This window comes from Marinobacter sp. L-80 (assembly GCF_056859395.1).
In genome coordinates this window covers 1-115,343 of sequence record NZ_JBSXOI010000070.1, presented here as the reverse complement: position 1 = coordinate 115,343, position 115,343 = coordinate 1, and the positions used below count along the sequence as shown (strand labels likewise).

General features: G+C 59.1%; 102 protein-coding genes (1 of these 102 running past the window's edge). 54 read left to right on the top strand and 48 right to left on the bottom strand.

Annotated elements, in window-relative coordinates; translation table 11 throughout:
- From AC13E3_RS13635 to tssB, 17 genes are all read right to left on the bottom strand, one after another.
- Positions 1 to 1,958 carry the 5' portion of a toxin VasX gene (locus AC13E3_RS13635; RefSeq protein WP_405417425.1) on the bottom strand. 910 nt of this gene lie to the left of the window's left edge, so the window shows 1,958 of its 2,868 coding nt (coding positions 1-1,958); its start codon is at positions 1,956 to 1,958; the stop codon falls past the left edge of the window.
- Positions 1,951 to 2,817: a DUF4123 domain-containing protein gene (locus tag AC13E3_RS13630; RefSeq protein ID WP_008175739.1), complete on the bottom strand. Its 867-nt coding sequence runs from the start codon at positions 2,815 to 2,817 to the stop codon at positions 1,951 to 1,953. The genes AC13E3_RS13635 and AC13E3_RS13630 overlap by 8 nt, the downstream gene beginning before the upstream one ends.
- Positions 2,817 to 4,895 (bottom strand): type VI secretion system Vgr family protein, encoded by a 2,079-nt coding sequence (locus tag AC13E3_RS13625; RefSeq protein WP_405417427.1) that lies wholly within the window; start codon positions 4,893 to 4,895, stop codon positions 2,817 to 2,819. Before AC13E3_RS13625 ends, AC13E3_RS13630 begins: the two co-directional genes overlap by 1 nt.
- 117 nt (positions 4,896 to 5,012) lie before the next feature.
- Positions 5,013 to 8,606: a type VI secretion system membrane subunit TssM gene (gene tssM, locus AC13E3_RS13620; protein ID WP_288367160.1), complete on the bottom strand. Its 3,594-nt coding sequence runs from the start codon at positions 8,604 to 8,606 to the stop codon at positions 5,013 to 5,015.
- A 32-nt stretch (positions 8,607 to 8,638) separates the two neighbouring features.
- A complete protein-coding gene (gene tssA, locus AC13E3_RS13615) occupies positions 8,639 to 10,075 on the bottom strand; it encodes a type VI secretion system protein TssA (protein ID WP_288367158.1) in 1,437 nt (478 codons plus the stop codon).
- A 34-nt stretch (positions 10,076 to 10,109) separates the two neighbouring features.
- Complete coding sequence (gene vasI, locus AC13E3_RS13610) at positions 10,110 to 10,757, bottom strand: type VI secretion system-associated protein VasI (RefSeq protein ID WP_482902129.1); 648 nt, start codon at positions 10,755 to 10,757, stop codon at positions 10,110 to 10,112.
- Positions 10,754 to 12,325, bottom strand: coding sequence for a sigma-54-dependent Fis family transcriptional regulator (locus tag AC13E3_RS13605; RefSeq protein WP_482902190.1), 1,572 nt, complete (start codon positions 12,323 to 12,325; stop codon positions 10,754 to 10,756). Before AC13E3_RS13605 ends, vasI begins: the two co-directional genes overlap by 4 nt.
- 178 nt (positions 12,326 to 12,503) lie before the next feature.
- A complete protein-coding gene (tssH, locus tag AC13E3_RS13600) occupies positions 12,504 to 15,137 on the bottom strand; it encodes a type VI secretion system ATPase TssH (protein ID WP_482902128.1) in 2,634 nt (877 codons plus the stop codon).
- A 10-nt stretch (positions 15,138 to 15,147) separates the two neighbouring features.
- Positions 15,148 to 15,975 (bottom strand): type IVB secretion system protein IcmH/DotU, encoded by an 828-nt coding sequence (gene icmH, locus AC13E3_RS13595; protein WP_008175723.1) that lies wholly within the window; start codon positions 15,973 to 15,975, stop codon positions 15,148 to 15,150.
- A gap of 3 nt (positions 15,976 to 15,978) precedes the next feature.
- Positions 15,979 to 17,313, bottom strand: a complete 1,335-nt coding sequence (gene tssK, locus AC13E3_RS13590; RefSeq protein WP_053113255.1) for a type VI secretion system baseplate subunit TssK — start codon at positions 17,311 to 17,313, stop codon at positions 15,979 to 15,981.
- A complete protein-coding gene (gene tssJ, locus AC13E3_RS13585) occupies positions 17,313 to 17,846 on the bottom strand; it encodes a type VI secretion system lipoprotein TssJ (protein ID WP_008175720.1) in 534 nt (177 codons plus the stop codon). Before tssJ ends, tssK begins: the two co-directional genes overlap by 1 nt.
- Positions 17,843 to 19,159, bottom strand: coding sequence for a type VI secretion system-associated FHA domain protein TagH (gene tagH, locus AC13E3_RS13580; RefSeq protein WP_008175718.1), 1,317 nt, complete (start codon positions 19,157 to 19,159; stop codon positions 17,843 to 17,845). The genes tssJ and tagH overlap by 4 nt, the downstream gene beginning before the upstream one ends.
- Positions 19,160 to 19,179: 20 nt before the next feature.
- Positions 19,180 to 20,196, bottom strand: coding sequence for a type VI secretion system baseplate subunit TssG (gene tssG / locus AC13E3_RS13575; protein WP_008175716.1), 1,017 nt, complete (start codon positions 20,194 to 20,196; stop codon positions 19,180 to 19,182).
- Entirely contained in the window at positions 20,160 to 21,932 is a 1,773-nt protein-coding gene (tssF, locus tag AC13E3_RS13570) for a type VI secretion system baseplate subunit TssF (RefSeq protein ID WP_482902127.1), read from the bottom strand. Before tssF ends, tssG begins: the two co-directional genes overlap by 37 nt.
- Positions 21,933 to 22,077: 145 nt before the next feature.
- The gene (gene tssE, locus AC13E3_RS13565) at positions 22,078 to 22,518 is read right to left on the bottom strand and encodes a type VI secretion system baseplate subunit TssE (protein ID WP_482902126.1); all 441 of its coding nucleotides are present in this window, start codon (positions 22,516 to 22,518) and stop codon (positions 22,078 to 22,080) included.
- A 3-nt stretch (positions 22,519 to 22,521) separates the two neighbouring features.
- Positions 22,522 to 24,003 (bottom strand): type VI secretion system contractile sheath large subunit, encoded by a 1,482-nt coding sequence (gene tssC, locus AC13E3_RS13560; RefSeq protein WP_008175710.1) that lies wholly within the window; start codon positions 24,001 to 24,003, stop codon positions 22,522 to 22,524.
- A 56-nt stretch (positions 24,004 to 24,059) separates the two neighbouring features.
- Positions 24,060 to 24,557, bottom strand: a complete 498-nt coding sequence (gene tssB / locus AC13E3_RS13555; RefSeq protein ID WP_008175709.1) for a type VI secretion system contractile sheath small subunit — start codon at positions 24,555 to 24,557, stop codon at positions 24,060 to 24,062.
- Positions 24,558 to 24,835: 278 nt separating this feature from the next.
- On the opposite strand from tssB, the gene AC13E3_RS13550 reads away from it, so the two are divergent.
- On the top strand, positions 24,836 to 25,096 hold the full coding sequence (locus AC13E3_RS13550) for an acyl-CoA-binding protein (protein ID WP_008175707.1): 261 nt from the start codon (positions 24,836 to 24,838) through the stop codon (positions 25,094 to 25,096).
- Positions 25,097 to 25,229: 133 nt separating this feature from the next.
- Complete coding sequence (locus AC13E3_RS13545; RefSeq protein ID WP_008175705.1) at positions 25,230 to 25,547, top strand: site-specific integrase; 318 nt, start codon at positions 25,230 to 25,232, stop codon at positions 25,545 to 25,547.
- Between the two features lie 9 nt (positions 25,548 to 25,556).
- Here the strand turns inward: AC13E3_RS13545 and AC13E3_RS13540 are convergent, their stop codons facing one another.
- Both AC13E3_RS13540 and greB read right to left on the bottom strand, forming a co-directional pair.
- Positions 25,557 to 26,006, bottom strand: a complete 450-nt coding sequence (locus tag AC13E3_RS13540) for a hypothetical protein (protein WP_008175703.1) — start codon at positions 26,004 to 26,006, stop codon at positions 25,557 to 25,559.
- A gap of 111 nt (positions 26,007 to 26,117) precedes the next feature.
- On the bottom strand, positions 26,118 to 26,633 hold the full coding sequence (gene greB, locus AC13E3_RS13535) for a transcription elongation factor GreB (protein WP_482902125.1): 516 nt from the start codon (positions 26,631 to 26,633) through the stop codon (positions 26,118 to 26,120).
- Positions 26,634 to 26,936: 303 nt separating this feature from the next.
- Between greB and AC13E3_RS13530 the strand changes: the two genes are divergently transcribed.
- Positions 26,937 to 27,218, top strand: coding sequence for a hypothetical protein (locus tag AC13E3_RS13530; protein WP_008175698.1), 282 nt, complete (start codon positions 26,937 to 26,939; stop codon positions 27,216 to 27,218).
- Here AC13E3_RS13530 and AC13E3_RS13525 read toward each other — a convergent pair.
- The 8 genes from AC13E3_RS13525 to ftsY form a co-directional block, all read right to left on the bottom strand.
- Positions 27,212 to 28,702: a HAMP domain-containing sensor histidine kinase gene (locus AC13E3_RS13525; RefSeq protein WP_053113260.1), complete on the bottom strand. Its 1,491-nt coding sequence runs from the start codon at positions 28,700 to 28,702 to the stop codon at positions 27,212 to 27,214. The genes AC13E3_RS13530 and AC13E3_RS13525 overlap by 7 nt on opposite strands.
- Positions 28,689 to 29,369 carry a winged helix-turn-helix domain-containing protein gene (locus AC13E3_RS13520; protein ID WP_008175694.1) on the bottom strand — a complete coding sequence of 227 codons (681 nt, stop codon included), beginning with the start codon at positions 29,367 to 29,369 and terminating at the stop codon, positions 28,689 to 28,691. Before AC13E3_RS13520 ends, AC13E3_RS13525 begins: the two co-directional genes overlap by 14 nt.
- A 103-nt stretch (positions 29,370 to 29,472) precedes the next feature.
- Positions 29,473 to 30,252, bottom strand: a complete 780-nt coding sequence (gene hyi, locus AC13E3_RS13515; RefSeq protein WP_008175692.1) for a hydroxypyruvate isomerase — start codon at positions 30,250 to 30,252, stop codon at positions 29,473 to 29,475.
- Positions 30,253 to 30,259: 7 nt separating this feature from the next.
- A complete protein-coding gene (locus AC13E3_RS13510) occupies positions 30,260 to 31,171 on the bottom strand; it encodes an NAD(P)-dependent oxidoreductase (protein WP_053113261.1) in 912 nt (303 codons plus the stop codon).
- Between the two features lie 321 nt (positions 31,172 to 31,492).
- The gene (gene rpoH, locus AC13E3_RS13505) at positions 31,493 to 32,353 is read right to left on the bottom strand and encodes an RNA polymerase sigma factor RpoH (protein WP_008175688.1); all 861 of its coding nucleotides are present in this window, start codon (positions 32,351 to 32,353) and stop codon (positions 31,493 to 31,495) included.
- A 191-nt stretch (positions 32,354 to 32,544) separates the two neighbouring features.
- Positions 32,545 to 33,552: a permease-like cell division protein FtsX gene (ftsX, locus tag AC13E3_RS13500; protein WP_008175686.1), complete on the bottom strand. Its 1,008-nt coding sequence runs from the start codon at positions 33,550 to 33,552 to the stop codon at positions 32,545 to 32,547.
- Positions 33,542 to 34,234: a cell division ATP-binding protein FtsE gene (gene ftsE / locus AC13E3_RS13495; RefSeq protein ID WP_008175683.1), complete on the bottom strand. Its 693-nt coding sequence runs from the start codon at positions 34,232 to 34,234 to the stop codon at positions 33,542 to 33,544. Before ftsE ends, ftsX begins: the two co-directional genes overlap by 11 nt.
- 29 nt (positions 34,235 to 34,263) lie before the next feature.
- The gene (ftsY, locus tag AC13E3_RS13490; RefSeq protein WP_405417446.1) at positions 34,264 to 35,451 is read right to left on the bottom strand and encodes a signal recognition particle-docking protein FtsY; all 1,188 of its coding nucleotides are present in this window, start codon (positions 35,449 to 35,451) and stop codon (positions 34,264 to 34,266) included.
- Positions 35,452 to 35,612: 161 nt separating this feature from the next.
- Here ftsY and rsmD point away from each other — a divergent pair, with 161 nt between their 5' ends.
- Positions 35,613 to 36,263 carry a 16S rRNA (guanine(966)-N(2))-methyltransferase RsmD gene (gene rsmD / locus AC13E3_RS13485; RefSeq protein WP_405417448.1) on the top strand — a complete coding sequence of 217 codons (651 nt, stop codon included), beginning with the start codon at positions 35,613 to 35,615 and terminating at the stop codon, positions 36,261 to 36,263.
- Between the two features lie 77 nt (positions 36,264 to 36,340).
- Here the strand turns inward: rsmD and AC13E3_RS13480 are convergent, their stop codons facing one another.
- Positions 36,341 to 37,519 (bottom strand): DesA family fatty acid desaturase, encoded by a 1,179-nt coding sequence (locus AC13E3_RS13480; RefSeq protein ID WP_053113263.1) that lies wholly within the window; start codon positions 37,517 to 37,519, stop codon positions 36,341 to 36,343.
- 140 nt (positions 37,520 to 37,659) lie between these two features.
- Here AC13E3_RS13480 and mutM point away from each other — a divergent pair, with 140 nt between their 5' ends.
- The 7 genes from mutM (at position 37,660) to AC13E3_RS13445 (ending at position 43,217) form a co-directional block, all read left to right on the top strand.
- On the top strand, positions 37,660 to 38,472 hold the full coding sequence (mutM, locus tag AC13E3_RS13475; protein WP_039882121.1) for a bifunctional DNA-formamidopyrimidine glycosylase/DNA-(apurinic or apyrimidinic site) lyase: 813 nt from the start codon (positions 37,660 to 37,662) through the stop codon (positions 38,470 to 38,472).
- Between the two features lie 184 nt (positions 38,473 to 38,656).
- Positions 38,657 to 38,986, top strand: a complete 330-nt coding sequence (locus tag AC13E3_RS13470) for a hypothetical protein (RefSeq protein ID WP_008175672.1) — start codon at positions 38,657 to 38,659, stop codon at positions 38,984 to 38,986.
- 95 nt (positions 38,987 to 39,081) lie between these two features.
- Complete coding sequence (yrfG, locus tag AC13E3_RS13465; protein WP_405417451.1) at positions 39,082 to 39,771, top strand: GMP/IMP nucleotidase; 690 nt, start codon at positions 39,082 to 39,084, stop codon at positions 39,769 to 39,771.
- Between the two features lie 41 nt (positions 39,772 to 39,812).
- A complete protein-coding gene (gene hslR / locus AC13E3_RS13460; protein ID WP_008175667.1) occupies positions 39,813 to 40,220 on the top strand; it encodes a ribosome-associated heat shock protein Hsp15 in 408 nt (135 codons plus the stop codon).
- 69 nt (positions 40,221 to 40,289) lie between these two features.
- Positions 40,290 to 41,144 (top strand): Hsp33 family molecular chaperone HslO, encoded by an 855-nt coding sequence (hslO, locus tag AC13E3_RS13455; RefSeq protein WP_008175666.1) that lies wholly within the window; start codon positions 40,290 to 40,292, stop codon positions 41,142 to 41,144.
- Positions 41,145 to 41,315: 171 nt separating this feature from the next.
- A complete protein-coding gene (locus AC13E3_RS13450; RefSeq protein ID WP_008175663.1) occupies positions 41,316 to 42,851 on the top strand; it encodes a phosphoenolpyruvate carboxykinase in 1,536 nt (511 codons plus the stop codon).
- An 87-nt stretch (positions 42,852 to 42,938) separates the two neighbouring features.
- A complete protein-coding gene (locus AC13E3_RS13445; RefSeq protein WP_053113264.1) occupies positions 42,939 to 43,217 on the top strand; it encodes a hypothetical protein in 279 nt (92 codons plus the stop codon).
- Positions 43,218 to 43,238: 21 nt separating this feature from the next.
- Here the strand turns inward: AC13E3_RS13445 and AC13E3_RS13440 are convergent, their stop codons facing one another.
- A complete protein-coding gene (locus tag AC13E3_RS13440) occupies positions 43,239 to 45,302 on the bottom strand; it encodes a TRAP transporter large permease subunit (protein WP_008175659.1) in 2,064 nt (687 codons plus the stop codon).
- Positions 45,303 to 45,328: 26 nt separating this feature from the next.
- The gene (locus AC13E3_RS13435) at positions 45,329 to 46,393 is read right to left on the bottom strand and encodes a hypothetical protein (protein ID WP_008175657.1); all 1,065 of its coding nucleotides are present in this window, start codon (positions 46,391 to 46,393) and stop codon (positions 45,329 to 45,331) included.
- Between the two features lie 294 nt (positions 46,394 to 46,687).
- Between AC13E3_RS13435 and AC13E3_RS13430 the strand changes: the two genes are divergently transcribed.
- A complete protein-coding gene (locus AC13E3_RS13430; protein WP_008175654.1) occupies positions 46,688 to 46,960 on the top strand; it encodes an HU family DNA-binding protein in 273 nt (90 codons plus the stop codon).
- 42 nt (positions 46,961 to 47,002) lie between these two features.
- On the opposite strand, the gene AC13E3_RS13425 is transcribed toward AC13E3_RS13430, so the two are convergent.
- The 8 genes from AC13E3_RS13425 to gshB all read right to left on the bottom strand — a co-directional run bounded on the left by AC13E3_RS13425 (position 47,003) and on the right by gshB (position 53,958).
- The gene (locus AC13E3_RS13425) at positions 47,003 to 47,968 is read right to left on the bottom strand and encodes a putative solute-binding protein (protein ID WP_228743866.1); all 966 of its coding nucleotides are present in this window, start codon (positions 47,966 to 47,968) and stop codon (positions 47,003 to 47,005) included.
- A gap of 284 nt (positions 47,969 to 48,252) precedes the next feature.
- Positions 48,253 to 49,557 (bottom strand): dihydroorotase, encoded by a 1,305-nt coding sequence (locus AC13E3_RS13420; RefSeq protein ID WP_014578668.1) that lies wholly within the window; start codon positions 49,555 to 49,557, stop codon positions 48,253 to 48,255.
- Positions 49,554 to 50,567, bottom strand: coding sequence for an aspartate carbamoyltransferase catalytic subunit (locus AC13E3_RS13415; protein ID WP_008175649.1), 1,014 nt, complete (start codon positions 50,565 to 50,567; stop codon positions 49,554 to 49,556). The genes AC13E3_RS13420 and AC13E3_RS13415 overlap by 4 nt, the downstream gene beginning before the upstream one ends.
- A 27-nt stretch (positions 50,568 to 50,594) precedes the next feature.
- Positions 50,595 to 51,104 (bottom strand): bifunctional pyr operon transcriptional regulator/uracil phosphoribosyltransferase PyrR, encoded by a 510-nt coding sequence (gene pyrR / locus AC13E3_RS13410; RefSeq protein ID WP_008175647.1) that lies wholly within the window; start codon positions 51,102 to 51,104, stop codon positions 50,595 to 50,597.
- Positions 51,105 to 51,111: 7 nt separating this feature from the next.
- Entirely contained in the window at positions 51,112 to 51,534 is a 423-nt protein-coding gene (gene ruvX, locus AC13E3_RS13405; RefSeq protein WP_008175643.1) for a Holliday junction resolvase RuvX, read from the bottom strand.
- The gene (locus AC13E3_RS13400; protein ID WP_039882120.1) at positions 51,527 to 52,093 is read right to left on the bottom strand and encodes a YqgE/AlgH family protein; all 567 of its coding nucleotides are present in this window, start codon (positions 52,091 to 52,093) and stop codon (positions 51,527 to 51,529) included. The genes ruvX and AC13E3_RS13400 overlap by 8 nt, the downstream gene beginning before the upstream one ends.
- A complete protein-coding gene (locus AC13E3_RS13395) occupies positions 52,090 to 52,956 on the bottom strand; it encodes an energy transducer TonB (protein ID WP_014578671.1) in 867 nt (288 codons plus the stop codon). The genes AC13E3_RS13400 and AC13E3_RS13395 overlap by 4 nt, the downstream gene beginning before the upstream one ends.
- A gap of 48 nt (positions 52,957 to 53,004) precedes the next feature.
- A complete protein-coding gene (gene gshB / locus AC13E3_RS13390; protein WP_482902124.1) occupies positions 53,005 to 53,958 on the bottom strand; it encodes a glutathione synthase in 954 nt (317 codons plus the stop codon).
- A 297-nt stretch (positions 53,959 to 54,255) separates the two neighbouring features.
- Here gshB and pilG point away from each other — a divergent pair, with 297 nt between their 5' ends.
- The 12 genes from pilG to AC13E3_RS13330 all read left to right on the top strand — a co-directional run bounded on the left by pilG (position 54,256) and on the right by AC13E3_RS13330 (position 71,013).
- Positions 54,256 to 54,648: a twitching motility response regulator PilG gene (gene pilG, locus AC13E3_RS13385; protein ID WP_008175635.1), complete on the top strand. Its 393-nt coding sequence runs from the start codon at positions 54,256 to 54,258 to the stop codon at positions 54,646 to 54,648.
- 32 nt (positions 54,649 to 54,680) lie between these two features.
- On the top strand, positions 54,681 to 55,043 hold the full coding sequence (gene pilH, locus AC13E3_RS13380) for a twitching motility response regulator PilH (protein WP_011787171.1): 363 nt from the start codon (positions 54,681 to 54,683) through the stop codon (positions 55,041 to 55,043).
- Between the two features lie 20 nt (positions 55,044 to 55,063).
- On the top strand, positions 55,064 to 55,609 hold the full coding sequence (locus AC13E3_RS13375) for a chemotaxis protein CheW (protein WP_008172777.1): 546 nt from the start codon (positions 55,064 to 55,066) through the stop codon (positions 55,607 to 55,609).
- A gap of 91 nt (positions 55,610 to 55,700) precedes the next feature.
- Complete coding sequence (locus AC13E3_RS13370) at positions 55,701 to 57,776, top strand: methyl-accepting chemotaxis protein (protein ID WP_482902123.1); 2,076 nt, start codon at positions 55,701 to 55,703, stop codon at positions 57,774 to 57,776.
- A 27-nt stretch (positions 57,777 to 57,803) separates the two neighbouring features.
- A complete protein-coding gene (locus tag AC13E3_RS13365; RefSeq protein WP_039881965.1) occupies positions 57,804 to 58,703 on the top strand; it encodes a CheR family methyltransferase in 900 nt (299 codons plus the stop codon).
- An 11-nt stretch (positions 58,704 to 58,714) separates the two neighbouring features.
- Positions 58,715 to 66,250 (top strand): hybrid sensor histidine kinase/response regulator, encoded by a 7,536-nt coding sequence (locus tag AC13E3_RS13360; protein WP_482902122.1) that lies wholly within the window; start codon positions 58,715 to 58,717, stop codon positions 66,248 to 66,250.
- Positions 66,250 to 67,302, top strand: a complete 1,053-nt coding sequence (locus tag AC13E3_RS13355) for a chemotaxis protein CheB (RefSeq protein WP_482902121.1) — start codon at positions 66,250 to 66,252, stop codon at positions 67,300 to 67,302. Before AC13E3_RS13360 ends, AC13E3_RS13355 begins: the two co-directional genes overlap by 1 nt.
- An 11-nt stretch (positions 67,303 to 67,313) precedes the next feature.
- A complete protein-coding gene (locus AC13E3_RS13350) occupies positions 67,314 to 67,775 on the top strand; it encodes a chemotaxis protein CheW (RefSeq protein WP_008172769.1) in 462 nt (153 codons plus the stop codon).
- Positions 67,776 to 67,848: 73 nt separating this feature from the next.
- A complete protein-coding gene (locus tag AC13E3_RS13345) occupies positions 67,849 to 68,340 on the top strand; it encodes a Fur family transcriptional regulator (RefSeq protein ID WP_286801154.1) in 492 nt (163 codons plus the stop codon).
- Positions 68,333 to 69,100 (top strand): zinc ABC transporter ATP-binding protein ZnuC, encoded by a 768-nt coding sequence (gene znuC / locus AC13E3_RS13340; protein WP_286801155.1) that lies wholly within the window; start codon positions 68,333 to 68,335, stop codon positions 69,098 to 69,100. The genes AC13E3_RS13345 and znuC overlap by 8 nt, the downstream gene beginning before the upstream one ends.
- A complete protein-coding gene (gene znuB, locus AC13E3_RS13335) occupies positions 69,087 to 69,899 on the top strand; it encodes a zinc ABC transporter permease subunit ZnuB (RefSeq protein WP_008172766.1) in 813 nt (270 codons plus the stop codon). The genes znuC and znuB overlap by 14 nt, the downstream gene beginning before the upstream one ends.
- 91 nt (positions 69,900 to 69,990) lie before the next feature.
- The gene (locus tag AC13E3_RS13330) at positions 69,991 to 71,013 is read left to right on the top strand and encodes a PAS domain-containing protein (RefSeq protein ID WP_008172765.1); all 1,023 of its coding nucleotides are present in this window, start codon (positions 69,991 to 69,993) and stop codon (positions 71,011 to 71,013) included.
- On the opposite strand, the gene AC13E3_RS13325 is transcribed toward AC13E3_RS13330, so the two are convergent.
- The gene (locus AC13E3_RS13325) at positions 70,995 to 71,243 is read right to left on the bottom strand and encodes a CDGSH iron-sulfur domain-containing protein (protein WP_092030765.1); all 249 of its coding nucleotides are present in this window, start codon (positions 71,241 to 71,243) and stop codon (positions 70,995 to 70,997) included. The genes AC13E3_RS13330 and AC13E3_RS13325 overlap by 19 nt on opposite strands.
- A gap of 63 nt (positions 71,244 to 71,306) precedes the next feature.
- Positions 71,307 to 72,389 carry a patatin-like phospholipase family protein gene (locus AC13E3_RS13320; protein WP_273070362.1) on the bottom strand — a complete coding sequence of 361 codons (1,083 nt, stop codon included), beginning with the start codon at positions 72,387 to 72,389 and terminating at the stop codon, positions 71,307 to 71,309.
- Between the two features lie 195 nt (positions 72,390 to 72,584).
- On the opposite strand from AC13E3_RS13320, the gene AC13E3_RS13315 reads away from it, so the two are divergent.
- Positions 72,585 to 73,652: a GGDEF domain-containing protein gene (locus AC13E3_RS13315; protein WP_482902120.1), complete on the top strand. Its 1,068-nt coding sequence runs from the start codon at positions 72,585 to 72,587 to the stop codon at positions 73,650 to 73,652.
- Positions 73,653 to 73,671: 19 nt separating this feature from the next.
- Here AC13E3_RS13315 and AC13E3_RS13310 read toward each other — a convergent pair whose 3' ends face one another.
- A complete protein-coding gene (locus tag AC13E3_RS13310) occupies positions 73,672 to 74,592 on the bottom strand; it encodes an alpha/beta fold hydrolase (protein ID WP_008172759.1) in 921 nt (306 codons plus the stop codon).
- A 196-nt stretch (positions 74,593 to 74,788) separates the two neighbouring features.
- On the opposite strand from AC13E3_RS13310, the gene folE reads away from it, so the two are divergent.
- The 12 genes from folE to AC13E3_RS13250 all read left to right on the top strand — a co-directional run bounded on the left by folE (position 74,789) and on the right by AC13E3_RS13250 (position 88,235).
- The gene (folE, locus tag AC13E3_RS13305) at positions 74,789 to 75,358 is read left to right on the top strand and encodes a GTP cyclohydrolase I FolE (protein WP_008172758.1); all 570 of its coding nucleotides are present in this window, start codon (positions 74,789 to 74,791) and stop codon (positions 75,356 to 75,358) included.
- Between the two features lie 24 nt (positions 75,359 to 75,382).
- A complete protein-coding gene (folX, locus tag AC13E3_RS13300; RefSeq protein WP_008172757.1) occupies positions 75,383 to 75,757 on the top strand; it encodes a dihydroneopterin triphosphate 2'-epimerase in 375 nt (124 codons plus the stop codon).
- 23 nt (positions 75,758 to 75,780) lie between these two features.
- Entirely contained in the window at positions 75,781 to 76,218 is a 438-nt protein-coding gene (locus tag AC13E3_RS13295) for a CoA-binding protein (protein WP_053113275.1), read from the top strand.
- Between the two features lie 220 nt (positions 76,219 to 76,438).
- On the top strand, positions 76,439 to 77,641 hold the full coding sequence (locus AC13E3_RS13290; protein ID WP_008172755.1) for a cyclic di-GMP phosphodiesterase: 1,203 nt from the start codon (positions 76,439 to 76,441) through the stop codon (positions 77,639 to 77,641).
- A gap of 55 nt (positions 77,642 to 77,696) precedes the next feature.
- Positions 77,697 to 79,964, top strand: coding sequence for a bifunctional diguanylate cyclase/phosphodiesterase (locus tag AC13E3_RS13285; protein ID WP_474545854.1), 2,268 nt, complete (start codon positions 77,697 to 77,699; stop codon positions 79,962 to 79,964).
- A gap of 50 nt (positions 79,965 to 80,014) precedes the next feature.
- Positions 80,015 to 80,326 carry a hypothetical protein gene (locus tag AC13E3_RS13280; RefSeq protein ID WP_008172753.1) on the top strand — a complete coding sequence of 104 codons (312 nt, stop codon included), beginning with the start codon at positions 80,015 to 80,017 and terminating at the stop codon, positions 80,324 to 80,326.
- A gap of 101 nt (positions 80,327 to 80,427) precedes the next feature.
- Positions 80,428 to 80,832: a MerR family transcriptional regulator gene (locus AC13E3_RS13275; RefSeq protein ID WP_482902119.1), complete on the top strand. Its 405-nt coding sequence runs from the start codon at positions 80,428 to 80,430 to the stop codon at positions 80,830 to 80,832.
- A gap of 6 nt (positions 80,833 to 80,838) precedes the next feature.
- Positions 80,839 to 83,460 (top strand): heavy metal translocating P-type ATPase, encoded by a 2,622-nt coding sequence (locus AC13E3_RS13270; RefSeq protein ID WP_482902118.1) that lies wholly within the window; start codon positions 80,839 to 80,841, stop codon positions 83,458 to 83,460.
- 126 nt (positions 83,461 to 83,586) lie between these two features.
- Positions 83,587 to 84,036: a DUF411 domain-containing protein gene (locus AC13E3_RS13265; protein ID WP_008172744.1), complete on the top strand. Its 450-nt coding sequence runs from the start codon at positions 83,587 to 83,589 to the stop codon at positions 84,034 to 84,036.
- A 156-nt stretch (positions 84,037 to 84,192) separates the two neighbouring features.
- A complete protein-coding gene (locus tag AC13E3_RS13260; protein WP_008172742.1) occupies positions 84,193 to 85,911 on the top strand; it encodes a diguanylate cyclase in 1,719 nt (572 codons plus the stop codon).
- Between the two features lie 73 nt (positions 85,912 to 85,984).
- Complete coding sequence (locus AC13E3_RS13255; protein WP_008172740.1) at positions 85,985 to 87,970, top strand: ribonuclease R family protein; 1,986 nt, start codon at positions 85,985 to 85,987, stop codon at positions 87,968 to 87,970.
- 61 nt (positions 87,971 to 88,031) lie between these two features.
- Entirely contained in the window at positions 88,032 to 88,235 is a 204-nt protein-coding gene (locus AC13E3_RS13250; protein ID WP_008172739.1) for a hypothetical protein, read from the top strand.
- A gap of 10 nt (positions 88,236 to 88,245) precedes the next feature.
- On the opposite strand, the gene AC13E3_RS13245 is transcribed toward AC13E3_RS13250, so the two are convergent.
- The gene (locus AC13E3_RS13245) at positions 88,246 to 89,139 is read right to left on the bottom strand and encodes an acyltransferase (protein ID WP_039881963.1); all 894 of its coding nucleotides are present in this window, start codon (positions 89,137 to 89,139) and stop codon (positions 88,246 to 88,248) included.
- Between the two features lie 225 nt (positions 89,140 to 89,364).
- Here AC13E3_RS13245 and AC13E3_RS13240 point away from each other — a divergent pair, with 225 nt between their 5' ends.
- Entirely contained in the window at positions 89,365 to 90,516 is a 1,152-nt protein-coding gene (locus AC13E3_RS13240; protein ID WP_092030756.1) for an alpha/beta fold hydrolase, read from the top strand.
- A gap of 148 nt (positions 90,517 to 90,664) precedes the next feature.
- Here the strand turns inward: AC13E3_RS13240 and AC13E3_RS13235 are convergent, their stop codons facing one another.
- The gene (locus AC13E3_RS13235) at positions 90,665 to 91,336 is read right to left on the bottom strand and encodes a haloacid dehalogenase type II (RefSeq protein WP_104270924.1); all 672 of its coding nucleotides are present in this window, start codon (positions 91,334 to 91,336) and stop codon (positions 90,665 to 90,667) included.
- Between the two features lie 133 nt (positions 91,337 to 91,469).
- On the opposite strand from AC13E3_RS13235, the gene AC13E3_RS13230 reads away from it, so the two are divergent.
- The 5 genes from AC13E3_RS13230 (at position 91,470) to AC13E3_RS13210 (ending at position 97,397) form a co-directional block, all read left to right on the top strand.
- Positions 91,470 to 92,693 carry an alpha/beta hydrolase gene (locus AC13E3_RS13230; RefSeq protein WP_405417475.1) on the top strand — a complete coding sequence of 408 codons (1,224 nt, stop codon included), beginning with the start codon at positions 91,470 to 91,472 and terminating at the stop codon, positions 92,691 to 92,693.
- Between the two features lie 33 nt (positions 92,694 to 92,726).
- Positions 92,727 to 93,638 carry a LysR family transcriptional regulator gene (locus AC13E3_RS13225; protein ID WP_008172727.1) on the top strand — a complete coding sequence of 304 codons (912 nt, stop codon included), beginning with the start codon at positions 92,727 to 92,729 and terminating at the stop codon, positions 93,636 to 93,638.
- A 235-nt stretch (positions 93,639 to 93,873) separates the two neighbouring features.
- Positions 93,874 to 95,094 carry a Bcr/CflA family multidrug efflux MFS transporter gene (locus AC13E3_RS13220; RefSeq protein WP_482902117.1) on the top strand — a complete coding sequence of 407 codons (1,221 nt, stop codon included), beginning with the start codon at positions 93,874 to 93,876 and terminating at the stop codon, positions 95,092 to 95,094.
- A gap of 239 nt (positions 95,095 to 95,333) precedes the next feature.
- Positions 95,334 to 95,831 (top strand): thiol peroxidase, encoded by a 498-nt coding sequence (gene tpx / locus AC13E3_RS13215; protein WP_008172722.1) that lies wholly within the window; start codon positions 95,334 to 95,336, stop codon positions 95,829 to 95,831.
- Positions 95,832 to 96,059: 228 nt separating this feature from the next.
- Positions 96,060 to 97,397: an MATE family efflux transporter gene (locus AC13E3_RS13210; protein ID WP_405417479.1), complete on the top strand. Its 1,338-nt coding sequence runs from the start codon at positions 96,060 to 96,062 to the stop codon at positions 97,395 to 97,397.
- On the opposite strand, the gene AC13E3_RS13205 is transcribed toward AC13E3_RS13210, so the two are convergent.
- Positions 97,383 to 97,808 carry a thioesterase family protein gene (locus AC13E3_RS13205; protein ID WP_008172718.1) on the bottom strand — a complete coding sequence of 142 codons (426 nt, stop codon included), beginning with the start codon at positions 97,806 to 97,808 and terminating at the stop codon, positions 97,383 to 97,385. The two genes, AC13E3_RS13210 and AC13E3_RS13205, sit on opposite strands and share 15 nt — an antisense overlap.
- 292 nt (positions 97,809 to 98,100) lie before the next feature.
- Here AC13E3_RS13205 and AC13E3_RS13200 point away from each other — a divergent pair, with 292 nt between their 5' ends.
- The 4 genes from AC13E3_RS13200 to AC13E3_RS13185 all read left to right on the top strand — a co-directional run bounded on the left by AC13E3_RS13200 (position 98,101) and on the right by AC13E3_RS13185 (position 102,888).
- Entirely contained in the window at positions 98,101 to 99,738 is a 1,638-nt protein-coding gene (locus tag AC13E3_RS13200) for an MBL fold metallo-hydrolase (RefSeq protein ID WP_008172715.1), read from the top strand.
- Positions 99,739 to 99,929: 191 nt separating this feature from the next.
- Positions 99,930 to 101,333, top strand: coding sequence for a succinylglutamate desuccinylase/aspartoacylase family protein (locus AC13E3_RS13195; protein WP_405417481.1), 1,404 nt, complete (start codon positions 99,930 to 99,932; stop codon positions 101,331 to 101,333).
- Between the two features lie 45 nt (positions 101,334 to 101,378).
- Positions 101,379 to 102,347 carry a DMT family transporter gene (locus tag AC13E3_RS13190; RefSeq protein ID WP_405417483.1) on the top strand — a complete coding sequence of 323 codons (969 nt, stop codon included), beginning with the start codon at positions 101,379 to 101,381 and terminating at the stop codon, positions 102,345 to 102,347.
- The gene (locus tag AC13E3_RS13185) at positions 102,340 to 102,888 is read left to right on the top strand and encodes a carbohydrate-binding protein (RefSeq protein ID WP_405417485.1); all 549 of its coding nucleotides are present in this window, start codon (positions 102,340 to 102,342) and stop codon (positions 102,886 to 102,888) included. Before AC13E3_RS13190 ends, AC13E3_RS13185 begins: the two co-directional genes overlap by 8 nt.
- 18 nt (positions 102,889 to 102,906) lie before the next feature.
- Here the strand turns inward: AC13E3_RS13185 and AC13E3_RS13180 are convergent, their stop codons facing one another.
- Positions 102,907 to 104,091 carry a MalY/PatB family protein gene (locus tag AC13E3_RS13180; protein WP_405417487.1) on the bottom strand — a complete coding sequence of 395 codons (1,185 nt, stop codon included), beginning with the start codon at positions 104,089 to 104,091 and terminating at the stop codon, positions 102,907 to 102,909.
- Between the two features lie 211 nt (positions 104,092 to 104,302).
- Between AC13E3_RS13180 and AC13E3_RS13175 the strand changes: the two genes are divergently transcribed.
- Together AC13E3_RS13175 and AC13E3_RS13170 are read left to right on the top strand one after the other, a co-directional pair.
- Positions 104,303 to 105,190 (top strand): AEC family transporter, encoded by an 888-nt coding sequence (locus AC13E3_RS13175; protein WP_405417490.1) that lies wholly within the window; start codon positions 104,303 to 104,305, stop codon positions 105,188 to 105,190.
- Positions 105,191 to 105,233: 43 nt separating this feature from the next.
- The gene (locus AC13E3_RS13170) at positions 105,234 to 106,124 is read left to right on the top strand and encodes a prenyltransferase (protein WP_405417493.1); all 891 of its coding nucleotides are present in this window, start codon (positions 105,234 to 105,236) and stop codon (positions 106,122 to 106,124) included.
- On the opposite strand, the gene AC13E3_RS13165 is transcribed toward AC13E3_RS13170, so the two are convergent.
- Positions 106,114 to 107,757 (bottom strand): methyl-accepting chemotaxis protein, encoded by a 1,644-nt coding sequence (locus AC13E3_RS13165; RefSeq protein ID WP_104270930.1) that lies wholly within the window; start codon positions 107,755 to 107,757, stop codon positions 106,114 to 106,116. The genes AC13E3_RS13170 and AC13E3_RS13165 overlap by 11 nt on opposite strands.
- A gap of 222 nt (positions 107,758 to 107,979) precedes the next feature.
- Between AC13E3_RS13165 and AC13E3_RS13160 the strand changes: the two genes are divergently transcribed.
- Together AC13E3_RS13160 and tsaA are read left to right on the top strand one after the other, a co-directional pair.
- Positions 107,980 to 110,487: an acyl-CoA dehydrogenase gene (locus AC13E3_RS13160; RefSeq protein ID WP_405417497.1), complete on the top strand. Its 2,508-nt coding sequence runs from the start codon at positions 107,980 to 107,982 to the stop codon at positions 110,485 to 110,487.
- Between the two features lie 64 nt (positions 110,488 to 110,551).
- Positions 110,552 to 110,995: a tRNA (N6-threonylcarbamoyladenosine(37)-N6)-methyltransferase TrmO gene (tsaA, locus tag AC13E3_RS13155; protein WP_405417500.1), complete on the top strand. Its 444-nt coding sequence runs from the start codon at positions 110,552 to 110,554 to the stop codon at positions 110,993 to 110,995.
- Here tsaA and AC13E3_RS13150 read toward each other — a convergent pair.
- Entirely contained in the window at positions 110,989 to 111,948 is a 960-nt protein-coding gene (locus AC13E3_RS13150; protein WP_088826548.1) for a LysR family transcriptional regulator, read from the bottom strand. The two genes, tsaA and AC13E3_RS13150, sit on opposite strands and share 7 nt — an antisense overlap.
- Positions 111,949 to 112,276: 328 nt before the next feature.
- Here AC13E3_RS13150 and AC13E3_RS13145 point away from each other — a divergent pair, with 328 nt between their 5' ends.
- The 3 genes from AC13E3_RS13145 (at position 112,277) to AC13E3_RS13135 (ending at position 114,883) form a co-directional block, all read left to right on the top strand.
- Positions 112,277 to 113,158, top strand: coding sequence for a DMT family transporter (locus AC13E3_RS13145; protein WP_405417504.1), 882 nt, complete (start codon positions 112,277 to 112,279; stop codon positions 113,156 to 113,158).
- A gap of 276 nt (positions 113,159 to 113,434) precedes the next feature.
- Positions 113,435 to 114,259, top strand: a complete 825-nt coding sequence (locus AC13E3_RS13140) for a restriction endonuclease (protein WP_405417506.1) — start codon at positions 113,435 to 113,437, stop codon at positions 114,257 to 114,259.
- Between the two features lie 93 nt (positions 114,260 to 114,352).
- Positions 114,353 to 114,883 (top strand): hypothetical protein, encoded by a 531-nt coding sequence (locus AC13E3_RS13135; protein ID WP_405417509.1) that lies wholly within the window; start codon positions 114,353 to 114,355, stop codon positions 114,881 to 114,883.
- 185 nt (positions 114,884 to 115,068) lie between these two features.
- Here AC13E3_RS13135 and AC13E3_RS13130 read toward each other — a convergent pair.
- Positions 115,069 to 115,343, bottom strand: a 275-nt coding sequence (locus AC13E3_RS13130) for a hypothetical protein (RefSeq protein ID WP_482902116.1), incomplete at its 5' end; no start/stop codon positions are given.

The window sequence follows — 115,343 nt, the reverse complement described above, 5'->3', positions numbered from 1 at the left end:
TTGCTAACAAACCTTAGCCCATTAAAAGCCACCGAAACCCTGGCACCAGCCGCAGAGAGACTTGCCCCCAAGGCTCTGGCATATTCCTCCTTGACTAATACTCCACTGAGATTAACAACGCCCTCGCCGACGCTCCATAGGCCGGACAAAACAGCCCCCCACCGGTCAATAGCTGTCCTATCGCCAATCATCACGTCCTTCCGAGTCTTATCCAACCCAGAAAACAGGTTTGCCAGATTAATCGCGTGGAAGAAAGTCACGGCGCCGATGAACTTGCCCCTATTCTGCTTGATGCTTTCAACTACCGGGTCCAGACGGGTATGAAGCCAGCCAAAGGGGTTGTCCTTGAAGTCCGGGGTCAGGTGGAATACGTCGATCAGTGCCCTGTTCAGGTAGGCCCTGATACGTGCATCCGCCATTCCGGCGGCCAGGGGTGTCATTGCAAGTTCTGAGAGATTATGGCCGGCCCCTTCCAATGATTTACGGTGGACCTCGTGGAGCAAGTCGGCCGCGGTATTCAATGTTATTCCGTGTCGGTGGACATCAATGCCATAACGTCGCTGGACGGCCCTGGTCCACTTTCTCCACTGCGGCCAAGTTTGAGGGTCTTTCGCCCAGGTGCCCATCTTGGCAGCGGGAGCGGCAAATTCCAGCATCAGAGTATCGGTGGCGGTGCTCACCTGCACATAGGCAGGCATATCGAAGATACTATCCACGATCTTTAGGCTGCCATAGTCAAAGCCGGGCAGGCCTTTCAGTTTTTCGGTCATGCCGTTGGTAGCAGATGCGAGGAACAGGACGGTTTTTAACATGTTCCCAACCGTACCCGCGTCGCCCTCATCAGCAGCTAACCAATTTTCAGAGTCTTCCTTACCTTTCTCCGAACTGACGTAGCCATCCAATATATCTGCCAGTTCCTGCTCAACCGCCTTGAACCCTTCGGCGCAGTAACAGTCGTTGAGCTCCAGCTTCCTGGCCAGTTGGTCAGAATCAATCCATCGCTTCCAATCATCGAATACCAATGTTCGAGCGTGGTCATACTTTTCAAGCTGCTTGTGGTAGCTTTCGACGAATGCGTCTTTTTCCTCTGAACGAACTCGTTCTTTAAGTTCCTCAGCAGTTTCCTGCTGGTCCTCAGGCGATTCCTTTTTGCCAGCCTCACGGGCAATGAGCGCATCTACCATCTGGGCGGTTGTATAGGCGTATGCGTTCTCCTCGGCATAGTTCGTAATCAGATTCACATAAAGAGCATGCAATTGACTCAAATCAGATGTGATACCGATTTCGTCTTCAAGAGCAACGCAGTAAGAAAATTCAGTTTCTTTTTTGCATTGGCCCTGCAAATCCGATTCACCGATTCCATGCATTAAGGTGGTCAGACTCCATTCAAAATCCAACGGTTCTGATCGAAAATCTTCAACCACCTCGCTTATCGCTTCAGTTTCACTGATATTAACGGCCTCACCTCTTCCAGGTAGGCTTCGCAAGTCGAACGGCTGCATGTGCTCTTCGCGAATTTCCGCATCCGTGCGTACAAGTTCCTGCAAACGGGAAGTCCATCGATGCTGCACAAACTTAAGAAAAACTTTTCCTTCCGCAGGGTGATGTAAGGCGGGCAAAGCGCTTTCTGCGTCCACAGCGGAAAAAAGAACCGAGTTGAACCCCGGCTGCACTTCTGTCAACTCGCCTTGTTCGTCAACACGATACTCATGCAGCGTTCCGAATACTTCGGAGAACATATACACCCAACCGGGCGTTAGTTTTCGTACACAGTAATGCGTGGTTTCAAGCGCAACGGTGGGCGGTCGGAAGTGAGGGGGCAGCGCTACTTCTTCCTGACTGATCGCCCAACGTACCGGATACAACGCAACGGTTTTGAACTGGAGCGGGCACATCTGTGCCGCTGAGTCTATGTCATCAGCACCCTGTATAAACGCTGAGCTGTTAGCGCTACCCATGAACCAGTCCCTCCGTTGACTTTTTCTCGGCGAATTCTGCAATTCGCGCTATGGCTTTGCCTGGCGCTGCGGAATTCTCTTTCCACAGAAGCTGTACTTCACTGTCGTCGAATGCCTGGTGTCCAAGCCAGCCAATCGTATTGATAAACAGCGCAATATCTCGGGTACTACAGAGTCCCCGCGCTTTCGCCGCATCGACTAAAGCAGAGACCATCCCCCAATCCTTCCCATCTGTATCCGTTTTGTGAAGCAAATGGGGAAAGTAGTTTGCAACGTGAAGTTCGAGTTTCCTGAGGGCCGTCCGTTCCGCCGCTCTTTCCATGGCAACCTGGTGTTCCTCACGAATGCTTAACCTCTCAGCCTGCCGCTCACTACTGGGCTGATCATTATGAAAATACTCCCACTCACCAGTGCGGCGATCCTGAATGGCAAACAGACTACAAGGCCCCATCAATCGCCTCACATTTTCACCTGACGAATCCAGCTTCAACAGGTGCCGCGCGATTTCAGGATCATAAAACCGGAAAACAACCTCATCTCCCGTGACCAACCTCGCCATAAGCAATCCACGCAAGTGTTGCATGACCTCTTCGAAGTGGCAGTCAGCCCGCAATACGATGGCAACACCCTGATGTTTCCAATCATTGAAGCATTTAAGTGTCAGCGAGCTATCTATTCCCGTTTCAACCAGCCACGGTGAAACTTCCAATAGGTCGGCAAGCTCCGTTTGCCTGTAGAGCGCATCACAATGAGGTGTTTCGATCTCACGATAAATAACTTGGGGCAGATTATTTACTTTGGCGCCATCAATAAGAATGAACGTCTTCCCCTCACCGGGAAGTCCAGCCAGATGCCCCATCAGATCGCACCTTGTGATTCTGGTGAGCAGACCTGGCAAATTCCCTTACCCTGATTCGCGGCATTCTTGATGGCGCGCATCTGGTCGGACTTGGCCATCGGTCTTTGCTGTGTCTCCGGCAGGGCCACCGGCGCAACAGCCCCCCCATTCTTCTCCACCAACCCCGGCATCTCCGGCACCTGAACCTTCTGCCCACTCCCCTTACCCGGCGAACCTCCGGCATTCAGCTTGATGGCAGCGCCACCCATAGCCACACCGCTGGGGTCGATCTTCACGAAACTGCCACCGGCCTTGAGGGTGATTTCCGCACCGGCTTCAATAACGGTTTTCTGGCCGGCCTTGATGTGCAGTTCGGTGCCACAGTCGGTTAGCCAAGCCGTGCCGGCTTTCAGGTGCAACGTACCAGTGACGTTGAAACTACGGTCTTTGCCGGTTTTCTCCCGTTTTTCACCGTTCACCGTGGCGTGGTCACTGCCTTTGATGTGGGCCTTGCGGTCGTTGCCCACGGTCAGGTGGCGATCGTTCCTGATGACTTCAGTGCGGTTGTTCTCCGTGATCAGGGCCAGTTCTTTCTGGGCGTGAACGTAGATCTGTTCTTCGCCGGCTTCGTCTTCAAACCGAAGCTCGTTACTGCCCTCGCCCTTGTGGGTTTTGGTTTTCAGGGTGGTGCGGGTTTTGTGTTCCGGCAGCGAATACGGCGGTGTGTTGGTGGCGTGCCAAGTCCGGCCGGTGATGATCGGCTGGTCCGGATCGCCGTCCAGGAAGGAAACGATCACTTCATGGCCGATCCTCGGCAGTGCGGTGAAACCATACTGGCCGCCGGCCCAACCCTGGCTGACCCGGAGCCAGGCACTGCTGTGTTGATCATTTAACGCATAGCGATCCCAGGGAAAGCGCACTTTCACCCGGCCGTATTGGTCGCAATGAATTTCTTCGCCTTCCGGGCCGGTCACCATGGCCATCTGGGGTCCGTCCATCAATGGTTTGTGCTCACACACGGGCCGCCAGCTGCGGTCTGCGGGGATGGCGGTAAAGTGGTTGCCGTAGCGTGTCGGTTCGCTGCCACCCTCTTCTTCCAGGGCCTGGGGTTGTGAGCCAGTATGGGTGATCGCTGTGAGAAGCCAGTCGCGGTTCACAGCCTCGTTGTCGTGGTCGGTCAGCGGCACCCTGGCACCAGGTGCAAAGTCCGGACGATTGCTTTCACCAAAGGTGGTGCTGGCATCGCTGCGTAGGGCAGCAAGCCTGGCTTCAGTGAACGGCCGACCACTGGCATCCTGTTTGAATCGGCCGGGGTAGTCGTAGTGCTGGTAATCCTCCCGGTGGACGAGCTGATCGCCAGACTGCTCATGCATCAGGGCGTAGGCCGGGTTTTTGAAGGTGTAATCCTTCATGGCGACCGAAGCAGGGCGCACCCGCTCTCGGTACGCGAACCGGAACACACAGGGCGTTCGGGTGCTGCCCCCTGCTTTGCCGTTGTAGGGGACGGCTTCGAGCCGTGGCGAATCGCGATGATGATCGGCAAAAACCAGGGCCGGTGGCTCCTGACCATCGAGGCTGCCGTGCTGGTAGCGGTAGTGCCAGCCTTCTTCGGCAGCCAGACGTTCAACAAAGGCCAGATCACTTTCACGATGCTGTACGCAGTATTCCCGCTCCTCTGGGCGGCGTTCAAGGTCGAAGACGGTATCGACAACCCCCCGCTCCTCCAGCAGGGTACGCACAATCTCATCCGTGCCCCGGTTCTGGAAAATGCGGCTGTTGTGCATCAGCGCCAGGCGCCAGAGCGGCGGACGGAAAACCAGTTCGTAGCGGGTACGCCGATGGCCGGAATCGCCTCGAGCGAATTCGCTGACCACGCCGGTAAAGCGACGCAGCGGTGCCCGGTCCTGCCAGATCACGAGATCCACTGGTTGCTCCAGCACCTTCGAGGCGACAACAGACGGATCGGTACTGGCCAGGTCAAGGCGTCCCTGGAACAGCTCGGACAGCCGTTCTGTCAGCGCAAAGCCAACAACGGAAAAGTGGTCAGAGGAGTATTCGCCAATGGTGGCGGTGAATTGCAGTCCGCTTGCCTGGGGCATGTCTTCGGTCCCTGAAGAAAAAAGAAAATCCGGGCTTTCGCACCATCCTGTGCGAAGGCTCAACCCTGATGAAAGCGTCCTGCTCTCATCAGGGCGGCCCTGGTATGCTGAAAGAGTTTAATACAAGCTGCGGGGTATGCGGTACCCCGCAAGTAGTTGCTCTGTGAACGGGTTGGTATTGCTGGCCGCGTGGAGGCGATAACGCATCTCCCCGTCGTCAACCCGGAACCGGACATCGACCGCGCTGCTGCTCACGCCGGTAATGTCGGCTTTATCGAGCAGTCGGAACAGAGCCCATGGGCCGCTTTCCGAGAGGCTGCGGGGTGAACGGTTCACCTGAACCGGCACCAGGGTAATACGGCTCTCAACAGAGTCCCGCAGGGTATTAGGCCAGACCAGCGGAATGCTCTGGCGCGGGCCATGGCTGAACTCCACCAGTTGGCCGTCGACATTGACCACGCTGCGGCGCTTGTTGGCTGAGAGATTGAGCGGTTCCAGCGCGAACTCCACATCCAGCGAACCACCCCGGGTAAAGTAGGCCCTGCGGATTCGATCGGCATTTTCCAATGACGTCAGTACCGCACCGCGCACCAGGCCGGCACGTCGGGCATCGCCCACCTGTTCCGGGTGATCCTCGAGGAACAGTTTCAGGTTGTCCTGATAGAAGGCGTCCAATACGCCGCCCGGGGCAAAGAACCGTTCAAAGTCCTGCAGTGCAACATCCCGCCCGGAGTCCGGATTAAAGGGATAGTGGCGGGCCAGATTCTGCTGGAAGGGCTGATACACCTCGCGGTACCACTCATGCTCGAGCTGCGCCACCGCCTGGTCCAGAACCACCCGCCAGCTTTCCGTGGCCAACCGGGTCAGCAGCCGGTTCAGGGGCTCCGGCTGGTTGTCGGCCATGCGCTGCAGGGTGAAGATCGGGTCGGCTCCCTGCAGGCCCATGCGGGCCCGGGCAGCGGCCAGCGCAGCCTTGCCCTTGTCTGGCGCTTCCTGGATGTTGCGCATGTACTCGTGAAGTTCCGCGACCACCAGCATGATCTGTTCAAGCCCGGTTGGCTGATCGCCATTTTTTCGGGTCAACTGGTTGAGCTCCGCAAACTGCCGTTCAATATCCTGCAGCATGCGGAAATGGGGCGACTGCTCCAGAAGCTCCCGGGCCGCAGCACTCTCCCCTTCTGCCGAAGGTACAAGACGCGTGTTATGGCGAACCTGCCCGAGCAGGCTTGCCAGGGGCTCGTGGCCGCTGGTCAGGCTCTCCAGAATACGTACGCCGTGGTTCAGGTCCTCAAATCGCTGAATATCAATGCGGCTCAAGGCAGTACGCCAGGCCTCGGCGTAGTGCTCGGCATAGAGGGTCTGCAAACTGGCCAGCAGCCTGGCTTCATCCGCCTTGCTAAAATCGACGTTGTCCCGGCGGCCCAGCACCCAGGCGTCCACCAGAGCCAGCTCCGTTACCGAGCCGGACTTGCGCAGGAACCATTTTTCCAGTCCCTCCCGGGTCAGCAACGCGGGGATGGTCAATGGGTCTTCTTCCACCGCTGCTCCCGAGTCCGACGGCTCGCCATAGCCATCCAGCCGGGTGAACACCGTGCTGAATGCCGGCCCGGATGCCCGGGCCAGTTCCAACGGTGCCCGGAATTCCTGTTCTGCTTCAATTTCCAGATCCCGATAGACCCGGTCTGGCGTGGCAATCCGACCAAGCTCATGTTGTGCCCACTCGACACTGCTACGAAACGGCGCCAGGGTCATATCGGCAACCGCATCGCCCTGGCGAGTTAGCTGTGCCAGATCGGTATGCGCCATGGCATAGTCCAGATGACCCAGTAGCCGCTGCTGCAGTTCACTCTGGCCGGGGAACGCCTCCTGCCAGTGGTTCTGCATGTAGCGGGTAACAATATCGTCCCGACGACCACTGGCGTCATACAGCATGCGCAACACCCGCAGATGCTCCAGGCGCTCAGTGCTATTGTCCGGCGCCTGACCCATCTCGGCCATCACACCGAACATCAGGGCTGGCAAATATTGGTATGCCAGCATATCCAGGTAGGATTCCTCAACTTCCGGGCCCACCTCATGGCCACGGTATAGGCCCATATCACTGAGCAACGGCCAGTTCCGGCGGTGGTCGCCAAAGGCCAGGGTCGCCTCACGAAGTTCATCCAGCGGGCCGAGCAGGTTTCGGCCGGTATTGTCCGGCTCAAAACCCACCGGCTGCCAGTTATCGATGAATCCCCGCACACGGGTTTCCACGGCGGTCGCGGCCTCTGCATTCTTGATAAAGAAATGCTGCCAGCCGGCTGTCATACCCGCTCCGGCACAAACAGCCACCACGGCGGCCACGGCCAGCCGGCGTTGCCGGGACTGAATCACCCGTCGGTTGTCACCGGCCAGGCCAGCCTCCGGATAGATGATCTCGGGGAACAGTGCCCGGGTAAACAGGTTGGCGGACTGCCCTGCCCGTTGAGCAGGCTGAATGGGCCCTGCAATCTGGTAGTTGGCAGCAGCCGCTGAGACAAAGGCATCCTCCGGGACACCCTCCTGCAACACCGAGGTGAAGTAGGTGCCGCGGACCATCGCCGGTGTCGAGAACACATCCGCAGACAGCAGGTCGGTCAGGAATTGCTCCAGAACGGGCTTAAGGCCGGCAAGCTGGCGGGTAAAGGAGTAGGCCGCTGCCCGCTCCTCGGCATTCCGGGTATTGGCCAGAACATCCGGCAAGCGATCGGTAAGCCGCTCAACCATGGCGGTGTATCGGTCAGCGAACTGGTTCAGCCAATCGTCGTTATCCATCTGGCCTTCGAGGCTGAAGGTAAAGCCCAGGGCCTGCTCCTTGTCCTGCTTGCTCAGGGTCCGCACCAGCGGGCCAAATCCGTAAAGCAGGTCCATCTTGGTGAAGGTGACATAAACGGGCAGGCGGGAGCCGATCTGCTCCATCAGTTCCCGCAGGCGCGTGCGCAACAGGATGGCCCGGTCCCGCCTCTGGCCGGAGTCTGCCACGCTGAGACTGGCCAGATCTATGGCCAGCACCACCCCGTTCAGAGGGCGTTGAGGACGATTTCGCTCCAGCCAGGCGATGAAATGATGCCAAAGACGCTGCTGGATCTCCGCGCCGGCGCCCTCCCCCTGACTCTGGCTCAGCAGTTCACCATCCGGATCGATCAGCACGCCTTTATCGCCGATCCACCAGTCAAAACCGAAGGCATTGCGATCCATTCGATTGTTGCGGGTTACGTTGGTGAGCGTGTAGGTCTGCCCGGAGCGTTGAATCAGGCTGGTCTTGCCAGCATCCTCAAGGCCCATCGCCAGATACCAGGGCAGCCGGTAAATGCCTTTGCGGCCGGGGAGGTTGCTTTTCAGGGCCGCCAGCTGGCGATCCAGCAGGCGCTGTTGCTTGCGCTCCATGGGCAGAATCGGATCTTCCTGTTCCTTCTGCGCTTCCGCCTGCCTGACGTTCACCTTGCGCAGGCGGCGCGCCAGCATCATGCCCCACACCATGGCCACGACCAGCACAACGCCCAGGGTTACCACGGCCCGCATCTGCCAGGCCGCCAATGGAAACTCACCATTGAGCTCCCAGCGTGGCCCCAGCCACCAGGTGGCCACCACCAAGGCAATAATGCCCAGTACCAGGGTGACCGGGGCTGCGTTTTTGAGGTATGGCAGAAGCCAGCGACCGATGAGTAAAGCTTTTCTCCACATGGTGTCCATTCCTGCTGTGATTCCTTGGTGTGTTCCGGGTATCAGCCCAGCTTTTCAAGCTGCCTGATCAGGGCTGGCTCCCAGTTCTCGAGAGCCAGCCCGCGCACCTGCATTTGCAGATCCTGAATCTGCTGCGTGGCCAGTGATTTCAGGCCGGAGTCCTTCATTAATCGGGCGCTGGCAAGGCGCCAGTAAAAGCGGTCTCTTGGTTCTCTCGCTTCCGCCAGCCCGTCCTCCAGAAGTTGCATCCCGGCAGCCAGCCCCTTTTGCCCGGCCAGCTCCCGGGCTTTGTCATAAGCCTGCTCCCAGGCGTTGGCGCTGCCGGCGGAACCACCGGTCGCCGGCGCGGACCAGAGCCACTCTTCCGCCTCCCGGGAGAGGAACGGGGTGCCATCGTTGAAGGTGAGCTCCGGCAACTGGGCAAGGCGCTCAACAAACTCCTTTGCGGACACACGGATGGCCTCAGCGCAGGCGTGGTGGCCCAGGGCCGCCGCTACCCGGGCACTTAACCAATGGCCGTCCAGCCAGAACGGACTGACCGACAGGCTCTGCTCGATTTTCTGCCACAACGCCAGGTCGGCGGATTTTTCCAGGGCTTCGCGATAGTCAGCCACCCGATCGGCACTGACGGCGGCAAGATCGGTGCGCTTTCCGTCCCGTGTCGGCGGTACCGTGGTGATGTTCTGCCAGATAGCGTAACGGCGAACCTGGTACCCCAGAGGCTGGTCCGGCCCGGTTTCGGTGAGCATGTCCGCGACTTTCAGAAGACTCTGCCGGGTTGCTCGTTCGTCGCCCGGGTCCAGGGTGAGTGCCCCCAGGGAAGGCTTCGACGGTGCAGGTTTCTGCTCTGGCGTTTCAGTTCGCGAATCCTGGCTGACCTGCCCTGCCTGCGGACGGGTTTCGGGGGCTGCCGCGGCGTCGTTAACCCTGGGCAGCTTTTCAACCGCCCGTTTAAGATCCTGCAGCGACTCCTCGGGCAATTCCCGGCCAGCGGCCTGGTCCATCAATCTCGCCAGAAGTTCAAGGCAGAACGCCCGACCGTCGCCAACACTGCCATCAAACGCCAGGGCGTCGACGCCCTTGCCGGCGCGCTGGAGCATCTGGGTGAACATCATCTTGCGTGCCCGCTTGCCCGTCTCTCCAGGGTAGGGCCAGGCCTGCTCCCACCATTCGTCCAGCACCCGGTGCAGCAGGTACAGGGATAGGGCGAACCGTTCACCATCACCACCGCGTTGCAGGGCGACCAGAAGAAAACCGAGCACTTTCAGATCCTTGCTGCGGTCCGAGAGAATCGTCAGGGCATCGCTTTCAACCTTGCTCCAGTCGATGTCGGTATGGGCCAGAGAGCCCACCTTCATGATCTCGTTTTCCAGAGACTCGAGCGTTGCATCGTCTCCGAGTGCCTCGCCGACACCGGAATCGCCGGGCAATGGTGAGACAACCTGTTCAACGTAGGGATGTTGCTCAATGATCTGCATGTTGCTGTCCTGAATCGCTGTGTTCAGCCGGCATTTACCAGCCACAGGTCTCGCGTAGCGGTTCGATGGCCCGGCGGTATCCCGAGAGATCAAACAGCAGGCCATCAATGCGACCGTTGGGCGAGTCAATGCGCGCCTCTGTGCCGTCGATCATGGCTTTCACGGTACGAATGGCTGGCAGTCCCCGGCCGCCGCTGAGCACGAAACCGTTGTCCCGCACCCGCCAGACGGTCTGTCCCCGGCCAAACCCCAGCCGAATCCGCTGCTCGTCCATTGCCTCGGGCAGCATCAGCGTGAGTTCCGTGATGTTGTTGTAGCACTGAAGGGCCAGCAGAGGTCTGGGAGGTTGAACGCCCAGAGCCGGAACCGTCACCAGGTGGCCAGCTGCTCGCCCGGTATTCCGGTAAAGCACACCGGCACCGGCATTTTCTGCATCAAGGCTGGCGTAGGCCTGTCGCCATCGCTCGGATCGCCGGGCATCCGGGGCCGCAAGTTCCTCGCCGGATGCCGCCAGGTGAGTACCAAAAACCTCGTCAAAGCAGGCCAGCCGTTCAAGTCGCTGGGGCTCACTGGTACAGAGTCGGGCATCTTCAAGCTGGTCAGCGCTGGCATTGGAGACCAGCGAAAGCAGCGCCAATGCCGCTGCAATACCACCGGTTAATCGCACTCTTCGGGGAATCATGACTCTGTCACCCGGTACTTGAGACACTTGTGGGCCAGGGTCCGCTTTGGCAGGCCGAGGCTTTCTGCCGCCTGGGCCCGGTTGCCACCATACTGGCGCAGACGCTCGCGAATAATTGCCGCTTCAAAGGCCTGTGCCGCGACTTTAAGATCCCGGACCTCTTCCACAGCAGGTAGATCAACGGGATTTCTGTCTCTGGCATCCGAGGGTGCGCGGGTCCAGCCATCGGGCTCTTCAAACAGGTCATTAATCCTCAGAACTTCCGGCTGGATATCATCCCCGCCCGGGGTCTGCAGGCAGGCCAGTTCAATGATGTTGCGCAGCTCACGGACATTGCCCGGGAAGTCGTATCCAGCCAGCAGGTGCAGAGCGTGGCTGGAAATGCCCATGGGCCCGCTACCCTCACGCTCGGTATACAGGCGGATAAAGTGACGGCTCAGGGCTTCGAGGTCCTCGGGGCGCTCCCGCAAGGGCATCACCCGCAGCGGAAACTGGCTCAGGCGATAAAACAGGTCCCGCCGGAAGCTGCCGTCTTCGATACCTGCCTGCAGCGGCTGGTGGGTGGCCGCTACCAGGCGAAAATCGGAGTGCTGTTCCTCACGGGCGCCCAGTGGGCGGAACTGACGGCTCTCCAACACCCGGAGCAGCTTCGACTGCAGGGCCAAGGGCATGTCGCCGATTTCATCCAGGAACAGGGTGCCGCCGTTGGCCTGTGCCAGAAGCCCCTGCTTGTCCCGGTCGGCGCCTGAGAACGCTCCCCTGGTATGCCCGAAAAGTTCGCTTTCCAGGAGGGTGTCGGGAATCGCGGCGCAGTTGACCACCACCATCGGGCCGTCGGCCCGGTCGGACAGTTCATGGATACCGCGGGCGACCACATCCTTGCCACAGCCGGTTTCACCCTGCACCAAAACGGACAGTTGGCTGCCGGCGGCCCGGACGATCTGGGCCCGGAGGCTGGTCATGACCTGGGAGTTGCCGACCAGGGTTCGGGCCAGTTGTTCGCACCGGGTGCGAACGGTTTCGGCGTCGTGCAGATGATCCAGTGAGCGCTTGAGCAGGCGACGCTGCCAGACCTGATCACGGCTCTGAAGCTGGGTAATCCATTGATGAACCAGCAGTTGCCGTAGGCCACAATACAGAGGCTGGCCGGTAATGCCGTCCCAGTCGGGTTCGTCCCGACACAGTACGAGCACCCCCAGGGTTCGGCCGTCATTACCGGTGAGGGGCTCAAGCCACAGGGAACGCGGCCGGTCGCTGGCCTCAAACAGGGCCTGGAAGCCGACGTGGTCCAGGCGGTAGCTGGCGGCACGGGTAAGTTCCCGGGCTTTGCCGGTTTGCAGCACGTGGGCAAAGGGGTGGCTGAAGTCACCGCAGTCGAATTCGCCGTGTTCGGCGAGGTCGCTGCAGTGCAGGGTCCGGCCACTGAGGTCGAGTTCGAGTGCCCAGCAGCGGGTCAGGCCGAAGGCGTTTTCCAGCTGTCTTGTGGCGGTTTTCAGCAGATCCGGCAGGTTGTCTTGCTGGATCAGGGCCACCGCCAGGTCGATTCCGGTGTGCAGTTCCATCTGCATCCGTCCCATGGTTCTCTTCCCTAAGATTTTTATGCTTTTGTGTTCGCCAACCGCACACCGTGCGGATTTGCTTTCCAAAACACGCCGTGAATACGTCCCTGTAGGCTCCGCTCCGCCATCCATGGCTCCGCAGGGTTTTGGAAAGCAAATCCCCACGCCGCGCTACTTTGGAGTGTCCCTAAACCACCATTCCCGTAAATCTGGCATCTTCAACACCCAACATGACCTTCGTAACCGACTCCCTCGCCGCCAGTTTCTCCAGCAACGCCAATGAAACCGGCGGCAAAAGCTCACCCTCTATGATCGACTCAAGCATCCTTGCGCCGTTTTCGCTTCTTGTCGCACGGCTACGGATGGCATCGATCAGGCCGTCCTGAAGTTCCACTTCGGTGTGATAACGGGCCTTGATCTGGTCCGCCAGGCGCTGGAGTTTGTCGCCAACGATGCGGTTGAGGGTTTCCTCGCCCAGAGGCAGGTAGGGCACCACTTCCATTCTTGCCAGCAAGGCCGGTTTGAAGAAGCTGGCCAGTTCCGGGTAAAGGGCTTCGTCCAGGCTGGCCGGGGACTCGGCGTGGTTGACGATGGTCTGGTAGCCCAGGTTGGAGGTGAGGAAGAAGACGACATTTTTGCAGTCGATGAGTCGGCCTTCGCCGTCAGCCAGTTCGCCTTTGTCGAACGCCTGGTAGAACAGGTTGAGGACTTCCGGATGGGCTTTTTCGACTTCGTCGAGCAAAACCACGGAGTAAGGTTTCTGACGGATGGCTTCGGTGAGGATGCCGCCTTCGCCGAAGCCAACGTACCCCGGAGGTGAACCGATCAGGCGCGAGACGGTGTGTTTTTCCTGGTATTCGGACATGTTGATGGTGGTGAGGAACTGGCGGCCGCCGTAGAGCAGTTCGGCGAGCTGTACCACGGTTTCGGTTTTGCCGACGCCGCTGGGCCCCACCAGCAGGAAGGCGCCCATGGGGCGGCCAGGCCGGCGCAGGTCGGCGCGGGCGGTGAGCAGGTGTTGGTGCAGGCAGTCGATGGCGGTGTCCTGGCCTTTGATGTGCTCCTGCAGATACGCCGGCAAGTGGGTGATTTTTTCCAGTTCGTCGGTGGTCATGCGATTGACCGGAATGCCGGTCCAGTCGGCGATGACTTCGGCCACCTGCCTGGCATCAACGCGGGCGTGTACCAGCGGCTCGTCGGCATGGAGTTCAGTCAGTTCCTGCTCGATGGCGGCGGCTTCGCTTTTCAGGTCCGGGCGTTCTTCTGTATCCCCATCGGTCAATTCAGAGGTATCCGCTTCGGCCTGGGATTCGCCGGTGAGCAACTGTTCACGAATCTCCACCAGTCGTGCCACCAGCTCGCGCTGGTCGTTCCAGCGTTGTTCCAGGGCTGCGGATTCAGCAGTGATCCCGGCAATGCGCTGTTCAAGTTCCCTTTCCCGGTCGGCATCCACGGTCTGGCCCAGGGTGTGTTCCCGGCTCAGCAGGTTCTGTTCCATGGCCAGCTGATGCAGCTCGCTGCGGACGTGGCTCAGGCGTCTGGGCGGCGTGCTCAGATTCAGGCTGACCCGTGCGCAGGCGGTGTCCAGTACGTCGATGGCTTTGTCCGGTAGCTGACGGCCGGCAAGGTAACGGGCAGACATCTCGGCAGCGGCTTTCAGGGCGCTGTCGGCGATCAGGACCTGATGGGCTTTTTCATAGACGGTGCGCAGGCCACGGAGGATGTGGACGGCTTCTCCGGGTGTGGGTTCATCCAATGCCACGGGCTGGAAACGGCGGCTCAGGGCCGGGTCTTTTTCGAAGTATTTCTTGTACTCGCGCCAGGTGGTCGCGGCGATGGTGCGCAGCTCGCCCCGGGCCAGGGCCGGTTTGAGCAGGTTGGCCGCATCGGAGCCGCCTTCGCTGTTGCCGGCGCCAATCAGGGTATGGGCTTCGTCAATGAACAGGATGATGGGGGTAGCGGAGCCTTTGACCGCTTCAATCACGCCTTTGAGGCGTTTCTCGAACTCGCCCTTCACCGAGGCGCCGGCCTGCAGGGCGCCCATGTCCAGGGTCCAGAGCTCAACGTTTCTCAAGCGGTCAGGCACATCGCCGTTGACGATGCGCAGAGCCAGGCCCTCCACCACGGCGCTTTTGCCCACACCGGCATCGCCCACCACAATAGGGTTGTTCTTGCGGCGGCGGCAGAGGATGTCGATCATCTGGTCGATCTCGGCGTCACGGCACACCACCGGATCCAGTTTTTCTTCCCGGGCCAGTCCGGTGAAGTCGGTAGCGTAGCGTTTGAGCGGGTCCAGATCCGCGCTTGCCACCGGTTGCCCGGGTTCCTGCTCGCTCGGTTCCAGCCGCTCCGCGGAGCCCTCGGTGAACCGGTCAAATTGCTTGCGCAGCTGCTCACGGTTGATGTCCGCCAGTGCCTGTGCCACCCGGGGCATAAGGTATCGGTCGGCATTCATCAGCAGGGCCAGGAAAACCGCGCCCGAGCGCAGTTCGGTGTGCCCCAGTTCGGTGGAAGCCAGCAGCCAGGCATCCTGCATCAGTTCCACCAACAGCGGCGAGAACGATGGATAGGGCTCAGCGCTTTGCACCTCTCCGTTCAGGCTGTCGCCCACCAGCGGTTGCAGTTGCTGATGATCAATGCCGGTGTGCTCCAGAATCTGGCGCACGTCGGAAAACGGTGTTTCCAGCAGCTTGAACAGCAAATGGGCCGGAGTGATTTCCGCGCCCTGGCGGCTGATGCACAGGGCGGCGGAGGCTTCCAGCGCCTGGCGTGACATGTCGTTGAGGCGCCCGATCAGCGCCGGCAGTTCTACCCGAATCACGTTGATGTCCTTATTTCGGTAGTTGGTCGAGTACGCGCAATACGTCCGTGATGCGCTCGTTCAGTGCCATGTTATACAGGGAGTAGATGCCGGCCATGGCCGCCACAAACAGACCTGCAATGCCCCAGACGGGCATGCCGCTGCGCAACCGGTTCCGGGTTGGCGTTACGTTCGCCCGGGCATCCGCAAGAGGCGCCGGGTCCTGTTCCTCCTGCAACGCTTTCAGTTGCTCGTGCAGGCCACGAACAATCCGGTCGTATTCATCCCGGCCGTTTTCCATCACCTTGTACCGCCCTTCGAAACCCAGGGAGAGGCACAGGTAGATAAACGACAGCATGTCGCGATAACGGGCCGGTTCCTGCTCCATCCGGGCAAGAATGGCAAAAACCTTTTCCCCACCCCAGGTCTCGTTGTGGAAGCGGGACAGCAGGGAGTGCTGAGACCAGACGCTATGGGCGCCCCAGTCGGTCCCCAGCACGGCCTCATCGATGAAGGCGCAGAGGACGTACCGATAGGCGACAACAACCGGCCGGTCGTAACCCTGCTCCACCAGTTCCCGGTCGATGGCAGCAATCTCATCCACCACCTGCTGGTAGAGGGGTTCCACCGCGCGATAATCCGCCAGCCTGCGTATCCTGATCACCAGGCCAAGCAATGGTGTGGCGGCGTCAATCAGGCGGTTATGTTCCAACCCTCTGAGCTGGAACTGCTCGTCGACCTGGCCTTCCCTGTTGCCCTCAGCGGCTCCCCGGCTGTCGGCAAAGATCAGATCACTGAACGCACTGCTGCCGGAATTCCTGCTGCCGTTGGGTAAGTCCATTACCTGTGCATCTGCCATGATTTAGCTCCTGATTGCCCAGAACTGCATTTCCATGCCCGGGAAACTGCCGGCCACGTGGAATGCGAAGCCGCTGGCGTTGTCGAGCATTTGCCAGGCCTGGCTCTGGTCGTCCAGGCGGAAGTACACGAAGCCGGCGTGGTACGGCAACTGCCGGGGTGCAACCGGTAACGCAGCGAGCGGAATTCCCGGCAGCTGCAGGCTGATGAGATCCCGTATTTTCTCCACCGAGGCCACCTTGCACTGCTGGGTGAACTGCTTGCGCAGATCGTCCAGCGGCATGTCGGCTTTGACCGCAAGAATGAATTCCGCATCCCGGACCAACTGGGCATCCTGAACCGGGGCCACGGTCAGGCCGTACTGGCGCTGCTGAAGCTGGATAGCCAGGGCTCTTGGTTCCAGCACCGTGCTCAGGGACTGCCGCAGAACCTGCATGAGCGGGGTAAAACAATCCTCCGGCAGATCGTGGTCATAGGCCGGGTACTCCCTCGGCAGGCGCCCTTCATCGGTGAAGGTCACCAGCTCGCCACACAGTTCCAGCAGGGCTTCGAACAGCCGTTCAGGATGCAACTGGCGCAGGCGGGCCAGGTGCATGAACCTGGGATGGGCCCGGTTCAGCATCTGCAGCAACATGAAATCCGCCACATCCGCAACGCCCCCCTGCCCGGGCGCACCGACACGCTCGGCGATAGTGCGTGCCCGCTCCCGCATCAGGCCCGCCATTTCCCCGACAAATCGCTGCAGCCTCGGTGCCGCTCGCACACTCAGCATGGTCGGGATGAAGTTCGGGTCCATCACCAGGCTGCCGTCCGGGCGCTTCTCAAGAATCCGGCCGATGGCCAGGGCCGCATAGGCACTGCGATCGTCTCGCTCCAGCATCAGGCGGGGTGCAACCCGGCCCACATTGATGGTGTGGGCATCACCGTCGACCGAATGCAGATCCCGGATTTCCAGGGAGTCGGCACGGAACCGGCCCGCCACCGGGGCGTCCGGCCATTCCACTTCGGCGAGGCTGTCACTGCCCAGTGGCAGGGCCAGGTACACGATCTGATTGGCCACGGAGGCATCGGTGATTTCCATCGGCTCCGGCATCACATCGTCCTGGGGCAGACTGAAGCGGGTGCCATCCGGGAACAGGCCGGATGCCCGAACCAGGCCAACCCGGCCGAAACTCAGGTACTCTGCGTTCAGTTCCAGGTCGCTGAAGCCATACAGATAATCGGAGATCGCGAGCGCCCGTTCATTGATCTGGTGTTCCAGATATCGCTGCTGTTGCTGGAAGTGTTGGGGCTTGATGAACAGGCCATCACTCCAGACGACTCGATTGGTTACCGCCATCAGGTGTCATCCGAATGCTTGAGTTGAACTTCCCGCTCCCGCAGGTTCACCAGCAGGTTGTAGCGGCCACCGATTGGATCCACCTTCACCACTTTCTTCCACTGGGACAGGTTGGGATAGGCGTAAAAGGCGATCACGCCGATAAATCGGGTGTCCTCGCCAATCTCAAAGGGTTCGATGAACTTGAACTGGCCCGGCACCAGGGAGTAATCGCTGTGGTCCACATAGTTCTGGCCCAGTGACGACTCGAGGTCACTCAGTAGCTGGTCGAAATCCCCGGCCATCAGTAGTGAGCTGTCGCGCATCTCGATGATCTGAAACGCAACGGGCGTGGGTGCCAGGGATTCATTCGGGTTTACATCCGGTTCGGCCACCATGGTCAGACCGACCCGGCTGGGCAGATCCTCCGGGTATCCCACCGGGATATCCGGGTCCCAAAGCACTTTTGCGGTTTTGGTGACCGCGTTATAGGGTGTGCTGCATCCGGCAAGCACGAATACGATGGCCAGCAAACTCCATTTGCAGGTCTTCACAACGGGTTCTCCCTCTGTAGTTGGCGCAGGTTCTGGTCGTAAGCCTGTTCGAACACTTCCTGGAACAGACGCTCGAATCCCTGCTGACGACTGGATTTCAACTCTCGGTAATAATGCTGGTACATATCCCATGCCCAGCGTCCCTCGTCCTCGTTCTGGCGCAGTCCCCGGCGGTAACCATGGAAACGACGCAGCAAGGCCTCGGGCGAAAAGGCATGCAGGATGGCCTCCAATGCCTCGCTGATGGCCTCACGGGTTGCCTGCTGGTGATGATTCAGGCTCTGCAGACTCTCCCGCACCGCCGCCGGCGCCGACAGGTGAACCGGGCTACGATGGCTGGCGAACAGGGTCTGCACCGTATCCTCATAACCCTCACCCAACCGCAGTGGATTATCCTCGATGGGTTGCAGGCGGGTTCGCAGCGCCTGATGCCTGCTGTCTTCTCCCTGATGCAGGGCCAACAGGCCTTCCACGGTCGACTTCAGTGTTTGCCCTACTTCCTCCAGGAACAGACGCATCTCGTCGCTGTCGGCAAAGTCCAGCCCGACTTCCATACCCCGCAACAGGGGGGCACCACTGATGTGCTTGCTGCTCTGATCGGAAGCCTCCCTGCGATCAGTGCTCTCTGAAATCTCAGACATCCTGTCTTTCTCTCCTTTGCGAACTGGCAGGCCCATCGCTACGTCGCGGTTTTCACGGTACTCATCCGAAACCTGCCTTTCGGCGGCGCGCCAGGAGGTCTCGCTGACCATCAGCGCGTCAGCATCCGACTTCTGTTGGTCCGGCTGTAGGTTCCAGGGTGCCAATGGGTCATCACTGACTGCCTCCCCGGCTATCGCGCCAAAATTCTGCAGCGGCTCCGGGTTCTCAGTCTGGCTGGTTAAGTACTCGGCCCGCATCAGCGGCCCTTCATCGACATCAATCAGTTGCCGGGCCTGATCTGCCTCACCTCTCTCAAGCAGCGGTTCACTTACAACCTCGGCCAACTCCGCACGAAGTTGATAGCGACCAATACTGATGGTATCGCCATGATTCAGTCGTGCCCGACGGCCCCGACCCACCGGCTGACTTGCGCTATTGATGTAGGTCCGGCCACTGCGATCAATCAGGCAGAAGCCGCCGTCCAGAAAACGGATCTCCGCGTGGCCGGGAACCGCACCCGTTCTGTGGGACGATAACCGCCAGGTATCACTGGCTGCTGTACCGATAGAGCCGCCACGAACACTGAAGCAGTGGTCGATGGTTGCCCCGCCGCCGGCAACGGTCGGATTGGTGACTGTCAGTTTGAGTCCCACAGCCTGTTGTTCATCCATGAATATCTTCCCTGCCGGATTCACCGGCGAATCTGGATCCGGACCGCCGGTCGGCGCCTGGCCTTTTCCGGGGTCACGAAGGAATTCCAGCCCAGCCGCACATCTTCTCCCAGCTCCATGGGACGGATGTCTTTCGGACGCATTTGAAGCTCCAGGTCGTACGCCAGCTGCTCCCGTGTGGTGAACTCAACGAGCTTGACCAGGCGTTGGTGGTCCTGGCCATTAGGCAGGAAATCCGCAAAGCGCTGTCGGCTGAGATTTCGCAACCGGAGCACGAATTTACCACTGCGATCCCGAATGGCCGATCCCACCAGTGTGTCGCTGCCCAGACAGGCGTTAGCCTGGCCTAGTCGGGTCTGCTGATCATCGGCGATGGCCACCTTGCGCAGGACCCACTGTTCAATACTGACATCATCCAGATCGAAGCAATGGGCAACGATGCCGCTCACCACCTCAGGCGACCGGCTACGACCGGCCATCAGGCCGGAATAGGCCAGCATCTTGGACCAGTTCACCGGTGTCGCCTCCCGCAACCGGCTGTCGCCCAGACCTATCAGGGCAAAGATCAGCTCTGAAAAGCCGTCCGAGGCACCGGGTTGAAACCGAACGTAGTAGCGATACTTGCGCCATGCCCGGTGGAACAGCGTGACCAGGCGATGATTGAAAAAATCAAGAAAATGCCGCCGGATGCCCAGATTCTGCCCCGCTTCCCAGGCCAGGTCTTCAAGGTAATAGCCCGGCAATGGCGACTGGGAGCCGTGCAACCCCAGAAAGCTGACTTCCATCTGATACGGGGCATGCTCGTGCTCCGGCGACAGCGCCGAAACCACATCGCTGCCGGGAAACCCCAACCCTGCGGAAGCAGAAAACCGGATCCGTTCCTGGCGGGGTTGGTCGTCGCTGTTTCGCTCCAGATCATCCCCGTGATGCCGGTGAATCAGGTCCACCAGCTGGAAAAAACTGTATCGCCGCGCATTGCCCAGAACGGGTTGCAGCTCGGCTACATCAGCGGCTGCTGACCTTGCTGTAACGTCCATGTGTACCGTTCCTGATTATCGGTGTTCACCACTTCCAGTTGGTGAAATGCGTTGATACTGGCGTAAAGAGCAAAGAACTGGCTGAGAACCGTGCCGAACAGGTAAAGATCACCTTCCGATGCAAAGGCCTGCTGGTCCAGTTTCAGTACCGAGCGGATCCCGCGCACCGGCAGGCCCTTGACCATCCGGTCAACCGGGGATGTCTCGATACCGGTAATACCGGCCAGACGCTTCTGGGACACCCGCTCCGCCTGACGGTCCACCAGGGCCCGGAAATCATAGACCCGCAGCACCGTGCGCAGGGCATCCACGTCCAGCATGGACAGGTAATTGAGTGACAGATTCGAGATCAGCGTCCACAACAGGCTGCCATCCAGGGTTGGCCGCAGGGTCGCGGTGGGCCGGGTAATGTTGCTGAAGGTGGCAAACGCCGGCGTGCTCTCGGTCGCCATGCAGATTTCGCCTACCGCCAGCTGGCTGGGCAACTGGTGATTGGTGCAGGTGAGGGTCAGGGAAACCGCTTCCTGCCGGCTCAGGCACTCGGACTCGTCGCCCCGGACAAACGACATGTAATGATCAAAGCCGTCCCCGCGCACGCTGTCCCGGGCCCGGACCCGGTAGTACAGGGCGGTACGTCCCCGGTCCCGTTCCACCTCATGCTGGAAACTCTCGAAGGCCGTGTAGATGCGGGGCTCACCGCGCCCGGACCGACCCTCCAGCCAGCCTTCCACCTGCTCGATGCTGAACACCTCGTAGTGGTCCGGGGAGCGGCTGGAAGGCGAAATCCGGTATTCGGTCTGGCGGCCGTTCAGATCCACCGGTTCGCCTTCATGGGTAAACAGGTTCACCGCCGGTGTGCAGTAGAGCTGAAAATTGTCTTCCCGCACCTTGGCGTCCGGCGGCAGGATACGGCTGAAATGGAAACGCAGGCTGATTTCGTCCGCCTGCAGCGCAGGCAGCCGGCGTGCCAGGCCGTGGATGTCCACGAAACGGAAGGCCTCAGGGAAGCTGAGGTATTCCTGCAGAATGCGGTAGCCGGGGTAGGCGTTCTTTGGGTACGGCAGCAGAGCCTCATCGTTGCCAAATCCCACCGGCTGCAACAGCGAGGCCGGCAGGCGGTATACAGCGTCCCCCACCACCAGATCGATGCGTTCGAGATAGTGGTTCAGCCAGAGAAACAAGGTTTCGGCGATATGACTCTCGCCGCCCAGATAAAAGCGCAGGCTTTCCATACCCAGTGACGACAGGGGCTGATCGGTATGCAGCGCAAGGTCCACGGTGACAGACGATACCTCGCGCGAGTGTTCGGCATGGGCCGCGGCAACGCTCACGGGAAATACGTCCACCGCGCGGCAGGTGCGGAACCGGCACTGGGTCTGGCGATTGGCATCGCCCAGGGGCCGGCTCTTGATCTCGGTGTGGCGGTCTACCCTCTGGCGCTCACTGATGGCATGCAACTGCGGATCAAAGCGCATGATCGTGCAACTGGGTACCGGCCGCAGATAATTCGGCCACAACATGTTCAGCAGCGAGTGGGTAATCTCCGGAAACTCGTCCTCGACCTTTTCCCGGAGCTTTCCGGTCAGGAAAGCAAAACCTTCCAGCAGCCGTTCAACATCCGGATCGGTACTCTGCTCGGACAGAAACCGGGTCAGCTGCGGATGAGCATCCGCGAATTCCCGGCCCTGAAGCCTGAGAAAACTCAACTCGTCCCTGTAGAACCGATTTAACTTCATACAACTACCGCATCCTTGGGAGTATGAGACGGTCGGTACACTTTTCTTCCGGGAAAAAACAACTCGCTGCGCTCAGACATTTTTTCCCTGCAGAAAAGCATCCCCACCGTCTCTCGCTATCCTTGGTGTTTGCTTATCCGTTTCGTTACACCACCTGGTAGTAACGTTTGTCATCCAATACTAAATCTATGGTCGTTTTGTCGTCATTTGCGCCGACATTCAGGTACACGGTCACCTGAAACCGCAACTGCAGCGGATCGGGTCCCTGGGGCAGATTAACCACATCCACCCGCTTCACCCTGGGTTCGAACTTCTCGATGCACTGCCGGATCGCGCCACGGATCTGGACGCTCAGATCGTGGGTGCCGAGCGTGGCGTCGTTGAAATCCAGCAACCCCAGATCTGGTACGCTGGCGCTGTTGCCCGGATGGGCGTTCAGCAGGCGGACCAGGTGGCGTTTGATGGATTCAACAACATGGGTGACCTCCCCCATGCTCTGACCGGGCGGCGCGGCGGCCTGTTCCAGTCGTTCGAACAGGCTGCCGCTGCTGGCCTGCGATCCGTCGCTGGCCGGGTGATGGAACACGGATTAGTCCTTGTCCAGTCGGCCAACCAGTGACAGTTCGAAGTTGGCGCCCATGTACTTGAAATGCGGACGCACCGCCAGGGAGACCTGGTACCAGCCCGGATCGCCTTCCACGTCGGAGACGGTGACCTGCGCGGCGCGCAGGGGGCGACGGCTGCGGACTTCCGCCGGCGGGTTTTCCTGGTCGGCCACGTACTGGCGGATCCAGGTGTTCAGTTCCCGCTCCAGGTCCTGGCGTTCCTTCCACGAACCGATCTGTTCGCGCTGCAGCACCTTGATGTAGTGGGCCAGGCGGTTGACGATCATCATGTAAGGCAGTTGGGTACCCAGCTTGTAGTTGGTTTCCGCTTCCTTGCCTTCCTTGGTGTTGGGGAACTGCTTGGGTTTCTGCACCGAGTTGGCGGAGAAGAAGGCCGCGTTATCGCTGCCCTTGCGCATGGTCAGGGCAATGAAGCCTTCGTCGGCCATTTCGTATTCGCGACGATCGGTAATCAGCACTTCGGTCGGGATCTTGGCTTCCAGTTGACCGAAGGATTCGAACAGGTGCACCGGCAGGTCCTCGACTGCGCCACCGCTTTGGGGACCGATGATGTTCGGGCACCAGCGGTACTTGGCGAAGCTTTCGGTAAGGCGGGTGGCCAGCAGGTAGGCTGTGTTGCCCCACAGGTAATGCTCGTGGTCCGCCGATACGTCTTCCTTGTAGTTGAAGCTGCGCACCGGGTTTTCGGTGGGATCGTAAGGTACCCGCAGCAGGAAGCGCGGTGAAGTGAGGCCCAGATAGCGGGCGTCTTCGGATTCACGCAGGGAGCGCCATTTAGCGTATTTCGGGCCTTCGAAAACGGCCTTCAGTTCCTTGATGGCGGGTAGTTCCTGGTAGCTGTCGACGCCAAAGAACGACGGTGCCACTGAGGACAGAAACGGAGCATGGGCCATCGCTCCGACCGACGATACGTACTGCAGCAACTTCATGTCGGGTGTGGACGGGGTAAAGGCGTAGTTGCCAACAACCGCGCCGACCGGTTCACCACCGAACTGGCCATATTCCGTGGAATAGATGTGCTTGTAGAACCCGGTCTGGGTAACGTCCGGCGCGAACTCGAAGTCTTCCAGCAGCTCGGTCTTGGTGGCGTGGAGGATATCCACCTTGATGTTCTCACGGAAATCGGTGCGGTCCACCATGAGTTTCAGGCCGCGCCATGAAGATTCCAGCTCCTGCAGCTTGGGCGCGTGCAGGATTTCATCCATCTGGGCGCTGATCTTTCGATCCAGCTCCACCACCATCTGGTCCACCAGGGCCTTGTTGACCGGCTGGCCTTTTTCGTCGCTTTTCAGCAGGTTGGCAATAAACGTTGCCACGCCCTTGCGAGCAACATCGTAACCCTCATCCGCCGGCGCCATGCGGCTGTTGGCCATGACCTGGTCGAGGAGAGAGCCTTCAGTGACGGATTCGGAGGCAGCAGATTGCTGCACAGCAGTATCAGACATACCACATCCTTTTAGTACGTTTTGAATTCAGTCGGAAATTATGAGCGGGTGTTCCCTTACTCGTTGCTGTCTGTGGCCAGTTCCAGTTCGGCCAGCAGCTTGTCCCGGGCGTCGTCGTTGTCCAGCAGTTCCTGAAGCTTGGAACGGAACGACGGTACGTTACCCAATGGGCCTTTCAGGGCCACCAGGGCTTCCCGCAGTTCAATCAGCTTGTTCAGCTCCGGAACCTGACGGGCAACGCTGTCGGGAGAGAAGTCATCAAGGGTCTGGAATTCCAGGTTTACCGGCAGTTCGTCGGCTTCCTCATCCAGCTTGTTGGTCACGGTGGTGGAAAGGGTCAGGCCGGCTTCCTTCATGACCGAACGGAAGTTGTTCTTGTCGACGGAAATGGCCTTGCGATCTTCGATGGGGGTTTCTTCGGCGTGTCCCTTGAAATCACCAACCACGAACATCTTCAGCGGCAACTCGGTTTCTGCCTGCTGATCTCCGGTGGCGGGGACGTACTTGATATTGATGCGCTCTTTAGGCGCGACGGAACCGTCTTTTGAAGACATGCGCTTGCTCCCTGTGCAAATCATTTGCAATTGTTCAATCCCTTGTACGCACCCTCCTGGCGCGCAACGATCAAAACTCTACACAGATCACTTGCCAGGCTCAAGCAAAAACTGGCCAACTTTGTTCGCGAATGTGCGGCCGGGCAAGCTTTTGCCAGAATACGCGGGATCTCCAATCTGTCATCACTCATACGAAAATTCAGTCAATGACGGCATTGTTGGCTGTGGCTATACTCGCCCAACGAGCAGGATCAACACGAAACCATAAGGAGATCAACATGAGTGACCTGAAAACCCGCTTCGACGAAGCCGTGAATTACATCCAGACTGCCGAGGGCGACTTCAAACCGTCCAACGAGATGAAACTGGAGTTCTATGCGCTCTATAAGCAGGCCACCGAGGGAGATGTGTCCGGCAAGCGCCCGGGCATGATGGATTTTGTCGGCCGCGCCAAGTTTGATGCCTGGGAAAAGGCTAAGGGCATGTCCAGCGATGAGGCCATGCAGAAGTACATAGACAAGCTTGAAGCCCTGAAATAACTGGTGTTCCAGCCCAGACTCTGGTCGAAAAATGACCAGAGTCAATCTTCCTGAATAAAGCTTTGCGCTCGTAAATGAGCTGTCATAAGATGCGCGCAAAATAACAATACCAATTCACCAGGAAGAGTTATTTATGGACATCACGGAAGCGCTGGAACAGTCCCAGCCAGGCTTGGTGGCACGGGTCAAGGACGCCATCCACGAACAAAAGCTCAATCAACGCTCTGAGCAAACCTACCTGCACTGGATCACACGGTTCGTGCTGTTTAGCGACATGAAAGATCCGGATGCGCTGGCCAATGAAGACCGCCGGCTGTTTCTGGAATACCTGAACGATCGCATGCGGGTATCCCGGGCGCGTTTCAATCAGGCCAGTCAGGCCCTGGCATTTTTCTATGAAGATGTACTTGGTAAAACGCCCGCCGGAGACAACGGCTGCGCCGCAGCCTGATAGCCTGTCTCAACGCTCATTCATATTGATGTTAAGCGCATCGTAAGTGCGGTTCTCGGGTGGGCGGATCACGTAGTTGTTGCTGTGGGTCTGCCCGGGAATGGATTTCGGATTGCTGAACCGGAACTCCACCGGAATCTGTGATCGGCCGAGGTCCGTGCGGTTATCTCCGGGTCGAAGCCCGAGGGGATCCAGGTAGAAGTCGTCTTCAACCCGGGGTTTGAGCGGTACACCCGCAGCCGGTGCCGCAAGGCCACCCTCGATAACGGTATTGGCCAGCGTCTCTTCCTCCATGGAATTCAGCTGGATGGTGTGGATGGTTGAGCGTTCTTCGTACTGGAAAGCACTGTCCTGCGCATCGCTCTGCGCAAAGGCCGCACCGGCAGAAAATGCCGCAGCCAAGACAAGCACCGTGATTACCCTGCTCTGAACGTTCCCCGCTTCTCCACGCATACCCATGGCATTTACCCCGGCAGACGATCCTGTCTGCGACCAGTTGTGACAAATTTTGATCAGTTTATCGACAAATCACACAACCTGCCCGGGCACTCGCCAATTTTGTGACATCATTCACTTGTCGTCGGATGGCGCCTCGTAGCGAATTCCTACGACAAAGACCGACTTCCAACCTTCCGGCGTGCGAACGCTCACTTCGTCGTCAAGGCGTTTGCCGATCAGGGCCCGGGCGAGCGGTGAGTTGATGCTGAGGTAGCCTTTGTTCAGATCAAACTCGTCCGCGCCGACCAGCCGATAGGTCTGCTCATCACCGTCCTCGTCTTCCACCGTCACCCAGGCGCCAAAAAACACCTTGTCCCGGTCATCCGGCAAATGGTCAACCACGGTAAGCTCTTCCAGGCGTTTGCTGAGGAAACGCACCCGCCGGTCGATTTCCCGTAACTGCTTCTTGCCGTAGATGTACTCGGCATTCTCGGACCGATCGCCAAGGGCGGCGGCTTCACGCACGGCCTGGGTGACTTTCGGGCGCTTTACCTTCCAGAGATACTGCAATTCATCACGCAAGGCCCGCTCGCCTTCCGGCGTGATGTATCGCGGGCGGGGGCCGCCATTACCGGGAACCTGGGTCATTGGTTTTGCAACGTCCTCTGCCAGATGGGAATCAGAAATGGGAAGGGCATAAAAAAACCCCGTAAAAACGGGGTAAGGCTAGCGCTGTGCTGGAGGGAGAAGCAAGCAACAAATCGTGCAGGCTTCCAAAGCTACAGTTTCCATTATGCACAGCCTGGATTACACCGGAGTGGCCGAGGAATTACCTTTTGGTCAGGGAATATGAAGACCCGCGAAGTCGGAATTAGGTTGCACACTCTAGGTCCTGAGCATAGCGTTAGCGTCATACAGATTTTTACCGCTTCCATTCACGGAGATACCAATATGAACACTCAGACCCTGCTGAACTTGGCGCTTAATGGCGTGGATGCCATAGGCTACCGGCTGGACCAGTACGGGATTACCGGCAAGATCAACCGCCACAACATTGCGGCTTTTCTGGCGGTAGAGCAGAAGCACCTGGAAGGTGAATGGGACAGCATTCAGGTACGCGTGAACCGTCGCCGCTCCCAGGTTGAAAGGATTACTCACGAAATCGAGTCGCGCAGAGATGCATTGGTTGCCCCGGTGCTGTCGAGGATCAACCGGTTTCGCGCCAGTCAGTGAGTATTTACGCCGGTTGATTGAGAGGCGGCCCGGGTTTCCCCGGCCGCTGAATCTGCCGGCTGTTCCGCCTGGGCCGCGCGAATGCGTTTGCGGGCTTCGGTAAAGGCGGGAATCTTCACAGCCACGGTCAGCCCCGGCGACGCCTCTCCGGGATGCGTATCGCTCAGGACAATCCGGCCCTGATGTATTTCCGCAACAGCGCTCACAAGGCTCAGGCCCAGACCATTACCCGGTAAAGAACGGCTCTTGCCTACCCGGTAAAACCGCTGGAAGACCTGGTCTTTCTCGGCATCGGGAATACCGATTCCACTGTCCCGGACTTCAAACACCGCATCGGCACCCTCGCGCCGAACAGATACGCCTATAACGCCATGCTCCGGCGTATATTTGATAGCGTTATCAATCAGGTTGCTGACCATCTGGAACAGAAGGTCGCGGTCGCCCTCGATCATCACTCCGCTTTCCAGGCCCTGCTCGAACGACTGGTCCTTATCCTCAGCCAAGGCCTCATAGAGCTCACAGGCATCGGTGACCAACTCATCCAGCGGCACAGGTTTCATGTCGGCGGTATTACCACGGGTTTCCAGGCGGGCGATGCGCAACAATGCGTTGAAGGTGGCCAGCAGCTGATCGGCCTCCGCCACGGCGCGGCCGGCCTGCTCCCTCGCCTCGTCGTTATCCACCGACATCAGCGTGTTTTCAAGCTGGTTGCGGAGTCGGGTCAGGGGCGTGCGCAAATCGTGGGCAATACTGTCGGAAACGTGCCGGATGCCCTCCATCAGATACACAATCCGGTCCAGCATCTGATTGAGGTTTTCCGCCAGCTGGTCGAAATCATCGTCGGTGCCACGGGTTGGTATCCGCAGGGAAAGGTGGCCGTTCATGATCCGACGTGATGTGTTGTTGATAACCTCGATACGCCGGGTCGTACTGCGGCTCATCAGGAAGCCACCAAGCAGCGCAAGGGCAAGGGTGATCCCCATACCCCAGTTGATGGCGGTTTCAATTACCCGCTTGAGGTTAGTGAGTTCGTCGACATCCCGCCCGACCAGCAGGCGCAAGCCACCCTGAACCTCAAAGATCCGGGCACGGGCGAGGCGTTCGGGCCCGGTCCAGCCGACGGATTCGTTCAGGGTGAAGTTGATCCAGCCGCTCTCTGAACGGCTGCCTTCCGGCCAGGTCTCTATGTTGCCGGCCAGCTTCAGAAAGTCGTCGGTGGTCAGCAGATAGATGGATTTGGCGTTGGGGTCGCGGGCAACACGTTCACGGATGATGGTGATGAGGCCATTTACGCCACGGCCACGATACTGCTCCGCCAGACCGGCGATTTCCGCTTCAATGGTTTCGTCGGTCTGGGCGGTCATGAAGCCCGCCGTACGCCAGTAGATAAAGGCCAGTAACAGAAATACCGAGGTGGCGAACACCACCATGTACAGCAGGGCTAGCTGGAAGGACGAGGTCCTGAGCTGGCTAAGCAGTTTCACGTAACATGTACCCTGCACCCCGGATGGTCTGCAGTAAGGGTGTATCGAATTCCTTATCGATCTTGGCTCGCAGCCGGCTGATGTGTACGTCGATAACGTTGGTCTGGGGATCGAAATGGTAATCCCAGACTTTCTCCAGCAACATGGTCCGGGTGACCACCTGGCCGGCATTACGCATCAGGTACTCCAGCAGACGGAACTCCCGCGGCTGGACATCAATATTCTGGCCGGCCCGCTTTACCGTGCGTGCAAGCAGATCCATTTCGAGATCGGCGACCCGCAGTACGGTCTCGGTTTCCGCCGACTGCCGATTTCTGCGCACCAGGGATTCGATACGGGCCAACAATTCGGTGAATGAAAACGGCTTGGTGAGGTAGTCATCGCCGCCGCCACGCAAACCTTCCACGCGGTCGTCCACATCACCCAGGGCGCTGAGAATCAGAACCGGCACCTGGTTTCCGGTCGCACGCACGGTTTTGATAATGGACAGACCGTCCATTCCCGGCAGCATGCGATCTACAATCATGATGTCGTAATCCTCGCTGGCCGCCATCATCATGCCTTCCTTGCCATCGGCTGCATGGTCGACCACGAAGTCGGATTCCTTCAGCCCTTTGACAAGATAATTTGCAACGTCCTGATCGTCTTCGATTACCAGCGCTTTCACCGGCTCTCCTCCCGATAGCGGATTACAGTAACGACAAGGGTACGAAGAAGTTGGCAACCCGGCCAGTTACGATCTTGTAAGAGGGTGTCGCCAATGGCGACGGTCAGGCTTTCCCCGGAAACCAGCCTAGACTGTCACCGGTTGCCCCGGTAGGCCGGTATTCCGCGCTTACCCAGCCGTCATATCCCATGGCATCGATGGCCGCAAAAACATTCGAAAAGTTAATCTCCCCCGTGCCGGGTTCATGTCGCCCCGGGTTGTCCGCAAACTGAATGTGGCCGATCCAGGGCAAAAGACACTCCATGGAGCGCACCAGATCCCCTTCCATGATTTGCATATGGTAAAGGTCGTACTGCAGGCGCACGTTGTCCGCGTCGATTTCCTCGATCAGTGCGAGCACCTTGCCGGAGGTATCCAGTACGAAGCCTGGCATATCCACGCGCGAGTTAATGGCTTCCAGGCACAGGGTGATACCCTCGTCAGCCAGCCTGCCCGCTGCCCAGGCGACATTACTCACCAACGTCTGCCAGGCAATGTCATCGGAAACGTTCGCCGGCTTCAGCCCCGCAAGGCAGTTCAACTGCCGGCAGCCAAGGGCTTTGGCATAGTCGATCGCCTGATCCACGCCGGCCTGGAACTCCTCAACCCGGTCCGGCAGGCAGGCGATGCCCCGTTCACCGGCGTCCCAGTTACCGGGCGGCAGATTGAACAGCACCTGAGTCAGCTGATTATCGCTCAGCATCTGGCCGAGTCGCTCTTTGGGGTAGGCATAGGGGAACAGGTATTCCACGCCCTCAAAACCCGCGGCCCGGGCCATGGCAAAGCGCTCGGGAAAGTCCACTTCCGTGAACAGCATGGACAGATTGGCAGCAAAACGGGGCATGGCGTGTTTACTCCTTCGGTCCGCGGCCAAGGGAGCCAAGCAGGGCACCGTTCAGATGCTCCAGCTCCAGCAACAGGCCACTGTGGTCGACATCACTGTGGCCATTGGCCACCAGCGACAGGTATTCATTGTGCGTCTGTTGAGCCAGGGGCAGGGTCAACCCTTCCGCACGGGCCTCATCCAGAATCATCCGCATGTCCTTTAGCTGGATCCGAGCCGGCGCGCCGGGTGCAAATTCCCGGTCGATCATCCGCTGGCCATGGAGCTCCAGAATCCGGCTACCGGCAAACCCGCCCAGCAACGCTTCCCGCACAGCGGCAGGATCGGCACCGCCTTTCGCCGCCAGCAAAAGCGCCTCGGACACAGCACCAATGGTGATACCAACAATAGCCTGATTGGCCAGCTTCGCCAGTTGCCCCGCGCCAACAGGACCAATCCGCGTGCACTTGCCGAGCGCCTCGAACACCGGCCGGGCGCGATCCACATCCGCTTCCGAGCCACCCGCCATGATACTCAGGCGGGCTTCAGCCGCGCCCACAGTCCCCCCGGACACCGGCGCATCCACATACCCAGCGCCCTGCTCTGCAACCAACTCGCCATGCCGCCGGGCCACGGAAGGTTGAATTGAACTCATATCAATCACCAGCGCGCCCGGCTTCAGGGCATCAATCGCGCCCTGGGCGACCAGCACCTGCTCCACCACATCGCTGTTCTCCAGCATGGTGATCACCACATCGGCATTGGCAACCGCTTCCGCCGGGGATTCGGCGATCACCGCCTCAGAGGCAAACGGCTCGCACTTGCTGGACGTGCGGTTCCACAGAGTCATTGGAAAACCCGCGTTCAGGAGGTTACGGGTCATGGGCGCGCCCATCAGGCCGATGCCAAGGAATGCGATATGAAGGTGTTTATGAGTCATTTTTCAGGCCTTGTACGAAGGTTGGAGAAGGGATTGGGTGGGCCTTTCCAGAACCGTGCGGAGCCATGGGTGAAGCGCGAAAGCGCTTCACGGGCTGGCCATGGATGGCCTGCCCCGGACCCTCAGTGCGACGCAGGAGCAATAAGCACTGAGGGCCGGAGCCGAGCGTACATGGATGTATTCACAGCGTGTTTTGGAAAGGCCCACCCAATCGCTTCTGCCCCCAAGGTAAAGTTTCCGATTATACAAACAAAAACGCCACCAACCGGAACCGGTGGTGGCGTTTTTTACGACTCAGGTACTCAGTGGCTAGCCAATAACTCAGGCCACCTCTGACATCTGCATGCGAATCTTCTTCATCGCATTCTTCTCTAGCTGCCGTATACGCTCGGCCGAGACGCCGTACCTGTCGGCCAGCTCGTGCAGGGTCGACTTGCTTTCAGACAACCAGCGCTCCCGGAGAATATCCTGGCTGCGCTCATCCAATTGCCCCAGAGCCTGCATCAGCCGGCCATTGGAATCGTCCGACCAATCCGCGTTCTCAAGCTGGGTCGCCGGGTTGCTGCGAGCGTCTTCCAGATAGTACGCAGGCGCCTGATAGGCGTTGTCGTCATCGTCGTCCTGAGGACCGTCAAAGGCGGTATCCTGAGACGCCAGCCGGCCTTCCATTTCGCGGACAACCCTGGGCTCGACACCCAGATCCTCGGCAACAGCGTTCAGCTCATCATGGCTGAGCCACGCAAGCTTCTTCTTCTGGCTGCGAAGGTTAAAGAACAGCTTACGCTGGGCCTTGGTGGTGGCCACTTTAACAATCCGCCAGTTACGCAGGATAAACTCGTGAATCTCTGCCTTGATCCAGTGCACCGCAAAAGACACCAGCCGCACACCGTACTCAGGATTGAAGCGCTTGACCGCCTTCATCAGGCCAACGTTGCCTTCCTGGATCAAATCCGCCTGAGCGAGGCCATAGCCGGAATAGCTCCGGGCAATGTGAATCACGAAGCGCAGGTGGGACATAACCAGCTGACGGGCGGCTTCCACATCGCCCTCGTAATGGAGCCGTTCAGCCAGCTCCCGCTCTTCGTCAACTGTGAGCACCGGGATGCGGCTCGCAGCCTGAATATAAGACTCGAGATTCTGACCCGGAACCAGTCTGTCAACCAGTTGTAAACTCGTACCCATGCTCTAACCTCCGAACCCAACGGCCCTAAATATATCAATTACCCTTTAGACCGCCAAGAACCCTGAAAGTTCCCGAAATTCCCAGTAAAACGTTATAAAACAACTATCTGGGAAATTCACCGTGGCTTTACTATCTAACAACTTACGCCAATAGAAGCTGTCTCTTCAATACGGTTTTCCCGTTATTCGGATCATGCTCCTCCGGCAATATCACCCGGCTCCATGTCATCCAGATGACGCTTCACGGCCACCCAAGCGCCTAGCCAGCCTAGCAGCATCGAAACAATTATCAACGCCAGGGCGCCATCAATGTGCAGCCCATCCAGGGAAAAGTCGCTCCTGTACAGGCCTGCCAGCCGCTCTATGGGCCCGCTGAGCCACCAAAGTGACAATTGCAGTAATATCAGGGCAACAATCCCACCACCGAGCCCGAACCAGGCGCCGGTGTACAGAAAGGGCCTGCGAACGAAGCTGTCTGTTCCGCCCACCAGCTTCGCAACCAGAATCTCGTCCCGACGGCTCTCGATTGAAAGCCGTACGGTATTGCCGATCACCAGCACAACCGCCGCCGCAAGCAGGATCGCCAACGCCCAGACAGCACGGGCAAGAAGATCCGTCATGGCGTTCAGCCGCTGCAACCAGCCCAGGTCTACCTGAACCCGCTCTATGCCTTCCATGCCCTCGATAAACCGCACCAACCCCTCAACACCCTCAGTGGACCGGGCGCCCTCTTCCGGGGTAATCAGCAGGGTATGTGGCAGCGGATTATCCTCGAGATAGTCCAGAGCATCTTCCAGGCCCGATGAAGCGCGGAACTCCGCAAGCGCCTGGTCGCGATCCACCAGCTCAACACCTGCCACCCGGCCGTCTCCGGAAATCTCGTTACCCAGCACTCGGGCTCGTTCGAGAGGCACATCCAACTCGATATAGGCGGTCACCCGGGCGCTGCTCTCCCAGCCTGCGCTGACTCCCTGAAGACTGGTCAGCAGCAACAGCAATGCCACTGGCAGCGCCAGGGCAACCCCCATGACCGTCCACGTCATCAGACTCGCCACCGGTGTATGCAAAAGGCGGTTGGCACTGTCCCTGGCGACCTTGCGGTGATGGATGAAATAACTTTCTGCCTGCTCACGCCAGGGCGCGCGAGCCTGGTTGGCGCCGCGGGTAGGCTGTGCTTTCTTGCGGGGATCAGCGGCCATGGACACCTCCCCCGAGAACTGGCGTGCCGCCGGCCACCAGACGGCCATGATCCAGCTTCAGCGTTCGACGCCCCATCTCGTTGATCAGGGCGATGTCGTGGGTTGCGATCAACACGGTCACACCCACTTGGCTGAACTGCCCGAACAGATTCATGATGTCCGCAGACAGAGCCGGGTCCAGGTTACCCGTGGGCTCATCCGCCAGCAGCACCGGGGGTTTGTTCACCACCGCCCGGGCAATACCCACGCGCTGCTGCTCCCCGCCAGAGAGCTGCATCGGGTTCATTTTTTCCTTCTGCAGCAAACCCACCTTGTCCAGGGCCGCGCGCACGCGGCGACCCGTATCTCTGGGGGAGGCGCCCATGACTTCCAGTGGCATGGCGACGTTGTCGAACACCGTGCGATCAAACAACAGTTGGTGGTTCTGGAAGACCACGCCAATGTGACGACGAATGTAGGGAATCTGGCGTCGGGGCAAACGGTTCAGAACCTGCCCCCCAACCACCACTTCACCGGCACTGGGGCGCTCCATCACCATGATCAGCTTCAGAAGGGTACTCTTGCCGGCGCCGGAATGGCCGGTCAGGAACGCCAGCTCGCCGCGTTCCAGGCCAAAATTGACCTGTCGCAGAGCGGTGTGATCACTGTCGTAACGCTTGGTGACCTGGCGAAACTCAATCATGGGCGGCTTCCGCGCGGCTGGATTCCGGGCTATTCGTCAAACAGGGCGTCCACAAAGGTTTCGGCATCAAAACTGCGCAGGTCGTCCACCTGCTCGCCGACACCAATAAACCGGATGGGCAACTGCAACTGACGGGCGATGGCAAACACGATACCGCCTTTGGCCGTGCCGTCCAGTTTCGTTAACGTAATGCCACTGACGCCGACGGCCTGCTGGAACACCTGCGCCTGGCTCAGGGCGTTCTGGCCGGTGCCTGCATCCAGCACCAGCATGACCTCGTGGGGTGCGGATTCGTCCAGCTTTTTCATAACCCGGACCACCTTTTCCAGCTCCTGCATCAGGTTGTCCTTGTTCTGCAGGCGGCCGGCAGTATCGGCAATCACCACATCAACACCACGGGACTTGGCCGACTGGATGGCATCGAAAATCACCGAGGCACTGTCAGCGCCGGTGTGTTGCGCCACCACCGGAACCTTGTTGCGCTCGCCCCAGACCTGCAGCTGCTCAACCGCAGCGGCACGGAAGGTATCGCCGGCTGCCAGCATGACCGATTTTCCTTCGTTCTGGAATTTCTTGGTGAGCTTGCCGATGGTGGTGGTCTTGCCCACCCCATTTACGCCCACCATGAGAATCACGTAAGGCGTCTTGCCGGAGTCGATCTGCAGTGGCTTGGTGACATCCTTCAGCAGACCATGCAGTTCATCCCTCAGAGCCTTTCGCAGGGCCTCGCCGTCCTTGAGCTGATTGCGCTCAAGTTTGTCGGTGAGTGAGTCGATGATTTCAGAAGTGGCGGTTACGCCGACGTCTGCCATCAGTAGCGTAGTCTCGATTTCCTCCAGCAGTTCCTCATCGATTTTCTTGCCAAGCGAGAACATGTCGGACAAGCCACCGGTCAGGCTTGCCCGGGTTTTGCCCAACCCCTTTTTGAAGCGCTCGAAAACGCTGACCTGAGGCTCCGGTTCCGGTGCTTTCTGCGGTTCTTCCGCGGGCTCTGGGGTCGGTTCCGGCTCAGCCACCGGCTCTGGTTGTGGCTCTGCGGCGGCAGGCGCTTCAATCTCGCCCTCTTCCGGCTCTGGTGCCGGCCCTTTGGAAACCTCGGGCTTGCGCTGCGGCACCGGCTTGGGGCGTGGTGCCCGGCTACGGTTGCCGGCGATATCCAGGACAAATACGAGCACAAGAAGGGCCAGGAGGCCGATTGAAATCCACTCTGCCGTCATAAAAATCAATCCATCAGTCTGAATGGGCGGGACAAAGAAAGCCGGTATTCTAGCAGACTGTCCCGGTGAAGTGAGGGTCGCTCCGATTATCGCGACCGTAAACGTTTCCGGTAAGATGCAGGCACATATCCTGAACCGAATATTTCCGTGGAGCGGCGGCTATGACGCGCAGACAATCCGCAAGCAGGTCTCACCAGACGAGATCCCCAGCTGGTCGCGAGGCGGCTCCGGCTGGCAAAGGCAGCGGCACCGGTGAGCTGCGAATCATTGGCGGCGACTGGCGCAGCCGCAAACTGCGCTTCCCGGACGCCGGTGGCGTTCGACCCACCCCCGCGCGCACCCGCGAAACCCTGTTCAACTGGCTTGCCTTCCACCTTGCCGGCAGTGACTGCCTCGATTTGTTCGCCGGCTCCGGCGCGCTTGGGCTAGAGGCTCTTTCCCGGGGTGCCGGGCAGGCCACCCTCGTGGACCACACGCCAGCCCTGGCCAGAGCACTGCGAGACAACCTCCGGTTGTTGAAATCCGACAACGGCGAAGTGGTGTGTTCGGACGTCGAAAGCTATCTGGCCCAGAGAAACCGACCGCCATTCGATATCGTGTTCATGGATCCGCCGTTTCGCCAGGGCTGGCTCGAAAAGCTGTTTCCGTTGCTGGAAAAACAGGCGTGGATCAAACCCGGCGGCTGGGTTTACGTGGAACACGAGAGCGAGCTGCCAACGCCTTCTGTGCCCGTTTCCTGGCAGTTGCACCGGCAAAAAAGTGCGGGACAGGTCACCTACTCCCTGTTCCGGGTTGTTTCCGGGCCAGAATAAAAAAGGGCCAGATGAACGCTTTCATCTGGCCCCGGATTCCCCGCCGAAGCAGGTTTACGTCGATTCTCTACCCGGCATCAGGTTGAGGGGCGCAGCGAGTAGGCCCGGAGGTGCTCGGCGAACTCTTCCAGATAGCGGATACCGCTGGCTTCCGCCTCACGGCACCACTCCATCAGCGCGTTCAGCTTGTCCTGGGGTTTGAGCCCACGCTGGCGCCAGAGGGCCTGCAGCTCGTGGCTCTTCTCATAGATCTGGCGCAGCACCGCATTGCGCTCCAGCACAGACTCGAGGGTTTCCTTCTCCTTCGGCTGAATCAGTGTGATCTCACGGGAGAGCAGTTGCTTGAGCTTCCGGTAACGGGGACGGATCTCATCGTCCATCAGCGACTTCTGCTGGCGCAGGACCGGCTCCATGACACGTTTACGGTACTGGCGCATGATATCGAACCGGTTGTTGGCGATGGCCTGAACCGTTTCCACATCCACCTCCAGTTTACCTGGCACATGGTGGGCAATCGGTCGATAACCCTTGGGCTTGGCCAGTCCGAACAACTGGAACAGGCGGATGTAGCCCCAGCCGATATCCACCTCGAACCAGCGGCGAGACAGCTTGGATGAGTTGGGATAGGTATGGTGGTTGTTGTGCAACTCTTCACCGCCAATCAGAAGACCCAGTGGGCTGATATTGCGGGCGTTATCGGCACATTCGTAGTTCCGGTAACCCATCCAGTGGCCGATACCGTTGACCACACCGGCAGCCCAGACCGGAATCCACATCATCTGCACCGCCCAGATCCAGATACCGTGAACGCCAAACAGGGCCAGGTTGATTACCGCCATCAACGCGATGCCGAGCATCTTGTAGCGGCTGTAAACATTGCGCTCCACCCAGTCTTCCGGTGTCCGCTGGCCGTAGCGCTCGAGCGTTTCGGGCGTCGCCGATTCCGCATAGAGTTCGGCGCCCTGGAACAGCACCTTGCGAATACCCAAGACGACCGGGCTGTGGGGATCTTCCTCGGTTTCGCACTTGGCGTGGTGTTTACGATGGATGGCGGTCCATTCCTTGGTGTTCTGCGCAGTGGTTAACCAGAGCCAGAACCGGAAGAAGTGTTTCAGGGCCGGATGCAGGTCCAGCGAGTTATGCGCCGAATGGCGATGCAGGTAGAGCGTTACACTGACAATCGTGACGTGTGTCATTCCGAGGGTGACCAGAATGAGCTGCATCACCGACAGGTCAAGAAGACCATTAAACCACATAGCAAATCCTCAAAATCAATATCTTTGGCGCGAGGCCAACCTCCACACTTTAGCGTACAGCTGTAAGCCACAACAACAGCATTTGGATGCAAAATTGTTACTGATTACACTTAGACGTTTTCCACCGGAGATTCCCGCCCGTGCCTGAACTGCCCGAAGTAGAAACGACCCGACGGGGTATAGCACCCCACTGCGAAGGCGAGACTATTACACGAGTGACAGTCCGCAACGGCAGTCTGCGCTGGCCCGTTCCGGCCGATCTGGGCGAGAAACTGGAAGGTCAGGTGATTAAAAGTGTAGACCGCCGGGCCAAGTATTTGTTCCTGAACATGGACCGGGGCACGGTGATTGTTCACCTTGGCATGTCCGGCAGCCTGCGCATCATCACTGACAATACCCCTCCCCTGACCCATGATCATATCGACGTGGCATTGCAGTCCGGCGTCATCCTTCGATTCAACGACCCACGCCGGTTCGGCTGCTGGCTGTGGGCTGATTCCGCCGAAGAGCACCCGCTGATCACCCACCTGGGTCCGGAACCCCTGGCCCCGGAATTCAATGGCGCGCACCTGTTCCGGCTCTCCCGCGGCAAAAACACACCGGTGAAATCGTTCATCATGGACAATCAGGTGGTCGTGGGTGCCGGTAACATCTATGCCAATGAAGCGCTGTTCAAATCGGGCATTCATCCCCGGCGCAAGGCCGGGAGAATCAGCCTCGACCGCTATCACAGGCTGGCCGAAGCCATCCGGGAAACGCTCAGCGCCGCCATTCTGATGGGCGGAACCACCCTTCGGGACTTCGTGAACAGCGATGGCAAGCCCGGCTATTTTGCCCAGTCCCTGCTGGTGTACGGCCGTGGCGGCCAGCCCTGCAAGGAATGCGGGGCACCACTGAAGGAAATCCGGATGAACAATCGCTCAACGGTTTACTGTCCCCGTTGCCAGCGCTGAACGCTTACCAGATCGCACATTCTGCAACGAAAAATCGTTTGAAAATGCGCAAATATGATTCATAGTTAACAGAGGATTAACGCCCACGGTTTACAATAGGATGGTATCCGGTTGATACGATCCGGGTTTGCTTTTCTTTAAAGCAGTACCCTTTCAGGGCCACTAAAGCTCAGGAGACAGTAAGATGACCCGCAAGATTTCCCGCACCCTGGTAGCCACTGTGGCGGCCTGCCTGTTGGCATTCTCATCCCTTGGGCACGCCCAGGCCGTGGACGAAACCCCTTCGGCACTGGCAATGACCGGTGATGCAATTTTTGTTCGCCCGGCCTTGCTGGCTACCACCATCGTGGGCAGCGCTGTCTACCTGGTCTCCCTGCCCTTCTCCCTGCTGGGCGGCAACGCTGATGAAGCAGGGGAAGTTCTGGTAATGGGCCCGGCCAAGGCGACTTTCGTGCGCTGCCTGGGCTGCACCCGTACCGGCAAGAAACCCGAGACGGTCCAGACCAGCAACTGATCCGGCTCCATCGGGCACGCCTCCGTACTATCACGGCTTGCCCCGACGAGCGAACTCCGGCAGCCTGAAGCAAATTCTTCAGGCTGTTTTTCTCTATGGTTGACTGGTCCTCGCTTAACACGGTGTTCCTGGATATGGACGGGACACTGCTGGATCTGCATTTCGATAACCACTTCTGGCTCGAACATCTGCCGGCAAGGTACGCCGAGCAATACGACCTCCACCCCCAGGAAGCGAAAGACCGCCTGATTCCGATGATCATGGCCGAGCGCGGCTCACTGAACTGGTATTGCACCGATTACTGGAGCGAGCGGCTGTCTCTCGACATCACGGGGCTGAAAGCAGAGGTAGGCGACCGGATCGGTTACCGCCCCCACGTCACGGATTTTCTCGATGCCCTCCGACAAGCCGGGCTTCACTCGGTGATTGTCACCAACTGTCACCCCGACCCCCTGGCCCTGAAGCTGAAACGAACCGGCCTTGATACACGGGTGGATGCCATTGTTTCCAGCCACCAGTTGGGCAAGCCCAAGGAAGATCCCTCATTCTGGCAGGACCTCCAGCGAGTAACGCCTTACCAGGCCGAAAGCACCCTGATGGTCGACGACAGTTTTCCGGTGCTGGAAAGTGCGCTGGCGGCCGGCATTGCCCAATGTCTGGCCGTATTGGCGCCGGACAGCCAACAGGAAGCCCGGGAGCAGCACCCGGAAATACCCTGTATTCATCACTTCGATGAAATTCTCCCCGCGCTTCGCCAGCGGTCGCCCCTGCCATCCGGCCGATGACAGGGTTATAATTGGGCTACAAGCCCATCAGGTGAGGAGACATGACGGCATCAACCGCTGACGACCAACGTGTAAGACTCGATAAATGGCTCTGGGCCGCCCGATTCTACAAGACCCGCTCCCTGGCCAAGGAAGCGATCGAGGGTGGCAAGGTCCACTACAACAGCCAGAGATGCAAACCCGGCAGGCTGGTGGAAGCCGGCGCAAAGCTGACGTTGCGCCTGGGCTGGCAGGAAAAAATCATTATTGTTGATGACATCAGCGACCGGCGCCGTGGTGCACCCGAAGCTCAGAAGCTCTACCACGAAACCGAAGACAGCGTTAAGAAACGCGAGGAAATGGCCTGGCAGCGTAAAACTATGCAGGCAGCGCAGCTTCCTCCGGCCAGACGCCCCTCAAAGAAAGACCGAAGGGACATTCAGCGCTTTCGCGAACAGAACGGCCTCTGAACCCTTTATTACATCCCCGCCCTCAGTCAAACGTGCAACGACCGGCATTCAGCATTCAGGAGACACAACATGGCAGCCCGCGACCAGTTCCAGCGCTTTATCTTTGAACACAGCCAGGTGCGGGGAGCCTGGGTTCAGCTAGCGGACAGCTATCAGGAAATCGGCAGCCAGGCGCCCTACCCGGACACGGTCCGGGAACTCCTCGGAGAAGCACTGGTGGCGAGCATCCTGATGAGCAGCACCTTGAAGTTTGAGGGTACATTGTCGGTACAGGCCCAGGGGGAAGGGCCTCTGCGCACATTAATGGCCGAGTGCAGCCACGACAGACACATCCGCGGCCTGGCCCGCTTTGATGAGCATGCGGTCAGCGAAGACAGCTTCCACGATCTGCTCGGCGAGGGTCGGATGGCTATTACCATCACGCCCAACCGCGGCAACCGTTATCAGGGCGTTGTACCCCGGGATCAGGAGACACTCGCCGGCTGCCTTGAGGAATACTTTGATCGCTCGGAGCAGATTCCCACCAGCCTGTTCCTGTTTGCCGACGAAAACGGCGCCGCCGGCTTGATGCTACAGCGCCTGCCGGGCGCCACAGAGGAGGATGAAGACCTCTGGGACCGGGTAAACCATCTGGCCCGAACCGTGGAAGCCTCCGAATTACTGGAGCTGGACAGCGAAACCCTGCTTCACCGCCTGTTCCATGAGGAGACCGTACGCCTGTTTGACTCCGAACCGGTCGCCTTCCAGTGCAGCTGCTCACGGGAGCGTACCCTCGGTGCCCTGGAAGCCATCGGCCGCGAGGAGTGTTACAGCATCCTCGAGGAAGAGGGCTCTATCGAAATGGACTGCCAGTTCTGTCATGCTCACTATCGCTTCGATAGAAATGATATTGATCATCTTTTCACCGGTCATACGCTACACTAGAAACACGTTCGATTAGCCGGGAACCCGCTGATAGCAAGGCTTCCCGGGCAGTCGTTTTTTACCGGCGTCTCTGGCATAATAGCGCGCCTGAATTGACCCGACTGCTCAGATTTCCGTCAATTTTAGGAAGCGGCCTGAGCAATCACTAAGCATCCCGAGGGCGAGGTCGAAGTGAGCAACACTTATAGTGATCTGAGTACAGCACGACTGGTTGAGGTGGCACTGGCGCGTGAAGAAGGCCAGCTGGCATCCAACGGTTCCCTGGTCGTAAAAACCGGTGAGCGCACGGGCCGGTCTCCCAAGGACCGTTATATTGTCGAGGAGCCCAGCACCTCGGACGATATCCACTGGGGTCCGATCAACCGTCCTTTCGACGCTGAAAAATTCGACGCCCTCTGGGATCGTGTTGAAGCCTACATCGCCGAGAAAGACCAGTTCGTGTCTCACGTTCATGTTGGTTCCGACCCGGAGCACTACCTGCCGGTCAAAATGACGACCGAGACCGCCTGGCAGAATCTGTTCGGCCGAAACCTGTTTATCCGTCCGGACAGCTATAACCCGGCCGACAAGCAGGAATGGCAGATCCTGAACGCCGCCAACTTCGAGTGCGATCCCGAGCGCGATGGCACCAACAGCAACGGCTGCGTGATGATCAACTTTGCCAAGCGCAAGGTTCTGCTGGCTGGCATGCACTACGCCGGCGAGATGAAAAAAGCCATGTTCTCCGTGCAGAACTTCCTGCTGCCGGAAAAAGACGTGCTGCCCATGCACTGCTCGGCCAACGTCGGTGAAGACGGCGAAACCTGCCTGTTCTTCGGCCTGTCCGGCACTGGCAAGACTACCCTCTCCGCCGATCCGCACCGCTTCCTCATCGGTGACGACGAGCACGGTTGGGGCCCGGGCACCGTATTCAACATCGAAGGTGGCTGCTACGCGAAGTGCATCGACCTGACCCGGAAAAATGAACCGATCATCTGGGACGCCATCCGTTTCGGTGCCATTGTCGAGAACGTGACCATCGACCCTGAGACCCGTGAGCCGGATTACACCGACGTATCCCTCACCGAAAACTCCCGCTGCGCCTACCCGCTTGAGCACGTTGAAAAGCGCGTGATCGAGAACCGCGCCGGTGAGCCATCTCACATCGTGTTCCTGACCTGCGACATGACCGGCGTCCTGCCGCCCGTGTCCATCCTGAGCCGCGAAGGCGCCGCTTACCACTTCCTGAGTGGCTATACCGCTCTGGTTGGCTCCACCGAGATGGGCTCCTCCTCAAAGCTGAAGTCCACCTTCTCAACCTGCTTCGGTGCGCCCTTCTTCCCCCGTCCGGCCGGCGTTTACGCCGAGCTTCTGATGAAGCGGATGGACGAGTTTGGCAGCAAGGTCTTCCTGGTCAACACCGGCTGGACCGGCGGTCCTTACGGTGAAGGCCAGCGATTCAGCATTCCGACCACCCGCGCCATCATCGCCTCAATCCAGAATGGCGACCTGGACGACGTGGAAACCGAACACCTGCCAACCCTGAACCTGGACGTGCCCAAGCATGTTCCGGGCGTGGACACCGAGCTGCTGAACCCGCGCAACACATGGGTAAGCCCGGACTACTACGATGGCAAGGCCCAGGAACTGATCGCCCAGTTCGTCGAGAACTTCAAGAAGTTCGACGTGGCAGATTCGATCGTCGAGGCCGGTCCGAAGCTGAGCTGAGTCGATTACGGCAAGTAAGGAAAGCGCCCTGCGAAAGCACGGCGCTTTTTTTGTATGATAGCCCAACACACTCCAGGAAATGGCTTCATGAAACAGCATCTACGCCAGCTCTTTTCGTTTATTCTCAAACCACTGGAATCCGGAAAAGTTGGGCCCAGCTACAAAGATTCGCACCGCACCGTGCTGAATGTGGTGGGCGTCCTGTTCCTCGTTCTGGCGACGGTGTCGACGGCTATGCTCGTTTACACCGGTAAGGCAGGCGCCTTGATTCCCGTGCTTGTTTTCTTCGGTATTGGTGGCGTGTCCTTGGTGGTCGGGACGTTGGGCTCGGATGCCGCGGTGTCGAAGATGTGGGGCAACCGCTAGCGGACGCCCCATATCCTGTAATCAGGCGTAGAAAATAAGCGGCACAAAGGCCACCAGAACCAGCGAAATCCCCATGGCAATCAGCGGCATGATGATACGCTCATGGCGCTGATAAAAAGTCCCCGTTTCCTGTTGCGCCGCCAGCACTTCCGCCTCTCCAACCACCTGCCGGGTCAGCAGATGGTTCAGGGCTACCGGCGGGCTCAGGTAGCCGAGTTCAAATGCCACCAGGGTCACCATCCAGAAATGGATCGGATGAATTCCGCTGGAATAGGCAATCGTGGCAACCGTGGCGGTCACCAGGATCACGGCACCGAATGCGTCCATGATCATGCCCAGGATCACCAGGATTACCACCATCAGCAGCATGGCCGACCAGGCACTGTCGAACGACTGCGGGAAAGCCTCCATCAGGTGGGCCCGCTCGATCACACCACCGATGCTGACCGACAGCCCCAGCAACAGCAGCAGCGCGCCAATTTCCGCCGTCGTATCGTTTGTGGCGCCGCGGAGACTTCGCTCCAGGCCCTGATGATTGATCTCTCCCGAGGCTTTTCCTGACCGGTTTTTCAGGCTGACATGCTCGTACACAAGGATTGCCAGCATGATCACCGGCAGCAGCCTTGGCGCCGAGAATTCATCCATGCTCACGTCCAGCGCCAGCCGGTAAAACAGCACCACGGCAGCGATGACCAGAACGTAGGGAATCAGGGGTTTGAGCGCCTGCGTCATGGCCGGGAAGGCTTCAGCAGAGGGCGCCAGGTTGAATTCACTCTGTCGGTTCACACTGAGGGCCACGATCGCGAACATGGTGGCGGTCAGCACGAACACCCAGATGCCCCAGCCAAACAGCTCATCAGTGGTGACTTCCCGGTTCAGGTAAGCAATGACAACCACCAGCAGGCAGGGGCGCAAAACCACGCCCAGGGAACCGGACATAGCGGTCGCCGCCAGGGCCAGATGCCGCCGGGCACCGGCGGCACGCAGCTCACTGTATATCACTGCGCCGGCCGCGATCACGAAAATGCCGGAAGCGCCGGTGTAGGCCGTTGGCACGGCCGCCACCAGAACCGCTACAACCGCCAGCATTTCCGGTGGCATGCGCCAGGGCCGGAAGACATTGAACACCAGGGTGGCCAGGCGGGTCTGCTTGAGCATCATGCCCACCCACACATACAGACCGACATTCAGGAACATGTCGGACAGCTCCATCATCTTTCCGAGATAGATACCAATCCCCGACGCGTGTCCGATCAGCGCAAAATAGGTGCCGGAGATCAGACACATCACGGTATAGAGCGGAACGGCCAGGAAGGCCTTGTTCAGGCTGCCGCCCTCCTCAAGATCATCAGGCACCCGGAACAGCCGGTAGAGGCTGGCCAACGTGAGGCAGGCGAAACCGATAATCCAGAAATTGTGCAGCAACAACTCTTCGGACGAGACCGCCGTGTCTGAACCAAGGCTGGACTGGCGAAAGATTGCGCTCGACCCCAGCAGCATGGCATTGGCGATGGTTTGAAGAGTATGGGAGACCGTGTAATCCAGCCGGGTTTCCATGGCACGCATGGCGATATGATGACGAGTGAGGGTCGCCGTGACCGCGCACAGCATGACAAGGATCACGAGGATGAAACGCTGTGACTCCAGGCCAAAGGCGATCAGGTCAGCAATAAAAAGTTCGATGGCCCGATAGGCTTTCACCCCTGGTGTCAGCTGTTCACTGAGATTTTCGAAATTCTGGTGGGCCTCGCGGCAGTCAGCAACCGCTCGTTCGATGGCAAGCCGGACGTCAGCCGGGTCTTTTTCCTCGGCCCCCAGCAACGCGGCCATCGGGTCATCCGTCTCGGCATCCGCCGCCATTTCTTCAGCAACCGCCGCGTCGATATCCCGAGTCGGGTCGCAGGTGGGCTGAACCGGATCCATCCGCAACTTGTAATAGCCACTCCAGAGCTGTTCACCGCCCCGAAGCATCTGGTTGTGGATGTCGCTGCTCGTGGAGAAAATGACCACTGCAAGCAATAACAGACAGGCGGGCAGCGATGAAAACCACTCCAGCCCGCTACGATGAAAACCGCCCTTCGACATAACTGATTACTCTGGATAGGGAGTGGTTACAGCAGATCGTCCAGATCCATGGTTTCAACGGCTTCCGCCTGGTCATCCCAGAAGCTGCCCAGCTGCCCCATGGGTGTACGGTGCCCGGTGTTCTCAACCCAGAGACGGTCAGAAACCGCGACGATCATATCGGTGGCCATGGCGTCCACGAACCGCCACTGCTCATTGGCCGGCGTAGTCTCGATCGATTCGGCATGATCCCGGATCACCGAACGGACCATGGCTTCGTCTCCCTTGTTCAGGGCCGCGATGGCGTGGAACACGTGGGGCAAACGCACACCCGCAACCTCGCCCTGATCGTCGGCGATGGCCAGCCGTTCAAACGCGTTCTCACCCTCGGGCTGGGCACCCGGAATCATCGCCCACACCGTTGCCCGCAATGCCATGGGCGCACCCCACCATTTTTCATTATCGAGGCAGCTTGTGGCCCGGGCGGCAATGGAGCCAACGTTCGCCGGTACGCCAATGGACGAGGTGGACTGAATCTGGGCATTAAGCGCCTGGAGGCCGGAAAGAAGACCCGCCATGTAGATGAACTCGTCCATGTCGTCATCAAAATCCGGGCATTCGCCATCGGCAGGATTGCCGTAATGGGCATTGTGGTGCTGCCAGGCCTTGTAATAGCGCCGGGCAGCAACGCTATGTGCGCGCTTCTGCTGGATCATGGCATCCTCGGCCTCATTGCCGTTCATGGCATTCAGGGCGGCAAGTGCGGCCAGCTCGTGCTCCCTGGCCTCTTCTTCGGCGCAGCCGCCGGCACTGAGGTAGAGCATCACCGCCAACTGGTCCGGCTCATTGGTAACGCGGCCGAAGGACATCAGCAGTGGCGCAGTCGCCTCGCTCATGGCGCACCCCATGGCCAGATCGTTGCTTTCCATCAGAAAAGGCACCGTGTGATCCCTGGAGAAGCCCTGCATCACATCCCCGGTGGTCTTGTACATCACGTGATTCACCGCGCTGCAGCCGCCAAGGACCAAACTGGCCGTGAAAGCCGCCACAAGGTTACGCACTCGACGCGCGGAAAACGGCGACTTGCGGGAGGGATTCCGGAAATGGGTCATACCTTCTTCACCTTTTGCGTTTTTTGTTCTGATGCAGCCCTGCTGCAATCGCACGGCCCGGACTCTGGCGGAGAAACCGGTTTGTTACAGTCTGTAACCAGGCACGCATTATGGCGCAGGAGGCCCCGTTTTTATGCGACCGATGCCGCAAATGACGCCAATTTACACACACCTATGCCACCCCTTGGTTTGCACAATGGGCCGCGAGCCGCTATAGATTGGAGCAACCGAGAGTCGTTGTGATTCCGGCCAGTACAGACCGAACCCGCAGAAATACAATAAAAGGAGTATCCGATGCGCAAACCTGAACTCGCCGCGGCCATTGCCGACCGCACCGGGCTGACCCGGGAAAAGGCCAGCGAAGTGATTACCGCATTTACCGACCAGGTATCGGCCGCCGCCTCCCGTGGCGAGGATGTCACCCTGATCGGCTTTGGCACTTTCAACATCCGCAGCCGCGAAGCGCGTGATGGACGAAACCCGCAAACCGGCGAGACCATTCGCATCCCTGCCAGCAAAACCGTAGGCTTCAAGGCCGGCAAGGCGCTCAAAGACGAAATCCGCTAGTCAGGCACAGGCCCGCAGCTGCGGGCCTGCTTTACCCCTGGTTCAGGTTCCGGCGACGGAAGCACACTCAGAGCGAGTGGCATCTACCCGGCACCGAATCGCTTTCATCAACTTGATAGCCCGCTCATCGTATACACCGTCCTCCAGCAACGAGAGACGCACCTTGCGCAGCATCTTGTCGTATTCAGCGGTGTCTTCCTGGGGCAGCTGCATCCAGACGTCTTCCGGAATTTCAGCCTCTGCCTGGGCAATAATCTCGTAGGCCTCGTCTATGCGTTTGATGGCCTGGTCACGCACCATCTGGCCGGCGGAATCCGGGAACCGGTCACGGTGGATGATTACCTGGAAATTCATATACCCGAGGGCATATTTGACCACCGCACCGTTGGGCTGAACGCCCTTGTAAAGTTCCAGTGGTGTGTAGGCGACGGCCGGAGCATAGGCCAGGTCCACGCTACCGTTGTTGAACTTGCCGGCAAAGTTGGCGGAATTGGACCCCACCACAGATGCCCCCACATGGCGAACCATCCGCACGGATGCCTGATCGTAATCGAGGGTTGCAATCCGTTTGCCCTGCAGTTTCTCAACAGAATCGATGTTGCGGTCCCGGGTGTGGAGGTAAATGGCGCCCCCGGGGAATACACCGGCAACCTCGTAGGGACCATCAATCAGGAACGGCCGGGCTTTGGGCTGGCTGAGGGTGTTGTACAGCAGCCGCATTTCCTCTTCGCCGGGCACTGCGCCCATGGCTTCAAGGCTGCCCGTGAACTTGTTGAATTCCCGGGCCCGGGTGCCAGTAAGCAGCACGGCGTCGCACTGGCCCGCCTTGAAGTCCTCGGCGGCCACCTTCTCATCGGTGTAGGCGCGAAGGTCCAGCTTGATGCCGTTTTTCAGGGCAACCGGCTGGAAGGTTTTGGTGATGGCAAACAGGGGACCATTGGCACCAACCGGGTCAAAAACGCAAAAGCTGCGTTCCAGAGGCTCGTTCTGCGCCTGTGCCTGCCCCATCGAGGGGAATACCAGACTGGCACAGAGGGCAGTTGCCAAAGCTACCCGCTGGGGGAGGTTTGCTGATTTCACGGGATGACTCCTGATTATTATTGTCGGGCGCCGGTCTGTGAAAATGAACCGGTCAGGCCACGCTTTCCTTGGTCGACCATAGGGCGACGGCTACAAGAATACGTTGGCACAGGTGCCTGCCATCAAGGGTTTTTCAGCAAAAAGGGAGGATTCTGTGATGGTGTCGACAGAGGTTCCGCAACCCCTGCCGCACTTTGTCGCCTGAGCCGGATTCAGATTGCCGGCTTTGGCCAGGCCTTTCGACCCTCACTGAGAGTGAGCCGGACGACACCCGGCAGTTCGCGATCGGTCACCGGCGCATGGCGACCGGCTGAAACCAGTGTTTTCGAGTTCGGTGTCCAGAAGGCATCAGGATCAAACACACAGACATCAGCGATTTCACCCTCGGCAAGGCGGGCTGTTCTGCCCAGCGCGGAAGCCGGACCGTTGGTCAGCGCGCGAATCAGATCAGGCAGTGCCAGCTCATTCATCTCCACCAGTTCCAGCCCCAGCGACAGCACACTCTCAATGCTCGACAGTCCCGGCTCGGTGGCTGCCATGGGCGCCTGCTTGGCGGCGGTATCGTGAGGTTGATGCTGACTGACAATGGCATCAATCACGCCGTCCCGAACACCGGCTATCAACGCCTTCCGATCACCCTCGCCGCGCAGAGGAGGCCGAACATGGAAGCGGCTGTCGAAACCGGCCAGGGCCTCCTCGGTGAACACAAGCTGGTGCATGGCCACATCGGCGGTTACCGCAATGCCGCGGCGGCGGGCTTCAGCCAGCATTTCAACACTGCGACCACAGGAGAGCTGGCTCAGATGCAACCGTACCCCGGTCTCCTCCGCCAGCAACAGCATTTCCATCACCGCAGCGGTTTCCGCCACTTCCGGAATACCGAGCAGGCCCAGGCGAGATGTTACCAGGCCATCGTGGGCGTAGCCGTCGGCAGCCAGGGCCTGGTTCTCGGGACTGAACATTACCGTCAAACCAAAGGTCTGGGCGTAGGCCATGCAGCGGCGCAAGATGCGGGCGTTGCGCACGCCCCGGGAGCCATTACCCACAGCGACACAACCCGCCGAGGCCAGGCCCGCCATGTCGCTGAGCAAATCACCCTCCAGACCCCGGGTGATGGCACCAATGGGCAACACCCGGATCGGCGACCGGCTGGCGGCGCCGTCCCGGATCAGGTGGGTGACGGCACTGGAATCGTTCACCGGCGAGGTTTCCGGCGAAGCGCAGACCGTCGTGAAACCGCCATGAGCCGCTGCGAGAGTTTCCGAGGCAATATTGCCTTTCTGACCATTGCCCGGCTCACGGAGGTTACAGCAAAGATCGACAAACCCCGGCGTTATGACAGCGTTCTCTGCACTGATTGTCTCGTCGGCCTGTGCCCGGGCGGCAGCTTCGCCCATCGCGGCAATACGGCCATCCCGGATCAGCAGCGCGGTATTCTGCTGCTCCGGGCCCTGACCATCGAACAGTCGGCCTCCGGTAATCTTCAGGCTGGTTCCGGATGTGTTGACACTGCTCATGCCTGGCCCCTCTCACTCAATTTCTGCTGCCGTTCTGAAACCTGGCCACCCATGGCCATGGACATGACCGCCATCCGGATGGCGATGCCGTTGGTCACCTGGTTCAGAATGACCGACTGTGGTCCGTCGGCAACCGCCGATTCGATTTCAACGCCCCGATTGATCGGCCCCGGGTGCATAACGATGCATTCCGGATGGGCCAACGCCAGTTTTTGCTGGTTCAGGCCGTAGAGCCGGTAGAACTCGCGCTCGCTGGGCAGCAATGCGCCTTCCATCCGCTCTTTCTGCAGTCGCAGCATGATGACCACATCCAGATCCTTCATCCCGCGGGTCATGTCGTATTCCACCGTGCAGCCGAGGCTTTCCACGTCTTTGGGAAGCAGGGTTCCCGGGGCAATGACGCGAACTTCCTCCGCACCCAGCTCGTTGAGAGCCCGGATCTGGGAGCGGGCCACTCGGGAGTGCAGCACGTCGCCAACGATAGCGACTTTGAGGCCCTCGAAACGCCCCTTGTGCTGGCGAATCGTCAGCATATCCAGCATGGCCTGCGTCGGGTGAGCGTGGCGACCATCACCAGCGTTGATGATGGCGACGCCGGGCGTCACGCTCTCGGCAATAAAATGCGGCGCACCACTCTGGGAGTGCCGGACCACGAACATGTCGCTGGCCATGGCTTCCAGGTTGAGCAGCGTGTCAGACAGGGATTCGCCTTTGGAGGTGGCCGAGGTGCTGATATCCAGGTTGAGCACATCCGCAGAGAGGCGCTTGGCCGCCAGCTCAAAGGTACTGCGGGTTCGGGTGCTGGACTCGAAAAACAGGTTTACCACGGTTCGCCCGCGAAGCAGTGGCACTTTCTTGATGGTTCGCTCACCGACCTCGATAAAGGAGTCCGCCGTGTCCAGGATGTCGGTCAGCAGCGCCCGATCCAGACCGTCGAGAGTGAGGAAATGCCGCAACTGACCATCCCGGGTCAGCTGCAAGTGGTGCGGGGAAGAGTCGTTCGCGGTCATGGGTCGCCTGTTATCCGATTCGGAGGTTTATTGTCCGGCTTCCTGAAGCTCGATACGGAGCGGGTCGGGGCCACGCAGTTTGACGCGTTGATGGGATTCCAACGCCATTGTCTTGCCAGCCACATCCGGCTGGATGGGCAGTTCCCGGGCACCGAGGTCAATCAGGGTGGCCAGTATGATACTGGCTGGACGGCCATAATCGAAGATCTCATTCATGGCGGCGCGGATCGTCCGGCCGCTCATGATGACATCGTCAATCAGGATGATGTCACGGCCTTCGGTATCGAAGGGCAGACTCGAGGGTTTCACCCGGGGATTCAGGCCGATGCGGCTGAAATCATCGCGGTAGAAGGAGATGTCCAGTTCGCCGAACGGCTCTTCGATGCCAAGGCGTTTGCTCAGCACGTCGGCCAGCCAGACGCCTCCGGTCCGTATACCGATCAGGACCGGGGATTGCACGCCCCGTTGCTCGAGCGCCTGACGCAGCCCGGTTTCCATCTGGTCAAGCAACTGATCAATATCAAGCAATGCCGTCATTCGGTCCTCACTGTTGAAAAAAGGTTTCCAGGATCAGCACCGCGGCCCGGTCATCCACTCCGTGGCGACCAAAATCACGACTGCCTCCGGCGGCCATCACTTCACCCTTGGCCTCGAAGCTGGTGAGCCGCTCGTCCACCATCTCGACCGGCACGTGGTAGCGCCCATGCAGGCGCTTGCCGAATTTGCGCGCCCGGGCACACATATCGTTTTCGGTGTCGTCCATGTTGAGGGGCAAACCGACCACGACCAGGTCCGGACGCCACTCCTCGAGCAGGGACTCAATCTGTTGCCAATCGGGGATACCGTCTCGGGCAGGAATCAGAGCCACCGGTTGGCCGGATCCAAGCAACTCCTGACCGACCGCTACGCCAATACGGCGGGTGCCAAAATCGAACGCCATGACGCGACGGCTGGCCGGTTCAGGCATGACCGACCGATTCGCTGAGCTGATTGAGATCAATGCCGATCAGCTGCAGCACCGCCTTGTAGCGTTCTTCCCAGGGAGTACGGAACAGGATGTCGGTGTTGGCCGGACAGGTGAGCCAGGCGTTGCTGCCCAGCTCCTCTTCCAGTTGCCCTTCGCTCCAGCCGGAATAGCCCAATGCCACCAGGTACTCGTCGGGACCTTCGCCACGACCAATGCCTGCCAATACGTCGCGGGATGTGGTCAGCAGAACATCGTCGGTGACCTTCGCCGTGTTCTGCCAGCTAGTGCCTGGGGGATGCAGCACAAAGCCGCGTTCCGGCTGCACCGGACCACCGCTGAATACCGGCAGATCCAGCTCGCCGCCTGGCAGGTCCAGTTGCTCCAGGATTTCACCAAGGTGGATGTCCAGCGGCTGATTGATCATTAACCCCAGGGCACCGTCGTCGGAATGCTCGCAAATGTAGATCACGCCGCCATGGAAACGGGGATCAGCGAGATAGGGCGATGCCACCAGGAACTGGTGGCGCAAGCTATGGGGAGAGTGTTTTGATGCTGTCATCCGGATGTCAGCCCCCGACGCTGGAAGGACCAGGTACGTATGATTTCAAGTTCATCCACCTCTTTCCGCATTTCGTCCGGAAATGGTGCAAAAGGCGAGGCCATCCTGACTATACGGATGGCAGCATCATCCAGGACGGTGCTGCCGGAAGACTGCAGGATCGCCACCTCTTTAATGGTGCCGTCTTTCTTGAGTGACACCAGCATTCGCAGTGTGCCATAGATTCCGGCATTGCGCGCCTCGGTCGGGTAGTTGATATTCCCCACCCGCGTTACCTTGCTCACCCAGTTCTGAACGTACCAGGCGTTGGTGGACTTGAGCGTAGAGGCGGCCGTTACCCGCATCACCCTGGGTTTGCGGGCATAGGCCTGCTGCTGGGCATCGAATCGGGCCTCAAGGCTGGCAATTTCCAGGCTGCGCTCCATCAGGCTCTTTTTCTCGCGAACCGGCAGAGGTTCCTCTTCCGGCCTGGTGCGCTCTTCCGGCTGGCGAACCTTCTGACTGGAAGAACTTTCGGTCTGAACGACCTGCTTTTCCTGACGCGGCTGCGGCTCGGTTTGCGCAGGGGGTTCGGGTTGAACCTGTGCCACCTGCGGCTGGCTCACCTCCGCCGGTTGCGGGGTGGTCATTTCCCGAACCTCTTCCTCGGTACCACTGCCCTTCTGACTGGTCTGGGCCAGGAAATCCGCCTTCTCCGGAGCTTCCTCATCGTCAAACTGGGACAGGGTGATTTCCATGGTCTGGGCAGAGGAGCGAGGCGGTTCAGGCGCAAAGGTGATTCCCAGCACCACGATGGCGTGCACCGCCAGCGCCATAAACAGGGTGAAGGAAAACCGGTCGAAGTCGCTTACCTGAACTGCCATTCCTGATATGGATCCTGTCGTTATACCTGCCCGGCCGCCATCACCGGATTATGCCTGGCCCAGACGCTTTGCAATCGCGTCCATCAATAAGCCACCAATATCGATCCCGAAGGCCGCATCGAGTTCCCGGATACAGGTCGGGCTGGTGACATTGATTTCGGTAAGGTAGTCACCGATGACATCCAGACCCACAAAAATGAGGCCCTTCTCTTTGATCACCGGGGCAACGCGCTCGCAGATCTCGCGATCCCGCGCGGTCAGTTCACGACCTTCACCCCGGCCGCCGGCGGCCAGATTGCCCCGATTCTCGCCATGGGAGGGTATTCTCGCAAGTGAATAGGGTACCGGTTCACCGTCGATCAGCAGGATGCGCTTGTCGCCATCGCTGATTTCGGGAATGTATTTCTGGGCCATGGCCTGGTGCGTGCCATAGTTGGTGAGGGTTTCGATGATGACACCGAGATTGAAATCGTTTTCCCGGATACGGAAGATCGAATGACCGCCCATGCCGTCCACCGGCTTCATGATGACATCGCCGTGTTCGGCGTAGAACTCGCGGAAGCGACTCGCCGAACGGCTGACAAGTAGTGGCGGCGTCAGGTCAGTAAACTGCGTGGCGAACAGCTTCTCATTGCAGTCACGCAGCGTGGACGCCGGATTGACCACCAGAGCGCCCTGCTGCTCGGCCGCCTCCAGTATATGGGTGGCCATCAGGAACTCCCGGTCTACCGGCGGGTCCTTGCGCATGAGGATGACATCAAGATCTCCCAGCGCCCGGTCCTGGGACGGCCCGAAGCCGTACCAGTTTTCCGGATCCATGTGCACAGTCAGGTCACGGGTGTGCGCCATGGCACGGCCACCGTCCAGGTACAGGTCGGGGAGCTCCATGTACTCGATTTCCCAACCGCGTTTCTGGGCAGCCAGCAACATGGCCAGTGAGCTGTCTTTCTTGAAGTGGATATCTTCAATCGGATCCATCACGATCCCGAGTCTGACGGTCATGGGCGTTCCTGCACTCCTGAGGGTTAAAAACACGAACCGGTCTGCAGAGCGGACCAGACATTAAGTGCTATGCTTTGAAATCAGATGGTATTGTACCCGAACTGCAAATGCATCCGGAGAAATCCTCAGTCAGTTACGTGACGTTGCGGGCAGTAGTACATTTGGTCACAAACTAATACTTTTTATCCGGCCATTGATAATCTATAAATGAGCGGGGTTTATAGAAGAACCTTAAGGTTTGTGTTAAAACCCCCGTTTTAAAATAACGACAGTCGCTGAGCGCAAGGCAGTTGGACAATGGATGACAACTTCGAGAACTTGAAGATCATGGTGATCGACGACAGTAAAACCATACGTCGCACCGCAGAAACCCTTCTGAAAAAGGTCGGCTGTGAGGTCATCACCGCGACTGACGGCTTTGACGCTCTTGCCAAGATTGCCGATTCCCAGCCGGACATCATTTTTGTCGATATCATGATGCCCCGCCTGGACGGCTACCAGACCTGCGCACTTATCAAGAACAATTCCTCCTTCAAAAAGACGCCGGTTATCATGCTCTCCAGCAAGGACGGTCTGTTCGACAAGGCCAAGGGCCGCATCGTCGGCTCGGACCAGTATCTGACCAAACCGTTCAGTAAGGATGAGCTGCTCAATACCATCCGCCAGTATGTTCCACAGGCGGAACAGTAAACCTGCTGCCCCCAAGAACTATCGAGGAAACCATGGCCCGCATTCTTATTGTTGACGACTCCCCTACCGAGGTTAAGAAAATCTCCACGATCCTGGAAAAGCATAAGCACGAGGTGCTTACAGCTGACAACGGCGCAGACGGCGTTGCCAAAGCTCGTGCAGAGACCCCGGACCTGGTTCTGATGGATGTGGTTATGCCGGGCCTGAACGGCTTTCAGGCAACCCGCCAACTGACCCGCGCCCCGGAAACCGCATCCATCCCGGTCGTCATCGTAACCACCAAGGACCAGGAAACTGACCGAGTTTGGGGCACCCGACAGGGCGCCAAGGGTTACCTGGTCAAGCCGGTTAACGAAGACGACCTGATCAAAACAATCAACAGTCTGATTGCCTGATCCCCAACCGTGGAGTAAGCATGTCCGCCCAGGCCGCCCCTTTTGCCGTTCTGACGGATATCGCCGCGCGCAGCCGGTCGCTGGCTGCCGGCCTGCCGGAACAACAGCAAGCCGTTGAACTGTGGAACGGCATCGGCTTCGTTCTCGCAGGCGAACGGTACGTTGCCCCCATGGGCGAAGTCACTGAAATCCTCCACGTCCCCCGGTTTACCCATATACCGGGGGTTCGCCCGTTTTTGCTTGGCGCGGCCAATGTTCGCGGCCGCCTCCTGCCCCTGGTTGATCTTGCCGGCTTTTTCGATATTCCCCGCTCTTCCCGTAGCCAGCGGGAACGGCGCGTGCTGGTGGTAGAGCAGGGTGACATTTTCAGCGGGCTGGTAGTCGATAGTGTGCTGGGCATGCAGTATTTCGCAACTGACAGTTTCAAGGATTCGCCCGAGGGCGTGCCTGAAAACGTTCGACCGTTTGTCTCAGGCGGTTATGAACGCAACGAAGAAGTCTGGAAAGTGTTTTCGGCCGTCGATCTGCTCGAGGACGAACGATTTCTTGACGTCGCACAGTGGTAAGGGTGGTGACAATGGCAGGAACATCACCCTGACCGCCTGAAACCCGAAAAAACAAACTTGCCAATTTCTTGAAGAGGCCGGGAGCCAGAAAATGAAGAACAGAGCCGGAAGACTCAGTATGGGACAGGGAGGCAACAAGCTGGTTGCCGGCCTGATCGCCGCGCTGATCGCACTCACTATCCTGCTCGTTGTGGTGCTGTTCGTTATCAATGCAGACAGCCAGAACGATCAGGAATACATCGCCAACACCGCCGAACTGAGAGTGCTCTCTCAGGAGATTGCGAAGAACGCGACCGAGGCTGCCGGCGGTACCGCCGAGGCCTTCAACCAGCTGCGCCGCTCCCGTGACGAATTCCAGCAGCTCTGGACCAACGTAACCGAGGGTAACCCGGAAACCGGTCTGCCGCCGAGTGAACTGGCCCAGCAGAGTGGCGTTCAGGAAAACTGGAATACCGTGCGGGAAAACGCCGACAGCATCCTCTCCACCCAGGATGCGGTGCTCGGTCTCCACGAGGTTGCCCGGACTCTGAACGAAACCATTCCGCAGCTGCAGGTTGAGTACGACGATATCGTACAGATCCTGCTCGACAACGACGCACCCGCCGAACAGATCGCACTGGCGCAGCGTCAGTCACTCCTGGCGGAGCGGATTGTTCGCTCGGTTAATAACGTACTCTCCGGTGACGAAGACGCGGTTATCGCCGCGGACCGTTTCGGTCGTGACGCGAGCCTGTTCGGCCGAGTGCTCGAAGGCCAGCTGAACGGCAACCCTGCCATGGGGATCTCTCAGGTAAATGACGAAGACGCCATCTACGGTCTCGAAGCTGTCGATGAGCTGTTCCAGTTCGTCTCCCAGAACGTAGACGCAATCCTTGAAGCCTCTCCCGACCTCTTCAAGGTTCGTACTGCTGCCAGCGACATCTTCCAGAATTCCGAGAACCTGCTTTCCGAACTGTCTGTACTGGCCGAGAACTTCCGGACCCAGTCCGGCTCACGTCTGGTCAGCCCTACCCTGGCCTTCGCGATCCTGGCCGCCATGGTTGCCATTGTTGTGTTTATCGGTCTGGCCCTGTACCGCGAAGCCCAGGCCCGACTGGCTACTACGCAAGAGCAGAACGAACAGAACCAGAACGCGATCCTGCGACTGCTGGACGAGCTGGCCGACCTGGCTGATGGTGACTTGACCACCGAGGCCACGGTAACCGAAGACTTCACCGGTGCCATCGCCGACTCCATCAACTACGCGATCGACCAGATGCGCGGACTGGTACAGGCGATTCGTGGTACTGCCGTACGGGTAGCGTCAGCGGCTCAGGAAACCCAGGCCACTGCGATGCATCTTGCCGATGCTTCCGAGCACCAGGCCCAGGAAATCGCCGGCGCCTCCGCCGCGGTGAACGAGATGGCCGTGTCCATCGACCAGGTATCCTCGAACGCTGCCGAGTCCTCCGCGGTTGCGGAGCGGTCGGTTGCGATCGCCAAGAAAGGCGCGGAAGTGGTACAGAATACCATCCGCGGCATGGACAACATCCGTGAGCAGATTCAGGAAACCTCCAAACGGATCAAGCGTCTGGGTGAATCTTCCCAGGAAATCGGTGACATCGTATCCCTGATCAACGACATCGCCGACCAGACCAACATCCTGTCCCTGAACGCGGCGATCCAGGCCTCCATGGCCGGTGACGCTGGCCGGGGCTTCGCGGTTGTTGCGGACGAAGTACAGCGACTGGCGGAACGCTCCTCTGCAGCGACCAAGCAGATTGAAGCGCTGGTTAAGACGATCCAGTCGGATACCAACGAAGCCGTTATCTCCATGGAACACACCACCGCCGAGGTGGTCCGTGGTGCACGTCTGGCTCAGGACGCGGGTATCGCCCTCGAGGAAATCGAGAACGTATCCATGTCTCTGGCGGAACTGATCCAGAACATCTCCAACGCCGCACGTCAGCAGTCTTCTTCGGCGGCGCACATTTCCAACACCATGAACGTTATCCAGGAAATCACGTCCCAGACGTCTTCCGGTACCAACGCGACTGCGAAGTCTATCGGTAACCTGGCAGAAATGGCGTCCGAGCTTCGGTCCTCCGTTGCCGGCTTCACTCTGCCGGAAGAAGACGTGGCTGATTACGAGGAAGAGGAAGACAGCGACGTTCCGGTGGTGGGCTGATTTCCGTTCCAGGGCTGTTGACGGTTTATGGCGCAAATGCATAACAACCTGTCACCTGCCGAGGGCATCTGGTCACTGCGTCGACTCCCGGATATGGACGAGGCGCAGTTCAGCCAGTGGCAAACCCTGCTGGAACACCGAACCGGGATCACCCTGTCGTCCGAGCGCCGTTCGTTTCTGGAAACGAACCTTGGCATCCGGATGCGGGAAATCGGCTGCAGCAGCTATCAGGCCTATTACGAAAAGATCGTATCCGGGCCGGATGCGATCAGGGAATGGTCAACGCTGGTGGACCGGCTCACTGTCCAGGAAACCCGGTTCTTCCGGGATCCCGACGCTTTCCGGCTGGTATCCGACTATGTCCTGACACGGCCGCGGGAACAGCTGAAAAAGCGCCCCCTGGAGGCCTGGAGTGTCGGATGCTCCACCGGGGAAGAGCCCTACACCCTGGCCATGGTGCTGAATGAATGCATGGAGCAGCTGGCATTGCAGCCTCTGTTCGGTGTCACCGGCTCTGATATCAGCAAGCCGGTGATCGAGAAGGCCCGGAACGGTCAGTTCAATCCCCGCAAACTGCTGGGAATGGACGAGGAAATGAAAGCACGGTATTTCCGCCCGGCCGAGCGGAACACCGTAGAAATCGTGAACAGCATCCGCGACAGGGTGTGCTTTACCAGACTGAATGTTCTGGACCTGGATAAAGCACCCATGCACGGGATGAACATTATCTTCTGCCAGAATCTGCTGATTTATTTCCGTCGCTGGCGCCGGCGGGAAATTGTCAAGCGACTTGCAGAGCGGCTGGCGCCCGGGGGGTTGCTGGTACTGGGCCAGGGAGAGCTGACCGACTGGCAGCCTCCAGGGTTACAGAGAGTCCCCTCGGAACATGTGCTGGCGTGGATCAAACGCCAGACTGACGAAGAATAACCGGAGTGGTTATGGGCAATCACCATGACAGCATCGCCCTCGACTGGGTTCGGGGAGAGATACAGGACACGCTGACCCAGGGTCAGCATGCACTGGAAGCGTATGTCGAGAATCGTGACGACACCGCGCGCCTGCGCTTCTGCCTGAATTATCTCCATCAGGTACATGGCACCCTGCAAATGGTCGAGCTCTACGGTGCAGCCCTGCTCACCGAGGAGATGGAAAAGCTCACCCAGGCCGTACTCAACGAAACCGTTGCCAATACCGACGAAGCCGTTGAAGTCCTGATGCAGGCCATCCTGCAGTTGCCCCAGTACCTCGAGCATCTGGCCAGCAGCCAGGACGATTTTCCGATGGTGCTGCTGCCACTGCTTAACGACCTCCGTGCCGCCCGTGGCGAATCCCTGCTGTCTGATACCTCACTGTTCAAACCGGATCTGGCCCCCTCACGCATCACTGTGACCGGTAAGGTATCCCAGCGCCTGCAGGACCCGACGGTTCTGGGCCACATCCGCAAGCTGCGTCAGATGTACCAGTTCGCATTGGCCGGTGTTATCCGGGAAGCGGATCTCGATGCCCATTTCGAGTACATGCAGAAGGTGATCCAGCGACTGATCCGCTTGTGCCAGAAGACGCCCCGGGGCGAGCTCTGGAAAGCAGCCAGTGCGTTCGTGGAAACACTGCAGGCACACGTCAATCCGGTGAATGCGGCGGTGAAATCCCTGCTTCGGGAACTGGACAGTGAAATCCGCCGACTGACCGACGAGCATGCGGACATTCTCCAGCAACCGGCTCCGGAAGCACTGCTTAAACACCTGCTCTACTACGTGGCCCGGGCCCGGGATCTGGATTCGCCCCAGGTCAATGCCCTGCGGGATGCCTATCAGCTGAACCAGGCACTGCCTTCGGAAGACGATGTTGATGCCGCCCGAACCCGTGTCTCCGGCCCCGGCAGGGACGCCATCCATTCCGTTGTCGGCGCGCTCAATGAAGAGCTGGCGAAACTGAAGGATCAGCTGGATCTGTTTGTCCGCTCAGAGCTCCGCCAGAACAGTGAGCTTGACGACCTGTTACCGGGTCTGCGCCAAGTGGCCAATACCCTGGCTGTACTGGGTCTGGGCATACCGCGGAAAGTGATCACCGAGCAGGTCGAACTGGTTGAGAAACTCAGCGCCCAGGCCGAGCTGGTTGACGATGGCACGCTGATGGATATCGCCGGCGCACTGCTTTACGTCGAAGCCAGTCTCGCCGGCCTGGACAGCGAAGGTCAGCAGGAGTCGTCCGCTGACGAAACCTCCGATACACCGATTAACCTTGGCTCCCGGGAACTGGGCGAGGCCAGCGGCGCGTTGCTGCGGGAATCACGGAACACTCTGGAGCAGGTGAAATCCGCCATCGTCAATTTCATTGCCTCGCAATGGGATACCCGGGAAATCGAGCATGTCCCCGGCCTGCTGCACAGCATTCGCGGCGGCCTCAGCCTGATTCCGCTGGACCGGGTTGCAAGCATGCTGGCCTCGGCAGAGCGCTACATCAGCGATGTGCTGCTGGACGGCAAGCAGGTTCCTGACTGGAAGCAGCTCGACATCCTGGCCGATGCGGTTACCAGCATCGAGTATTACCTGGAGCGCCTCGCTGAGGGGATTGGTGAAAACGATTCGATTCTGCGGGTGGCCGAGGACAGTCTCGCTTCCCTCGGCTTCCCGGTCGGGGCTGAGCCCACCTGGACTGAAACCACGGCCCATGAAGAGACCGTCGCTGAACCGTCTTACGAGCAGGACGAAGCCAGCGTTTCGACCGCCCCGGAAGAGGCCAAAAGCTCGGATTCGGAGCTCCTGGACGACGAAATTCTTGGCATTTTCGTTGAGGAAGCCGAAGAGGTTCTCGAGACCATTCATGAATTCTATCCCCGTCTGCGCCAGAATCACGACGACCGTGAGGCTCTGACCGAAGTTCGTCGTGCTTTCCATACGCTCAAGGGCAGCGGACGACTTGTGGGCGCGACCAGTATCGGCGAACTGGCATGGTCTGTGGAAAACCTGCTGAATCGGGTGATCGATCAGACCATTCGCCCCACCGAAGACATGTTCACCCTGGTGGACGAGGTCAATGCCCGCATTCCGTCACTGATCCGTGAATTCAAGGACGGCCAGACCGCAGGCGACGTGGAGGAGCTCATCAACCGGGCCGAGGCCATGGCAACCACCCGTCGCACCGACGACGATGCCGTGACGGCGCAGGACATTCCCGAGGTCGAAGACACCGTCGCCGACTCGGGAGAAGAAGAGCAGGAAACCCCGGAATCCATCGTTGAAGAAGCCACCGTTGAGGCCGTGTCGGATGAGTCCGCCGATGACGATGACCTGATTGACGATGAAATACTTGAAATATTCGTCGAAGAAGCCGGTGAGGTGCTGGACACCATTCGCGAATACCTGCCAATGCTTTTGCGCCAGCACGATGACCGTAGCGCTCTGTCAGAAGTTCGCCGTGCCTTCCACACGCTGAAAGGCAGTGGCCGTATGGTCGGCGCGCTGGTTGTTGGCGAATTGGCCTGGTCCGTGGAAAACATGCTGAACCGCGTTATCGACGGCAGCATCTTCATGAACGATGACATCGCCAGTCTTCTGGAGGATGTCACTGCCAGCCTGCCGGCCCTGGTCGACGATTTCGAGAAGCGCCGTGCGGCTTCCTTCGATACCGCCAACCTCGAAGCCCGCGCCAACGCCCTGGCCAGCGGTGAGATTCCCGATGCCAGCATGATGCCGGCGGCCGGATCGGACGGCTCCGAAACCGTAGCGGAAGATGAGATCACCGCTGCAGGCGCAGAGATCGAGACGACTGAAGAGGATGCGGTCGACCCGGTATTGCTGGATATTTTTGAAAGTGAAACCGAGACCCATCTGCAGACGCTGAAGGATTTCCTGTCAGCAGCCGGAGACAAGACCACGGTTACCTACACCGATGATCTTTCCCGGGCCCTGCATACACTCAAAGGCAGCGCCCATACCGCCGGCATCGCACCCATTGCTGCTGTAATCACACCACTGGAACGCTTCGTCAAGGAATCCCGGGCACAGAACAAGCGGGCCAACCGCGACGTGCTCTCGCTGATCGAATCCGCCTGCGATTTCCTGACCCAGGGCCTGGCCCAGATCCGTGAAAATCCACAGGCCTCGCTGCCGGGCACCGAAGCCTTCCTCGAGAAGCTGGACCAACTGACGGAAGAGACACTCCGCGGCCACAGCGAGGAAGCTCCGCGCCAGCATCCGCAGCAGGCACCGTCACGGCTGGTTCAGTTGTTCCTGAACGAAGGCCTCGACATCGTTCTGGATGCTGACCGGATTCTCGACCACTGGGCGGACAATCCCGGCGAGATGGAGTCGTTGAACCCGTTGCGTTCCGAGCTGGAGCAGTTGACCTCCGGCGCCTCAGAAGCCGGGCTCAGCGACGTTGCCGCGCTCTCAAGCGCGTTGAAAGACACCTACGACGAAGCCGCCAGACACGATGAAGCGCCGGACGAAACCTTTTTCGAGACCGTTCGGGCAGCTCACGAACAGCTGATCAACATGATGGATCAGGTGGCTGCCGGGCTTGCCACGGAATCCAGCGACGACATGGTTACCGCGCTCGAAAACCTGAAACGGGCTCCGAGCACAGAAATCCAGGAGCCCGACGCCTTCGAGCAGGAATTCACCGGTGAACTCGAGGAAATCGATCTCAGCTTTGAGATGGATGAAACCGAAGTACCGGCAAATGAAGAACCAGCGGCGGCCGAACAACCGCCGCTGCCGGAAATGTCCGAATCCGATGATGACATGGACGAAGAGCTTGCGGAGATCTTCCTGGAAGAGGCCCGCGACCTCATCGACAGCACCGCCGAAGCGCTGCAGAGCTGGAGCGAAAATACCGGAAACCTGGATATCCTTCGGTTGCTGCAGCGGGATCTGCATACCCTTAAGGGTGGTGCACGCCTGGCCGACATTCCTGCCGTAGGCGATCTTTCCCACGAGTTGGAAAACCTGTTTGAGGGACTGACCGAGCAGCGGCTATCGATCAATGATGAGCTCTCAGATCTGCTGTTCCGCTGCCACGATCGGCTTGCGGGCATGGTCGAGAACCTTGAAGCCAAGGAGCCACCGCGCCCTGCGCCGGATCTGATTGGCGAAATCCAGGCGTACATCGACAGCGCCACCGGAACACGCCCGGTCACCAATGTTGCGAGCCCTGAAGAAGAAGCAGAACCGGATTTCAACGACGAAGAGCAGGCCCCGCTCCCGGAAGTCGAGGAACCCGTCGATTCCGATTCAGAAACCGCGGAAACCGGCGAGGTGGAAGACGGTGTTGCCGATCTCTCGCACCTGGATCCGGAGCTGGTCGGCATTTTCCTGGAAGAAGCCTACGACCTGATCAACTCTACCGGCAGCGCCCTGCACACCTGGACCGAAGACCCGTCGGACCGGAGCATTGCCGCGGAACTGCAACGGGATGTTCACACGCTCAAGGGTGGCGCCCGGATGGCTGGCGTTGAGGCCATTGGCGACCTGACCCACGTGCTCGAAGACCTGTTTGAAAAGGTTGCGGAGGGGCAGCTGGAAGCCAGCGACGCCATGAACGACCTCTTGTTCGCCTGCCATGACCGGCTGGCGCAAATGGTTGAGCAGGTGGCGACGCAGAAGCCTTGCCCACCGGCGGAGGAGCTGGTCGCTCGCGTCCAGTCCATCCTTCGGGGCGAGTCGGCGCCGTCCGAGGAGTCAGCAGAGGCCCCCGACCTCAGCGAGACTCTGACACAGGCCAGCGATGATGACCTGATCGGCATCTTCCTGGACGAAGGCCTGGAAATCTACGACGCCATCAGTGAGTGTCTTGACCAGTGGCGCGAGGAACCGGAGGAACTGACCGGACTGACCCAGCTGCAGCAGGAACTGCATACCCTCAAGGGTGGCGCACGGCTTTCTGACGTCGATCCGATTGCCAACCTGGCAGAAGCCTGGTCCGACGCTCTGGATCCCCTCATCTCCGGGTCCAATAACCAGAAGACGTTGCTGAAGCTCAGCGACCGGGCATTGGGCAGCCTGAAGACCATGCTCAACAGCCTGGAACAGGGCAGCAAGCCCGAGCCGGATGCGGACCTGATTGAGGACTTCCGGGTGGCCCACGAAGTGGCCGCCGAAGAGACCGCTGCTCCCCGAGAAGAGTCCCAACAGGAAGCGATCGACCCGGAAGTACTGGAAATCTTCCTGGAGGAAGCCGGTGAAATCATGGACCAGCTGGAGCAGCTGCTCGATGACTGGCGCAAGGAGCCGGCAAACCACACCTTCAACCAGGAAGCCCAGCGTGCATTGCATACGTTGAAAGGCGGCGCTCGCCTCTCCCAGCTGACCCAGCTTGGGGACAGGGCCCACGCCTTTGAGACACGTCTGATCGACCTTGGCGGCAATGCCCCGGATGAGTCCCAGTGGCAGGCCATTACCGAAGATCACGACGCCATCATCTCCCTGGTTGCCGAGATTCGTAAGGGTTATGAGTCCGGCATGGGTGTGTCCTCGGCAAAGGCCGAACAGCCTGCGCCAGCCCCGGCCGCGCCGAAACCGAAAAAGCCTGAAGAGCCGACGCCTCCCGCCCAGGCAGAAAAACCGGTAGCACCGGCACCCAAGCCCGGGAAATCGCCGGCCAAGGTTCGCAAACAGGCGGCCGAGGCACAGCGGGCGGCCCAGGAGACCATTCGGGTGTCCGCGCCGCTTTTGGATGAGCTGGTCAATCTGGCGGGTGAAACCAGTATTACCCGTGGCCGGCTTGAGCAGCAGACCAGCGATTTTGGCCATACCCTGGACGAAATGGCCGCAACCATCGAGCGTCTGCGTGAGCAGCTACGCCGGATGGAAATCGAGACCGAAGCCCAGATCCTGTTCAGTGCCGAGAAAGAACACGGACCGGATTACGGCGACGACTTCGACCCGCTGGAGATGGACCGCTACTCCTCCATCCAGCAGCTGTCCCGGGCTCTGACCGAGTCCTCCTCGGACCTTGCAGACCTGCGGGAAACCCTGTCTGACCGGGTACGGGACACTGAAACCCTGCTGGTGCAGCAGTCCCGGATCAACACGGAACTCCAGGAGGGTCTTATGAAGACCCGGATGATTCCGTTCGCCTCCATGGTGCCCCGTCTACGGCGCATCGTTCGCCAGATCAGCGGCGAACTTGGCAAGAAAGTCGACTTCGATGTCCGCAACGCCGAAGGCGAAATGGACCGGAACATCCTGGAGCGCATGATCGCGCCCCTGGAGCACATGCTCCGGAACGCCCTGGACCATGGCATTGAAAGCCCGGCGGACCGTAAGCAAGCCGGCAAGCCGGAGACCGGCGAAGTCACACTGTCACTGACCCGCGAAGGTGGCGACGTTGTCCTGAGGATGATCGACGATGGCGCCGGCATTCCCTCTTCGGTCATTCGCGACAAGGCGATCCGTCAGGGCATGCTGCGGGAAGACGAGGATCTGTCCGAGCGGGAAATCCTCCAGTTTATCCTGCAACCCGGCTTCTCCACCGCCCAGCAGGTGACCCAGATTTCCGGCCGCGGCGTGGGCATGGACGTCGTTGCCAGCGAGATCAAACAGCTCGGCGGCAGCCTCGACATCGATTCCGCCGTTGGCCGCGGAACCACCTTCACGGTTCGCCTGCCGTTCACGGTTTCCGTCAACCGGGCACTGATGGTGTCCACCGGCGAGGATTTCTACGCGATCCCGCTGAACACCATCGAGGGTATTGTCCGGGTCAGCACCTACGAGCTTGAGGAATACTACAAGCCGGACGCGCCGATGTACGAATATGCTGGCCAGGAATACCGGCTCCAGTATCTGGGCAGCCTGCTGAACAGCGATCACCATCCGAAGCTGCAGGGGCAGGCCCTGCCGCTGCCGGTGATCCTGGTGCGCGGCGCTGAGCAGCCCATGGCCCTGCAGGTGGACAACCTGATGGGCAGCCGGGAGATCGTTGTTAAATCCCTTGGCCCGCAATTCAGTTCGGTGCGCGGTGTGTCTGGTGCCACCATCCTGGGTGACGGGAACGTGGTGGTGATTCTCGACCTGCCTGCGATGATCCGTTCCGACATCCTGTCCGAGCGCCAGCGCCTGGCCAATCTCGAGAAAGCCCGCGAGTCTGCACGGTACGAGGAGCAGGCTACCGTGGTCATGGTGGTGGACGACTCGGTTACCGTACGGAAGGTTACCTCACGACTGCTGGAGCGCAACGGCATGGAAGTCATCACTGCCAAAGACGGCCTGGACGCGGTCGCACAACTGCAGGATCACAAACCGGACATCATCCTGCTGGATATCGAAATGCCGAGGATGGATGGTTTCGAAGTTGCCAGCTTCGTGCGCCACGACGACAGCCTGCGGGAAATTCCGATCTGCATGATCACCTCACGGACCGGCGAGAAACACCGAGAACGCGCGCTGGCTATTGGTGTGAACGAGTATCTCGGCAAGCCGTTCCAGGAAACCGAGTTGCTTGAGACTATTGAGCGGCTGACCGGACGTCAGTGATGGCCGGCCAGACTGGCCGGCCAAGGGTCGGGATCGTCTCGGATGTGGTTCTGCAGCGACACCGACTGCAGGCCGCGACATCAAAGTTCGGTCTGGAGGTGCGTTTTTCCGGGGATCCCGAGCGTTTGCTGGGCTACCCGGAGTTCCCGGATGCCAGCCTCTGGCTGGTTACCCTCGAAGACGAGGCAGATCACCCGTTACTGTTCGATCACCTGCTTGAAAATACCGACGCACCGGTACTGTTCGGATTGGATGAAGCACCCAAGCCGGGAAGTACCGAGTATTTTCGCTGGGAACGACGTTTACTGGGCAAACTTGAGCAGCAACTGGGACACCTGGAAGAGCTGGACTCAGAAGCCACTCTGGCAGAACTGGAGCAGGAAACGCCGGCACCAGCACCATCGCCTGGACTGCCTCACTGGATAACGCCTGCCGTACCCGGTTCGGTGGCCGAGGAAGTCTGGATTCTGGGCGCTTCACTGGGAGGGCCGGCGGCGGTTAAGACATTTCTGGACCACCTGCCGCCGAACCTGCCCGTGGGTTTCATCTACGCCCAGCACATAGATGGGAACTTCACAGAGGTTCTTACGCGGGTACTGGGTCGCCACGCCCATTACCAGCTCAAGCGAGCCGAGGAAGGCTATCGGGTCAAGAATGGTGATGTGGTGCTGATGCCCGTGGAGCACGAATGGAAACTGAACGAGCAGGGAGCCCTGACGGAAACCAGCAATGCCTGGCCGGGGCCCTATGGCCCTTCCATTGATCAGGTCCTGCTCAACGTCGCGGATCATTACGGCCAGCGCTGCCATGCTATTCTTTTTTCCGGCATGGGTAATGATGGCGCTATTGCAGCGCCTTTACTGAAAGCCTACGGTAGCCGGATCTGGGTCCAGGAGAGCACAAGCTGCGGCAACAGCTCTATGCCCGAATCCGTCGCCGCCACCGGTTGCAGCGGTTTCTGTGGCACCCCGGAGCAGCTGGCACGGGAACTGGTAAAAACCATCGAAGAATCCTGCCTGCTCAAGAGCCGGCAGAAACGGGACTCCGCCTGAGGTAACACGCAATGAATGACAACAGCCAATCCCTCTCCTGCGTCATGATTCCCATGAGCGGACGGCAACTGTTGCTGCCCAACGTCTCGATTGCGGAAGTGGTCGACTATGCCAGCGCTGATGCCGGCGCGAACACGCCGGAATGGCTGGTTGGCTACCTTGACTGGCGGGGCCTGCAACTTCCGGTGATTTCATACGACGCGGCCAACGGCGGCGCCCTCACCGTTCCGGGCGATAATCGGGGCCGCATCGTGGTCCTCAACACCATTGGCGATCACCACAAGGAAGTCCCGTTTATGGCACTGGTTACCCAGGGCATTCCCAGCCAGGCCCGTTTGGCGGAAGACCAGGTCAGGAAGCTGGAGGGTGAACCGGGGCCGGCGGATCTGATGCAGGTCGAGGTTGAAGGTGAGCATGCCTGGATTCCGAATCTGGAATTTCTGGAATCCCTGGTTGTAAAGTCCCGACACTGACCCGTGCCACTGCCGGACATGGCAGACAGCCCTGCAAATGTTATAATGTTTCAAATTTTGCAGGATTGCGACCATGTCTGCCCGTGCTATTCCCTACCGGCCTCACAACCACGATGCCTGTGTCAGTCAGGCCCTGACTGACGCCCGGACCATTTGCCAGCGGCGGAATGCCCGACTGACGCCCATCCGGGAACGGGTTCTGGAACTGATCTGGCAGTCCCACAAGCCGCTGGGCGCCTACGACGTGCTGGCGGAACTGTCGTCCGATGGTCATAACGCTGCGCCGCCCACCGTTTACCGCGCACTGGATTTCCTTCAGCAGCATGGGCTGGTGCACCGCATCGCGTCGCTCAACGCCTTTATCGGCTGTACCCACGCGGGTGAAAGCCACACCGGCATGTTTCTGATCTGTCGCGCCTGCGGCAATGTGCTCGAACTGACCGCTCCAGAGGTTTCAACAGAGGTTCGTAAAGCCGCATCCGGCGAAGGCTTCTGGGCCGAGACCACGACGCTTGAAATTGCCGGCCTTTGTCCCCGATGCAAGTCGGAGCCGGGCCATGACTGATCCTCTGGTCACCCTGGAGAACCTCACTGTCCGGTTTGACGAACGCCCCGTGGTTGATCAGGTCAACCTGAAGATTCACCGTGGCGACATCATCACCATCATTGGTCCAAACGGGGCAGGAAAGACGACACTGATCAAGGCCGTACTGGGCATCCAGAAAGTGTCTGAGGGTCAGGTGTCCCTGAAAAAGAACCTGGTGATCGGGTACGTCCCGCAGCATCTGACGCTGGAGGCCACACTGCCCCTGAGCGTTAAACGGTTCATGCTGCTCAGCGGCCGATCCCTCGCGGAATGTGAGTCTGCCCTTGCCCGCACCGGCGTCGGACACCTGCTGCATTCCTCTGTACACCACCTCTCCGGGGGAGAGAAGCAGAGGCTGTTGCTGGCTCGGGCCCTGGCCCGCAAACCGGACCTTCTGGTCCTTGATGAGCCCGCCCAGGGCGTCGACATCAATGGCCAGGCGTCATTGTATGATCTGATACGCCAGTTAAGGGATGACCTGAACTGCGGTGTTATCATGATCTCCCACGACTTGCACCTGGTCATGGCAGCAACCGACAAGGTTATCTGCCTGAATCAGCATGTCTGCTGCAGCGGTTACCCTGCGGACATCTCCCACGACCCGGCTTTCATCGAGACATTCGGTCGCCCCGTGGCAGAGTCCCTCGCGGTCTATCACCATCACCACAACCACAGCCACGATCTGCACGGGGATGTTGTCGAGGGCGAACACACGGAGTGTGACCATGCCCATCATTGACGCGATTCTGGACGATTTCTTCTGGCGCGCCCTGATCGGTGGACTCGGCGTGGCCCTGGTAGCGGGGCCATTGGGCTGTTTCGTGGTCTGGCGACGAATGGCCTATTTTGGCGATACCCTTGCACACTCGGCGCTGCTCGGCATCGCCCTGAGCTTCCTGATCAGCGTGCCGCTGAACCTCGGTGTGATCATCACCTGTGTGGTGCTGGCCATGGCGCTGGTACTCCTGTCACGGACCCGGACTCTGGCAACCGATACCCTGCTGGGCATACTGGCCCACAGCGCCCTGGCCATAGGCCTGGTAACCCTGAGCTTCATGCCGGATGTCCGCGTCGATCTGACCGGCCTTCTGTTCGGGGATCTGCTGGCCATGAGCCGTGAAGACCTGCTGTGGATCTACGGCGGCGCGGCACTGATCATTATCCTACTTGCCGTGCTCTGGCAGGGGTTGCTGATGAGCACGATTCACGAAGAACTCGCCCGGGTGGAGGGTGTTGCCGTAGAGCGGCTTCGCCTGGTTCTGATGCTGATGTTCTCACTGGTCATCGCGGTAGCCATGAAAATCGTCGGCGTGCTGCTGATTACCGCACTGCTGATCATTCCTGCGGCAACCGCCAGGCGCCTGGCCCACAATCCGGAAATCATGGCAGCCATGGCCGTCGGATTCGGGTTTGTCGCGGTGAGCGGCGGTCTGAGTCTGTCCTGGCACCTGGACACACCGGCCGGCCCTTCCGTTGTTGTCACGGCTTTTGCCGTATTCCTGCTGGTCTACGGCGCAGCTGGCAAAGTCCGGACCTGAGCATTTCCCTCTCTTCATGAGCTGGACTAGAGTATAGGAGTAACGTCGGTCTGTTCTGAGGGTACAGACCCAGCCGCAAAGGACGCCCGGCATGGAAAGCTCGACTCCAGCCCGTTTCCGCAGACCGGTCTTATGGCCAGGAATCTGGATTCCCCTGCTTCTGGTCGCCGCCGGCCTGCTGGTAACCGGAATTACTGCAAACATTGAAGCGCGTCGGGCCATGGCGCTTGCCGAAGCGCGATATCACGCCCAGCATCAGGCCCTGGTGAATCATCTGCTGGCCAACGTTCCGGACCAGTCGATGGTGGGCGACCACAACCAACCCGTGTCGGCCTGGCTCCAGGCCCTGTTCAGTGACACCCTGCCGGATTCTCTCGGACTGCGCATCGACACCCTCGAACGACATACCAAGATGCCGCTGTTGGAACTGGGCACCAACGGTTCGGTGGACCCGACACGGGCGCTGCGTACCGAAGTTTCGCCAATGGATCAGAACTGGATACTCACGACCGTGCCGTCTCCAGAGGGACTTGAAGCGGTCGCCCAAGCCTCCCGACGAACCGTCTGGATCGCCGGTGCAGCCCTGTCGGTGTTCGCGGCCGCCCTCACCCTGGTGCTGAACCGACGGCTACACCGGCAAACACTTCACATTCGTGGTCTGGAACAGAGAGAAATTGGTGCTGACCATCAGATCGCCAACTTTCAGGTCGAAAAATCGATACTTCGGCGGGCACTGAACGATAGTGAGCAACGGAGCCGGGATCTGGTGGCCCTGTCCGGTGCGGTCATATGGGAACTGGACGAAAGAGGCAGGATCGGTTTTGTTTCACCGCAAATCGCCGAACTTCTGGACCAGGCACCCGCTGACCTGGTCAACCAGCCCCTGGAGGAACTTGTTGCACCGGCGTCCCGGGACAATTTCCGGCGAGCTCTCGCAGCCGCCCGCAGTGACAGTTCCATTGAACGCGTTGATCTTTCCCTGGTCCATCGTGACCAGGAGACGGAGATTCCAGTAGTACTCAGGGTTCGGGCGCTGAAAGACCCGGTTCACGGCCTCTCGGGCTTCAGGGTGAGTACCCTGCAGCGAATGGCGCTCTACTCGAGCGCTTTGTGACTGCCATCGCAGAGAGGGGCGTTACCGGTTTGCTTGCACCCGCAGAACCACACCCACTCTTTCTTCTCCGCCTCGTATTTGATCGGGGTTATCCCGGTCCCCTTGTGGGAACCGTCACAGAATGGCTGGCTACTACTGCGGCCACAGGCACACCAGAAGTAGTTCTTGCCCGCCTCAACCATCACAGAGAACGGTGTCTTGCTGGCGACCACCGGTTTTTCATCCGACATAACATATCCCCCGATTCGTGACTTTACTGCACCAGTATAGTCACTCTTTCGGAAGCCCTGTGTTCAGAGCGGCCTGATGACATCGGGCAGGCGCCGGGTTTCGGTGAGTTCCATAAACTCATCGCCAAGGCGATCACTCTCGGCAATCGCCGAACGCCAGGCCCGTTCCCGGCCGGCATCGTCACCGGCATAGCGCTCGAAATCCTTCCGGTCCGGGAGCTTGCGGTCAGGCAGGGACTCCAGATAGCTTCTTGATGGCGCAACCAGCAGCACGTCCTGCAACCGGGAGGCGTCGCCCCGCCGCCAGGGCAGGGACTTGTCGAACCAGCCGGGAACCACCTTATCGGTGAAATGCGGGTAGAGCACCACGCCAGGCTGCTGGTAAGGCAGATCCAGGTGGTAGTCCAGCAAACCACCGTCTCGATAGACACCCTCGGGCGCGCCGGGGATATTGCGGACACCGGCCATCACCAGGGGAATGGACGCAGAAGCCAGAAGGGCAGGCAGCAGGTTCTCGCGGGATAACGCCACTTCGTGACTCGGGAAATCCACCAGCTTCGCCAAAGGCGCTTTCAGGCGGGCGTCGTGGATGATGCCCCGCTCCATGAACCTGCCCAGATGACGACGACTGACCATGTTGGCGCTGATCGCGCCCATAAGGCCGAGCCCCAGCCGGCCCCGGGCGTCTTCCGCCAGCATGCCAAGGCTGCGAACGACCACAACGTTCAGTCGGTACCATGGGTGGTTCAGAATGGCGTCTTCCCGCCCACCGAGCAGCTCTTCCAGAAACAGCACGCTCTTGCGGCTCACTTCCTCAGCGCTGACACCCTTGGCAAAGCGTTGTGCGGTATAAAGTTCCGCCAGCCGGGCAAGCTGGGCTTTCGGGTCATCGGAGGAAGCCACGGCGGCAAAACGCCAGCTGCCGATCGACGAGCCGATCAATGATCGCTCCTGGGGAACCCTTGGCAACCAGTCACCGAAAATGGCTTTATCCAGGCCACTTATTCCCAGAGCCTTGGGGCCACCGGCAGCACCCGGAATGACATGCACATCCTCGGGCGACAGCGGCGTTTCCCTGAGGCGCTGCATCGCGCGCCGGCCTGCCCGGATCGTCAGAGCCGGTTCTCGGATGTGAATAGCAGTCATAGGATGGTCCCTGGGCGTGTCCCTGAATCAGTCCCGCGGAGTTTAACGAAGTGGACAAGGCGCGGCCAACTGAACAAAACTAATGGTGGTCATAAACGGCGCTGTCTGCTTCATTAAATGAACGGCCATGCTAGACTTCAAGACTGTCCCGGCACCGGACGCGGGCGGATAGGACTCAGACAGCAGGAGTATGCTGTGAATTTTTCGGTACCACCCTCCACCCTTGCCACCAACCCGACACTCGCGGTGCTGGGGTTCAAGCGCCAGTTGGTCTATCACCTGCATTTCTGGGCATTTATCGCCGTAGCGCCCCTGGTTCTGGTGCAATGGCAGCAATCCCATTATCTGCTTTCCGCGGTACTGGTCCTGTTCTGCACGAACGCCCTTCTGGTTATCGCATTCCTGAGGTTCCGGGGCACCTACTTCCTCAAAGGCCGTCTGTTTCCACTGCTCGCCGTGGTCAGTGCCGCCTACTCGACACACATCAATGGCCATGCCGGCCTTTACTGGGCCTACCCGGCTGCCACGGCCCTGTTCTTTTTACTACCGCTCAGGGAGGCGATTGGAAGCAACATTGTTTTCGTTGTTGTTATGGCCGTCGTGTCCTTTTTACGATTTCCCGAGGCCGACTTCTGGCGGATAACCTTTTCGCTGGGTCTCACGTGCCTGTTTGCCATGATTTTCGCCTCGCTGGTGGGCAAGCTTCAGCAGGAACTCACGCGACTGGCAACCACCGATCCCCTGACCGGCTGTCTGAACCGTTCGCAACTGGCTGACATCCTCAACGGTCAGATTCAGATGCGGGAGCGGTATGAGCGGGTCTCCAGCCTGATTCTGCTGGACCTTGACTACTTCAAGACGATCAACGATCAGTGGGGTCATCTGGCCGGCGACAAGGTGCTCACGGAAATGGCACTGCGCCTGAGATCCCGCCTGCGCGAGAGCGATCAGCTGTTCCGGATTGGTGGTGAGGAGTTCATGATCGTTCTGCCGGAAACCCGCCAGAAAGATGCCGATGTGCTGGCGAATCAGCTTTTGACCAGCATCAGCGCACGGCCATTCCAGGAAGATATCAAGGTAACCGCCAGTGCCAGTGTCGCCGAGGTCAGCAAGGGTGAGACCTGGTCAGTCTGGCTGAACCGGGCGGACCAGGCGCTTTACGAAGCAAAATCCCGGGGTCGCAACCAGGTCGTCAACGCGGCCCGGCCGCTACCGGTTGTAGGCCGGGGTGCCGAGGATATGCCCGATTCCGCATCGGGCTAAGGAAAGCCCGCCCCGGGGGTTATCCCTCGCAGCGCTTGCGAAACTCCCGATAGGCACTGAAAACTTCCCAGGGGCACTCCAGATGGGGGTAGTGCCCGATATTCCTGAGGGTGACCACATCACCATCGGGCATCAGTTCCCTGTAGCGTCTGACCATGCCGGCACCCGAGACCGGATCGGCGGTACCCGAAATCAATCGCATCGGCTGCGTTGCCTTCTGCAGCGCGCCAACCCACCGGTTGCGGTGACAGCGTCGTTCTTCCATGAACTGGATCAGATGATGCAGGATGCCCCGGCCGTTGTTGTAGGTCAGCAGGTGCCAGAAATCCTCCATATCCTGTCGATCAGGCGGATTCTGGCTTCCGAATAACCGGCGGAAGTTTCGCTCGAAACTGCGTCGGGTCAGGCCTCGGCTGATCAGCCCGCCAAAGGGGCTCCCCAGCAGCTTCTGAATAAGCAGGGGATTGTGGACCTCGGGGAAAAGGGCGCCGTTGAGGAAACAGACACTCGCAATCCGGAATGGCAGCAGGTCCTCTTGCTCCCTCGCCAGAAGCTCCTGGGCAACACTGCACCCGTAGTCATGAACCAGAAGGTGCACGGACGGCAGACCCAGACCCTCAATCCAGCCCTGAAACAGATCCGCCTGGTCTTCAATGCTGTAATCGTAATCGGCGGGTTTATCGGAAAAGCCAAAGCCCAGCATGTCCAGGGCCAGCACGTTGTGCTGCTGAATCAGCATCGGCCAGAGTCGATTCCAGTCCCAGCTGGCAGTGGGAAATCCATGGATCAGCACCAGCGGTTCTCCCGAGCCTGCCATCCGGCTGAAGATGGCATGTCCCTCGAAACTGAACCACTTACCTCCATGTTGCCACCCTTCCAGGGTGCCTTCCTCGCGCCCCGCGGCGGAAACCCCACCAACGGTCGGCATCACCTCATCCATGCATTGTCCCCGACGAACATTGATAGCCTGAAACTGTAGAACAAACCGGCCGCCACTGCCATAGCCCCACCGCCCATACCATTGGGCGTGGCGGCCAAAGTGGTCTTTTCCGACGATGCCTGCGTAAAGCGTAGAGATGGCGGGCAAATTGCCTTAAGCTTTGGCCCTCGTAAGACACTGCTAACCGGAAAAGACTATGAGTAAACTCCTTGACGACCTCTCAGGGCACTTCCGTGCCATCATCGATGGCCTGGGCGAAGACCCGGATCGCGAGGGTCTGCAAGACACTCCAATGCGCGCGGCCAAGGCCATGCAGTTCCTCACGTGCGGGTACCAGCAGGACCTTGGCGACCTGGTGAACAATGCGGTATTCGAATCGGCCATGGATGAAATGGTCGTGGTTCAGGATATCGAACTCTACAGCATGTGTGAGCACCATATGCTGCCGTTCATCGGCAAGTGCCACATTGCCTACCTGCCCGCTGGCAAGGTACTGGGCCTGTCCAAGTTTGCCCGCATCGTCGACATGTACGCCCGCCGTCTGCAGATCCAGGAAAACCTGACCCGACAGATTGCCGAAGCTGTTGAGAGCGTCACGGGCGCCAAGGGCGTGGCCGTTGTCATCGAAGCCCAGCACATGTGCATGATGATGCGGGGCGTGGAGAAACAGAATTCCCGCATGAAAACCTCGATGATGCTGGGGCAGTTCCGCAAATCCCAGGCAACCCGCACAGAGTTTCTGACGCTGATCAGTAACAATCGCTGAACTATCTGACCCGAGGGAGGGCGCATGACAGACGTCAACGGGAATCACCTGGCAAAAGTCCGCATCAAGGATCTTCTTCTCAGGGCCTACATCGGCATCAAGGAAGAGGAAATCAATAATCAGCAGGACGTGTTGATCAACGTTGCGCTGACTTATGATGCGACGGAAGCCGTAAACCAGAACGAAATCTCCGCCGCCCTCAACTATCGAACCATCACAAAGCAGATCATTCACCATGTGGATGGCAATCGCTTCGCCCTGCTTGAGCGTCTGACCCACGAGGTCCTGACCATCGTCATGGAGCATGAAGCGGTACAGTGGGCCGAGGTGGAAATCGACAAGCCTCACGCGCTACGCTACGCGGAGTCCGTGTCTGTCTGTCTGCAGGCACACCGTTAATCCAGCGAGGTTTCGCCAGCATCATGCCCAGTACCAGCCCGGAACAGTTGCGTGACATCCTGACCACTGTCAGGACCATCGCCCTTGTCGGCGCGAGTGAAAAGACCAGCCGGCCTTCCCACGAAGTCATGGAATACCTGCAGTCCCAGGGCTACCGAATCCTGCCGGTCAATCCCCGCCTGGCCGGTCAGACCGTGCTCGGTGAAACGGTATACGCCGACCTCCGAAGCCTTCCCGAACCGGTGGACATGGTTGACCTGTTCCTGGCGCCGGAGCGCACCGATGCAATTATCGACCAGGCCATCGATCTGAAAATCCCCGTGGTCTGGCTCCAGATTGGCGTCATCAACCATGAAGGGGCGGCGCGAGCGGAAGCCTCGGGGCTGACCGTGGTGATGGACCGTTGCCCCAAGCAGGAAATTCCCCGGCTGGGGATTGCCAGAGTTTCCGGAAACGCCTGATACCCGACCTGCATCAGGAACTGCGTCACACTTCCAGCACTCTTCTGTAACCGGTCTATCAGGTCTGACATAATCACCGGACATAAAACAGAAGACTGGTAGAGCCATGTGGTTCCGACGTAAATCCAGCAAACAGCACCGACATTCCGTCTCGGCGCAGACGGCGCTCCCAACTCATTCGGACTCCCCTGTTTCGACTCTCCAGCGGGTGCGCTTACCGGTGGACCTTCTCCAGCCCGGCATGCGCGTCGTGAGCCTGGACCGGCCCTGGACCCAGGTGCCGGTTCTGTTTCAGGGCTTCACCCTGACTGATGACAACCAGGCGCAGATTCTGCGGCAGTACTGTGAGTGGGTTCTGGTGGAGGATGAAGAATCACGCCTGAACCCGGTGCTCGATCAGATCTCGCTACTCAAGCGTCGCACCAGCGAACCGCTGCCGGAAACCTGCTCTCTCCAGCAGGAACTCCCAAGGGCACACGCAACCTGGAGCCGGACCCAGGCCTTTGTGGAAGAAGTCACCCGACAGATTGAAGCCGGCAATGACCTCAACCTCCAGAGCGCCCGCCCCATCATCCGGGAGTGCGTCGACAGCGTGAAAGCCAACGCAAGCGCCATGTTCTGGATGAGCAGGATAAAGTCCCGGGATGCCTACACCGCAGAGCATTGCCTCAGGGTGGCTATATTCTGTGTCGCCTTTGCCCGCTTCCTGGGCATGCCGGACGAAGACCTGGAGACCGTGGGCATGTGCGGTCTGCTGCACGACCTTGGCAAACTCAGGGTTCCCGACGAGATCCTCAATAAACCCGGCCCGTTGACGCCAGAAGAGCACAGCATCATGCGACAGCACACAACGCTGGGTTACGAATTGCTTTGTGCTGATGTCAATCTGGATCCGATTATCAGCGATGTCTCCCGTCACCACCATGAACGCATGGATGGTCGCGGCTATCCTGAACAGCTGGCGGAGTGGCAGATCAGCCGTTTCGCCCGTCTGGTTTCCATCGTCGACGCCTTCGATGCCATTACCAGCGACCGGTGTTACCGGGATGGGCTACCGGCCTCCGAAGCCATTCGCATCCTGTTCCGTAACCGCGGCCAACAGTTCGACGCTTCCATGGTGGAAGCCTTCATACGGATGATTGGCGTGTATCCGCCCGGCAGCCTGGTCGAGCTGTCGACGGGCGAAGTGGCCATCGTCCTGGCGACCCACCCCCGGCGCAAGCTGAAACCAAAGGTGGAGGTGCTGCTCAATGGCGACAAGCAGCCAGTCACCCCGCGTATCATCGACCTGGGAGGCACGGGTTCCGAACCTGACGAGGGTTCTCCGGAAATTGCACGGCCACTGTCCGACGGCGCCTTTGGAGTCTCGCTTCGGAACCGAATCAAGCAACTGATGGCGGTGGCCGGTAGAAATGCTTCATAATTGCGCTGGCGCTGCCGACTGCCCGGTACCACCGTTTAAAGTCACGGAGTAACCTGTGGAACAACCTGTATCACCTCCCAAACCTGTTGTCTCGGGCCTGCTGAGCCCGCTGTTTCCGGTGGTGATCTTTCTGGTTTTCCTGGGTCTGGCAGCCGGCCTGCGCTACGGGCTGGTACAGCAGGACAAACGTCAGATAGAAGCAAACCTGACCAACGAAGCCCGGGCCATGGCCAACCACCTGGAGCGGGAATTTCTGATCCACGCCGAAGCCATCCGGCGCATGGCCAAACGCCTGGAGGCAGACCCTGCCAAAACCAAACAGGAGTGGCGGCGGGATGCCCGCAACTACCTCGACGACTTCGGCGTTTACCAGGCCATTGAGTGGATTGACTACGATTTCATTATCCGCTGGCTGGAGCCGATTACCGACAACGAAGAGGTCATCGGCTACAACGTCGCCTTCAACGAGGAACGGCGCCAGGCACTGGAACGGGCGAAACAGTCCGGCAGCTGGGATCTTTCCGGTATCATTAATTTGCGCCAGGGCGGCAAGGGCATGGTGATCTATGCACCGGTGGGTGCCGGCCCCGAGAATAATGGCTTTATAGCGGGCGTGTTCAGAATGGAAGTGCTGGCGCGCCAGCTTCTCACCGAGCGGGTTCTGGAATCCTTCCGGGTCGAGATTCGCGAGGCCGGCGAGGTGAGCTATGAACTGAACGTGTCCCAGCCGGTTAGTCGCGACTTTGCCCAGACCCAGGACGTTAATTTGCCGACCCTGGACTGGACATTGACCCTGCGCCCTTCCACTGAATGGGTGGAAAGCCAGTACAGCTATTGGCCGGGGATGACCTTTGCAACCCTTTTGCTGATGGGTCTGCTGACCAGTCTGACCACGCTGCTGGTACAGCTCATTCTCAAGCGCAACCGCGCGCTGCTGAAGACCCGCCGGGAACTGGATCAGGAAATCGCGCAGCGCACCGCCATTCAGAAAGATCTGGCGCGACTGGAATCCACCGACACCCTCACCGGCCTGGCGAACCGTCGGTTCTTCATGGAAGACCTGTCCCACACCCTGAACATTGCCGATCGCCAGATGCGCCAGGTTGCCCTGGTGATGCTGGACCTGGACCGTTTCCAGACCCTCAACGACTCCCTCGGCCACCAGTTCGGGGATGAACTGCTGATCAAGGTGTCCGAGCGGCTGAACCGCCTCAGCAATGAACGCCTGCTGGTGGCCTACTCCGGGGGCGATGAGTTCATGTTCTGCCAGCAACAGGTGGACGACATTGACGACATCATTCACCTGCTGGGCCAGATCAAACAGTGCTTCGACCAGCCCTTCGATGTTCAGGGACAGTCCCACAGCATTACCGCCACAATGGGTGTAGCGGTGTACCCGCAAAGCGGTCTGGATGCGGATACGCTGTTGCGCAATGCCGACATTGCCCTCTACCGGGCCAAGGAACAGGGCCGGAATACCTATCAGTTCTATACCGAGGGCATGCAGCAACGGGAAGTCATGCGTCTTGAACTGGACAAGGATCTGAGCCAGGCCCTGGCCAACAACGAATTCGTGCTCTTCTATCAACCCCAGCTGAACCTGAACACCGGTGAAATCCAGAGCGTCGAGGCGCTGATCCGCTGGCGCCATCCCCGCCGCGGTCTTCTGCCGCCGGTGGAGTTTATCCCGCTGGCGGAAGAGAGCGGTCGGATCACTGATATCGGGCGCTGGGTGGTCATGGCGGCCTGTCGGCAGTTGGCCGCATGGAAAGGCACTCCCCATGAGGGCCTGCGCATTGCGGTCAATCTCTCGGGCCGGGAGCTGGACGACGAGGATCTGGTGGACCACATTCGGGAAGCCCTGGCGGCGGAGAATGTGCCGGCGAATCGCCTGGAGGTCGAGCTCACCGAGGAAATCTTCATCCAGAACATCGAGCACAACCTGAATCAGCTTTCGCGTCTGCACCAGTTGGGTGTTCACCTTGCCATTGATGACTTCGGGGTGGGTTATTCGTCGCTCGGTTACCTTCGGGATTTCCCCGTTGACCTGCTGAAAATCGACCGCTCGTTTATCACGGAAGTCACGGAACGCCATGACGACGCGGTGATTACCCGGGCGGTGATCAACCTGGCTCACAACCTGGGTATTGAGGTGGTGGCCGAGGGCGTGGAAACCGAGGAGCAGCTGAGTTTCCTGAAGAATCATCGATGTAACTTTGCCCAGGGTTATCTGATCAGCCGGCCGATTCCGGTTTCCGACCTTGAGAAGGCTCTGGCTTCCGGCGTTCTGGTGGCGGGCATTACGGCCGATTCCGGATTGTAATTGCCGCGGCCCGTCCCCAAGATACGGGTAAATCCTTCAGGTGAGATTCTATGGCCGCGCAATACCTGACTCCGGAGCAGGACGATAAAATTCGCCAGTGGGAACGCTGGAACCGGAACTATTTCATTTTCGCGTTTGTGGCGCTGACCGTCATTCTGGTGTTCAGCAGTCAGCTTGGGTTGTCCAGCGGTGAAAGCTGGGGCCCCCTGGGTGTTCTGATCGCTGCGCTGATCACGCCTATTATTGTTCTGCAGCTCAAGCTGGCGTGTCCGGCCTGTGGCCACAAGATTGGCTGGCAGGCGAAGCTGATGGCGCCAGATCAATGCAAAACTTGCGGTACGTTTCTGCGCTCGCGGGATTGATAGCCGTCCTTCGATTTTCCCTCCTCAAGAAAACCTTTGACCTGTGAGTTGCTCACAGGTTTTACTCTATTCTTAATTGGTTTGGAGTTTGCCGTGCTGAGGTGGGTACGGTCCGGTTTTACACCCGCGAGAACCTGCTCAAACCGACCCGTAACCCGGACAACAACTACCAGCAGTTCGATGCCGAGGATCTTCGACGGCTTCGGTTTGCCCGTAAGGCGCGGCAGCTGGGATTTTCGTTGCCTGAGATACGACAGATTCTGGATCAGGCGGACAATCATCATTCGCCGTGTCCGATGGTTCGGGATGTGTTTCAGCACCGGTTGGCGGAGGTTGAGCGGGAGATTCGGGAGCTGCAGCAGTTGCGCAAGCGGATGACCGCCGCGCTGGCCGCCTGGCAGGACATGCCGGATGGTACGCCCGATGGCCATACCATTTGCCGGTTGATCGAACACTGGGATGATCCGGCGCCCTGTTGCGGGGCAACTGAACAGAACGAGGAGTGATTCTGGATGACTGACACACCTGTTTTACAAACCACTCTCAGCATTTCCGGGGCTTCCTGCCAGGGCTGTGTGAAGAAGATTCGCAGCGCCCTGGAGCCGTTGACAGGCGATGCTGAGCTGGTTGAGGTCGATCTGGAAAAACAGACCGTGGACCTGCCGGAGGGCGTGGATGCTGATGAGGCGGCTCGGATTGTCACCGAGACCGGCTACCCGGCCGAGCCTTTCCAGGAAGACGCCGAGCCGGCCAGTTGCTGTTCTTCAGGGAATGAGGATGAGGCCGATACCGCCGACGACTCTGAAGATCAGGCAACCGAGGCAGATTCTGCTCCGACTGGTTCTGGGGCAGCAGCCGGTGCGGACGGGCAGATTCATCTGTCCGTGACCGGTGCTACCTGTTCTTCCTGTGTAAACACCATTGAGAAGGCCCTGATGTCGGTCTCCGGTATCAGCCATTCCCATATGAACCTGGCGGACAATACCGCCACGGCCACGGGTGATGCCGATCCCGAGGCGCTGGTGAAGGCAATAGAAAATGCCGGTTATGGCGCCAGCGTGATCGAGGACGAGGACGAAGCGGACGCACGCAAGCAGGAGGAAGACCGGAAGCAGTACAAGACACTGCTGATAAAGATGGCCGTGAGTCTGAGCCTGGGTCTTGGGCTGATGGTCTACGGCATGGGTTTCGACACCATGATGGTGACGGATGCCAATCAGCTCACCTGGCTGAACCTGGGCATTCTCACTCTTGGGGTAATGATCGCTACCGGACGACACTTCTACACTGGTGCTTGGAAGGCATTCCGGCACCATAACGCCAACATGGACACCCTGATTGCCCTGGGTACCGGCACCGCCTGGCTTTATTCCATTGTCGTCACCAGTATTCCCGGCGCGTTGCCGGAGATGGCTCGCCATGTCTACTTTGAGGCCTCGGCGATGATCATCGGCCTGATCAACCTGGGTCAGGCCCTGGAGCTTCGGGCCAAAGGCAAGACATCGGAGGCGGTGCGCCGGTTGCTGGACCTGCGGGCGAAAACCGCGCGGGTGATTCGGGATGGTGAAGAGCAGGACATTCCGGTAGAGGAGGTTCTCAAGGGCGACCACATCCGGGTAAGACCCGGTGAGAAACTGCCGGTCGATGGCGTGATTGCCGAAGGCTCTACTCGCATTGATGAGAGCATGCTCACCGGTGAGCCCATGCCGGTGAGCAAATCGGAAGGCGATGAGGTGTCTGCCGGCACCCTCAACACCCATGGTTCGATTGTCTACGAGGCCACCCGGGTTGGCAGTGACACCGCGCTGGCTCAAATCATCAAGCTGGTGAAAAAAGCCCAGGGCTCGAAGCCTGCCATTGGACGGCTTGCGGACAAGATTTCGTCGGTGTTCGTGCCCACCGTGATGCTGATTGCCGTCGTGGCGGCGCTGGTCTGGTACAACGTCGGGCCGGAACCGGCAGTGGTTCATATGATGGTGGCCGCCACCACGGTGCTGATCATCGCCTGCCCCTGCGCCCTGGGCCTGGCCACGCCCATGTCGGTGATGGTTGGCGTTGGCAAGGCGGCGGAATACGGCGCCCTGATCCGCCAGGGCGATGCGCTGCAGACCGCCGGTAAGCTGGACCTGGTGATACTCGATAAAACCGGCACCATCACCGAAGGTCATCCGGCAGTTACCCGGGTTCATGCCAGCGACGGTGAAGAGCAACGCCTGCTGGCGCTCGCGGCGGGGCTGGAACAACACTCCGAACACCCTTTGGCCGAGGCGATTCTGGCGAAGGCCAAAGAAAAAAGCGTTCAGCTGGAGAAGCTGACCGGTTTCGAGGCCCTGAATGGTAAAGGCGTGCAAGGTGAACTCGACGGCAAGCCCGTGCGTCTGGGCAACCGCCGCTGGCTGGAAGACCAGGGCGTTACGCTGGGCGATCTGGACGATGCCGCCCACTCGATTACCCAAGAAGCCGGCACGCCCCTGTTTCTGGCATTGGGCACCGAAGCTCTGGGGGTCATTGGCGTTGCCGATGCCATCAAACCGGACTCCAAGGCTGCCATCCAGCGCCTTCACAAGGCTGGCATCAAGGTGATGATGGTCACAGGCGATGTCGACGCCACCGCAAAGGCCATCGCGAAAAAAGCCGGCATCGATGACTATCGCGCGGAAGTGCTGCCTGAAGACAAGGCCGAGGTGGTCAGTGAAATGCGCGGCAAGGGCCACACAGTCGCCATGGTCGGCGACGGCATCAACGATGCTCCGGCCCTGGCGGCGGCGGACGTCGGTTTTGCCATCGGCACCGGCACGGATGTGGCCATTGAGAGCGCCGGCATCACGCTGATGCGAGGCTCGCTCCACGGCGTGCCCGATGCCATCGAGATCTCCCGGGCCACGGTGAAAAATATTCACCAGAACCTGTTTGGCGCGTTCGTATACAACACAATGGGTATTCCGGTGGCCGCCGGCCTGCTCTACCCTGTCTGGGGAATACTGATGAGTCCGATACTGGCCGGCGCTGCCATGTCCCTGTCTTCGGTGACGGTGGTTTCGAACGCCAACCGTCTGAGGTTGTTCCGAACCAGTCACCGTCCGGAACAGAACGACAGCAACAGTGATCCGAAACAGCAACAGGAGCGGAACTGATGGAAACAATGCTGGTCAACGTCGGAGGTCTTGCCCTGATGGCAGCCATCGTCTGGTGGTTCTGGCTTTCCGGTTCTGACGACACAGGCTCAAGTAAACATCAACATCACCACTGAGGTACTTGCCATGAAAAAACACACCCTGGCTTTTGGCCTGATGGCAGCCCTGGGATTCAGCACCACGGCGCTGGCAGCCGGCGCAGCCCAGAGCATCCACGTTTACAAATCCCCGACCTGCGGCTGCTGTGATGACTGGATAGATCACCTGAAAGAAAATGGCTTCGAGGTGGAGGCGACCAACACCAACGATATGGGCAGGATCAAGGCCGACGCAGGCCTGATTGCCGGTCTTGGCAGTTGCCATACCGCATTCGTGGGTGACTACGTCATCGAGGGCCATGTGCCAGCCGAGGACATCAAGCGCCTGATCAGCGAAGCACCCCAGGCCACCGGCCTCAGCGTGCCCGGGATGCCCATGGGGTCACCCGGCATGGAAATGGGCGACCGGAAAGATCATTACAAGGTCATCCTGTTTAACGAGGCGGGACAGACCCGGATCTTTTCCGAGCACAATTAACGCCAATAACCAGGCAAGGGCCGGTATTTATCGGCCCTTGCGGCCTCCTTTTCCTCCCGCTTCCTGCCAGTCCCTGTCTGTTTTTTCTACACTCTGGTTAACCAGTGTTCTATCATTGGCGCCCAGAAACCCAGAAAAATCCGAGAGGGATACTCGTTGAGCCTTAAAACCCGCATCCTTGGCCTGGCCGCCAGTCTCATCATCGTGGCTTCCGTGGCTTCGTGGCTGGCCTACCGGGAGCTGTCCGAGAGCATCATCGAACGCTGGGGCCAACAGGTCGCGGAAATACAGGTTCGCTACGACAGCGCCCGCCTGCTGCAGTCCCTGGAGCGGGAAATCGGGTTGGCCAAACAGATGGCCAGTTCCTCCGCCCTGATCAACTGGGCCGCTAATCCGGATGACACCGCACTCCAAGCTGAAGCCATCCGCCAGATGGAGAGTTTTCGTTCCAATTTCCGGGACAACAACTACTTCGTTGCCCTCGTCAACAATGCCCACTATTACTACAACAACGAGGAGAACGAATACGCCGGTAACCAGTTCCGATATGTGCTGGATAAAGACAAGCCGGATGACGCCTGGTTTTTCCAGCTCATAGAAGAAGGTCGCGACTTCCACCTCAACGTAAATCCGGATACCGAGCTGGGTGTTACCAAACTCTGGATTGATGTGCTGATGCGCGATGAGGCCGGCGAAATTGTCGGTATGGTCGGAACCGGTCTGAGTCTGGATGCTTTTCTGCAGGATATTGTCGACATCGGTCAGGAGGGCATCACCACCCTGTTCGTGGATTACAACGGCGCCATCCAGCTCTACCGCGACCGCAACTACATCGACTTCGCCAGCATCATCAAACCCGAAGGCCAGAAGAACACCATCGACCTGCTGTTCGATGATCCCCAGGACAAGCAGCAGATTCTCGGTATGTTGCAGCTTCTCAAGAAGCCGGGCGACCAGGCCGGCCAGGTGGAAAGCGGCTTCGTGACGGTGGATGGCCGCAAGCATCTGGCCGGGGTTGCCTTCCTGCCGGCGATTGGCTGGTTTGAGATCACCCTGCTTGACCTCAATACACTCTTGCCAACCAGCTATCTGTGGCCGCTGGTGGCGGTATTCCTGGGCACACTGCTGGTCACACTGGTGCTGTTCCACCTGATTATCCAGTCCCGGATTCTCAAGCCCATCATGAGCCTGGAACACGCCGTGGAAAAAGTCCGGGAGGGCAGCTTCGATCTGCCGCGGCTGGATAAACCGGATAATGAGATCGGCTGGCTGGCGGATCATTTCGAGAAAATGACCCAGAGCCTCGGCCACTCTACCCGGGAACTCGAAGAAAAAGTCGCTCAAAGAACGGATGAGTTGAACCGACTGGCCCGCGTCGATCCCCTGACCGGCCTGAAAAACCGTCGCGGCCTGGACGAGGTGCTGGATGAGGAAATCCAGCGGGCCCGCCGCCAGGAGACCGGCTTTGGCGTGATCTGGCTGGACATTGACCATTTCAAGAGCATCAATGACAACCTGGGCCATCAGGCCGGCGATCAGATCCTGTGCCGGGTTGCCCTGTGGCTGAAAGCCGGCGTGCGCCCCTACGACCATCCGGGACGCTGGGGTGGGGACGAGTTCGTGGTCCTGTTGTCGCCCTGCGATCCAGAGACACTACACCGTATCGCCCTCCGCATCCGGGAATCCGTGGAACAGGAGAGCCGCAAAACCGGCACCCAGGTCACCGTCAGTGTTGGTGGCTACTTTGCTCTGCCGGGTGACAGCACCGATACCATTCTTCGTCAAGCGGATCGGGCGCTTTATCAGGCCAAGGATGAGGGGCGCAACCGGGTCTGTATTACCACCTCGGAAGACCCGGAGATTAACCCCGCGTAACGGGTCTGACTCATACCGCCATAACCGTTATACTCCGCCCCATCATTCATTTTTTTACCAGCCAGGTTACTTCATGCTCAATGCCGACGCCCTCAGCCAGTTGCGCCAGCTGAAATCGGATATCAAGGACAACAAGGTGGTTTTTCCCGGAACAGTCAAAGCCACCAATGGCCGCTTCGGATTTGTTGCGCTCGACGAAGGCCGGGATGTCTTCCTGCCACCCGAGGAAATGCAGAAGGTGCTGCCCGGGGACCGGGTGAATGTCACCGAGCAGGAGGTTGAGAAAGGCAAAACCCAGGGTGTTGTGGACGAACTGCTGGAAACCCGCCTGAACACCTTTGTTGGCCGTTACCTGGTGAAAGGCAAAGGCCATTTCGTGGTGCCCGAAACCCCGGGCATCAACCGCTGGATCTTCATTCCCCCCAAAGAGCGAATGAACGCCCAGCAGGACGATTACCTCTACTGTCAGATTCACAAGCATCCGATCAAGGATGGCAAGGGCCAGGCCAAGGTACTGCGGGTAATCGGCAAGGCGGGAGAACCCGGTATTGAACGCTCCTTCACCCTGGCTACCTTTGATCTGGCGGACACCTGGCCGGACGCGGTGCGTACACAGGCCGACAGCCTCAGTGAGAGTGATATCGAATCCCGGGAAGCCGGGCGGGAAGACCGCACGGACCGCCCGTATGTGACCATCGACAGCCCGGGCACCCAGGACATGGACGATGCCCTGCTGGCCGAGCCCAACGCCACCGGCTGGACCCTGTCGATTGCCATTGCCGACCCGACCGCTGTGATCGAAACCGACAGCCCCGCGGAGCAGGAGGCGTTCAATCGCGCCACCGCCATTTACTTCCCGGGCGAACCCCTGCCCATGCTGCCTGACAGCATCAGCACCCGCCTGTGCTCTCTGATGCCAGACGTGAAGCGGCTGGCTCTGGTATGTGATCTTCAGGTTAACAACGATGGCAGCCTGGGCGACTACAGCTTTCACCAGGCGGTTATCCAGTCCAAGGGCAAGCTCAGCTACGAGCTCGTCTCAAACCTGATCGAAGGTCGGGAGGACGATGAGATCAAGGCACTTCCGGACGACGTTGCCAACAGCCTGGACCAGTTGCACCAGGCAGCGACAGCACTCAGGAAATGGCGCAGTGAACATGCGCTGCTGAGCGGCGACCGGCCGGAATTCCGCCTCCGGCTCGATGAAAACAAACGCATCCGGCTGATTGAACCGTCCGTCCAGAATGAAGCCCATCGGCTGGTGGAAGAGTGCATGGTCGCCGCCAACCGCTGCGCCGCAGACTTCCTCGCCAACCAGACTGCAGGGTTGTTTATCCAGCACCCCGGGCTACGGGATGATCGCGCCGACAACATCCGGGCACTGATCGACAGCCACGCACCGCATCTGTCGGGGGTTGATGCCCATCAGGCCGAAGGTTTCCGCAAGCTGATGAAGGAAACCGACGCCCTGGAAGCCGAAGTACCGGTAAAAGCCATACTGTCCCGCCAGCTGGCCCGGGCCGAGCTGAGCTTCAAGCCCGCGCCTCACCAGGGTATGGGCCTGGACGCCTACACCACGTTTACTTCGCCACTGCGCAAGTTCTCGGACTTCTATGTCCACCGGCTGATCAAATCGGCACTGTGGGATACCCCCATGAAGGCCTTGAGCGAGGATCAGCTGGAGGCTCTGCAAGCAGCCCAGATCCGTGCCCGCCAGGCGGCAAACAGTCTGGAAGCCTGGCTCAAGAGTGACTTTGCCAAAACACTCGGCGAAGAACCCATGAGCGGTGTGATCAGCCGCACGGTGCCCGCCGGTTTCTTTGTACGGCTGGATGCCAACGGATTGGAAGGGTTCGTCAGCTGCAAGGATCTGGATGGCAAATACAGCTTTGACCCCGTTACTCTTCGCCTGATCCACAACAAGAACGGCCGAATCTTCCAGCTGGAGCAGCCGGTAACGGTAAGCTTTGCAGGCGTGGACGAAGAGCGCAGGCAGATCAATTTCAAGCTGGTGGAAGCACAGGAGATCCCGACCGGGACCGGCTCCGACGACGGTTGAAAAACCACACGGGCAGGCGCATCGTACTTACAAGGACATATTCCTTTGATGGAGGTGCGCCATGCCCATCAGCCCTGACGAATTTCTGAAAAAGTACGGTTTTGACAAGGAAGAGGAAGAGCGGGACCACAGCCTGCGCCACAACGCCATGGAGCACGCCAAGCACCTGCGCCGGCCCCATGCGGGGACGCCCCACGACTGGGAAGAGTGGGAGCGCTACAAGCAGGAACACCCGGATGAAGTGGAAGACGACTCCGACAGCTGATGCCCGGTAATTACCGGGCCAGCATCCGCTCCAGCCGTTCATCCTTCGCCTGCCACTGATCCCCCAGCCAGTTTTTCACGTTCCGGCGGTGCTCTGCATCCGTTGAGTAGTCCCGGCCTTTCAGATGCTCCGGGATATCAACGGTGTGGATTTCCATTTTGACTTCCTTGACCCGGCCACAGATAAACTCCCAGAAGGTGGGTGCTCCGTCCGGATAGGCGATGGTCACGTCCACCAGGGTCTGGATCGAATCGCCCATGGCGTCGAGCACGAAGGCGGCACCGCCAGCCTTGGGCGTCAGCAGGTGCTTGTAGGCCGACTTCTGTTTGTCGTGTTTGGCCTGGGTAAACCGGGTGCCTTCGACAAAGTTCATCACACTCACCGGGGTGTACCGGAACTTCTCACAGGCCCTGCGGGTTGACCGAAGATCCTCGCCCCGCTTCTCCGGATGTTTGATCAGGTATTCCCGGGTGTAGCGCTTCATAAACGGGAAATCCAGGCCCCACCACGCGAGGCCGATCACCGGCACCCAGATCAGCTGCTGCTTTAGGAAGAACTTGAGGAACGGCGCCCGATGGTTGAACACCCGCTGCATGGCGAAGATATCCACCCAGCTCTGGTGATTGGCCAGCACCAGGTACCAGCTTTCCCGCTGGAGGTTTTCGGCGCCTTTCACATCCCATTTTGTACCATGGGTCAGCTTCATCCAGCCGGTGTTGCAGGCAACCCAGGCTTCCGCGATCCAGATGATGACCCGAGTACACAGGACCCGGAAGCCCTGGATGGGGATGATGAGTTTGAGAATGGCCGGGATGTAGAGCAGGATGCACCAGAACAGGGTGTTGATTCCCAACAGGATAGAATTGAGTACACCGATGACGGGGGCAGGGAGAAAGCTGAGCATGGCGGTCCTGTTTCTGGTTATTGTTTCCAAATAGGGGCTAATGATAGCAACCACAGACCGCATTGGGCAGTGGCCTGAAGTGACCGGTTTGCCCACCGGTTTGGACACTTCTGCCATGGTGATTTGCGCCTCACCATGGATAATCTCGATGTCTGGCCTGCGAGACGGGACAGTAGAAGTTCGGTAATCCGTATAGTGAGCGTCAAATTCTCCATGGACATTCCCATGCCCAATCTCTTCAAATCCGCCGCTGACCGGGCGGCAGGCGTTACCCGGCAAACGGCCCTTTATGCCGGCAACGCTTTCGACCGGGTGTTCCGGGCCGCCAGTCTGGTGCAGGCCGGGCAGACGCCGTTTGAAACCCTGTATACCGATGGTCTGGTCAGCCTGCGTTACTACCCACCACTGGCCGAGGATTTCATCGAGCTGGAAGGCGAGACCATTGCGGTTGAGCGCACGGCCCATAAGACACCGATTGTGATCGTGCCGCCCCTGGCGGTGAATATGCTGATCTACGATCTGTTTCCCCAGCGCAGTCTGGTTCGGTTTCTGCGTGCCAAGGGATTTGAGGTGTATCTGATCGACTGGGGCATGCCCACGCGGGAACACAGTCACTACAACCTGCATACCTATGTGGCCGAGTTGCTGCCGGCCTACCTGAACCGGGTTCGGGAGCATAGCGGTGAACAGGAGTTGTCGCTGCATGGCTGGAGTATGGGTGGCATGTTCACGCTGTTCTATTCCGCGCTCAGCAACGATCAACATGTGCGCAATGCCATTGTGCTGGGCTCGCCGATCGACAGCCATGCATCCGGGATCCTGGGGCTTGTGAATCAGCGCATGGCGGATGTGGCCGGGTTTGTGCGGAAACGCACCGGGTTCCGGCTTCACGATGTGAAACCTCACTGGTTTCATACCCCCGGCTGGGCCAATACCATCGGGTTCAAGCTGACCAATCCGATTGCCAGCGTGATGAGTTACTGGGAACTGATCATCCGTCTGGGTGACCGGGAGTTTGTCACCAGTCACGCCACCACATCGGCGTTTCTGGACCGTATGGTGGCCTACCCCGGCGGGATCATTCAGGACACGGTGGTGAGGGTCTGGATCGACAATCAGCTGTCAAAAGGTGAGATCCAGATCGGTGAAGATGTTGCCAGGCTGGATAATGTGAGTGCCAACTTACTGGCCATCGCCGGGGGCGACGATACGCTGGTGACGCCGGGTGCGGCCAAGCGGGTGATGGATCATGTGAGCTCTACGGACAAGACGTTCCGGGTTGTGCCGGGTGGTCATATGGGCATTCTTGCGGGGAGTAAGGCGCCTCGTCAGAGTTGGCTGGAGTTGGCGGATTGGCTCGCTTTTCGGTCGGACTGAGTTTTTGAGTTTGGAGTTTGCCGGCAGGTGTCGGGGAGGGCTTTCCAAAACACGCTCCTTGCGGCACGTCCATGTGACGCTTGACTGTCGCCATCCATGGCGACAGACAGTTTTGGAAAGCCCTCCCCGACACCTGCCTCCTCTTACTTCAGAGGTTTTTCAGTGTTTCCTGCAGTTCTGAAAGGCTGTTGATCACTGCTGAGGGTTGAATCCCCCAGTCTTCAAATACCTTGTTCGGATCCCTCTGTACCCAGATTGCGAGTAATCCTGCAGCTCGTGCACCAATCACATCCCAGGCGTTACTGGACACAAGACACAGGGGTTTTTCCCAGGAACCGGTTGCGCGCCGGGCATAGGTGTAAACGGCAGGATCAGGTTTGAAACTCTTGATATCGTCTACCGATACCAGGCCTTCAAATTGGTCGAGCAAGTCGTTGTGCCCGAGCACTTTCTCCAGTGCTGGATAACCACCATTGGAGAATGCGAACAGCGGGTACTCGCCTCTGAGACTCTTTAACGCCGGCAACGCGTCCTCGAACGCGGGCAAAGACAGGTAGGCTGCCATCAGGGCGTTTTCGCGCTCTTCGGACAGGGTCAGTTTATGGGTGGCCATGGCGTAGCGCAGGGCTTGTCGGGTGCAGATACCGAAGTCTTCGTAGACTTTCATCAGGCCCTTGCGAAACGAGAACTCCAATTGCTTCTCCCGCCACAGCGCGGCCACGGCTTCTGCCCTGTCGCCCGCGTCTTCCGCCAGCAGGCGGGACATGCCCATGGGGTCAACCAGGGTTCCGTAGACGTCGAAAGCGAGGGTCATGGTCATCGGTGGGGCTCCTCATCCGGAAGGGGGTTCGGGGTCATATACTGGAGTCACAGTATCGGGATTTGAACGATCACTCAACACAGTCAGCAATGACGACGGTAAATACCAAAGGGGCGAAACCCACACGCCGGCTATGACTATCCTCAGGACTTTACTTGTTTTACTGGTGCTGGCCGCCACTGCCGCCTGCGCCACCAGCACTCAACTCTACAGCCCCGGGCCCTCAACCCTGGGCGCCGAGCCGGTTACCGACTTCGACCGCTACGTGGAATCTGTCAAAGCCTATGTCGATACCAATCTGGTGCCGGTTTACGGGTTTGAGCGGGAGCAGCAGGTGCAGTGGAACCTGCCGTACCGGCTGGCACCGGCGGCAGGTTGCAGCTCCGGGGATCGTGCCGGGATCCTATTGGTTCACGGCCTGAGCGATTCACCCTTTGTGTTCCGGGATCTGGCCCGTTACCTGGCGGATCAGTGCGTTGAAGTCCGGACGCTGTTGCTGCAGGGACATGGCACCCGGCCCGGCGATATGGTGACGGCCAGCGCCGAGGTCTGGCGCGAACAGGTACGCAATCACTTTATTGCCCTGTCGCAGGAGGTGGATCGGGCGTTTATTGGCGGTTTTTCTCTGGGCGGGGCACTGGCCACAGATTACGCGCTTTCAGAGACCGGTCCTCGACCGGCGGGTCTGATTGCGGTTGCACCGGCCTGGCAGCTTAACGGTTTGCGGGACTACCTCTGGCTGGCGCCCATCGCCGACGTGTTTGCTGATTTTGTAGAGAAGGAGCCCGAACTTAATCCGGTGAAGTACGAGTCGTTTTCCTTCAACGCCGGCAGTCAGATCGGCGACGTTATATCGGCGGCCCAGGGCCGGATAGTGCAGCAAGAAAGCATCGATATGCCTTTGTTCCTGGCTGCCACGGAGGCCGACTCGGTGATAAACCTCGACTATCTCATCACGCAGTTCCGGGAACGGTTTACCAATCCAGGGAACGCCATGGTGATCTTTCGGGATACCCGCACACCCTGGCCCAACGCGCAGGCTGATGAGCGCATCAGGTTTCTCAACAGCTATTTGCCTGACGCCAATATCCTGGAGTTCTCGCACCAGTCGCTGCTGATTGCTCCGAACAACGAACTCTATGGCCTGGGCGCGCCACTGCAGCGATGCCTGGAACCGAATAACATCTCTCTGGAGGGTTGCCGGCAGTTGCCGGAGGAAGATCTCTGGTTCAGTGCCTGGCACGACACGGAGCGTCCGGTGTATACCAGCCGGCTGACTTACAACCCCTGGTTCGACGATCTGGCAGAGGCTGTTGGAACATTCATTCAGGCAAACGAATCAGGCGAGGCGCCGTAGCGCCACCGCAGGCATCGGGTTACACTGCCATTCATGAACCCGATTGATACATTCAACCTGGATTTCCGGGCCCTCAGCACCTTTCTGGCGGTGCTTGATGAAGGCAGCGTGTCCCGCGCGGCAGTCAGGCTGGGCGTTACCCAGTCTGCGGTGAGTCACACGCTGGAACGTCTGCGCCAGGCCCTGGGCGACCCCCTGTTCGTGAAGTCCGGGCGCGGCATTGTGCCAACCCGCTACGCACTTCAGGCCGGGCCCCATATCCGCCAGATTTTGGATGACCTGCAGTCGCTGTCCTCGGGCCCGCCGTTCAGTCCCGCCACGGCAGAGTTCACCTTCACGATTGCTGCCAATGACTACCAGCGGGACCTGCTTTTGCCGGGCCTGGTGCGAACGTTGCGGCAGGAAGCTCCGGGCATCAGCCTTCAGGTGATTCCATCTGGCATTCCTCGGGCAGACCTTTTGCGGAAGGATGTCTGTGATCTGGTGATTTCTCCCCACGCGCCGGAGGCGACGGACATTATGCAGCGGGGCCTGATGGCCGATCGCATGGTGGTGTTCTATGATCCTGAACACCGGAAACCGCCAGCGGATCTGCCGGAATACCTTAAGGCAGACCACATTGCCCTGTTGTTCGCCACCGGCGAAAAACCGACTGTGGAAACCGCCATGGACACCCGTGGTCTGGTTCGTCGCAATGTGGTGACGGTCTCCAACTTCTCCGGCCTACCGGAGTTCCTCCGCGGAACAGATATGCTTGCTACGGCCCCGGAGGGCATGAGCAAACACTTACTCCGGGACTTCGCCTGGGTTCCGCTACCTTTTGATTTCAAACCCTTTACCCTGCTAATGCTGTGGCACCGCCGCAATCAGAACGATCCCGCCCACAAGTGGCTGCGCAACCAGGTGAATGCCGTTGCCGCTACCCTCAACGGTCTTAAAAGTTAATCAATTAGTTTTGCTCATAGGTTGTATGAGCTTTGCTGGCGTTATCTTCTGAACTCCTCTGACCTAGACTGCCTTCACTCCCTTATAGGCCGGGTTGGGTAAGGCTTTCCAAAACACGCTCCTTACGGCACGTCCCTGTGACGCTTGGGCTCCGCCATCCATGGCTCCGCACAGTTTTGGAAAGCCTTACCCAACCCGCCCTGTCGGAATTTTGAGATAACGCATCGGGAAACACATGCTGACTTTGACGAGTGTCTGGACAACCGTTCTGCTTGCTGCCGCTGTGGCCCTTGGGCCGCTGGCAACAGATATGTATTTGCCGGCACTTCCCCAGATAGGTTCAGACTTTGGCACCGGCACCGATCAGGTTCAGCTGACACTGAGCCTGTATCTGGTGGGCTTTGCCATTGCTCAGCTGGTTTGCGGTCCGTTGGCGGACCGTTTTGGTCGCAAACCGATCATGATCGGTGGTTTTGTGCTTTTCGCCATTGCCAGCATCGGCTGTGCCCTGGCGACGAACATCGAAACACTGATTCTGTTCCGTTTCCTGCAGGCCCTTGGCGGTTCTGCCGGGCCGGTTCTGGGTCGGGCGGCCATTCGGGATATCTATACGCCCCGCGAAGCCGCCAAAATCCTGGCTATCCTGGCCAGTATCATGGCCCTGGCTCCGGCGGTCGCGCCGACCATCGGTGGCCTGTTGACGGCCAGCCTGGGTTGGGCTTCGGTATTCCTGGCTCTGGGTGGCTACGCCCTGGTGATGGCCGTGGTGGTTGCCTTTGGTATTCCCGAGCCCATGCGTCCGGAGCATCGCCAATCCCTTAAAATCTGCAGCCTGCTGCGGAACTATCGGACCATCGCGAAGGACATCAGCTTCGTGGGCTACACCCTGACCAACGCGCTGATCTTTTCCGGACTGTTTGCGTTCCTGTCCGGTTCTTCGTTCGTCCTGATCGATTTCCTGGGCGTACCGACCGAGCAGTTCGGCCTGTACTTCGCCTGTATGGTGGCCGGTTATATTGTCGGCAACCTGACCGCCGTCCGTCTCGGCCGTCGCCTGGTGCCGGACCAGCTCCTTGTGCGCGGCCTGATCATTGCCGTAGCTGGCGGCAGCCTGATGGCCGTGCTGGCATTGAGTGAAGTGTTCAACGTCTGGGCGGTGATCCTGCCTCAGGCCCTGTTCATGATCGGCACCGGGATGGTCCTGCCCCAGACCATGGCCGGCGCCCTGGCGAACTTCCCCACCATGGCCGGCTCCGCCTCGGCCCTGTTCGGCTTCACCCAGATGGCCGTCGCCGCTGTTGCCGGCATGCTGGTCGGCCACCTGCACGATGGCACCTCTCTGGTAATGGCCTTGATCATTGCCGCCTGCGCAGCACTCGCGATGGCCTGTTATCTGGTGCTGGTTCAACGTTATCCTGCGAAAGGTTTCGAACCACAATCAATAACCAGTAATTGAAGTCTAATGGCCTCAGGGGAAAAGACTCTGATGCTAGGAGGCTGATGCGGGAGGGCTTTCCAAAACTGTCTGTCGCCATGGATGGCGACAGCCAAGCGTCACAGGGACGTGCCGCAAGGAGCGTGTTTTGAAAAGCCCTCCCGCATCAGCCCAACCGCCAAAGCGAACAGGCAAAATCATCCAAAGTGGTCTACACAGAGTACGTAAGACTCTAAACCAGACACCGAGGAGCAAATACCATGAGCAGCGTTAATCTGGACGGCAATCCCATTGAACTGAGCGGCAAATTTCCCGAGACAGGCGACAACGCGCCTCCCTTTACCCTCACCAACAGCGGGCTGGAAGAAGTCAAACTCGACAACTGGGCCGGCAAACGCAAAATCCTGAACATCATCCCCAGCATCGACACCGGCGTCTGCGCCGCCTCCACCCGGAAATTCAACGAAAAGGCTGGCAGCCTGGACAACACCGTGGTCCTGGTCGTCTCCGCCGACCTGCCTTTCGCCGCCGCCCGGTTCTGCGGCGCCGAAGGCCTGAAAAACGTCGAAACCCTCTCCACCTTCCGGAACTACAGCTTCCAGCAGGACTACGGCGTTGCCATTCAGGATGGCCCCCTCGCCGGTCTCTGCGCCAGGGCGGTGGTCGTACTGGATGAGAACGACAAGGTCATCCACAGCCAGCTGGTTGATGAGATCAAGGATGAGCCGGATTACGATGCGGCGCTGAAGGTGCTGTAACGCTTCTTATCGCCCTGAGCGCCGGACATATCACCGGTTTTCGGGGCAGTTGGATGGGGGCGGGCTTCTGAAACCGTGCGGAGCCATGGATGGCGGAGCCGAGCGTACAGGGATGTATTCACAGCGTGTTTCAGAAGCCCGCCCCCAGCCGACTGCATGCTCCAAAACCAGAACCTGTTAGAATCCCCGCCCAAAGCCCGAATCCTAACCGAAGGCCCACAACACCCCGTGCAGACCACCACCCAAAACCCATCCCTGGCCCGCCAGCTCTACAGCATGACCTGGCCCATGCTGTTCGGCGTGTTGTCCCTGATGACCTTCCAGCTGGCCGACAGTGCCTTCGTGGGTCAGCTGGGCCGGGATCCGCTGGCGGCACTGGGCTTCACACTGCCGATGCAGCAGTTGATCATCGGCCTTCAGGTGGGTCTGGGCATTGCGACCACAGCTATCGTTTCCCGCACCCTGGGTGCCGGCGATGAACTGCGCGCCTTCCGGCTGGGCGGCCTGATCATTACCGTTGGCGGCAGCCTCGTTTTTGTCATCTGCGTGGCGCTTTGGTTTCTGCAGGGGCCCATCATGACCGCCCTTAGCGCGGAAGACTCACTTCTGCCGCTGATCCGGCAGTACTGGGTTCCCTGGCTGATGGCCGCCTGGACCGGGGCGTTCCTGTACTTCGGCTACAGCGTGTGTCGCTCCCACGGTGACACCAAATTGCCGGGATATATGATGGTGGCCACGAGTCTGACCAACATCGCCCTGGACCCACTCTACATCTTTGTTTTCGGCTGGGGACTGCCCGGCGCCGCCTGGGCCACCGTTACCTCTTTCGGTATCGGCTGCCTGGTGATCTACCCGAAACTGCTGAAACGCCACTGGGTCCGTTTCGATCTGCGCGAGCTTGCCCTCTGGAAGGCCCTGAAACAGCTCAACGGCATCATGGCCCCTGCCATGGTCAGCCAACTGATGCCGGCTGTCTCGGCCATGCTGGCGACAGCCTTGGTGGCCGGCTTTGGCTCCGCCGCCGTTGCCGCCTGGGGCCTGGGCACCCGTCTGGAGTTTTTCTCAATTGTGGTGGTGCTGGCCCTGACCATGTCGATGCCGCCGATGATTGGCCGGTTATTGGGTGCCGGGGATATCGAGCAGATCCGTAAACTGGTGCGCCTTGCGGTCCGGTTTGTGGTGGTCTGGCAGCTGGCCATCGGCCTGACCTGGGTGGTGGCTTCCGGGTTGGTGTCGGAACTGTTCTCCAGCGACAGTGATGTTCAGAAGGTTCTCGCCGGTTATCTGGTGCGGGTGCCGCTCAGCTACAGCGGTCTGGGCGTGTGCATGCTGATGGTGTCGGTGTGCAATGCCCTCGGACTGGCGATGCGGGCCCTGCTGGTGTCCACCCTGCGCCTGTTCCTGTGCTTCCTGCCCCTGCTCTGGATCGGTAGCCAGATCAACGGGGTCTATGGCCTTATGAGTGGTGCGCTGGTGGGCAATCTGTTCGCCGGCGCCATGGCTTACAGCTTCTACCGGGCCGGCATGACGCGTTTGAAGGCGGAGCTCGCCTCAGGCAAAGCGTGAACGAAAGCTCTCGGGTACCGGCACCACTTCCTTGCGGTGGTAGTTGAAGAAGACGAATCCGTATTTGGCCAGTGCCACCGGCTGGCCGCTCTCGGCCTTGGTGACCCGGAACACGAAATCCCCGCCATACTTGTTGAAGTCCATCAGACCCACTTCAAAACGCAGCATTTCCGGGAAGAAGGATTCCGACTGGTACATGGTGGCCAGGTCGGTAACGATAATGCCGGTGCCGTCTTTGCTCGCTTCCTGGATACCGTAACTGACCAGGAACTGGGCCCGGGCTTCGGAGAGCATCGAGATCAGGGCGTCGTTGCCGAGGTGGTTGGCGCCGTTGATGTCGGTGATTCTGACGGGCATTCTGGTTTCGAAGCAGAAGACGTCGTCCGGGAAGGAGAGTTTGATTCGGGCCACGGGGGTTCCTGTTTTCACTGGGTATCTTGGGGCAAATCATACGCTGTTCGACTTTAGTGTTCATCTCAAGACGCCCAGTCCCAAATCGGTTATCTTGCTATGAGACCTCCGCGCCGATGGTTTTGGTGGAGCGACGGCAGGGAAGGGCTTTCCAAAACACGCTCCTTGCGGCACGTCCATGTGACGCTTGACTGTCGCCATCCCTGGCGACAGACAGTTTTGGAAAGCCCTTCCCTGCCATCGTTCGTATCACTCCCGCGCACTGACAATAAATATTTGAAGATGGAGTTTTATGGATATTCGCCCTGCTGCCACCTTGGTTCTGGTTCGAGATACAGCCGAAGGCCTTGAAGTCCTGCTGCTGCAACGCACCTGGGACGCCGTGTTTATGCCCGGCTATTTTGTATTCCCTGGCGGGCGAGTCGAGGAAAACGAGACTCACGGGCAGGACCATATTATCGGGCCCGGAGACGCCGAGATCAGTCAGACCATGAGTGTCGATGAAGGCGGCGCGGACTATATGTTGGCGGCGGTTCGGGAGTGTTTTGAGGAGTCCGGGGTTCTGGTTGCGGTGGATAAACAGGGCAACCCGATATCCGGGGATCATCCGGCCCATGCGGATCGGAGGTCGGTGTTCGACGGCGATCTGTCTCTGGCCAGTCTGTGCAAAAAGCACGGCTTGGCGCTTCCGCTGGACAGGCTTGCCTATCTCGGCCACTGGATTACGCCGCCGGGGCCGCCGAGGCGTTTCGATACACGGTTTTTCGTGACGCCCGCTCCGGAAGGTCAATTGGCCGGGCACGACGGTATCGAAACCATCGATCATGTCTGGATCCGCCCGGAACAGGCCCTTGAGGATCATCGGAACGGCCAGCGGTTGCTGGGGTTGCCAACGATTCGGACGTTGCGGGTGCTGAACGGGTTCGAGACCACCGATGCGCTGATGCGCTATGCCCACGCCAACCCGCCCGAGCCCTACCCCAACCAGCCCTGGCCGGCGGTCAAAAAGGGTAAGCCGGTGACGCTGGAGCCGGGAGCGCCGGCCTATGATGAGGCCGCGAAGCTGGATCCGGAAGGTGAAGGCTCGACCCGGGCGGAGATTAATCCCGGAGAGGCGGTTGAGGTCGCGGCCCGTGTCACCCGGCTGACGGCGCCCAACCCGGGGATGATGACCGGGCCAGGGACCAACACTTACATTCTGGGCCATGAACGCTTCACGGTGATCGACCCCGGCCCCGCCAACGAGTCCCATATCGAGCGAATTCTGGAGGTGACCGGTGGGGTGATTGATCAGGTTGTGGTTACCCACACGCACCAGGATCATTCGCCGGCGGTTGCGGCCCTGAAAGAGCGCACCGGTTGCCGGGTGTTCGGTTGGCCGGCGCCCCCGGGTGCCGGCCAGGACCAGACCTTCCGGGCCGATGATGAACCGGAGCACGGTGATCTGATTGTGACCGAAGCCGGGCTCCTGAAGGTGCTTCATACCCCGGGTCATGCCTCGAACCATCTGTGTTTTCTGCTGGTCGACCAGAAGCTGCTGTTTTCCGGTGACCACATCATGCAGGGCTCAACGGTGGTCATTAATCCGCCGGACGGCGACATGAAGGCCTACATCGAGTCGCTCTACGAGTTGCTGGCCGAATCCATTCGCTACATTGCGCCAGCACACGGCTTTCTGATGGGGCATCCCGAAGCGGTGATCGATTTCCTGATCACCCACCGTCTGTCCCGTGAGCACAAGGTGGCCCGCGCGCTGGAAGCCCTGGCTCCTGTAGACCTGAAAGCTCTTACCGCAAAAGCCTATGACGATGTTCCGGCCGCCATCCACGGCCTTGCGGCACGGTCAGCCCTGGCGCATTTACTGAAGCTGGAGGCGGAGCACAGGGCGTTCCGGGAGGACGATCTGTGGCATGTCGTACACGACAGCTAACGCGGGAGTAACGAAAGCACACGGGATTTCGCAAAACACCCATATTTTTAATCACTTTTCCGGCGTATAACTGTTTTCGTTATAACTTGCCCGGATTTCATGAAAGTGGCATTAAACCTTTGTCACAGCAGTATTCATGACCGCCAGAGGCACTCTATCCTTGAGCGCACACTGACGAACCGTGAGGAAATATGCTGTTTGAGCGGCTTCAAAAACCGTCCCCCCGGATCCTGCTGATTGGCCTGGTCATACCCTGGCTGTCGGCACCTGTTCTGGCCGAAACCGATTCGGCAAAGGCCAGCAAAAAATCCGAAGTGCTGATCGCGGAACTGGCCGAGGACGAGAGCGTCGAGGACGTTGAGCATTCGGCCCCTCTGCAGACCAAAGGGAAGAACAATACAGCCCGTCAGCCGGCAGTCCCACAGGGCGGAGCCGGTATCGATACGCCCTCGGCCGGTTCCCGCAAGGTAGCCCCGAACATCGATCTCAAGCAGGTTGCGCCGCCACCGGAGGCACAGGTTTCAGCGCCCGGAGATACCGATGCAGATGCCGCAGAATCCGAGGTCATGGCAACCGAAGCGGTGGCCGAACCCGAGCCGGAGCCGGAGCCGGAGCCGGAGCCCGAGATTCGCGAAGGCGAGGTCTTCACGCTGCTGGACAATGATGTCCTGCCCGGCACGTCTACCCGCCTGGCCTGGACCCCCGGCATTCAGATTGCCGGGCTGTCCCAGACAACCCCGGTTCTGGTGGTCAACGGCATCAACGCCGGCCCGACGCTGTGCCTCACCGGGGCAGTTCACGGGGATGAGTTGAATGGCATCGAGATCATCCGCCAGACCATGTATGACCTGAACCCGGAGAAGCTGTCGGGCACGGTCGTGGGTGTGCCGATTGTGAACCTGCCGGGATTCCAGCAGGGCAGTCGTTACCTGCCCGATCGCCGGGACCTCAACCGGCATTTCCCGGGCAGCCCCGATGGCAGCCTGGCCGACCGGATTGCCCATTCACTGTTCGAGAACGTGATTCGCAAGTGCGACATGCTGGTGGACATCCACACCGGCTCACTGAAGCGCACCAACCTGCCGCAGCTTCGCGCCGACATGAACAACCCGGACGTGGCGGAATTCACCCGGGGCTTTGACCGCATGGCGGTGGTTCACAGCTCCGGTTCTGCGGGCATGTTGCGCACCGCTGCTGTGGAAGCCGGTATTCGCACCGTCACCCTGGAAGCCGGCGAATCCCACCGTATACAGCAGCACCAGATCAGCGCCGGCGTGAACAGCCTCACCAGCCTGATGGAGCGTCAGGGCATGATCTCCCGGATGTTCGTATGGGGCGATCCGGAGCCTGTCTATTACGATTCCGACTGGATCCGCGCGGACCACGGCGGGATTCTGTTCAGCGAAATTGAGTTGGGGGCAAACGTATCGGAAGGAGAGATTCTCGGTTACGTGTCCGATCCGATCACCAATGCCCAGCACCCCATCCGGTCTACCACCGATGGCCGGGTTATCGGTATGGCCGTGGACCAGGTAGTGATGGCCGGTTTTGCCGCCTACCACATTGGTACGGAGGCAGAAGTTCCCGGAGAGTAGTATGCTAGGCTTTTTTCGGGTATCACCAACCCCACAGGAGCCTTTGTGTCTTCCGAGAAAGCCGGAGTCTTGTCGCGAATTCCCGGCCTGGCCTACATCGGTCTGGTTCTTACACCTCTGTTCTGGGCAGGTAACGCCGTTGTGGCCCGGGGCACGGTAGAGAACATTCCGCCGCTCTCCATGTCGTTCTGGCGCTGGGTAATCGCCCTGGTCATCCTGCTGCCTTTCGGGCTCCCGGGTATCTGGCGCCACCGCGACATTATCCGCCAGCGGTTCGGTTCCATGCTGGCGCTGGCGACCTTCAGCGTGGGGGCATTCAATACCCTGCTGTATCTGGCGGCGACCACAACCACCGCTACCAATATTGCCCTGATCAACGCCACTATCCCCATTTTCGTGGCACTGCTGGCCTGGATTCTCCTCGGCGACCGCACCCGGCCGATTCAGGCGCTGGGTATCGCGCTGGCCATTACCGGCATCGTTACCGTTATTGCCCGCGGCGATCTCTCGGTGCTCACCAGCCTTCAGGCCCAGCCGGGGGATCTGATCATGGTGGCGGCGGTATTCAGCTGGGGCCTGTTCTCGGTGCTACTGCGACGGCAGGCTGTACCTTTGCCAGCACTGACTTTTCTGACCACGCAAATCCTGCTCGGCACGCTGGTTGTCCTGCCGTTCTACCTGACCGATCTGATTTTCTTCTCCGGTGGTTTCGAAGTGTCAAAAAGCACCGCCATGCCGTTGCTGTACTTCGCCATCTTCCCGGGGATCCTGGCCTATGGATTCTGGAACCACGGTGTGCATAAAATTGGCCCGGCCAGGGCTGCCATCTTCATGTACCTGACGCCTGTCTTCGCCTCGATTCTGGCCGGCATTTTCCTGGCCGAATCCCTCGGGCTGTTTCATGTTATAGGCGGCGCGCTGATCCTGGCCGGGCTGGTATTGGCCACGCAGACCCGTAAACGCACCGACTACCCGACCCCGGAGCAGTCAGCAAAAGGAGACATCCATGATTAAACCTGTCCCAGAAATCTCTCACCGCTTCTTTTGCCTGGTTCTGGTGCTGTTGACCGCTGGCCTGTCGGCGCCGGCTGCAGCGGAACCCTGTGATCCCGAGGAGTCCAAGTGGGTACCTACCCGCTATTATCCAGCCGGTGCTGCGGTCTTTCACAAAGGCAGTTGGTATGAGTCCCGCGAATTGCACGAGGGCCTGGAACCGGGCATTACGTTCGACTGGAAAGAGCTGGATTCTGTGCCGGACTGCGAGGGCCGTAAGCAACCGGTTGATCAAACCCGGGCCGGAGACGGCCAGAAAGGCACCGAGGCTGGTGCCGGCCAAACCGTCGGCAAGAGCAAACGGGGCGAGACGTCTTCCGGCATGTGTGTAAGACCGGACCCGTGGCTATTTTCCAGAAGCTACACGGTTGGCAGCCTGGTCACCCACGGCGGTCAGATCTGGGAGGCTATCCGGGCAACCAACGGAGACATGCCCGGCATGAACAAGCCTCCTCGTTGGCAACTGGTGGAGGATCATTGTTCCCTGGAAGGCCGACAGTAACGAGGAGCGGGCAACTAACTAGAGAGCCGCTTCGATGCGGCCAATGACCTCTTCCAGAACCGATCTGGCGCAGCCGATGTTCAGGCGCATAAAGCCACTGCCCGGGTCGCCAAAGGAGAGTCCGGGATTCATGCCCACACCGGCTTCCCGGACAAAAAAGCGTTTCAGGCCCGCATCGTCCAGGCCCAGTTCGCGGCAATCCAGCCACATGAGATAGGTGCCCTCCGGAGCGGACACGCGAATGGCGGGCAGGCGCTGGCCAACAGCCTCCACCACATAGTCCCGGCTGGCCTGCAGATAGGCCATCAGATCGTCCAGCCAGGGGGCACCATGGCGGTAGCCGGCCTCAAACCCGGCAATACTGAACGGATTGCACTGGGGCAGATGCATGGATTCAAACACGTCCTTCATTGCCTTGCGCCGGTCCGCATCGGGAATAACCAGAGCGGACAGGCCGAGGCCGGGCATGTTGAAACTCTTGCTCGGTGCGACCGCCGTTACCAGTGCATCTTCAGGACCGGCCAGCTTCGCCAGCATGGTGTGGCGGGGTTTATCCGTGAAGGTCAGGTCACAATGAATCTCGTCGGAGACCACCACCAGCCGGTGCCGGCGAGCAATATCCAGCACCGCCGTCAGTTCTTCCTCCGACCAAACCCGGCCAACCGGGTTATGGGGCGAGCACAGCAGCAGGATCCGGGCATCGGGGCGGGCTGCGCACTGCTCCAAGTGATCAAGATCCATGCGGTAGTGGCCCGGGTCTCCGGTGTCCGGATCCTCCGGCACCAAGGGGTTTTCGATCACCACCCGGCCACTGTGCCGCACCGAACTGAAAAACGGCGGATAAACCGGCGGCTGGATGATGACGCCCTCACCGGGTCCCGCGTAGGCCATGCACGCGGCGTTGATCGATGGCACCACGCCGGGCGCCATCAGTATCCACTCGCGCCGGATCTCCCAGTCATGGCGACTGGCAAACCAGTCGATCATCGACTGGTAAAGACTGTCCGGAAACAGGGTGTAGCCATAAACCGGATGTTCCGCCCGCTCCCTCAACGCACGGGTGACAGCCTCCGGTGCCGCGAAATCCATATCGGCCACCCAGACCGGGATAACATCCTCGGTGCCAAAAACCGCCTTGCGGGCATCAAACTTGACGGAACAGGTGTGTTCCCGGGAAACCGGCTGATCAAACGGGCTGGACACAGGGACTCTCCAGGGCAGATAACAACATTGGAAAACGGTATTGTGGTGGGCCCGAACGGCCATCGCAACCGTCGGCTGCCGATGTCGCCACCGTGTTCATATCCGGCTTTGGTCGAACATCGTCGATAAACACTTGCCCAAGCAGGGCGATACTTGCGAACCTAACGGTTTATCCAATAAAAACTTCCAAACATTCCCCGGAGCCTGTTCAATGATTGGCCAGATTCTGTCCACCATGTTGCCGGTATTTCTGATCGCCGGTTGCGGCGCACTCTATGGCCGCTACCGGACGCCCGACATCCAGGGACTGAACGTTCTCAACATGGAGCTGTTTGTGCCCATGCTGGTCTTCGCTGTTCTTGCTGACCAGCAGGCTCCGCTGCAGAACTACGCCCAGCTTGCACTGGCCGCCACGGTGGTTGTGCTCGGATCAGGAATTGTTCTGTATCCGGTGGCCAGGGTTCTGAAGCTGAACCTGAAGACCTTTCTGCCACCGATGATGTTTAACAATTCCGGCAATATGGGTCTTCCGCTGCTGGTACTGGCCTTTGGCGATGAGGCCCTGCCGGCGGCCATTGTGCTATTCATCGTGGAAATGCTGCTGCACTTTTCGGTGGGGCTGTACATGCTCGCCCCCCATACCTCCATCGTAAAACGCCTGAAGCTGCCCATCGTATTTGCCAGTATTGCCGGGCTCTCGGTCAATCTCGGGGGCGTGACCCTGCCGGAATGGCTGCTGGAAACCCTGAACATGCTCGGTGGTGTGAGCATACCGCTGATGCTCTTTGCCCTTGGCGTGCGCATGCTTGATATCGATTTCAGTGACTGGAAACTGGGTATGCTGGGCGCCATCGCCTGTCCCGCCAGCGGTCTGATCCTTGCATGGCCGATGATTGCGGTTCTGGATCTTCCCGGGATGCAGGTGGCGGCGCTGTGGGTATTTGCAGCCTTGCCTCCGGCCGTACTCAATTACATGGTGGCGGAACAGTATCGGCAGGAGCCACACAAGGTCGCCTCGCTGGTATTATTGAGCAATCTGGGCAGTCTTGTGGTTATGCCGGTTGTGCTCGGTCTGGTGTTTGCCGCCGGCTACGTCTGAGCATCTGCCCCACTAACCGCTCTGTTAGCCGAGGAAGGACCCGATGTCTGAAACCGTTGCGGTGGTGCGCGCCTCCCGACCCAATTTCCTGGTACTCGCACCGCTGTGTGCCGGCCTTGGCGTGGCGGTAGCCTGGCACCAGGGCGAGCCTCCGGCCCTGCTCAATACCCTGCTCGTCCTGATTGGCGCCCTGCTGGCCCATGCCGCCGTCAATCTGCTCAATGAGTACGAAGACTTTGTTTCCGGGCTGGATCTGATTACCCGTCGCACGCCTTTCTCCGGCGGCAGTGGTGCCTTGCCGGAAGTGCCCTCAGCCGCCCGGCAGGTTTTACTTGCCGCCTTTGGCACCCTGGGGCTGGTTGTCGCCATTGGTCTCTACTTTCTATGGCTCCGGGGCCTGCCCATGCTGGTACTTGGCGCCGCCGGCGTAGTTCTGGTGCTCACCTATACCCGCTGGATTACCCGCTCACCGGTGATTTGCCTGCTGGCTCCGGGGCTGGGATTCGGACCGGTGATGATTCTTGGCAGTCTGATTGCCCTGGGGGCCCGGCTGGACGCAACGGCTCTTACCGTTTCCACCATCGGCCTGCTGCTGGTCAGTGAGTTGCTGCTGATCAATCAGATACCGGATGCCGACGCGGACCGGAAAGTCGGGCGCCGGCATCTGGTGATTACGCTCGGAAAGACGGCCGCCGCCCGCCTGGTGGGGCTGCTGTTACTGGGCAGCTACGGCATTCTTGAGGCGGCAATCTGGATCGGCTGGTTGCCGCTGTGGACCGCTCTCGCGTTTGCGCCTCTGCCGGCAGCCATCTGGATAAGCGTCAAGCTGCCAGGCGCGCTCAACCGCCCCGAACAATTCAACACACTCCTCGGCATCAACGTCGGGGTGCTGCTGGCAACCCTGGCGCTGCTGATCTGCGGACTCAGCCTTTAAACCGGAACACACTGACCCTGGAACGCAGCTGGCCGGCAAGTACGGCCAGATCACGGCTTGCCCCGGCCACCTGCTCGGAACCGGCTGAGGTCTCCACCGTGGCATCATGGATGCGGCTGATATTGCGGTTAACTTCTTCTGCAACGGAACTCTGCTCTTCCGAGGCACTGGCGATCTGGGCATTCATGTCGTTGATGGCACCCACCTCATGACGAATCCGGGCCAGAGCAGCTTCCGCCTCGCTGGTCTTGTCCACCGTGGTGCGGGCAAGCTCCCGACTGCTTTCCATAACCTCGGTCGCCTGGCCGGCGCCCGCCTGCAGGTTTCCAATCATCTCCTGAATTTCCCGGGTGGAATCCTGGGTCCGCGATGCCAGCGACCGTACTTCGTCGGCCACGACAGCGAATCCTCGTCCATGGGTGCCGGCGCGTGCCGCCTCGATCGCAGCATTCAGCGCCAGCAGGTTGGTCTGTTCGGCGATGGCGTTGATCACCTCGATGATCTTTTCGATATTGGCGCTGTCCTGGGACACGCGCTGCACAGTCTGTGTTGCCTGCTCCAGGGTTTCCGCCAGCTCTCCGATGGAGGCCGCGGTTTCCTGCACCACGCGATTACCGCTCTCCACTTCGATGTCGGCTTTCTGGGTGGCGGTTGCCGCGCTGGCGGCAAAACCCGCCACTTCGTTCACCGTGGCGGCCATCTGGTTCACCGCCGTGGCCATCTGTTCCGCCTCGGTCGCCTGGAGACGTATCTGTCGGCTGTTGTTATCCGAAGTGCTTTCAAGTTCAGAGGAGGAAGTGGAGAGCTCTTCAGCGGCAGACCCTACTTCCCGGATAATGCCGCCCAATCGCTCCACAGTGTCCTGCAGCGCGCCCATCACGCTATCCGGGTACCGTGTCCGGAGCTCCTGGTCCAACTCACCATCGGCCAGCTGACGAATGGCCCGGGCAACGTCTTCGGGCTCACCGCCAAGAATCTTCTTCAATCGGCGAATGATCACCAGTGCCACCAGGGCACCCAGAACCACCGCGAGACCGGTGACGGCCAGGTTCAACGCATTGAATGTACTCGCTGCCTCGCGAACCTCATCCACGCCACCTGTAACCACCTCTTCCTGGTAATCAATAAAGGCATTTACCCGTTTCAACCACTCCGAGTAAGCGCCAGAGACATCGCTGAGCAGAAATGCCCGGGCCTGGTCGATCTCTCCCGCCAGGCGAAGCTCGAGGAGGTCGTCGGTCAGCGTCAGGGCCCTGCGCTCGATCTCTTTGATCGCTGCCAGGAGCTCCCTTTCCCGGCTGTTAGCGCCTTCTTCCCGGAACATCCTATCCATCGGGCCGGCGGAATCCCGATAGAACCCCTTAAGACGCTCAATGTCCGCGAGGTGCCGTTGTAGCTCCCGGTCGTTCTCAACCAGTACTGCATCGCGAATGGCTATTGCCCGGTCATGGACACTGCCCCGAAAGTTAATGGCGTAGCGCTGCTTCACGGCGGCGCCATCACCCACGTCGGTCAGGGTCCTGTCGATAAAACCGACCCGATGATTACCAACCAGACTTATGGCAATCATCAGCGACAGAATCAGACCAAAGCCAAGGGCAAGGCGTTTCGCAACGGTGAGCTGGCTAAACATCATTAGGCTCCGGGTACTTTTTATTGAATGAGGCTATGTGTTCTCCGAAAGTTGCAGTCTGGATCAATCAATGGAGAGAAACTTGCGGGTTTTTGACAATGCTTTTCATTACTGCAATCAATCTTTACATCCCGCCCCCACGCCTCTTGCAACTGGTCAGGCTTTGACCGATGGTAAAGGTCAGTTTCTCGCTGATTGCATTCACGATACGGAGGTCTTCACATGAGTGTTCTACTTCTGCTGATCAGTGCCCTGGTGCTGATCTACCTGGGTATAGGCGGCACCACAGCCGCTGCCGTCATGTCCATTGCGACCGTTGTGGGTCTGTTCCAGGATGAATGGCACCTGATCAGCATTCTTTGTGGCGGTGTACTGCTGGCGCTGGCGTTAATCCTTGTTATTCCCGGCGACTTGCGCCTCGACAAGCTCAGCCGCCCCCTGCTTGGCTGGGTGCGCAGCCGGCTGCCGAAACTCTCGGATACCGAGGCGGAAGCCCTGAAATCCGGCTCGGTGGACTGGGACGGCGAACTTTTCTCCGGCAAGCCCAAATGGAACAAGTTGCTGGACGCCAAGCCGGCGCACCTCACCAGCGAGGAACAGGCCTTCCTGGACGGCCCGGTGGAAAAGCTCTGCGCCATGCTCGACGACTGGAAGATCACCCACGAGCAGTACGACCTGCCGGACAAGGTCTGGAAGTTTATCCGTGAGAACGGTTTTTTCGGCCTGGTGATTCCCAAAGAAGACGGCGGCCTGGGGTTCTCCAACACCGCCCACTCTGAAATCGTGATGAAGATTTCCACCCGGAGCGTATCGGCTGCCGTTACCGTGATGGTGCCCAACTCCCTCGGCCCGGGCGAGTTGCTGATGCACTACGGCACGAATGAGCAGAAACAGCATTATCTTCCCAGACTGGCCGGCGGCGACGAGATTCCCTGTTTCGCCCTCACCTCCCCGGTGGCCGGCTCCGACGCCGGCGCCATTCCGGACAAAGGCATCGTCTGCAAGGGCAAATGGAACGGCAAGGAAGTGCTGGGCCTGAAAGTCACCTGGAACAAGCGCTACATCACGCTCGCACCGGTGGCGACACTGATTGGCCTTGCCATCAAGGTCTACGATCCGGACAAGCTGCTGGGCGATTCGGATGAGATCGGCGTGACCTGCGTGCTGGTGCCGAAGGACACCGGTGGCGTCAACGCCGGTGCCCGCCACCTGCCCATGAACACCGTCTTCATGAATGGTCCCACCTGGGGCAACGACGTGTTCATCCCCATGGAACAGGTCATTGGCGGCCAGGATATGCTCGGCAAGGGCTGGACCATGCTGCTGGAATGCCTGTCCATCGGCCGTTCCATCTCGCTGCCGGCCCTGGGCACCGGCGCCGGCAAGGTGGCCAGCCTGGCCACCGGCTCCTACGCCTACACCCGGGAACAGTTCGGCCGTACCATCAGCCAGTTTGAAGGCGTACAGGAAGCCCTGGAGCCCATCGCAGGCTACACCTACATGATGGACGCTGCCCGGCTGCTGACCTCCGGCATGCTGGACCGTGGCGTGCGGCCCTCGGTGCCGTCCGCCGTGCTGAAATACCGCAATACCGACCTGATGCGGGAAGTCATCAACCATGCCATGGACGTGGTGGCAGGCCGCGGTGTCATCACCGGCCCCCGCAACTTCCTGGCCCGGGCCTACCAGGCGGTCCCCATCGGGATCACCGTGGAAGGCGCCAATATCCTTACCCGGAGCCTGATGATCTTCGGCCAGGGTTCCATCCGCTGCCATCCGTTCATTGTTGAGGAAATCGAAGCAGCAGGCATGGAAGACGAGGACAAGGCAGCGAAGAAATTCGACGGTATCTTCTACCGGCATCTGGCCCATACCACCCGCAACGCCCTTCGGGCCCTGCTGCTGGGACTGACCAGGGGATGGGCCGAATCGGTGCCACGGCAAGGCAACATCAAGTCCAGCTACCGACAGCTGGCGCGGTTCTCAGCAGCCTTCGCCCTGATGACTGACGTCACTCTGCTGACCGTTGGTGGAGGCCTCAAGGCCCGGCAACGCCTCTCAGGGCGCATGGCCGACTGCCTGGTGCAACTCTATTACGCCACCGCCGTCATCAAACAATGGCATGAGGAGGGTTACCCGGATGACCAGCGGCCGCTGGTAGAGTGGTGCCTACAGACCTGCCTCAGGGATCTACAGGGCTCCATGCGCGAAGCCATCATCAACTTCCCGGTTCCGGCCCTGCGCTGGCCCCTGCGACTGCTGGTGTTCCCGCTGGGTGCCACTGGCCTGAACGGCCCGGACGACAAGCTGGGCGCACAGGTCGCGGAATCCATCGTCAAGGACACCCCGGTACGCCAGCGCATCAGTCGCGGTACCTACACCACCATGGACCCGGAAGATCCGCTCGGGCGGGTGCTCAATGCCTACAAGCTGGCCAACGAGACCGCGGACATGCGCAGCCGGCTGCATGACGCCATGCGCAACCGCGATGAAGACGAACTGGGCGGCATTGACCTGTTGATGGGGCATCAGCGCAAGGAACTGGTTGACTGGGCCTGTGCCCAGGGCGTGGTCAAGGCAGACGAGTGCGACAAACTGCTGGAAGCACTGGAAGCGCTCTATGATGTGATCCGCGTCGATGCTTTCGATGCCGACGGCCTGAAAGCGCTTTCGCGCTGTGCCAAGGGCAAACGCAAGGTGGTCGAGCGCCCACCCAGAGAAGAGAAATGACGAGCAATAAAGCGTGGGCCAGCCGATGAACGATCCTGGTGATTTGCGTCCGAATGAGGAGGCCGTGGCACTTGAACCGGCCTCCGATGCAACGCTGCGATTCATCGGCACCATTCATACCCCCTGGCGCGATCGCAAGGACTGCCCGCGCCAGGGCCGCCTTGACGGCCCGGAGTGCCAGCTGGTTCTGGACCCCGTCTGGCACAACGCGCTGGCGGGGCTCGAAGACTACGACACCATTGAGGTGCTTTACTGGCTCGACCAGAGCCGCCGGGACCTGATCCGGCAAAGCCCCAGAAGCGACGGCCAGACCTTCGGCACCTTCGCCCTGCGCTCCCCGGTGCGACCCAACCCGATTGGCACGTCCATGGTCAAACTGGTTCGTATAGAAAAAGGGACCCTGATCGTGCGCGGCCTGGACTGTCTGGATGGCACTCCGCTACTGGACATCAAGCCAGACCGCTGCGCTTTCACCCCAAAAGCACCCGATAAAGCGAATGTTTACTGAGAGACCTCCTCCGGACGTAATCCTGAATTGATCGCTTCTGAAACCAGCCAACGCCGCAGAAGCTGAATCCCTCGTTCACGACGACGGCTGGTTTTCCATGCAAAGTAAAAAATGTCGCCCGTCATAACGGAGTGGCAGGGCAAGCGCACAAAGTCACCGGAATCCTTGCGGGTGCTGAGCATATAGTCGTTGGTCAGCGCAATTCCCTGGTGGAAGCGCGCAGCCTCCAGCGACAGCAGCATATGACTCGAGTGCAGTAAACGGCAGGATTTGGGCAGGTCCAGGCCCGCTTCACGATACCAGGCTTCCCAATCCCCACCCTGCCGGTTATAGATGCTGTAGGTCGACAGCAACGGAAACTCCGCCATCATCGCCGGCGTTAACGACACCGATGCCGGGTCGCCGGCAACCTCTTCCAACGCCAGCTCCCGGCGTATCTTCTGCCAGTAATCCTGGCTGCACACGGGGAACAGACGCTCCTCGTAAAGCAGCTCATAGCTGAATGCCGGCGAAGAAGGCTTAACGGTAATAAAGCAATCTGCAACCCGGTCCGACAACACCGGATTGCCACTACTCATCTCCAGCGCCAGATCCAGCTGAGGATGCAACCGCTTCAGATCCGGCAACCGTGGCACCAGCCAGCGCACGGCAAACGAACTGAACACCGAGAGCCTCAGCAAGGACTCCTCATGCCCCAGAATCTGCTCACTGGCCCGCTCAATCTGCAACAGCGCTGAACTGACCGCATCCAGGTACTGCCGGCCCTCATCGGTCAGCGACAGCGTCCGTCCACTGCGCCAGAACAACTGCTCGCCCAGGTAGGTTTCCAGCTGCTTGATCTGATGGCTGACGGCACTCTGGCTCACCGCCAACTCATCGGCAGCGAGTGAAAAGCTGTTGAGACGGGCAACGGCTTCGAAAACAGGCAGGGCTTTCAGGGGTGGCAGCTTCATTATCTAATTTTCTAATAGCACGTGAATATTGATCATTTTATCGGATATTAGCACCCACTTAGACTGCCCTCCATGTTGTCAATCCAACTCGAGATTGAGATTCGATCTCATGATACGTGGGATTGCTCAAGCCAGAGCTACCAAGGCTTCAGCCACTGTTTTAGCCGTCTCTGAAAAAACGCCATACAACTTTAACGTGAGACTCCAAGCTCTCAACGTCCTTTTGGCGCTTGTCTGTGGTCTCTGGCACTGAGCGGTACTAAACGAAATTCACCTAGTTGCGAAGCGGGCTTGAAGCCGTCGCCGCCGAAACTTTAAGGGAGGTACCATGTCAGGAAAAACCGTCAATAGCGCCATACTTTTGCTGGTGATCGGCAACGCTATGGCGATCATTTCCGATGTCTTTATCAAGCTACTGGAACCCGGTGCTCCGATTTTCCAGTTTGCCTTCCTGCGCTGCGTCCTGACGCTGTTCATGCTCCTACCGCTAGCTGGCAAACTGAACCGGGAGTACCTGTTCGCGGGTCTGAAAATCCATGCCCTTCGCGCGCACATTCATCTTGCTGGCATGCTTTGCATGGTCATAGCCCTGGGCAATCTGCCCCTCGCGACTGCCAACGCCGTGTTCTACGCCGCTCCGATCCTGGTGATGGTCCTCGCTGCGCTGGTATTTGGTGAGCGCCTGACGCCCATGAGCGTGACCGCCGTATTCAGCGGGTTTCTGGGCATCGTGTTGATCCTGAGACCAGTCGAATTTGATTGGGCAGCCATCGCCGCACTGGGCTCGGCCTTCACTCTGGCCATCAATGCCGTGATGGTGCGCAAGCTGCCCAAGCAGCAGTCCACGATCCACAAGCTGTTCCTTAACTACCTGCTGATTGTTCCAGCCGCCGGGGCTTTGGCACTCTGGGAAGGCGCCCATTGGGACGGCTCAATGCTAATTAGTGCCTCAGGCTCGGCGCTGTTCATCCTGGGCTACAACATGACCGTCCTGCTCGCGTACCAGCAGGTGGATGCAAATCAGGTCACCAGCGCTGAATACACCGGACTGATCTGGGCGGTGTTGATCGGATGGGTAGGTTTCAATGAAATGCCCGACCTCTGGTTCGCCGTGGGCAGCGCCATGATCGTGGTGCCTTTACTTCTGATTGGGTTGCGTTCGCGGCAGCGAAATGATCGGATTCCACGGGCTCTTACAGTGAATGGTTGAAGCCCGCAACTAATAAACAAAAGCGAACATTCAGTTTAGGGGTTTCCTCCAGAGCCTCCAAGCAAATCACAGCCATTTCATTCAGTATGATTGGCAGAGCAAATTGCAGACGCTGAATGATCACATGGCAGAGATATCTATGCTCGGCTAAGCTATTGTTTTATCGCTTCATGTGCAGCGCGATTGATGGTTCAAAGTCAGTAATAATGACGCAGTCAAATTTCTGCAATAATAAAGCTTGCTGCATAATTGCTGTTATGCATCAAGGAGTAAGGTGTGAAAGTTTCTGAAACCTCCGCATGTTATGAGAAGTTGGCTCAGAAAATTTATGGAGAAATCCTTACTCTTCAGGGTGTTGAGAATATTGACGTAAGACATAATGTTAAGATCAAAGGAAAGTCAGGCGTTGAGCACCAAATAGATGTTTTTTGGGAATATAAGTACGCCGGGATAGTTCACCGGGTACTTATAGAATGCAAGCACTATGGCCACGCGGTTAGTTTGTTGCATGTTAGAAACCTACACGGGCTTACAACGGACATCCCCAATAGCACAGGAATAATAGTTACAACCGTAGGCTTTCAATCCGGCGCGAAGGAGTATGCGGATTTTTACGAAATGGGGCTAAAACTGATAAGAAAGCCTCGTGGGGAAGACTGGGATGGCTGTATCCAAATAGTCAATATTCAAATGAAACTTCTCAGGAACCATTATCTTGATTTCAAGCTAGAGTTTGACGGAAAAGATCAGGAAACCAGAGAAATAGCCGAGAAAGACCCATCGGTAATGTCTGTCAATTCGACCGAAATAGTTGTCAGAGACGAGGGGCATGAGCCCTGTGCTTTTAATTTATGGCTTGATCGTCATGTTTCAGTAGGATCAGATGGATTTGGTGTAGAGAGTCAGAAAACGCTGATTCCTGAGAATTCATATCTTGTAACTCCAGACAATCGAGAACTAAAGCTGGGGAGAGTCGTGGTCACGTACATGTCTACGCAGTTCGACAAAGACCTTGAAATTGATGCTATGAATCTAGTAGAGGCGGTACTTCAGGATTTTAGCAGTGGCGAGGTCGAGCACATGCATCATAAAAATGCATAACAATCGGCTGCACAGCGACCGTTTTTCCGCCGCTTCGCGGCTCCAAACCGGCGCATGAGCCGGGCGTTATGCACTAATGGAATAGCTGAGAGTATGGCATCTGGTGTATCGAATAAATTAACGGGACAGGTTGGGGAGCATCTAGTGTCGGCGGTACTGGGGACACTTGGCTACTACGCTTCTCCTTATTCTGGAAACGTTCCCGGATTCGATGTCACAGCGGTTCACTCTGAATCTCTCAAGTCATTTCCTGTTCAGGTTAAAGCGAGTACGACGGGTGCGTTGGTTCAGTCCTCTATCGATAAGTGGTGCGACCACAGTATCGACGAGGATAATCGTCAAACAATTGGTCCATTGAAACCGCTTAAACATCCGAATTTGGTCTGGGTCTTGGTGCGGCTGGGTGATTCAGGAATCAGCGGAGCAAGATTTTTCATCTGCACTGAACGCGACATACAACAGAAGATCGTCGCCCGGTACTCGGCTTTTATGGAGAGGCATGACTATCGCCGTCCTGGAGGCGGCGCTTCTCCGCAGGCGATTCTCAATATCAAGGATGTCGTCGAATTTGAGGATAATTGGAGAATCCTCCCGGACTATCAGGCTGACGTTGATCTCGCATAACCAGTGCAGGCACAGCGACGCCCACTACATTGCGCCTTCGGCTTCATTTCGTGGGCGCGCATGCTGCAAGCGTTGGGAGTCAAGTAGGAAGGCATATGAGACTCTTGATTGTTTTAATTTGTGTCGCCTTGAGCGCTTGTGCCGGAACTATGAACGGCATGGTCCGCAGTTCTGGGCAGCCGCTTTCAATTGCTTACACACAGGGTATGCAGCACGACAATCTCGAAGTAACTATGCCGGATGGAGAAACATTTACAGGCAAAGCGGTCATGGTTGGCCGTTCTACTAGCATAGGGACTGGTTTCGGTACTGCTACCTCCTCTAGGAGTCTGCGCGGCAGAAGCTACATTCTGGCACAATAGATCAAAATTCTTCAGCAACAGGATGACTGATGGGAACCACTTTCCGCCCGTATTCGCCTGGCCAGGAACTGCTTCTTCCCCCGAGCCTGAACGAGTGG

Excerpts from the sequence above, each read along its gene's own strand:
- tssB (WP_008175709.1), bottom strand. The coding sequence starts at position 24,557 with ATGTCTTCAAAAGACGGTTCCGTCGCGCCTAAAGAGCGCATCAATATC.
- ftsX (WP_008175686.1), bottom strand. The coding sequence starts at position 33,552 with ATGGCCGCTGATCCCCGCAAGAAAGCACAGCCTACCCGCGGCGCCAAC.
- tssG (WP_008175716.1), bottom strand. The coding sequence starts at position 20,196 with ATGGACGTTACAGCAAGGTCAGCAGCCGCTGATGTAGCCGAGCTGCAA.
- AC13E3_RS13445 (WP_053113264.1), top strand. The coding sequence starts at position 42,939 with ATGAAACAGCATCTACGCCAGCTCTTTTCGTTTATTCTCAAACCACTG.
- AC13E3_RS13195 (WP_405417481.1), top strand. The coding sequence starts at position 99,930 with ATGCTGTTTGAGCGGCTTCAAAAACCGTCCCCCCGGATCCTGCTGATT.
- folE (WP_008172758.1), top strand. The coding sequence starts at position 74,789 with ATGAGTAAACTCCTTGACGACCTCTCAGGGCACTTCCGTGCCATCATC.
- AC13E3_RS13165 (WP_104270930.1), bottom strand. The coding sequence starts at position 107,757 with ATGTTTAGCCAGCTCACCGTTGCGAAACGCCTTGCCCTTGGCTTTGGT.
- greB (WP_482902125.1), bottom strand. The coding sequence starts at position 26,633 with ATGACCCAGGTTCCCGGTAATGGCGGCCCCCGCCCGCGATACATCACG.
- AC13E3_RS13345 (WP_286801154.1), top strand. The coding sequence starts at position 67,849 with ATGTCTGCCCGTGCTATTCCCTACCGGCCTCACAACCACGATGCCTGT.
- AC13E3_RS13355 (WP_482902121.1), top strand. The coding sequence starts at position 66,250 with ATGGCCGGCCAGACTGGCCGGCCAAGGGTCGGGATCGTCTCGGATGTG.
- AC13E3_RS13400 (WP_039882120.1), bottom strand. The coding sequence starts at position 52,093 with ATGACAGCATCAAAACACTCTCCCCATAGCTTGCGCCACCAGTTCCTG.
- AC13E3_RS13395 (WP_014578671.1), bottom strand. The coding sequence starts at position 52,956 with ATGGCAGTTCAGGTAAGCGACTTCGACCGGTTTTCCTTCACCCTGTTT.
- hyi (WP_008175692.1), bottom strand. The coding sequence starts at position 30,252 with ATGCCCCGTTTTGCTGCCAATCTGTCCATGCTGTTCACGGAAGTGGAC.
- AC13E3_RS13225 (WP_008172727.1), top strand. The coding sequence starts at position 92,727 with ATGAACCCGATTGATACATTCAACCTGGATTTCCGGGCCCTCAGCACC.
- AC13E3_RS13135 (WP_405417509.1), top strand. The coding sequence starts at position 114,353 with ATGGCATCTGGTGTATCGAATAAATTAACGGGACAGGTTGGGGAGCAT.
- AC13E3_RS13480 (WP_053113263.1), bottom strand. The coding sequence starts at position 37,519 with ATGTGGTTTAATGGTCTTCTTGACCTGTCGGTGATGCAGCTCATTCTG.
- tssK (WP_053113255.1), bottom strand. The coding sequence starts at position 17,313 with ATGGCGGTAACCAATCGAGTCGTCTGGAGTGATGGCCTGTTCATCAAG.
- tssC (WP_008175710.1), bottom strand. The coding sequence starts at position 24,003 with ATGTCTGATACTGCTGTGCAGCAATCTGCTGCCTCCGAATCCGTCACT.
- AC13E3_RS13150 (WP_088826548.1), bottom strand. The coding sequence starts at position 111,948 with ATGAAGCTGCCACCCCTGAAAGCCCTGCCTGTTTTCGAAGCCGTTGCC.
- AC13E3_RS13630 (WP_008175739.1), bottom strand. The coding sequence starts at position 2,817 with ATGGGGCATCTGGCTGGACTTCCCGGTGAGGGGAAGACGTTCATTCTT.
- AC13E3_RS13425 (WP_228743866.1), bottom strand. The coding sequence starts at position 47,968 with ATGGGGCAGGCACAGGCGCAGAACGAGCCTCTGGAACGCAGCTTTTGC.
- hslO (WP_008175666.1), top strand. The coding sequence starts at position 40,290 with ATGGCAGCCCGCGACCAGTTCCAGCGCTTTATCTTTGAACACAGCCAG.
- AC13E3_RS13360 (WP_482902122.1), top strand. The coding sequence starts at position 58,715 with ATGGGCAATCACCATGACAGCATCGCCCTCGACTGGGTTCGGGGAGAG.
- AC13E3_RS13265 (WP_008172744.1), top strand. The coding sequence starts at position 83,587 with ATGAAAAAACACACCCTGGCTTTTGGCCTGATGGCAGCCCTGGGATTC.
- ruvX (WP_008175643.1), bottom strand. The coding sequence starts at position 51,534 with ATGCCTGAACCGGCCAGCCGTCGCGTCATGGCGTTCGATTTTGGCACC.
- ftsE (WP_008175683.1), bottom strand. The coding sequence starts at position 34,234 with ATGATTGAGTTTCGCCAGGTCACCAAGCGTTACGACAGTGATCACACC.
- AC13E3_RS13325 (WP_092030765.1), bottom strand. The coding sequence starts at position 71,243 with ATGTCGGATGAAAAACCGGTGGTCGCCAGCAAGACACCGTTCTCTGTG.
- AC13E3_RS13280 (WP_008172753.1), top strand. The coding sequence starts at position 80,015 with ATGGCCGCGCAATACCTGACTCCGGAGCAGGACGATAAAATTCGCCAG.
- ftsY (WP_405417446.1), bottom strand. The coding sequence starts at position 35,451 with ATGACGGCAGAGTGGATTTCAATCGGCCTCCTGGCCCTTCTTGTGCTC.
- AC13E3_RS13330 (WP_008172765.1), top strand. The coding sequence starts at position 69,991 with ATGGAAAGCTCGACTCCAGCCCGTTTCCGCAGACCGGTCTTATGGCCA.
- AC13E3_RS13175 (WP_405417490.1), top strand. The coding sequence starts at position 104,303 with ATGATTGGCCAGATTCTGTCCACCATGTTGCCGGTATTTCTGATCGCC.
- icmH (WP_008175723.1), bottom strand. The coding sequence starts at position 15,975 with ATGGCAGATGCACAGGTAATGGACTTACCCAACGGCAGCAGGAATTCC.
- hslR (WP_008175667.1), top strand. The coding sequence starts at position 39,813 with ATGACGGCATCAACCGCTGACGACCAACGTGTAAGACTCGATAAATGG.
- AC13E3_RS13255 (WP_008172740.1), top strand. The coding sequence starts at position 85,985 with ATGCTCAATGCCGACGCCCTCAGCCAGTTGCGCCAGCTGAAATCGGAT.
- znuB (WP_008172766.1), top strand. The coding sequence starts at position 69,087 with ATGCCCATCATTGACGCGATTCTGGACGATTTCTTCTGGCGCGCCCTG.
- rpoH (WP_008175688.1), bottom strand. The coding sequence starts at position 32,353 with ATGGGTACGAGTTTACAACTGGTTGACAGACTGGTTCCGGGTCAGAAT.
- vasI (WP_482902129.1), bottom strand. The coding sequence starts at position 10,757 with ATGATTCCCCGAAGAGTGCGATTAACCGGTGGTATTGCAGCGGCATTG.
- AC13E3_RS13310 (WP_008172759.1), bottom strand. The coding sequence starts at position 74,592 with ATGGATGAGGTGATGCCGACCGTTGGTGGGGTTTCCGCCGCGGGGCGC.
- pyrR (WP_008175647.1), bottom strand. The coding sequence starts at position 51,104 with ATGACGGCATTGCTTGATATTGATCAGTTGCTTGACCAGATGGAAACC.
- AC13E3_RS13145 (WP_405417504.1), top strand. The coding sequence starts at position 112,277 with ATGTCAGGAAAAACCGTCAATAGCGCCATACTTTTGCTGGTGATCGGC.
- AC13E3_RS13160 (WP_405417497.1), top strand. The coding sequence starts at position 107,980 with ATGAGTGTTCTACTTCTGCTGATCAGTGCCCTGGTGCTGATCTACCTG.
- AC13E3_RS13320 (WP_273070362.1), bottom strand. The coding sequence starts at position 72,389 with ATGACTGCTATTCACATCCGAGAACCGGCTCTGACGATCCGGGCAGGC.
- AC13E3_RS13375 (WP_008172777.1), top strand. The coding sequence starts at position 55,064 with ATGTCCGCCCAGGCCGCCCCTTTTGCCGTTCTGACGGATATCGCCGCG.
- AC13E3_RS13545 (WP_008175705.1), top strand. The coding sequence starts at position 25,230 with ATGGACATCACGGAAGCGCTGGAACAGTCCCAGCCAGGCTTGGTGGCA.
- tssM (WP_288367160.1), bottom strand. The coding sequence starts at position 8,606 with ATGGACACCATGTGGAGAAAAGCTTTACTCATCGGTCGCTGGCTTCTG.
- AC13E3_RS13435 (WP_008175657.1), bottom strand. The coding sequence starts at position 46,393 with ATGACCCATTTCCGGAATCCCTCCCGCAAGTCGCCGTTTTCCGCGCGT.
- AC13E3_RS13440 (WP_008175659.1), bottom strand. The coding sequence starts at position 45,302 with ATGTCGAAGGGCGGTTTTCATCGTAGCGGGCTGGAGTGGTTTTCATCG.
- AC13E3_RS13200 (WP_008172715.1), top strand. The coding sequence starts at position 98,101 with ATGGATATTCGCCCTGCTGCCACCTTGGTTCTGGTTCGAGATACAGCC.
- AC13E3_RS13245 (WP_039881963.1), bottom strand. The coding sequence starts at position 89,139 with ATGCTCAGCTTTCTCCCTGCCCCCGTCATCGGTGTACTCAATTCTATC.
- pilH (WP_011787171.1), top strand. The coding sequence starts at position 54,681 with ATGGCCCGCATTCTTATTGTTGACGACTCCCCTACCGAGGTTAAGAAA.
- AC13E3_RS13235 (WP_104270924.1), bottom strand. The coding sequence starts at position 91,336 with ATGACCATGACCCTCGCTTTCGACGTCTACGGAACCCTGGTTGACCCC.
- AC13E3_RS13470 (WP_008175672.1), top strand. The coding sequence starts at position 38,657 with ATGACCCGCAAGATTTCCCGCACCCTGGTAGCCACTGTGGCGGCCTGC.
- pilG (WP_008175635.1), top strand. The coding sequence starts at position 54,256 with ATGGATGACAACTTCGAGAACTTGAAGATCATGGTGATCGACGACAGT.
- AC13E3_RS13430 (WP_008175654.1), top strand. The coding sequence starts at position 46,688 with ATGCGCAAACCTGAACTCGCCGCGGCCATTGCCGACCGCACCGGGCTG.
- AC13E3_RS13220 (WP_482902117.1), top strand. The coding sequence starts at position 93,874 with ATGCTGACTTTGACGAGTGTCTGGACAACCGTTCTGCTTGCTGCCGCT.
- AC13E3_RS13370 (WP_482902123.1), top strand. The coding sequence starts at position 55,701 with ATGAAGAACAGAGCCGGAAGACTCAGTATGGGACAGGGAGGCAACAAG.
- gshB (WP_482902124.1), bottom strand. The coding sequence starts at position 53,958 with ATGACCGTCAGACTCGGGATCGTGATGGATCCGATTGAAGATATCCAC.
- AC13E3_RS13420 (WP_014578668.1), bottom strand. The coding sequence starts at position 49,557 with ATGAGCAGTGTCAACACATCCGGAACCAGCCTGAAGATTACCGGAGGC.
- AC13E3_RS13350 (WP_008172769.1), top strand. The coding sequence starts at position 67,314 with ATGAATGACAACAGCCAATCCCTCTCCTGCGTCATGATTCCCATGAGC.
- yrfG (WP_405417451.1), top strand. The coding sequence starts at position 39,082 with ATGGTTGACTGGTCCTCGCTTAACACGGTGTTCCTGGATATGGACGGG.
- AC13E3_RS13530 (WP_008175698.1), top strand. The coding sequence starts at position 26,937 with ATGAACACTCAGACCCTGCTGAACTTGGCGCTTAATGGCGTGGATGCC.
- AC13E3_RS13270 (WP_482902118.1), top strand. The coding sequence starts at position 80,839 with ATGACTGACACACCTGTTTTACAAACCACTCTCAGCATTTCCGGGGCT.
- AC13E3_RS13605 (WP_482902190.1), bottom strand. The coding sequence starts at position 12,325 with ATGCAGATGGAACTGCACACCGGAATCGACCTGGCGGTGGCCCTGATC.
- tssF (WP_482902127.1), bottom strand. The coding sequence starts at position 21,932 with ATGAAGTTAAATCGGTTCTACAGGGACGAGTTGAGTTTTCTCAGGCTT.
- AC13E3_RS13415 (WP_008175649.1), bottom strand. The coding sequence starts at position 50,567 with ATGACCGCGAACGACTCTTCCCCGCACCACTTGCAGCTGACCCGGGAT.
- AC13E3_RS13185 (WP_405417485.1), top strand. The coding sequence starts at position 102,340 with ATGATTAAACCTGTCCCAGAAATCTCTCACCGCTTCTTTTGCCTGGTT.
- tssA (WP_288367158.1), bottom strand. The coding sequence starts at position 10,075 with ATGCAGATCATTGAGCAACATCCCTACGTTGAACAGGTTGTCTCACCA.
- AC13E3_RS13550 (WP_008175707.1), top strand. The coding sequence starts at position 24,836 with ATGAGTGACCTGAAAACCCGCTTCGACGAAGCCGTGAATTACATCCAG.
- AC13E3_RS13170 (WP_405417493.1), top strand. The coding sequence starts at position 105,234 with ATGTCTGAAACCGTTGCGGTGGTGCGCGCCTCCCGACCCAATTTCCTG.
- folX (WP_008172757.1), top strand. The coding sequence starts at position 75,383 with ATGACAGACGTCAACGGGAATCACCTGGCAAAAGTCCGCATCAAGGAT.
- AC13E3_RS13250 (WP_008172739.1), top strand. The coding sequence starts at position 88,032 with ATGCCCATCAGCCCTGACGAATTTCTGAAAAAGTACGGTTTTGACAAG.
- AC13E3_RS13510 (WP_053113261.1), bottom strand. The coding sequence starts at position 31,171 with ATGACTCATAAACACCTTCATATCGCATTCCTTGGCATCGGCCTGATG.
- tagH (WP_008175718.1), bottom strand. The coding sequence starts at position 19,159 with ATGGATGAACAACAGGCTGTGGGACTCAAACTGACAGTCACCAATCCG.
- rsmD (WP_405417448.1), top strand. The coding sequence starts at position 35,613 with ATGACGCGCAGACAATCCGCAAGCAGGTCTCACCAGACGAGATCCCCA.
- AC13E3_RS13625 (WP_405417427.1), bottom strand. The coding sequence starts at position 4,895 with ATGCCCCAGGCAAGCGGACTGCAATTCACCGCCACCATTGGCGAATAC.
- znuC (WP_286801155.1), top strand. The coding sequence starts at position 68,333 with ATGACTGATCCTCTGGTCACCCTGGAGAACCTCACTGTCCGGTTTGAC.
- AC13E3_RS13365 (WP_039881965.1), top strand. The coding sequence starts at position 57,804 with ATGGCGCAAATGCATAACAACCTGTCACCTGCCGAGGGCATCTGGTCA.
- AC13E3_RS13295 (WP_053113275.1), top strand. The coding sequence starts at position 75,781 with ATGCCCAGTACCAGCCCGGAACAGTTGCGTGACATCCTGACCACTGTC.
- AC13E3_RS13240 (WP_092030756.1), top strand. The coding sequence starts at position 89,365 with ATGCCCAATCTCTTCAAATCCGCCGCTGACCGGGCGGCAGGCGTTACC.
- tpx (WP_008172722.1), top strand. The coding sequence starts at position 95,334 with ATGAGCAGCGTTAATCTGGACGGCAATCCCATTGAACTGAGCGGCAAA.
- AC13E3_RS13230 (WP_405417475.1), top strand. The coding sequence starts at position 91,470 with ATGACTATCCTCAGGACTTTACTTGTTTTACTGGTGCTGGCCGCCACT.
- AC13E3_RS13540 (WP_008175703.1), bottom strand. The coding sequence starts at position 26,006 with ATGGGTATGCGTGGAGAAGCGGGGAACGTTCAGAGCAGGGTAATCACG.